At 48.6% G+C, this 115,343-nt stretch carries 56 protein-coding genes and 1 pseudogene (2 of these 57 running past the window's edge); 33 read left to right on the top strand and 24 right to left on the bottom strand.

Annotation, left to right across the window (positions count from 1 at the left end; translation table 11 throughout):
* Both ACO08K_RS07415 and ACO08K_RS07410 read left to right on the top strand, forming a co-directional pair.
* Positions 1-974, top strand: the final stretch of a protein-coding gene (locus ACO08K_RS07415; RefSeq protein WP_421795755.1) for a PAS domain S-box protein. 1,912 nt of this gene lie to the left of the window's left edge; the window shows 974 of its 2,886 coding nt (coding positions 1,913-2,886); its start codon lies off the left edge, out of view; its stop codon occupies positions 972-974.
* Positions 975-984: 10 nt separating this feature from the next.
* On the top strand, positions 985-1,680 hold the full coding sequence (locus tag ACO08K_RS07410) for a LytR/AlgR family response regulator transcription factor (protein ID WP_421795754.1): 696 nt from the start codon (positions 985-987) through the stop codon (positions 1,678-1,680).
* Positions 1,681-1,707: 27 nt separating this feature from the next.
* Here the strand turns inward: ACO08K_RS07410 and ACO08K_RS07405 are convergent, their stop codons facing one another.
* The 9 genes from ACO08K_RS07405 to ACO08K_RS07365 all read right to left on the bottom strand — a co-directional run bounded on the left by ACO08K_RS07405 (position 1,708) and on the right by ACO08K_RS07365 (position 13,978).
* On the bottom strand, positions 1,708-2,610 hold the full coding sequence (locus ACO08K_RS07405) for a glycosyltransferase family 2 protein (protein ID WP_421795753.1): 903 nt from the start codon (positions 2,608-2,610) through the stop codon (positions 1,708-1,710).
* A gap of 37 nt (positions 2,611-2,647) precedes the next feature.
* A complete protein-coding gene (locus ACO08K_RS07400; RefSeq protein ID WP_421795752.1) occupies positions 2,648-3,463 on the bottom strand; it encodes an SAM-dependent methyltransferase in 816 nt (271 codons plus the stop codon).
* Positions 3,444-4,739 (bottom strand): oligosaccharide flippase family protein, encoded by a 1,296-nt coding sequence (locus tag ACO08K_RS07395; RefSeq protein ID WP_421795751.1) that lies wholly within the window; start codon positions 4,737-4,739, stop codon positions 3,444-3,446. The genes ACO08K_RS07400 and ACO08K_RS07395 overlap by 20 nt, the downstream gene beginning before the upstream one ends.
* On the bottom strand, positions 4,736-5,854 hold the full coding sequence (locus ACO08K_RS07390; RefSeq protein WP_421795750.1) for a glycosyltransferase family 4 protein: 1,119 nt from the start codon (positions 5,852-5,854) through the stop codon (positions 4,736-4,738). The genes ACO08K_RS07395 and ACO08K_RS07390 overlap by 4 nt, the downstream gene beginning before the upstream one ends.
* Positions 5,855-5,976: 122 nt before the next feature.
* Positions 5,977-7,140, bottom strand: coding sequence for a glycosyltransferase (locus ACO08K_RS07385; RefSeq protein WP_421795749.1), 1,164 nt, complete (start codon positions 7,138-7,140; stop codon positions 5,977-5,979).
* Positions 7,137-8,591, bottom strand: coding sequence for an O-antigen ligase family protein (locus ACO08K_RS07380; protein WP_421795748.1), 1,455 nt, complete (start codon positions 8,589-8,591; stop codon positions 7,137-7,139). Before ACO08K_RS07380 ends, ACO08K_RS07385 begins: the two co-directional genes overlap by 4 nt.
* Positions 8,592-8,758: 167 nt before the next feature.
* The gene (locus ACO08K_RS07375; RefSeq protein ID WP_421795747.1) at positions 8,759-9,928 is read right to left on the bottom strand and encodes a glycosyltransferase; all 1,170 of its coding nucleotides are present in this window, start codon (positions 9,926-9,928) and stop codon (positions 8,759-8,761) included.
* Positions 9,929-9,968: 40 nt separating this feature from the next.
* Positions 9,969-12,083, bottom strand: a complete 2,115-nt coding sequence (locus ACO08K_RS07370) for a GumC family protein (RefSeq protein WP_421795746.1) — start codon at positions 12,081-12,083, stop codon at positions 9,969-9,971.
* Positions 12,080-13,978 carry an acyltransferase family protein gene (locus ACO08K_RS07365; protein WP_421795745.1) on the bottom strand — a complete coding sequence of 633 codons (1,899 nt, stop codon included), beginning with the start codon at positions 13,976-13,978 and terminating at the stop codon, positions 12,080-12,082. The genes ACO08K_RS07370 and ACO08K_RS07365 overlap by 4 nt, the downstream gene beginning before the upstream one ends.
* A gap of 257 nt (positions 13,979-14,235) precedes the next feature.
* On the opposite strand from ACO08K_RS07365, the gene ACO08K_RS07360 reads away from it, so the two are divergent.
* From ACO08K_RS07360 to fdhD, 7 genes are all read left to right on the top strand, one after another.
* Positions 14,236-14,610, top strand: coding sequence for a response regulator transcription factor (locus ACO08K_RS07360; RefSeq protein WP_421795744.1), 375 nt, complete (start codon positions 14,236-14,238; stop codon positions 14,608-14,610).
* A 21-nt stretch (positions 14,611-14,631) separates the two neighbouring features.
* Entirely contained in the window at positions 14,632-15,399 is a 768-nt protein-coding gene (locus ACO08K_RS07355; RefSeq protein ID WP_421795743.1) for a sugar transferase, read from the top strand.
* A gap of 72 nt (positions 15,400-15,471) precedes the next feature.
* Positions 15,472-17,151, top strand: a complete 1,680-nt coding sequence (locus ACO08K_RS07350; protein WP_421795742.1) for an RICIN domain-containing protein — start codon at positions 15,472-15,474, stop codon at positions 17,149-17,151.
* Between the two features lie 188 nt (positions 17,152-17,339).
* Positions 17,340-18,665 (top strand): carcinine hydrolase/isopenicillin-N N-acyltransferase family protein, encoded by a 1,326-nt coding sequence (locus ACO08K_RS07345; RefSeq protein ID WP_421795741.1) that lies wholly within the window; start codon positions 17,340-17,342, stop codon positions 18,663-18,665.
* Positions 18,666-18,937: 272 nt separating this feature from the next.
* Positions 18,938-19,666 carry a metallophosphoesterase gene (locus tag ACO08K_RS07340; RefSeq protein WP_421795740.1) on the top strand — a complete coding sequence of 243 codons (729 nt, stop codon included), beginning with the start codon at positions 18,938-18,940 and terminating at the stop codon, positions 19,664-19,666.
* 11 nt (positions 19,667-19,677) lie between these two features.
* Complete coding sequence (locus ACO08K_RS07335) at positions 19,678-20,118, top strand: DUF4112 domain-containing protein (protein ID WP_421795739.1); 441 nt, start codon at positions 19,678-19,680, stop codon at positions 20,116-20,118.
* A complete protein-coding gene (fdhD, locus tag ACO08K_RS07330; RefSeq protein WP_421795738.1) occupies positions 20,081-20,983 on the top strand; it encodes a formate dehydrogenase accessory sulfurtransferase FdhD in 903 nt (300 codons plus the stop codon). Before ACO08K_RS07335 ends, fdhD begins: the two co-directional genes overlap by 38 nt.
* Here fdhD and ACO08K_RS07325 read toward each other — a convergent pair.
* The 4 genes from ACO08K_RS07325 to ACO08K_RS07310 all read right to left on the bottom strand — a co-directional run bounded on the left by ACO08K_RS07325 (position 20,973) and on the right by ACO08K_RS07310 (position 33,943).
* A complete protein-coding gene (locus ACO08K_RS07325) occupies positions 20,973-21,998 on the bottom strand; it encodes a DUF2278 family protein (RefSeq protein ID WP_421795737.1) in 1,026 nt (341 codons plus the stop codon). The two genes, fdhD and ACO08K_RS07325, sit on opposite strands and share 11 nt — an antisense overlap.
* An 80-nt stretch (positions 21,999-22,078) precedes the next feature.
* The gene (locus tag ACO08K_RS07320; protein WP_421795736.1) at positions 22,079-23,491 is read right to left on the bottom strand and encodes a serine hydrolase domain-containing protein; all 1,413 of its coding nucleotides are present in this window, start codon (positions 23,489-23,491) and stop codon (positions 22,079-22,081) included.
* 67 nt (positions 23,492-23,558) lie between these two features.
* The gene (locus tag ACO08K_RS07315; protein WP_421795735.1) at positions 23,559-27,899 is read right to left on the bottom strand and encodes an alpha/beta fold hydrolase; all 4,341 of its coding nucleotides are present in this window, start codon (positions 27,897-27,899) and stop codon (positions 23,559-23,561) included.
* Between the two features lie 308 nt (positions 27,900-28,207).
* Positions 28,208-33,943, bottom strand: a complete 5,736-nt coding sequence (locus ACO08K_RS07310) for a T9SS type A sorting domain-containing protein (protein ID WP_421795733.1) — start codon at positions 33,941-33,943, stop codon at positions 28,208-28,210.
* A 429-nt stretch (positions 33,944-34,372) separates the two neighbouring features.
* Between ACO08K_RS07310 and ACO08K_RS07305 the strand changes: the two genes are divergently transcribed.
* The 8 genes from ACO08K_RS07305 to ACO08K_RS07270 all read left to right on the top strand — a co-directional run bounded on the left by ACO08K_RS07305 (position 34,373) and on the right by ACO08K_RS07270 (position 48,858).
* On the top strand, positions 34,373-37,027 hold the full coding sequence (locus ACO08K_RS07305) for a choice-of-anchor L domain-containing protein (RefSeq protein ID WP_421795732.1): 2,655 nt from the start codon (positions 34,373-34,375) through the stop codon (positions 37,025-37,027).
* A 160-nt stretch (positions 37,028-37,187) separates the two neighbouring features.
* Positions 37,188-37,859: an SGNH/GDSL hydrolase family protein gene (locus ACO08K_RS07300; protein WP_421795731.1), complete on the top strand. Its 672-nt coding sequence runs from the start codon at positions 37,188-37,190 to the stop codon at positions 37,857-37,859.
* Positions 37,860-37,961: 102 nt separating this feature from the next.
* Positions 37,962-39,056: a DUF4249 domain-containing protein gene (locus tag ACO08K_RS07295; protein ID WP_421795730.1), complete on the top strand. Its 1,095-nt coding sequence runs from the start codon at positions 37,962-37,964 to the stop codon at positions 39,054-39,056.
* Between the two features lie 79 nt (positions 39,057-39,135).
* Positions 39,136-39,741 carry a DUF416 family protein gene (locus ACO08K_RS07290; RefSeq protein WP_421795729.1) on the top strand — a complete coding sequence of 202 codons (606 nt, stop codon included), beginning with the start codon at positions 39,136-39,138 and terminating at the stop codon, positions 39,739-39,741.
* 478 nt (positions 39,742-40,219) lie between these two features.
* Positions 40,220-43,471 carry a SusC/RagA family TonB-linked outer membrane protein gene (locus ACO08K_RS07285; RefSeq protein ID WP_421795728.1) on the top strand — a complete coding sequence of 1,084 codons (3,252 nt, stop codon included), beginning with the start codon at positions 40,220-40,222 and terminating at the stop codon, positions 43,469-43,471.
* A gap of 21 nt (positions 43,472-43,492) precedes the next feature.
* Entirely contained in the window at positions 43,493-45,307 is a 1,815-nt protein-coding gene (locus ACO08K_RS07280; protein WP_421795727.1) for a RagB/SusD family nutrient uptake outer membrane protein, read from the top strand.
* Between the two features lie 70 nt (positions 45,308-45,377).
* Complete coding sequence (locus tag ACO08K_RS07275) at positions 45,378-47,045, top strand: DUF4957 domain-containing protein (protein ID WP_421795726.1); 1,668 nt, start codon at positions 45,378-45,380, stop codon at positions 47,043-47,045.
* Between the two features lie 82 nt (positions 47,046-47,127).
* Entirely contained in the window at positions 47,128-48,858 is a 1,731-nt protein-coding gene (locus ACO08K_RS07270) for a T9SS type A sorting domain-containing protein (RefSeq protein WP_421795725.1), read from the top strand.
* A gap of 37 nt (positions 48,859-48,895) precedes the next feature.
* On the opposite strand, the gene ACO08K_RS07265 is transcribed toward ACO08K_RS07270, so the two are convergent.
* Positions 48,896-49,912, bottom strand: coding sequence for a LacI family DNA-binding transcriptional regulator (locus ACO08K_RS07265; protein ID WP_421795724.1), 1,017 nt, complete (start codon positions 49,910-49,912; stop codon positions 48,896-48,898).
* A gap of 235 nt (positions 49,913-50,147) precedes the next feature.
* Between ACO08K_RS07265 and ACO08K_RS07260 the strand changes: the two genes are divergently transcribed.
* From ACO08K_RS07260 to ACO08K_RS07230, 7 genes are all read left to right on the top strand, one after another.
* Entirely contained in the window at positions 50,148-50,912 is a 765-nt protein-coding gene (locus ACO08K_RS07260) for an SDR family oxidoreductase (protein ID WP_421798298.1), read from the top strand.
* Positions 50,913-51,054: 142 nt separating this feature from the next.
* Positions 51,055-51,885, top strand: a complete 831-nt coding sequence (gene kduI, locus ACO08K_RS07255; RefSeq protein WP_421795723.1) for a 5-dehydro-4-deoxy-D-glucuronate isomerase — start codon at positions 51,055-51,057, stop codon at positions 51,883-51,885.
* 110 nt (positions 51,886-51,995) lie between these two features.
* Positions 51,996-53,075 (top strand): pectate lyase, encoded by a 1,080-nt coding sequence (gene pelA / locus ACO08K_RS07250; RefSeq protein ID WP_421795722.1) that lies wholly within the window; start codon positions 51,996-51,998, stop codon positions 53,073-53,075.
* A 343-nt stretch (positions 53,076-53,418) separates the two neighbouring features.
* On the top strand, positions 53,419-55,755 hold the full coding sequence (locus tag ACO08K_RS07245) for a glycosyl hydrolase family 28 protein (RefSeq protein ID WP_421795721.1): 2,337 nt from the start codon (positions 53,419-53,421) through the stop codon (positions 55,753-55,755).
* Positions 55,756-55,927: 172 nt separating this feature from the next.
* Entirely contained in the window at positions 55,928-57,007 is a 1,080-nt protein-coding gene (locus ACO08K_RS07240) for a dienelactone hydrolase family protein (RefSeq protein ID WP_421795720.1), read from the top strand.
* A 70-nt stretch (positions 57,008-57,077) separates the two neighbouring features.
* Positions 57,078-59,510, top strand: a complete 2,433-nt coding sequence (locus tag ACO08K_RS07235; RefSeq protein ID WP_421795719.1) for a cohesin domain-containing protein — start codon at positions 57,078-57,080, stop codon at positions 59,508-59,510.
* 10 nt (positions 59,511-59,520) lie between these two features.
* Complete coding sequence (locus tag ACO08K_RS07230; RefSeq protein ID WP_421795718.1) at positions 59,521-63,420, top strand: YCF48-related protein; 3,900 nt, start codon at positions 59,521-59,523, stop codon at positions 63,418-63,420.
* A 161-nt stretch (positions 63,421-63,581) separates the two neighbouring features.
* Here ACO08K_RS07230 and ACO08K_RS07225 read toward each other — a convergent pair whose 3' ends face one another.
* Positions 63,582-64,811 carry a THUMP domain-containing class I SAM-dependent RNA methyltransferase gene (locus tag ACO08K_RS07225; RefSeq protein ID WP_421795717.1) on the bottom strand — a complete coding sequence of 410 codons (1,230 nt, stop codon included), beginning with the start codon at positions 64,809-64,811 and terminating at the stop codon, positions 63,582-63,584.
* Between the two features lie 135 nt (positions 64,812-64,946).
* Positions 64,947-66,581: an acyl-CoA carboxylase subunit beta gene (locus tag ACO08K_RS07220; protein WP_421795716.1), complete on the bottom strand. Its 1,635-nt coding sequence runs from the start codon at positions 66,579-66,581 to the stop codon at positions 64,947-64,949.
* Positions 66,582-66,768: 187 nt separating this feature from the next.
* Here ACO08K_RS07220 and ACO08K_RS07215 point away from each other — a divergent pair, with 187 nt between their 5' ends.
* The 3 genes from ACO08K_RS07215 (at position 66,769) to ACO08K_RS07205 (ending at position 70,568) form a co-directional block, all read left to right on the top strand.
* Positions 66,769-68,748 carry a tetratricopeptide repeat-containing sensor histidine kinase gene (locus tag ACO08K_RS07215; RefSeq protein ID WP_421795715.1) on the top strand — a complete coding sequence of 660 codons (1,980 nt, stop codon included), beginning with the start codon at positions 66,769-66,771 and terminating at the stop codon, positions 68,746-68,748.
* Positions 68,732-69,370, top strand: a complete 639-nt coding sequence (locus ACO08K_RS07210) for a response regulator (RefSeq protein ID WP_421795714.1) — start codon at positions 68,732-68,734, stop codon at positions 69,368-69,370. Before ACO08K_RS07215 ends, ACO08K_RS07210 begins: the two co-directional genes overlap by 17 nt.
* Before the next feature lie 301 nt (positions 69,371-69,671).
* Entirely contained in the window at positions 69,672-70,568 is an 897-nt protein-coding gene (locus tag ACO08K_RS07205; protein ID WP_421795713.1) for a c-type cytochrome, read from the top strand.
* A 36-nt stretch (positions 70,569-70,604) separates the two neighbouring features.
* On the opposite strand, the gene ACO08K_RS07200 is transcribed toward ACO08K_RS07205, so the two are convergent.
* Entirely contained in the window at positions 70,605-71,732 is a 1,128-nt protein-coding gene (locus ACO08K_RS07200) for a glycerate kinase (protein WP_421795712.1), read from the bottom strand.
* 167 nt (positions 71,733-71,899) lie between these two features.
* Positions 71,900-72,538, bottom strand: coding sequence for a MarR family winged helix-turn-helix transcriptional regulator (locus ACO08K_RS07195; RefSeq protein WP_421795711.1), 639 nt, complete (start codon positions 72,536-72,538; stop codon positions 71,900-71,902).
* Positions 72,539-72,636: 98 nt separating this feature from the next.
* Between ACO08K_RS07195 and ACO08K_RS07190 the strand changes: the two genes are divergently transcribed.
* The 4 genes and pseudogenes from ACO08K_RS07190 (at position 72,637) to ACO08K_RS07175 (ending at position 81,267) form a co-directional block, all read left to right on the top strand.
* The gene (locus ACO08K_RS07190) at positions 72,637-75,063 is read left to right on the top strand and encodes a TonB-dependent receptor (RefSeq protein WP_421795710.1); all 2,427 of its coding nucleotides are present in this window, start codon (positions 72,637-72,639) and stop codon (positions 75,061-75,063) included.
* Between the two features lie 464 nt (positions 75,064-75,527).
* Complete coding sequence (locus ACO08K_RS07185; protein ID WP_421795709.1) at positions 75,528-78,512, top strand: SusC/RagA family TonB-linked outer membrane protein; 2,985 nt, start codon at positions 75,528-75,530, stop codon at positions 78,510-78,512.
* 31 nt (positions 78,513-78,543) lie between these two features.
* Positions 78,544-80,134: pseudogene (locus ACO08K_RS07180) on the top strand (RagB/SusD family nutrient uptake outer membrane protein).
* Between the two features lie 95 nt (positions 80,135-80,229).
* Entirely contained in the window at positions 80,230-81,267 is a 1,038-nt protein-coding gene (locus ACO08K_RS07175; protein WP_421795708.1) for a SusE domain-containing protein, read from the top strand.
* A gap of 133 nt (positions 81,268-81,400) precedes the next feature.
* Here ACO08K_RS07175 and ACO08K_RS07170 read toward each other — a convergent pair whose 3' ends face one another.
* Positions 81,401-82,093, bottom strand: coding sequence for an intradiol ring-cleavage dioxygenase (locus ACO08K_RS07170; RefSeq protein WP_421795707.1), 693 nt, complete (start codon positions 82,091-82,093; stop codon positions 81,401-81,403).
* Positions 82,094-83,146: 1,053 nt separating this feature from the next.
* Between ACO08K_RS07170 and ACO08K_RS07165 the strand changes: the two genes are divergently transcribed.
* Complete coding sequence (locus ACO08K_RS07165; RefSeq protein WP_421795706.1) at positions 83,147-84,259, top strand: acyltransferase family protein; 1,113 nt, start codon at positions 83,147-83,149, stop codon at positions 84,257-84,259.
* A 172-nt stretch (positions 84,260-84,431) separates the two neighbouring features.
* On the opposite strand, the gene metK is transcribed toward ACO08K_RS07165, so the two are convergent.
* Positions 84,432-85,688 carry a methionine adenosyltransferase gene (metK, locus tag ACO08K_RS07160; protein WP_421795705.1) on the bottom strand — a complete coding sequence of 419 codons (1,257 nt, stop codon included), beginning with the start codon at positions 85,686-85,688 and terminating at the stop codon, positions 84,432-84,434.
* A gap of 171 nt (positions 85,689-85,859) precedes the next feature.
* On the opposite strand from metK, the gene ACO08K_RS07155 reads away from it, so the two are divergent.
* Positions 85,860-86,303, top strand: a complete 444-nt coding sequence (locus ACO08K_RS07155; RefSeq protein ID WP_421795704.1) for a nucleoside deaminase — start codon at positions 85,860-85,862, stop codon at positions 86,301-86,303.
* A gap of 113 nt (positions 86,304-86,416) precedes the next feature.
* On the opposite strand, the gene ACO08K_RS07150 is transcribed toward ACO08K_RS07155, so the two are convergent.
* The 4 genes from ACO08K_RS07150 to ACO08K_RS07135 all read right to left on the bottom strand — a co-directional run.
* Complete coding sequence (locus tag ACO08K_RS07150; protein WP_421795703.1) at positions 86,417-112,804, bottom strand: GEVED domain-containing protein; 26,388 nt, start codon at positions 112,802-112,804, stop codon at positions 86,417-86,419.
* Positions 112,805-113,608: 804 nt separating this feature from the next.
* Positions 113,609-114,232 carry a fumarylacetoacetate hydrolase family protein gene (locus ACO08K_RS07145; RefSeq protein ID WP_421795702.1) on the bottom strand — a complete coding sequence of 208 codons (624 nt, stop codon included), beginning with the start codon at positions 114,230-114,232 and terminating at the stop codon, positions 113,609-113,611.
* A gap of 5 nt (positions 114,233-114,237) precedes the next feature.
* Positions 114,238-115,248 (bottom strand): tryptophan--tRNA ligase, encoded by a 1,011-nt coding sequence (trpS, locus tag ACO08K_RS07140; protein WP_421795701.1) that lies wholly within the window; start codon positions 115,246-115,248, stop codon positions 114,238-114,240.
* Positions 115,249-115,299: 51 nt separating this feature from the next.
* Positions 115,300-115,343: the final stretch of a Rid family detoxifying hydrolase gene (locus ACO08K_RS07135; protein WP_421798297.1), read on the bottom strand. 340 nt of this gene lie beyond the right edge of the window; 44 of the gene's 384 nt are visible here — the last part of the coding sequence; the start codon falls outside the window, past its right edge; it ends in the stop codon at positions 115,300-115,302.

The following is a 115,343-nucleotide window of genomic DNA, read 5'->3' as shown; positions in this document are numbered from 1 at the left end:
CCAAGTACAAGTATGGGGGGACCGGCCTGGGGTTGAGTATTGCCAAACAACTGGTTGAAATTCACGGAGGAAGCATAACGGTAGAATCAGAAGAGCATAAAGGCACCACTTTCTGGGTTGATATCACCTTCGAGAAAGTTGGGTTAAAGGCCAAAAATGACCAGCCTGAACCAAACATTGACTTTAATGCCAAAAGAGGGCAAATACAGCTATTGATTGTGGAAGACAACACTTTGAATCAGCAATACATCGCTGGGGTTTTGCAACGGAAAGGTTTTCGGTTTCAGATCGCCAATAATGGCCGAGAAGCGCTGGATATACTAGAAAAAGATTGCTTTGATCTCATCTTAATGGACATTCGAATGCCCGAGATGGACGGTTATGAAACCACGATTCGGTTGCGCAATATGCTGCATAACCCCAATCATAAGATCCCAATTGTAGCCCTAACCGCTTCGGCATTGCTGGATGAAAAAGAAAAAGCACTACAAACAGGAATGAATTATCACCTGACCAAACCTTTTACACCAGACCAGATTGAAGGGGTGATCATTCAAGCCATGCAAGATCGGACACCCAACAATAGCCAGCTTGCAGAAAAAACGGAATCTGGTATTCATCTCGGATTGAATCAGGATGAAATCAACGATTATTACCTGGGGGATTTGGAGCATTTTCAAATAATGATTGGAATTTTTAATCGCCAAACTCCTCCTCAGCTTGAAGAAATGAGAACTGCTCTCGCGCAACAGGACTGGAAGCAACTCAAGGCTCAGGCCCATAAGATCAAACCAAATTTTCAAATGGTAGGTTTAGGGCATATTTTTTCGATAATCGATGAATTTGAAAAAGCCCTCGAAACCCCTGAGCAACCATCTACTATTGAGCGACTGTTCGAATTACTAAGCAACCAAATTGAGAATGGTTTACAACTAACGATAGCCCAAGAGTCTATTTTGCGTCAAAACATTTAAATCTATTGTGATGGAATTACGCTGTATCATTGTGGACGATGATGAAATGTCAAGAGTAAGTCTGCAGAAATTTTGTGAAAAAATTGAAGAGCTCGAGGTAATTGCTGTTTGTAAAAGTGCCGCTCAGGTAATCGAGGTATTGGAGCAGGAATGGGCGGATTTTATCCTTTTGGATATTGAAATGCCAGGTTTGAGTGGCATGGACCTAGTCAAAACGGTCACTCATCTTCCTTACATCATTTTTACTACTTCACGTACCGAGTACGCCTCACAGGCATTTGAATTTCAAGAACGGATTGTTGACTTTTTAGGCAAACCAGTATCCTTTCCCCGCTTGATGAAAGCAATTGACCGAGTGAAAGAAAAGGTAGAGCAAAACCATCAGCAAAAAATCACCAATGACATCTTCATCAAAACCGATGGCAGAATTGTGCGCATTCCAGTTGATGACCTGTTGTATATTGAAACCGTGGGGGACTATGTCATGTTTTTTACCCATGATGCCAAACATATGGTTCATTCCACTTTGAAACGCATCGATGAAAAACTCAACCACCCACAATTGCTAAAAGTCCATCGTTCTTACATCATCAATTTGAGCAAAGTAGTCGACATAGAAGACAACACCATCGTGATCAACAAAAAGGTTATCCCGGTATCCAGGCAATACAAACCGCTGTTGCTGCGCAAGATCGATCCTTTATAATCCACTTAGGTGGGGCAAAATAATCACTTATTTTTTTGTCGCCCCTAAGGTTTGATACCCAAGATTGCCATGGAACCAGTCGAACAGGGCTTTTTGAAAAGCGCTGAGGTGATTGTTCTGCTTGGAGCGCCACAAGGTATAAACCCGCACAGGCACTACCAGCAAGAAGAAATAGCTGATGAATAACCATCGTTGTACCGCAGGTCTAAAGCGTTGCATGAACACCAAACGATTACGAGTCAAGTAGTACAGTTTGAGGGGGGAATCCTGACCTGTACTCAAGGAAGCTTTGTGGTAAATACGGGCTTGAGGAACCACCAGGATTTCATATCCCGCAGCTCTAATGGCTTCGGACCATGCTAGCTCCTCATAGTATAAAAAAAAATCTTCGGACATGCCCCCCACTTTTTCCCAGACCGATCTGCGGATGATCATTGCTGCTCCGTGAACATAAGGTGTGGAGGTCGTTTCCTGGAACTGTCCTGTTTCAATTTGATGCTGGCCAATCAATTCGTTGCGCCCTCTCCAATTTAGAGGAGTGAATCCCGCAAACTGAATGCGCTCTCCTGATTCATAATAACAAATCAGAGGGGATATAGCCCCGATTTTAGGGTTGTTGAAATTATCTAAACAAGTTTCAAAGAAGCCTTCCGTCACAATGGTATCGTTGTTCAGCAAAAAGAAAAAATCTCCTTCTGCGATACTCATCCCCTGGTTATTGGCGGCGGCAAAACCGATATTGTCAGGATTTATGATCAATTTTAAATTAGGGCATGCTGCTGAAAAATCGGCAGAATGATCAACCAGTGGAGCATTGTCAATTAAAACAACTTCGTAATTTTGGAATGACTGTTCCTGAAGCGATTCCAAAAATGCAATCGTAGCTTCTGGCTGACGGTAGTTTACAGTGATGATGCTGATGTGTTCCATTGTTATTCAATTGTTTGGGAGAACGTATCGTGATTCGTTAAAAGTCAATCGGCTTTCTGCCCAATACATGAATGGCATTTCCCTTCCCTTTGCGCTGAAAAAGAGGGTCAAGCGCAATCAACAGCTTTGCCAAGACCATCGTAGGCAATTGTAAAACAACGCCACCTTTTTTTCCCAACCAGGCCAACTCCCAGGCAAAACGGGAAAGGAGTCCATCGGTGTTTTCCGCTGCAACAACCTCAAAACCTTCTGTCTCAAAACGTTTTACCAAGCCCTGCAAATCGTAAACCTGCCCAACGTGCTCTTCTTCCAGCCAGTGGTGGTGTTCTTCGAACCAGGCTTCGGGCAGCAAAGTGCGTTGGTCGCGGTTGGGGATTTTTACCAGAAAATACCCGCCAGCTTTCAGCCGATCCAATACCGCCGCAAAAGGCATCTCTGCTTCTGGGATATGCTCAAAAACGTCTACGGAGAATACAAAATCGTATTGTGGCCAGGATACTGTCTCTTCGATTTTGCGGTTGACGACTTGAATCTGATTCGACAAATTCGCCTGATTCAGCACCTTTTCAAAAGTCTGGCAACGCTCCGGATCCACATCCAGGGCAGTAATATTTGCCTTTGGCAAAAGATCCGCCATCAGGACGCTGTATTCGCCATAGCCACAACCCAAATCCAGCACTTTTTGCCAGAACTCAAAGGGCAAATCTTTTAAAACCCGTTTGAAAACCTTTGAACGCGCATAATTGCCCACGTTGGTGTATCCAAGTACCCCTTGAAACAACTTGGCCAGGAAGGGCGAAGCTTGCATCCGGGTGCTGGTCAAGTATTGCAATCTACCGAAAACTAAAGACATTGTGAAAAGATTTTTGAAGGTTTTGAAACAACAATTGATAATAATGCCCGGCGCTTTTGATCGCTGGACCCAATAATGGCCCTCCGCTTTGCGCCAACATGCGTTTACTGAGGAAGATCGTAAGCCCAGTGGCCAATAAGGTGGCAAACGTAGCTCCGGCGATTCCCCAATAGGGTATGAATAGGAGGTTGAATACAAGATTGACTCCAACACTGATCCACATGATGCGGAAATTGAGCTGAGGTCGGCCACTGGCTTCCAATTGTAAGCCCATGATTCTGCCAAAGGGTTTGATGATCGCCATTAAGGCAAAAATCCGCAGGCAACTGCTTGCTGCCAGGTAATTGGATCCAGCTAGAATCCAGATCATCAAAGGTGCCGTAATCAGTACTCCAATGGCAAGTGGGAGTCCGCTCGCAACCATCAGCCCAAGGCTCTTGTTGAGGTTTTCCTGAGTGAAAGATTTATCACTCATCTCCGGGAAACTAGCCTGTGCAATGGCATTCAGCGGGATTTCAAGGTAATAGCTGATTCTTGAAGCAACACTGTACAAGCCTACCGCTGTAGGCCCCAACCAATACCCGATCAACAAGGCATCTGTCTTTTGGTACAACAATGAGCCCAAACTGGTTCCTGCTGAATATTTGCCAAAACGGTACAACGCGATGACTTGCTCCCAATGTGGCCGTGTTGCGGGCAAGCGCAGCCTAGCTGCCCAGGCTCCCAATAGGTAGCTTAAGGATTGAATCAGCAATAAAGTAATCAGGCCAAAGTCCATTTTTAAAGCATACAGTCCCACATACATCAGCAAGAGACTAAGGCTCATGGCTAAAGCCCCCTGACCTGCGCGCTTGAATCGAAGCTCATTGATTGCCTCACTTTGGGTCAGTTGGTACAAACCAGCAGTAATGGCCAATACCGGATACCAGGCACACAGGACACTCAACATTGGCATGTCCAAAAAATTCTGCACCTGCCAACCCAATACCCCGATCAGGGGGATCAGAACCAAGGTAATTCCTCCCAGGAGCGTCCAGGCGGCGGCCTTCCATTTTTCGGCTGGAACATCGGGGCTTTGCCGAGACAAATAAATCCAGGCATTGTGCACAAATGTGGCCCTCAATCCTTCTGCCAATGAAAAAAACAGGAGAAAATAAGACCAAGAACCCATGTCCTCTAAGCTCAATACCCGATTGAGCAGGATGAAAGCAAATACTTGTGCTGCCATGGGCAGTAGTTGGGTCAAAAAGGCAGCTTTTACGTTATTCAGGTTCATACCCCTAGGATTTGATGGTAAAACTGCTCAGTTTGTGCGACTACACTTGACCAGCTAAAGTGCTTTTGTACATATTCTCGGCCATTGCGCCCCATTTGGTCAGCCCAAGCTGGATCCGCATAGAGTTTATTGACTGCTTCGGCCAAGGCTTTTGAGTCTCCCATTGGAAAACGCAAACCATTGTAACCGTCTATAATTACCCCTTTTGTTCCGCTCAAATCACTGGTTATTGCGGGGCGACCATTGGCCGATGCCTCCAGCAGTACCAAGCCCTGTGCCTCCATGAAGGAAGGCAACACCAAGCCCAATGTCGTTTGCATGGCTTCCAATACGTACGCATTGTTTCTTTCCCCCAACAACTCAACTCGATTATCCAAGCCTCTGGCTTTAATCAGCGCTTCAATTTTGGGAAGCTCTGGGCCATCGCCGATTATTTTGAGCTTTATAGCGGGTGAAAAATGAGGGAAGGCGTCCATCAGTACTCCAATTCCTTTGACCGGGTCTAACCTTCCTACAAACAACAACTCGTCCCGATTCACCATCTTATTTCCCTCCAGGCCTTCGTTTACGCCATTGGGAATAATCTTTACGGGCGAAGAAACTTGCGGGAAAGCTATTTTTAGCTTGGTCAACAAGCCTTCACTAACTACAATCAGCCCGCGTGCAAACCTAGAGGGCCTTTTTTCCAGCAACTCGGCCAGTAAGCCATGCAACCATTGGTCCCAGGTACTTTTGCCCATATGCTCTGCTGCAGTGAGTCCGTGATAAGTCACTACACTGTTGTTGAGTACAGCTTTGGGCGACAGGCCACCGCTGCGCCCTTGCAAATGAATCAAATCGTAGTTGTGAGCATTGTTTTTTAACCAACGGCGTACAGCCAGGTTAAAAAACAATTCTTCTAAAGTCAATTTGAACACCGGCAACTTTCGCCCGGGTACAAATGGAAGTTTGATCAATTTCCGTCCTTCTACTGTTTCTCGCTGAAGTTTCTGCCGAAAAGACCCTGCAGTAAGGATGCTGACGGAGTGCCCTGCCTTAAGCAAGGCCCCACTGAGCAACCAGGTGTGGGTTTGAATCCCGCCCGAAAAGGTATCGGGCAGAGATTTACAAACCATTAAAATGTTTAGATTTCTCACTGCGCTTTGGCTCTTTGTCGTTAAAAACTCCCCAAATAAAACCAATCATTGCAATCAGCAATAAAAGGCTCCAAGGCATTCCTTCTCCTAGCATAGTATGTTTAATTATGATGTGTGGTATGGATAAACGTTCGATTGGCGTGCCGTATCCGCAGCGTTGCTTTTAGGGTTTGCCAAATGATGCTGGGCAGCTTGAGTAAGCTCAAGTATTGCTTACTCTTCCAAAATTTGGGTGGGATCGCCAGCAACATTCCACCTACATTGAGGCCAAATAAGGTCAGCCAAAATCCAGGATAAAAGCCCAAAGCCAGTGCAATGGCACTCATTGTGAATAAAAAGACCGGAAGCAAAAGCCGGGGTGGCAAGGCCAATTGGAGTACCCGGTGAAAACAATCCAGGTTGCCTAGGGTCAGCGCTTTTAATCCCGTGGGAAAAAAGCGCTGCAGATTGGCGTATTGTGCGGCAATCCAGCGCCGTCTTTGATTGTGGAAATTTTGTTGACCACGCACTTTTTCATCCCACACTACGGCTTCGGGGCAATAGTAGATGTACTCGCCATTAGCGGTGTATCTGATTTCGAGCTCCTTGTCAAATCCACCTACCGCTGTGTTTTGAGCCATTATTGTTTTAAATAGCGGATAGTCAAAAGCCATTCCAGAGCCGGACAAACGAGAGGACAAACCAAGCGCGTTGTGCCCCAAACAGTAAATATGGTTGTTCACGTCCTCACTTAATCCATCCAAAATGGCAGTGGGGGTGTCCGCATTTTTTCCAATGCGTTGCCCCTGCACTGCTTTCCAGCCTTGGGCCAGGCTGGCATTCATGAAGTTCAAAAAATCTGGAGCCATGATGTTGTCGGCATCCAGCACCACCACGGCATCGTAATTTGAGGGTAGCGTCACCAGAGCGACGTTGATGGCTTGCACTTTGGTGGATTTTTCAAAATAAACTGGCAACACACGAATCGCTAATTGATTCAGGCGCTCCAGAGTAGTCGTTTGTAGTTGGTCGGCGATCACACAGACTTCGTATTGCGCACTAGGGTAATTTTGCCGTAGTGCAGCCCGAGCGGTTTGTTCGATGACCAAATCTTCTTTGTAAGCTGGGATCAGCACCAAAAAACGACGCTTTATGTCCTGTTCATTCCAGGTAATTGTCTTGCGCTTCACCAAGCTGGCTGCTGCCGAAAACAAGGCCACAAATCCAGCACTATATGCAAAATAAAGCGCGACAACAAGGCCGATAAGGGTCAGTATAACATTCATAGTGAAATGGATTTATCAGTTTGTTCCAGCTCTTTTTCGTACAGAGGTGAAAGAAAAACAAATGGAATCAATACATTCATAATCATTCCAGTAGGCATTTGGCCAAAGACCTGATTGCCATAACTGGACAGCAATACACCGCCGATAGAGGCGTACATCGCCATCGCTTTGTAACGGATTAGTGGGTTTTTTAGCCGCCAGACTATACTGCCGCCTTTGCCCATAATAAACCCTAGTATGAACAAGTGTAGTGCAACACCCACTGTGCCAGTTTCTGCCCAGATTTTGACATACCAGCTATCGGTTGCTGTTTTTGCCAATAAAGTGTTTGGACTAAATCTTGCACCCCAAAAACCTGCGGTTCCAATCCCTCCACCCATCGGCCGGCTGCTCAAGTAGCGGCCAAAAGTCTTTTGGTTGTTCAAGCGTACCATCAGTGATGGATTGTTGGGGTCGAGTGCAGTTCGCATGCGTTGGATCTGTTCAACCCCTTGAAAAGCAAAGGTGAATTTGAGGATGTAAAAGGCGGTGCCCACCACAATCAGGCCAGCAGCCAGGATTTTAAAGTTTTTGGAGGCAATCAAAAAAATCAATATACCAGCTGCAGGAACGGCCAATGCACCTCTGGTACCCGAAATGGCGAAGCCTAAAAAGGTGATGAGTGCAGCTATGGCAAACCAAATCCGTTTGCGCAAAGGGAAGGGCCCTAGAGCCAAAATGCCACACATTAAAGCTACCATGGCCTGAGATGCACCAAACTGGCCAGCATCGCTGTAGTAAGAAAACACCCGCAGTTTGCCGTGCAAAATATGCTCCTCGTGGTGGTTTTCTGCGTACAACCAATGGTGCTCAGCGGCATCGACCCCCATCAACAATTGGCGAAAACCCCACGCTGTACCCAACAAAGAAAGCCAAATGATGAACCGAATGATCCGATCTTGATCGGCATTTTTGCGGAAATACGTAAACACCAGCACAAAGGACATCAACTGGTAAAAACCAATTCCGCGCATTGCGTAAAACCAGGCTACTGCACTATGTGCTTCAGGGTTAACCAGTTCCAAAACAATGTACAACATCCAGATCGATGCCAGCATCATAATGTCATTGCGTACTGCAGTCCAGTTTTTCAGCCGGTATTGTTTAAAAACCCAGCCCAGCGTACTCAAAAAAAGCAAAACATCCAGGGTCAATCCCCAGGGCGCATCCATGTACCGGGCCAAACCTGAGGATAAAAAACCCATGATCAGGGACCAGTATATTCCCTGCTGAGGGTCAATGATCAACCAAGCGGCAAAAAACAGGAGAAAAGGCAATAAGAGCATTACTGAACTCATCAATAAATCGCCGCTTCCAAAAAACAGACTCAAACCCACACAAAACACACTCACTCCAGCTCCGATCAGGAACTTTCTTTGTTGTAAGAGTGAAATGTGTTGAGCGATGGTCATTTTAAATTGCTTTTGCTTGATTTGATGAATCAAAATTAAGGCAGATCTGCCCTCTGATCAGAACTCTTAGGTTTTTGGAAAAAAAGGGGGGGATTGTTGCGAAATGAAGCGTTTTTTGGAAATCGCCCTATTTTAATCAGATTTGGGCCTCAATGGGGAGTAAAAATCTACAGCTTTTCAATCAGTTCATTGAGCTGCATGGCACGGGCTTGCCAGGTTTGTTGGGCAGCAAATGCGCGCCTTTGGCGCTGTTTATCTGGATGGTCATTGGATAGTTCTGTACGCAGGGCATGGACAAATGCATCGGCCTGATCGGCCACTATAGCCCAAGGCTGAAGTTGATGCATATCCCCAAAGCCGGTGCTGACCACGGGTAAGCCCAAGGCCAGGTATTCATTCACTTTCATGGGGTAAATCCCGGCAGTGAGGTTGTTGCGTAAAAAAGGAATAATACCCACTGAAAAATCCTTCATCCGCTCTGGCAATGCACGATAGGCTAGGGGAGGGTGGAATTGAACATTTGGATGTGCAGCAAGCCGCTGTTGGATGTGAGGCTGTTGGAGGCGGCCAGTAAATGAAAAATCGTACTCCGGCAAAGCCCGAATTACTGTTTCCAACAAATCCAGATCAATCCGTTCGTCGAGGCTACCCACGTAACCAACAATTGGCCTGGCTTGGGGCTGATCCGTTCTTTGGGTTTGCAAAAACAGAGGGTCAACCCCATTGGGAATTTGCAGGGCAGGCTGGCCATTTTGCCGTTTTTGCGCCAGCAATTGGCTGCCCGAACAAACCAGGGCATCAGCCCCTTGAATGGCTTCTTTTTCGTAGCGGGCAGCATGGCGATCCGTCCATTGGGCTGCGGCGATTTCATCGTAGCAGTAATAAATGTTTTTGTTGGCGGGTAAGTTTTGGAGTGCGCGGTTGTACAGCGCCTGGCAAGCATTGATGGCTACAAAATCGGCACCATTCCAGATTCGAATCGCCTTGGTAATACTGGACTGGACCAAAAAGCTATTGATGCGGTGAACTACCTGGAATGCAAGCCCTGGTGGCAGTCCGTTGATGGGCAACAAGGGCGGCAAACTCCAAACGTGCAGCTGGGCACTTACCTCACGGACCCGGGATTTTAACCCAAGTACCCGCCATAGGGGCAACCCTGGCTTTTTGCCCAGAAACCCCATCAGCACATCTTTCCAGGTGTACGTATAGTCGATGTACAATACCGACCGGTGTTCCGACATGGCTTTCATCAACTCTACGGTCGACTTGGTGTAGTTGCCAGCCCAAGCGGGCAGGGCCAAGCAGAGTAGCGGTTTTGAGCTTGTAGTTTCGTTCATGACTTGGCGTAGTGGTGGGGCAAAATGAGTACTTGTTTTTTTAGGAATATTGCAGGGTTACCATTCTTTTCAACCAACGGCGAGGCATGTTTCTGCGTTTGGGCACTTCACCAATGACGTCTTCCATGTGATCCAAATCCAGCGCATTCAAAAACAAATGTGCGGGCTTATCTGCACAATCCTTGATGCGATTCAAAGCGCGTTCATCTGCTTTTGACCAAACTTTGCGGGCATACGCGATGTACACTGAGCTGTGCATTTCATTCAAGTAAGGCAAGTGTTCCGATTGCTCCAGCAAGGCGGGGAATTCAACCAAAACCCAGGCGGGCTGTTCCTGCAGGCCTTGCTGAATTTGCTCTCTTTTAGTGACCCAATCACTAGCTTTGATCAGGTGTACTTTCTGCCCTTTCTGTTCCAGATAAGCAGCCAGGCGGGTGATGAGCCAACTCTTTCCTTCCCCGCTGCGATTGGATAAAAAGGCAACAATTGGGCTTTGTTGGCCTTGGTTGCTCATTTTTAGCGTGTGGATCAATTGTTGCATTGCCTTGTCGTTGATGGCCTGAAAGTCGACCCTTGCCTTAGGGCCAATTTTAAACTTGTCAACAAAAGGAAGCGCTGAGGCCAGTTGTAAGCCAGTTTTTTCTTCCGCCCTCACCACCGAGTTGAGGGATTGATCGAGCAGGAACATGGCAATAAATAGCCCCAATGGGATAAACAAACCGGCTAAAAAGGCCATGACCACAAACATCATTTTTTTGCTAGGTTCTGGTTTTTTGGGAAACACAGGTTCGTCGATCACCTTGAGGTTGGAGCTCATCATCATGTTGATCTGGTGCAAACGAGCTTGGTTGAAGCTATGTAAATTTTCGAGATAGGCGCGTTCATTGACATCAATTTGCCGTTCCATCCGGCGAATGGTAGACCCCCAGGGGGCGTATTGATCGTAAATGTGGACAAACTCGGCTTGACGCTGACGAATGACCTGCATCCGTGCCGTGGATTCTTCTTGCTTGAGTACACTGTTCAACCATTGATTCAACACGTCTCGGACGGGTAAACCCTCTGGCATATGGGTATTCATCCAGGTTTCATCTACGGTGTTGCGGATGTTTTCTCTTACTTTTTCAGCTTGCCGTTTGAGCTTGCGCAGGTCATTGGTTGAAAAATCTTCCAGGCTATCGGGCATGATCTCCATCGTACTGATCTTGGTGCTCAACTCGGTTAAAGTCTTGCGCTGATCCATAATGGTTTGGTTCAAGCGGGGCAGGTTCACCCTTTGCCGCAGCTGTCCTTCCAACTTTTGGATGGTCGAATCCGCTGAGGCTAGGTTCATCATTTCCTTGTAATACATCTCGTCAAAGTCTTCTTTTTTGCCAGAGATGAAGCGGGTTTGCTCGTAATAATTGATGACTTTATTGCGGACCTTGAACCCTAATAACTCATCTTCTGCTGCACGAAGTTCTGCTGCGGATTTTCGAGTAGCTTCGTCAAAAAAAGCCAGTACATCTCCAGACTGCCCTTTTTTCAGGGAGAGCTGTGTTTCCATGATGATTTCTGCCAGCAATTTTAGCGTGAGCTGACAAATCCCAGGGTCGGATGTTCGGTAGCTGATTTTCAACATGTCGCTATTGCCATACCGTTCCACCATGATGGTTTGAAGTTGCTCAATCCCAAACAAAGGATGGTCGGAGTAAAGCAATTGATATACGCGACCGTGGCGGCTGCGATCGCGGAGGTGTGTCAGGCTAAGTTGGAGCAGTTCGGGATCCTTGCTACGAAGTTTTGCCAACACTTTTGCTCCCAGCTTTTCCTCCAGGTCTTGGCGGTTTTCGGGCAACAACATCCCTTTTCCACTGCGCTTATCCAACACTTTGGCCAACAAACGCAGGCCTAATTCTTCCATCGTTTGATACGAAGTTGCGACGTTGATGATGTTTTGCAATTCGTTATTGGTAAATGCATAGTCGATGCTAGCTCCCTCATTGCTTTCGATGGTATAGTTGGACACCAAACCTGTATTGATGATGCTATGAGAGGAGTATTGAGGCGCTTGCTTTTTGAGGCTGCTCCAGGTCAAAACGGCCAGGGCCAGCGCTGAAAGCAACAACCAATACCAATTGCGCGAGACGATTCTTAAAAAATCTAGTAAGCTCATAGTAGGTCATATATTGAGGTTCCAACAATGTTTTCCAACAGCAGCAACGCATTTTCAACCGTTGACTTCTTTCTTTCCAGTTCCATTTTGTTTTGAAAATGCAGTTCCATCGCTTGGCTAAAATCCTCTACACTCAATTGAGCCTCTTTGAAGTATTTTTCAGCTGCGGTAAGTTTGATCGAGCTGGCTTCATTGACGCCTGCTTGCAAATCGAGCAATTGGACGGCTTCCTTGAACCGGGTATACCTGTTGATGACTTCCGCCCGAATCATTTGGCCTTGTTCCGCTTTTAACAGCAGTTCCTTCTCCATCATCAGGCTACGTTTTTGTATTTCTGCTTTTCGGTTGCTCACCGAACTCAACGGCAATTGAACATTTACCCCTACTGCAAACTGGACGGCCTTGCGGTTTAAAGAACTATTGATGGCGGTAAATGCTTCGGTATTCGTGCTAACGTAGTTGCCGTTGCCAGCGTCTACTCCTGCCACCACCGAAACATGTTGCATCCACTGGCGCTTGGTAATGTCACGATCTAAAGCCAGGATTTCGACCTCGCGATCATTGGCTTTTAAAGCATTGGAATTTTGTTGGGCCCTTTCGATCAAAACTGAAAGAGGAGCAAGCGCCTTCCCCTTCCACCGAATGGTGTCGGCTTGTGCGCTTGCTTGAATCCCCGAAAAAAAAGTTCCCCCTATAAACACTGTAATACTTGTCCTAATCATCAATTGCCGCGATTGCTGCAGCCAGTTCTTCAGCTGCGAAGGCCATTCGCGCCCCATAAAGGGCTTTTCAAGCAGCAAATAGGCCAACACGCTGAACAAAAAAATGGGTACCAACCACAACACTCCGTGCACTAGCATGGATACACCATAACTATGGATCGATAACCAACCTTTACTCCAATTGCTTAACCCTTCCAAGGCTGCCAAGTGGATCAGATAAATGCTGTAACACATGCCTCCAATGCCCGCTATCCAGGGGCGGCGCAATAGGCGCTGAAAGGATGAGGGCTGAAACGCCAAGGCAAAAAAGGCGCTTAAAGCCAATAAAAAAATCAAAGTGAGTCCCAGGTCTTCTGACCAACTGTACATCATGACCAACCAGCCTAAGGCCACCCAAAGGAGAGTCCTATCGCCAACTGAAAATTTGAGCTTCCCTTGTTGATAAAGGTCTGCCATCCAAATCCCTACCATAAAATAAGGCAATTGCCCGAGTAAGGTAAATTTCAGCAAGCCCTGCTGCCAACCCATCACCTGCATCAGCAAGGTGTACAACACAATGAGTAAAGGCAAGAGTAAGGAGCGGAACCTGGCGGGAAAGTATTTTTTCAACAACAAAACAATCCAGGGTGCCAGCAAGTAGAATTGGATTTCAATCTCCAAAGACCAGGCAACTGGATTGATGATGGAAAATTCGCTATAACTCAGCGTGTGGACATAAGCGATACTGGCCAGCCAATGTTGGCCCAGGCCATCCGTGATCCGGCCACTCAACCATAGTAACAACGCAAATAAGCTCATCCAGATCAAATAGGGTGGCTCGATGCGCAACAAGCGATTTTTGAGGTAAGTGGTATAACTGATTGATTTACCATTCCAAAAAGGTAGGCTTAAAATAAAACCACTGATCGCAAAAAACAACAGCACCCCGATGCTGCCCCGAGAGACTGCATAATGTAAGGTAGAATGCATCCACTCCGCTTGGACATCGCTGCTCTGGATACGGGTAAGCCTTTCGCTCAAATGCTGCACGACTACAGCGAGTATGGCGATGAATCTCAAACCGTCTAATTCCGCGATATAGGCCCCATTGCTTAGGGGGCGCCTAAGTAAAGGGAGTATATTTAGATTGAATGCGGTACTATAATTACCCTGAGGGCGGAGAAACAATTTCATAATGTACTGATTTACGCTGCAAATGTATAGGCAGTGTGCATTCCAACTCCTCGCTCTTCGGTTAAGCTATTTTTTTAGTCGGTCAATGGCTTTTTTTGGCGGTTTTTGGTAAAGCAGGCTGAGCTTAGTCTTTCCATTGGCTTAAATGCCATTCATCGAACAAATTCACCAAGAACCGTCGAAACCAGCCGCTTGCCCTATTTTAAATACCGTTTCCTGTCGGCTCACTCTACTTTTGCAGTCTCAAAACTTTATTTATGGAATCGAACATACTATTGGTAGAAGACAATGAAATGATGCGCACGTTCTTAGGCCGCATCTTGAGTGCAGAATTTAGGGTGTTTACAGCGGAAACTGCTGAGGAGGCCCAGATCCGTATGGAAGCAGGGCTCCAACCTGATGTGATTATCATGGACTTAAAACTTCCGGGCCTAAGCGGCTTAGAATGGTTGAGTCAACTGAAATCAACCCCGAATTTTGCGCACATCCCTTGTATTGTACTTTCCGCTTCTGAATCCGTAGAGGATCGCATCAAATGTCTGGAAGCAGGCGCTGCGGATTTTGTACTTAAACCTTTTCACCCAAGGGAATTAAGCCTGCGCATTGCGCGCCAAGTACCTATTCACGTTTAATAAATTTTCATTTATCCAGCCATGCAATTTTCACTCAATTACTTAATCGGCCACCCCAGCTATGCCATTCCTTTTTGGAAACGTTGCATAGATGTCCTGGCGGCCAGTATCCTGATCCTCCTCTTGTCGCCCTTGTTTTTGATCATTGCAATCTTGATCAAACTAGAATCGCCAGGCCCGATTATCTATCGCGCCAAAAGGGTTGGCCAAGGCTATCGCGCCTTTGATTTTTACAAATTTCGTTCCATGCGCCCTAATGCTGATCAATTGTTGAAAGGATTAAAACACTTGAATCAGTATGAGCAGCCACAACCAGCTAAAAAAACGGCTGAGGTGAACTACGAAGACCACATCCTGCTGCTTCAGGATGATGGCTTTATAGGCGAAGAGGCCTTTTTGCACCAAAAGGCACAGAAAGAAGGCAATACTTTTGTCAAAATAGAGAATGATCCGCGCATTACCCGCATTGGGCATTTCATCCGCAATACCAGCATTGACGAGCTGCCTCAATTGTTTAATGTTTTGCTTGGAGACATGTCTTTGGTTGGCAATCGCCCTTTACCCTTGTATGAAGCTGAGAAATTGACCCAGGATGATTGGGTAGCTCGTTTTGCTGCGCCTGCCGGAATCACTGGCCTGTGGCAGGTAACCGAACGTGGAAAAGCTGGGGTAAGCGAAGATGGGCGTAAAAAGCTGGATATCGAATACGCAAATCGCTATAGCCTTTGGATGGACTTGTGGATCCTTTGGCGCACTTTACCTGCCGCTATTCAAAAAGTACAGGTCTAAGTAGTGGTGAAACTTATGCGCACTAGCCCCTACTTAAACCATTCATCTCTTGAACAATAAATTTTCGACACAATGTCAACTCCATATACCCGTTTTTTGCGCCCAAGTTGGTGCCTTACCCTTTTTCTTCTTGCCCAATCGGCCTTTGCACAAGAATCGGTTGCATTCTACATCGTAGCACATCAGGATGATTGGCAGTTGTTTATGGTGAAAAACGCCTTTGCTGATGTCACGAATGCCAAGCAAAAAACGGTTTTTATTACCCTTACTGCAGGTGATGCGGGACTGGGTAAAGGAGGAACTGGGACTATTCCATATTATCAAGCCCGAGACAATGGCTCCCGGCTTTCGATAAAATTTCTGGCCGACATCGCCTCGGCACCAGATCGTAGTGAATCTGCCAAATATGTATACGCCAATGCGCACCAGATTTTTCAGGTGCAGTACAAGCATACCAAAAGTTATTACCTGCGTTTACCCGAAGGCAATGGCGATGGCAATGGGTATACAGGCACTGGGAATCAATCCCTCAAACGTTTGCGGGATGGGGATATTTCCAAAATTACTGCGGTGGACAGTTCTGCTACGTATCAAGGTTGGACTGATTTGGTAAAGACGATTCAACGCATCATAATTGCTGAAACATCGGGGTATAGCTACGCCACCCTGAATATTCCCGAAACCAATAGTGTGTACAATCCCGGGGACCACAATGATCACCTTTTGGTAGGTGATCTGGCCGAGCAGGCCAGTAAAGATTTGACCTGCTTGAAGCAATATTCCTGGTTGGGCTATTTCAGCGTTTCCAAGGCAATGAATTTGAGCAACGATGACTTATTCAATTACAGTTCGGTTTTTGCATGCAATGTAGCGGGCAATATTCAGGGTGGTTATAAAGGCAATTGGGACGCAGCACACAAACAATGGATTGGCAAAGGTGTAGCCAGGATGACTTCTATCCAGCTGAATGCCTGTGCCGGGGTAACTACCAACTTATTTCAAATTCCAGATAAGGCTAGTTACATCCGCAACAAAGCGACCGGGAGGGTTTTGGAGATCACTGGCGGAGCCTTGGGTGCTGGTGTTTTTTTGCAACAAAACGCCAATAAGGAAGCCCCCCACCAGACCTTTTATTTCAAAAAAACACCCGAAAATTTATGGAACATTCTGGCCAAACACAGCAATTTGGCCCTTGACGCCTTTGGTGGAGGAATCATTCCGGGTACAAAAATTTGGCAATTCAGGGTGAATGGTACCTCAGCTCAAAATTGGGTAATCGAACAAGCTGGAGACAGCACATTTTATTTCAAAAACCACAAAAGCAATTTATACCTGGAGGGTAACCTGAATGGAACGGATGTCAGTTTGCAGACCTATATCGGCAACGATGCACAACGCTGGTACATCATCCCCGGTAGCGATCCATTGGGCCCCCCTCAGGATACCAGTAGCACGCTGGTAGCGGTAAAGGAAATCGTGGAACAACCAAACATTTGGAAGGTGTTTCCCAACCCCTTACAGTACGCCAATAAAGTAAATTTCAGCTTGACCGAGGGGCATTCTGGCAGTGTAAATGTAAAACTGTACACCTTAGGTGGGCAATTGTTGAGTCAGGAAAAGTATCCTCAGGTAAAGGCCCAAAGTACCTTCCAATTTTCCTTTCCGCCGCTTACACATGGGGTTTATTTATTGGAACTTCAATGTTTTGATCAGGGGGAGATTTATCAAAAGGTCATGCGAATGGTTCGATAAGTATTCAGGTATTGATTCGGAATGAAAGGAGGTTCAGCAAACTCTTTTGAGCAAGGTGTGGTTAATTAAGAAAAGTGCCCGGCCATAATGACCGGGCACTTAGTATGGGTTGTATAGCAGTTTTGTCCATACAACCCATTTGCTGCATAATGTAGCGCTTATTTTCAACCAGCCATACAACCTATTCTATGTGTGATACCTTCGTCAAAATAACTTCCAACAAACTCATTTTTGGCAAAAACTCCGACCGTGAACCGAATGAAGCCCAAGCCATAGTTCGTTTTCCCCGCCGAGAACCTACCGAAAAAACACTCCAATGCACTTACATTGAAATCCCTCAGGCTGCCCTCACCCATGAGGTCATTTTGTCCAAACCTTTCCAGATGTGGGGTGCAGAAATGGGTGCCAACGAACACGGCCTGGTCATTGGCAATGAAGCCGTATTCACAAAGATCAGTTTCCAAAAGAAAAATCAGGGATTGACCGGAATGGACATGCTGCGACTAGCGCTCGAACGTTGTACTTCTGCCGATGCAGCCCTGGAATTGATGATTCAACTGCTGGCCGACTACGGCCAAGATGCCTGTGGGGGCTACCGCAATCGCCGGTTTTTTTACCACAATAGTTTTCTGATCGCCGATCGCCACACTGCCTGGGTATTTGAAACCGCTGGGTCCCATTGGGTAGCCAAAAAAATTCAAGGCCACTATGCCATTTCCAATGGGCTTACTCTGGATGGAGGCTATGACCGCATCAGCCCACAGGCGGAAGATTACGCGAAAGCACGGGGCTGGAGCAAAAAAGGAGCACCCTTTTCTTTTGCCAAGGCTTATTCCGATTGGTTTTATACCCGCATGAGCAAATGTAAGCTGCGGAGGAACTATTCCACCCAGGCCATCCAAAACAATCCAGGCCTGGACTCACTTAGCGCCATGCAAATCCTTCGTCAACACGGCGACGAGCCCGAAAACGAATACGACCCCTCCCACGGAGGTACCGGCAATGTCTGTATGCATTCCACCGGACCGACCAATCCCAGCCAAACCACCGGATCGATGGTTTTTGAATTGCCATTGGATGGTAGCACCCCAATTGTATGGCTAACTGGCACCTCGATGCCCTGCCTTTCGGTCTATCTGCCCTTCTTTTTTGGCGGGAAAACGCTGCTTGCACCCGATTGGCCCCAACCGGGTAGCAAACCCGATGAATCCCTATGGTGGCAAGCCGAACGTTTGCACCGAAAAATTGCCCTCAATTATGCTAGAGGCCGTCAATTGATCGTTACTGATTTACAAGGAATGCAAGCGGAATGGGTACAAAATGTGGCTGGCAAGTTAAGCCATCAAGCTACGCAAGATCTGGATGATTACTCAGCACAGGCCTTGCAGCAGTACCAGAATTGGCTGAATGACACTTGGCAGAAATCAGAACTACAACAGCTCCCAGTCCGTTCTCGAGCCTCCTTGTACGCCTTGTTTCAATACATCAATGATCGTAAGGTGGATTTACGGTAAAATTTTTATTTTGCGGAGTAGATCAGACTACTAGACATTTTGCTCGGAGGACATCAATGGCCACGTGCTTTAGCGCGTGGATTGGGTTCCCCGCTCTGATTGGGCTTTAGCCACGGCCTTAATTTTCAAGTGGGGCTAAAGCCCAAATCCAAGGAAGGTGCAAGGCCCCCAGGCTGAAGCCTGGGGCAATTGATGTCCTCCGAGCAAAATGTCCAGCAGTGTGGTAGTAGATACACCAAGTGCCTGACCAACTCAGGTGCACAACCCAGGCTATGAGAGTTATTCAAATTACCGATCTGCACATCGGACAGGAAGGAGAAGACACTTACTTTGTAGATGTAAGGGAAAATTTTCGACGCATCATTGCCGCCGTGCAAGAGCGCCGACCGGATTATCTGGTATTGTCAGGAGACCTGTGCTACGACCAGGGAGACCTGGCAATTTATACCTGGGTCAAAGAATGGGTGGATCAGCTGCACATCCCTTATGAAGTCATTGGGGGCAATCACGATGACGCTCAATTGTTAACCCAGGCTTTTCAGCGACAAGCAGATTACCACACAGATGGCTTGTACTTCAGTCGCAACTGGGGCGATCGACCAATCCTCTTTATGGATACCTCAACCTCTAAAGTGGAAACACCACAATTGGAGTGGTTGCAACAGCAACTTCAACAATTTCAAGGAGATATCATTTTGTTTATCCATCATCCACCTTTATTGGCGGGCACTCCTTTTATGGACAACAACCATCCTTTGGATGACCTAGAGCCGCTGCAAAATATCCTTTGTGCTTATCCGGGCAATATCGACATATTTTGTGGGCATTACCATGTGGAACGTACCGTGCGTTGGAAAAACCTCCTGGTGCACCTTACCCCCTCTTGTTTTTTTCAGATCGATTCCAATGCCGAAGATTTTAAAGTGGACCATTACCGCATTGCTTTTCGGGAGATCTCCATTCAGCCGGATTTAACCATCAGCTCGGTACATTACCTTTAGCCACAACAGTTATGGACGATTTACAATTTTTGGATAGGTTGGCCGATTTTTTGGACAACCGCTTTCGGATTCCTTTCACCCGCATTCGTTTTGGAATGGATGCTGTGATTGGCTTGGTTCCTTATGTTGGTGATTTGTTCACCTTTTTGGTTTCGGGCGTTCTGGTGGTCGTTTTGGTGCGCAAAGGGGCTAGCGGGATGCTGGGGGTAAAAATGGTGGGCAATATTCTGCTCGATGGGGTAGTAGGTTCAGTACCTTTGCTGGGTGACCTTTTTGACATTCGGTACAAAGCGAACTACCGCAATGTACAATTGATGAAAGAGCACTACGCACAAGGCAAACACGGTGGCAGCGCCTGGTGGGTCATCTTTTTGATCCTGGGAGCTTTGCTGTTGATGCTTTTTTTGTCCATTTATGTGGTTGGTAAGCTGCTGTGGTGGATTTTTTCATAAAAGGAAAAGAATGTACCAAACACCCACGCGAGAAAGGACAATCATTAAATATCGTCACAATTTTTTTGCCACCCAAAATGACCATTTGGCTAGCGAAGAACCCCTTGAAATCAAGCTGGCCTATGGCCCCCTTGGCCAACGCCAGCAAATGAGTTTAGCTGTAACGATGCGAACACCCGGGGCAGATTTCGATTTGGTGTACGGTTTTTTATTCACCGAAGGATTGATTCAAGGTAGGAAGGATGTCCTGCAAATGCGTTACCCAGGGGCACAACTCAGTCCTGAGGCACAAGAAAACAGCATTTTGGTAGAGCTCCACCCCGCAGCACAATTTGACGTAGCCCGATTGCAACGTCATTTTTACACCAGCTCCAGTTGTGGCATATGCGGCAAAGCCAGTTTGGAGATGGTCCAAAATCAGTCGGCTTTTTTACTACCCGCCCATCAACCCATCATATATCCGGAAACCTTGTTGCGTTTACCTGAAGCATTAATACCACAACAATCGCTATTCAATCAGACTGGAGGAATTCACGCTGCTGGATTGTTTTCCAGCAATGGTGATTTGTTGTACCTGCGTGAAGATGTGGGTCGACACAACGCGCTGGATAAGGTAATTGGAGCAGCGCTGCAAAAAAAAGAATTCCCGCTTAACGATAATGTATTGCTAGTCAGCGGTCGGGCTGGCTTTGAGCTGGTGCAAAAAGCCATCATGGCGGGCATCCCGATCATGGCGGGAGTAGGTGCCCCCTCCAGTTTAGCTGTCGAATTAGCCGAAGCGCACGACCTGACTTTAGTCGGCTTTTTGCGCGATGGCGGCTTCAACATATACACTGGAGGGGAGCGTATCCAACTTAAAAATTGAGTAAATAATTCTGCTGTTTGGCCTGTTCCTGAGTATAGGCCACCCCATCCATTTTTTGATTCAACTGGTCTTGCAGGGTAATCGTCCCACCACTGTTGCCCAATTGGGCACCTTTTCCAGACAAACGAATGGTCAGTACACTATGCGCAGCCAGCACCAAGCTGTCAGCCAGCACCTCTTTTTTTCCCAACTTGTCAATGATTGACCAGCCTTTTAAAGGAATGGCATTGGGCGAAAGATTGATGATGTACACGGCCTCTTTACCCGCATCATCCCCTGCTGGATTGACCATTGCGGCAACGATTCTTACAGCGGTAGTGCTGGGGGGAGGCGGAGTGCCCGTGCCAGGCCCAGTGCCACCAACGATGGCATAGCCATTGTCGTCGGTTTGGAAGGATTGAGATTGGAATGCAGTAAAAAAGGCCAACCACTTATCCGTCGCAGGGAAATAGATCAACATCCCACCGTCCTGCCAAATCCCGTTGGTGGGCGCAAAGTCACCTTCACTGCCCTGGTTCATGTGGATGTCGTGGATACCTCGGCCGGGGAGAAATCCAAATACCTTGTCCTTCGCTGTTTCAGGCCCCCAGGGCTCGCCAAATGCATAGATGATGGCTTGGTCATCCTCTTTGGCTTTGGTGACAAAAAAATCGAGGTGATCGTTTAGGTCATTGTTCGGTCCATCTACTTCAAAAGGTAGGGGCACCAAATCTTCCAGGCGGAAGAGGTTGTAACGGATGTAGTCCAGCGCTAAACCATTGGGCGCTTTGGTCAATTTATGAAAGCCTGGTTGTAGATTGGCTAATTTGATCTTCTGGACCAATTCGTGTTGGAAATTGTCCTGTAAAAAGTATTTCACTTCCGAAGGGGCTACTTTTGATTTGACATTTACGGCGATGCGGTAAAACACCCCGTTTTCCCCTTCTACTTTGATCTGGAAGTGTGGATTGCTGCTTACAGCTTTGCGTTTGCCGACAATTTTGCCAACCAATACGCCGTACGCTTTTAAAGGCATTTGTGTTGAGTTTAGTTTAAAAAATAACGTTTTTTATGGTAACGCTGAGTTGTCAGCATACCATATAAGCAAATCATTTTTTATTGTTTTTTCATCCACAAATTGAGTACCCGACCATTGGAAACCCGCAAACCCTGGATCGTCCCATTGGTATCCCGCTCAAAACGCAGGGTACTCATAAAAGACGGCCCACTAAAGCGATCCTCATCCACGTGTTGAATGGGAAATTTGCCATTGTAGCGATGCACTCCAACCAGGCTATCTCCTTCAATTTGAAAAGTATACGTAGTAGCTAGCTCCGGACAATAATACTGCCCGGCATAGTCCTGCAATGGGCCAGGAGGGCTAGGTAAACCTTTGGATGCCGAACGATTCAGCAGGGCCAAACTGGGTGCAGGCTCGGTAAAACTCTCGGCCAAAAGGATATCGGCGATGCGTTCACAGGTAAGCTGGCTATTGAAGTTGGCAAAGTTACTTTTGACAAAAATGGCTAAATCCTGTTGAGGAAAATACAACAAAGCGGCGCGGTAACCTGCACTCGCGCCGGTGTGTTGGATGCGGCGCAAGCCACGGTAGGGCAGGGTTTCCAGTCCAAAGGCATAGTTCAGGCTATCTCCATTGCTGAGTACCCCGCGTTGGAACATTTGTTGAATCGCTTGTCTGCCACCTACTTTGCCATCGCGGTAATTGTTGCACCAACGGGCCAGATCGGGTAGGGTAGTGTAGATACCTCCTGCTCCAACGACGGTACTGTTGTCGTACAGTTTGATCCATACATTTTGATCACTCATCATGTAAGAATCGGCGGTATGGGGAAACAACTCTCCCTGCACGTCCATGACGTAGGTATCGTTCATACCCAATGGGCGAAAAATTTCTTCCCGCATCCAGTCTTCAAATTTTTTTCCGCTGGCTTTTTGGATGATTTCCGCCAGTAACATATAGGCCGTATTGCAATAACTGTACCGACTGCCAGGTGGGAAATTGAGTTCCTGGCTGTGTTGCACCAAATTGAGCGCCTCTTCCTGGCGTACTGCATCGCCTTGTCTCCAGCCTACCAATTCCAGCATGCCATAAATTTCGCGCAGGCCGCTGGTATGGTGCACCAAGTGCCGAATGGTGATGGGCTGGCCAAAATCGGGCACTTCGGGTAGGTATTTCTGGATGTTGTCATCCAGGTTTAATTGTTGGCGTTGCGCCAAAAGTACGATCGCAAAACAGGTGATTTGTTTGGCCAGGGAGCCGATGTCGGATATGGTGTTGGGGGTAAAAGGTAGTCCGTGTTCCAAGTTGGCCAAGCCATAGCCTTTGGAAAACATCAACTGGCCTCCTTTTAACACGCCGACGGCCAGGCCAGGGTTGCTGCCTTGTTGGTAAGTGGTAAACAGGGAATCGATTTGAGGGACGTAGGGGGCGATCCAGCGGTGATGCTGGGCTGAGGCTGGGCTGCCCAAAAAAATCAGTACCGATAATAAACAGATGTAATGTTTCATGGTTACCTGGTTACATAGGACGAATCCTTAGTGCGCACTATGTAAAGGTAGTATTTTAAGTTTATTCTCAAATCGGCGCCCATAAATCAGCAATGGCTGGCTGCAATGCGTTATTGCAGCAGTAGTCAATGATTTCTACCGGGGGGTGATGCTTTTCATGCTTTGATACTTGAAGTTCTGCGCACAAAATTTCATTCAGGCGGGCCTCCAATACTTCAGCAAAGACCTGGTCGTTGGGCGACACAAAAATGTGATTGTGATCCCCGGGAACCACATGTGCATTTATTCCATTTTTAAGGTAGGGATCCCAACCGTAATGCTTCCGATCGCGGATGTAGAAACTTGCTTTTTGGGCTTTAAACAAGTCAATTCGGGTTTCAATGGGTTCAAGTTTGTATTGCTCGAGTGCTCTGGTCATCGCGATGGTGGATGCGCTCACGGTGTAAGATCCTCTTTCCTGATTGCTATTGGTCTCCTCGGAAGGAAGTTTTACCAATTTAAATTTTGACAAAGTTGAATAAAGGTTCACCAGTAGATTGTTTTTTTTCTGTATTAGGAACCGCTGGCGTTCAAGCCGTTCTTCCTTTAAAAAAGCTCTTACGGCAAAAGTCAACTTGGAAATAGGCGTAAGCACTGCTTCAACCATACGTTGAGACCATTTTTTTGATGCCTGGGCAAAAGCGGCTGCCGAGTCAACCAAACCTGCGAAAGCTACCTTCTCCTGATTGGCTTCCAGTTGCTTGGTCATTTCAAAAACAATAAAACCACCAATAGAATACCCCAACAAATGATAAGGCCCATTGGGTTGAATTTTTTTGATTTCCTGTAGGTAATCGGCAGCGATGTCGGGGATGGTACAATTGTAGCTCTGGTTCGTTCCAATTTTCCTGGCCTGTAAGGCATAAATAGGGCGATCAGGATTGAGGTAGCGCGCCAATGATTGAAACATCAATACATTCAAACCAGCCCCATGAATCAAAAAAATGGGGTCTAAACTGCCCTTCGTTCTAATTGGAACCATCACATTCCACAAGTGCTCTACTGTTCTGCTGTTCACCAATTCTGCTAATTTTCGGATGGTAGGGTGAGTGATCAGCGAAGCAAGGGGAAATTCAATGTTGAATTCTTTTTTGAGGTTGGCCACGAGTTGCACCGCCAATAGCGAATGCCCACCCAATTCAAAAAAATCATCTTCTACACTAATGTTGTCTATTTTGAACAATTTGCACCAAAGCTCATGCAAATAGCATTCAACCGGACCCTCTGGCAATTGAAGCACCTCCACCCGGTTTGTTCTGGTTTGCGCCAGTAAACTTTCCAATTTTCGGCCATCTACTTTACCATTTGAGGTCAGTGGAATTTCGGCGATCATCAGGATGGTTTCAGGCACCATATAGTCAGGTACTTGAGTACTCAGTTTTTCCCGAATTGTACTTGAATTGCATTCAGCGTCTTCAGCCAAAACGAAGGCAGCCAGGCTGGGCGTCCCGTTGGAAGCATGCACAACTTGTACTACTGCGTCGGATACGCCTTCAATACATTTGATCTGACTACTGATTTCATCCAGTCCAATCCGGAACCCACGAATTTTCACCTGGCGGTCAAAGCGACCGAGGTAATAGACTGTACCATCAGTTGCCGCTACTACAGTGTCACCTGTAGAATGGCTTCTAATGGTACGTCCTTGGTGATCAATGTGATTCATAAACGAGGCATGGGCTTTGTCGGTAGGGTCTGCCCCCACATATCCAAAAGACACCGCATCTCCCATAATGTGTAAAATTCCCGCCAATCCTTGCGGGAGAGTTGATCCCCACTGATCAACAATTCGAATCGAATATCCTGGCAATGGTTTTCCAATGGCAACTCGGTCGGCAGGTTTTTTTGAGGCTTTGATCTCCTCAGCCAAAGCAATTACGGTACATTCCGTTGGCCCGTAGCTGTTGATCAAGCGATGCCCCGGATTGGAGTGGCTCCAGGCAGCCCAATCTTCTTTGTACATGGCTTCTCCACCAATAATCGTCAGGCGCAATGATTGAGAAACATTGGCCAGAGGGTAGGCATCGCTCATGAGCCATTGCCGCCAATAAGCGGTTGGTAAGTCCAATACGGTGATGCCTTCCTCAACAATTACTTTCGCCAACTGATCCGGCAACAACCAGGACTCCTCACGCAGGTACAAAGCTGCACCAGAACACAAGGCCATAAATGTTTCCTCGATAGAGGCATCAAAAGCCAGATGAGCGAATTGAATGACCTTGTCCTGAGCGCTCATGTTGTATAGCCCCAGAGCGGCATCTACAAAAGTTGTCAGCGACTTGCGATTGATACCCACTCCTTTGGGTAAGCCGCTAGAACCACTGGTGAACAGAATATAAGCACCGGCATCAGGGTATGGTTTCAACGCTGGGGTCTGCTCAATATTTTTTATATTTTGAGTACGCAATACCTTCAAATCTTCAAACGGGAAGTCGCGCTCAGTAATGAAGACGATGGCATTGGGATTGGCTCTGCCACAGATCAGCTTGATCCGCTCTTCTGGCAATTTAAAATCCAGCGGCACAATGGTAGCACCGACAAAAAGGCCCGCCAAAAAAGTTTTGAAATAGTCATAAGTACGTGCTACTTCGACCATCAAAACATGGCCTTCACCAATGCCATTTGTATTCAACCAGGCTGCCGTAGTTTTTACATCCCGGCTCAGTTGTTGGTAAGAAATTTTTTGGCCTTGATCAACTATGGCCGTATGCTGCGGGTACATTTCAGCCACTTCAAAAATTCGGAAAAGTGGATCCAAAGAAGTTTGAGGCAGGGAATGAGTTGGCTGATTGAGTACTTCGAGCCAGGCTTGCTCGTTTTTAGCAGACATCAAAGGCAATGTTGTCCATATTTCACCCTTGTTTTTTGTTGCCGATTGGATGAAGTATTCCAAGGCGTGGAAGGCCCCCGCACTCAGCCCTGTTACAGAAACTCCAGTGGGAGCCAACTGTACAACTAGTGAAGAATCGGGTAAAAACGATACATCTGCACCCGCCTCCACAATGTATATCTGTGGTTGCTTTCCACACAAAATGGCCAAAGTTGGATACCGCAACATCAGATCTGAACGATAAGTAATTGCGTTTTGTACTCTTTTGATTTTTTGGGCAATGCCGCCAAGGGCATTTTCGATGCTGTCGTTGGCCTCCAACTCCGTGGTGAGCGGCACCCACTTTGAAAACAAATGTTGATCCGCAGGTATTCCTGCAGGAACGTAGGCGAAAGTCGTTTTTAATTTTCCAGTAATGCGCTGGAGGAAAGTAACAATATGGGGCAACAACTCAGCACCGCCCTCAATAAGCCCCGCATAGTCGGACAAGTTAGCGCCCAGTTGATGGTTGGTCCATTCCGCTAGCTCTGCATTTTGCAGTTCATTTTTCCAGAAATTCTCGTATTTGGCTGTTTTTTGAAAAATCCCATTGGCTGTCTCAAACCATGGTGTAGCGGGCAATACCAGTTGCTCGCCACGTTTCAGCACCTCTTGAACGGAAGGTTCGTGGCCGTCAGCAGCAATAATTTTTTCGATAACCAGAAATCCGCCATCAAGGTCAACAGTGGTATAGTTTCCCATTTGCCGGACCAAACCTGGCATTGTACTGGAAGTAGCTGGTGCGGTATAAGCTTCTTTGATGTAATAAACTTGTTCGTCTTTGACAAAAGAAGCCAGCAAAAAGGGGTTTTCCAAATGCGATTCCATCGCACAAGCGTGGATCAATTGCTGTGCAGTAGTTGGGGATTCAGCCCAATTAATCACGCCCAAATGAAAAGGGCGATCAGCTTGACCATAATAAGACCCTCCCTGATCAGCTTGGGGTAGCTTCTCAAACGTATTGCTCAACCACCCGGGCAGTGCCTCCCGGAATGCCTCCATGGCCGCTTCATAACATTTGATGTTGAGTGCATATGCGGTATCATTAGGTCCTACTTCTACAGTTTTTGAGGCCAAAATAGCTCCTCCATCAATGGTGGTAGTCAATTCGTGCCAACTGATGCCATGTGAGGTTTCTCCATGCAAAATCGCTTGATTGGTAGCGTACAATCCGGCATACTTTGGCAATGGAGAATCATGGTAATTGATGGCCATTCGCGTAGCCCTTTGGATGAATTCAGGCTTGAGAATATAGGGATTGTTGATGCTAAAGATAAATTCTACTTCAAGATTTGGAACCAAGCCTGGCGCAGCAAAACAAGGAATTTGGTGCTGAGCCGCAGCTTGTAATATTTGTTTTTCGGTTGAAACTATAGCCTTGATGACACAACCTCGTTCTTGGAGCAATTGCATGCAGTATACAGGCAAAGATCCTTCTCCCAGTAGGATACACGAATTGAGTTGTTGCTTGTTTTCGGGGGAGGTATTAGTAGCTTCCATACAGGTATTTATTCTGCTGCAAAGCTAAGCTGTAAAAAGAGGTCGCACGGCCCAGAATAGGTAAGTGGTAGAATCGGGTAGGTTTTTGGTTGAATTTGGCCGGAAAATGAATTTGATCAGATACACGTAGCTGAATCTCCCATTACTTAAAGGCTGTCTAGCTCCCCACCTTATCGAATTCCTTAAGGTTAAAAGTGAAGCCGGGACAAATCGCTTTATTTTATCGGGATACCCTGTTATAAGTACAAAAATAATTGCGTGCGGAATGTGGGTAAATACACATAGATTCCGCACGCAATAAATTAAATTTAATCAATCTTCGCCCACTTCACCAGTTTCCTTGCCCCATTCAACTCCACTTCCAACAAATACCATCCCACTGGCATTTCCTGCACATTCAATGAAGTTTGATTTTTGCCAGGAACGGCGTCCAAAGTCAGTTGGCGGATTACCGCGCCAGTTGGATGCAAAATCCGCACTGCCGCACGAGAAGCGCTTGTACTGCTGTTTTCAAACTGAATATTCAAGTCAAGCTGACTTGGGTTGGGGTAAAGGTATACCTGCAACTCAGGCTGAGCCACAGCCCGCTTCAAAGGCTCATTTGCCTGCAATTCAGGATCTGTCGGTGCACCCAATGCATTGCTGAGGGTAAGCCGAACAAAATTGTCAGACAAATCAAAGCAGTTGTCCGCCAGGGCTACTGAATCCAGGTTGTCACCAGCTTTGGCCAGTAAAAGACCACTGTGTGAAAGTCCCCATACCCGGAATGTACCCGCGGGTAAAGTGTCAAAGTTGAGGCTATCCGCTGGTAAAATACTGCGGATGATGTTTTGAGCATTCGTTACAATGAAGCGGTATGGTGGCAATGGAGCGGCGTCTTTGCGTACAAAACGAACCACATCAGCCTTGTTGTCGCCACGGGTAATGCTCAATTCGGTCGCCCCGTTCGAAGTGCTGATGGTTCCACCCTTAGGCACTTGAACCACAACGGTAATAAAGTTTTCCGACAAGTCGTAACAATCGGTACTGAGCGCAGAGTTGAGCAGATCTTGCCCAAACTGCACCCTGAAATCACCCGTATGTGCAACTCCCCAAACGCGATAAGTACCCGCTGGAGAACGTTCGAAATCAATCAGAATGGACTCAATATCCGGGAATAAAACCCGGTTGCGATCATCCGTAATGACAATCCGGTAATCATCACCCACCAGTACATCCGGTGGGAAAACTGGAATTGCATCTGGCAATCCATCCCCTGGGCATACGTAATAGGTGCTGGCGCCATCCAGTGTGCTGATCCTGCCCCCGTCTACTTCTCCGCCTCGGTAGACTCGGACGACATTGTCGGCCAAATCGTAACAGCTGGTGGAGAGAGAGTCTTTCAAATTCAGCTTTTGCCCCAACTTGAACTTGGTCTGGCCCGTGTAGGAAAGGCCAAAAACCAGGTAATTCCCAATGGGTTCACTGGTCAAGTCGATGCGGTCCGCACGAACAATCTGACGAATCAGGGTATCGGGACTGGTCAGGATGTAGACAAACCCAGCCCTGGAGCGACTGGTAGTTTTCATCCGCAGGGTCATCCCATCTTTACCCGGGCAGAAGCGCAGATTGGTGGAATCGTTGGTAGCGCTGATGCGGCCCCCATCGGGAGTATCCAAGAAAACAGAAAGGAAGTTGTCAGAAATATTGTAACAGCCGTCCGAAATAGGCGTGTTTTGTAAAACGCGGTTGGTTGTCAGAGTAAAGTTCCCCGAGAAAGAAACCCCGTAAACCCTGAAATCGCGCAATCCTCGAATGTCCAGATTAAGGCTATTTCCATTGATGATGCTCAGCACCAAATTGCTGGAGTTGGTGATGACGTAACGATAACCCACCTCCGTAGCGCTGGAATTGTTGCTAAAGGTATATGGGTCTGCTATCCCGTCATTTGAACAAATGTAAATGGAGTCTCCCTGGGCAGTAGTAGAAACCCGGGCACCATCCACAAAGGATTTTTGTACGGCCACAAAATTGTCACTCAAGTCATAACAATCGTCGGTGATGGCGGAATCGCGCACAGAAGAGCCCGTTTTAATGACAATATTACCAGTATAAGCCAGGCCATAAACCCGGATTTTAGAACCACTCAGTTTTTCAAAGTCAATTTTGTTGGTATCGGGCAAAATGGAGATGAGGCGATCCTGGTCGTCGGTTACCAAAAGCAGTTTTGGTGCATTGTTGGTGCCAATGCGGGTGATCGTAGCTACATCGGCAGTGCCGTCGCCAGAGCAGATGTTGGTCCCCACACCACTGGCTTCGATGCGACCTCCTTCGGGGGTGATTTTAGCAATTTCCAAATAGTTACTCGACATGGAAAAGCAGGAAGATGCCAGTTCTACCTGATCCGCTTTTTGACCAATCTCTGCCAACAAATTACCGTTGTATACCAAAGCCCAAATGCGGTAATTCCCAATGGGCAAGGAATCCAGGGCAGTGGCACTTTCTCTGGTAATGGCTCGAATGGTATTGGCGGTATCGGTAATCAAATAAGCGATGGCCCCTTCCTGGTTGCCCTGAAGGCGCCACTCGATGGTGTCTTTTTGGCGATTGCTCGAGCAAACGTAGGCTTTGCTTCCACCACTCAAGAGGCTGAGTTGCCCACCCAGGGGGATTTGGCGATTGACCGTGATGGAATTGAAGGACAGCCCCGAACAATCGTCAGCTAAAACGTCGTTAAAGATGTCCTGACCTGCTTTGGCCAACAATTGCCCGCCATAAGCCAAGCCCCAGACCCGGTAAGTGCCACCCGGAAGGTTGCCAAAATTGAAACTGTCCTGGGAAGTTGCTGCAATGATTTTATTGGCATCATTGGTGACGAGGTATACAAATTTGTCTCCCAAACTACCCACCCGCTGAAAGCGCAAGGTAGAGGTGGAGCCAGTTGAGGGGCATTGTAGGTTTTCGGTTCGCCCATTGCTCAGGCGTACCAAACCACCCTGTAGATTGGTTTTGATGGCTGTAATCGCATTGGACAAGTTGAAGCAGGCATCAGAAAGGGAGCTTCGGGTAATGTTTTGACCTATTGCCGCGGTCAGTGTACCCGTATAAGCCATGCTGTAAATGCGAGCAGTATCCCGGGGTATTTCGTCAAAAATCAAACTGGTTTGATTGGTAACGCGCAAGATGTTGCCCAAGGCGTCGGTGACCAGATACACCAGTTGACTGCCTAATGCATCCCTGCGCGTCCAGCGTAAGGTGTCGGGTTTGCCCGCCCGGCAAACAAACTTGGGTGAACTGCCTGAACTGAAGGCTACCACACCACCTTTGACTTGTTCTTTGGTGATGGAGATAAAATTGTCTGACAAATCAAAACAGGCGTCTGAAGCACTAAGCCCAGTGATGACATCACCTGCTTTGAGCAATAAACTACCGGAGTAAGAAAGGCCCCAGATGCGGCATTTACCCGGCTGACCCGCGTTGAGGTCGATGCTGTTGCCCAACAATACCAACAAAAGGCGATTTTGATCGTCGGTCAACAGATAGCGGTAGGTAGAAGAAGCGGCAGTACCAGTAGTGCGGAAGGACATCTGATCGGCTGTTGCATCGATACAAACCAGGCGGGAAGTTGCCCCTGTACTCAGGGAAACCTGCCCTCCATCGACCTCATTCCAGCGGAAACGTACGAAATTATCGCTGAGGTCAAAACACTCGTTACTGCTGATGCTGGCGATGTTGCTGCCAATCGTTGCGCTGAGTCGGCCAGTATATGCCACGCCGTACACCCGGAAATTCATCGGGAAACTCTTCGAAGGGCGGAAACTTTGCCCGTCACTAATGGCTACAATGCGCTGCAAAGTATCGGTAATTATCAGCGCAAAACGATCTCCTTTAAATGCAGGAGCGATTTGTAGGCCAATACTTTCGGGGGCGTTTTGACCAAAACAAATCAATGCGTTGCTTGGATTGTTGAGGCTTAAGGCACCAGCTGCTACCGTACGTTTGATCACTTGTACAAAAGTATCGGACAAATCCCAGCATTGACTGCTGAGTTCAGCTGAGGATAAACGATCGCCTTCCTTGGCCAACAGTTCACCAGAAAAACCAAGCCCCCAGATGCGGAAATACCCTTCAAGTTCACCCAACATACGCACCTGATTGCTGGTGGAAATGGAGATGATGCGATTGAGGGTATCGGTAAGCAAATAAACGTAGTTTTGAACCAGTAGGGTAGAGGTAGTGATCATCAAAGTGCTATCCTTGCTCACCCCACACAACACTTTACGCGTACCCCCATCAGCAAATTGAATCCGTCCACCATCGTTGATGAACTTGGTAAACGTGATGAAGTTTTGTGAAAAATCAAAACACTGGTCCGAAAACCGCCCTGTGCGAATATTGGCACCCGCCGAGAAAGAGATTTTACCGGTATAGGACAAACCATATACGCGGTACTCGCCCGCTGGCAGGTCAGCTAAATTGTATTGCCCATTGTTGGGAAAAAGGCTGATTACATTGTTTTGACGGTCAGTGATGAGGTAAACGTAGTTGTCACCGCCAGCACCGGTACTGGAGATGATTTTGGTTTGTGGTACACCCGAGGTGAAGCACAACAATTGAGCAGTACTGCCGTCACTAAACTGCAATAGGCCTCCGTCGGGATTGCGCTTGCGAATTTCAACGGGCTTTGTCGTGATGGAATAACAGCTATCCGCAAAGGGAACTGCAAAAAGGGCATCCCCAATTTTAGCTTGAATGGTACCAATGTAGGTAGCTCCCCAAACCCGATTGTACTCTCCACTGATGTTGCGGAAATTGATGCTTTGGTTAGCGGAAAGTGCTAGGATGCGGTTGTTCAGGTCTGTAACGATAAAATGTTGCTTTTCTGAACCATTGCTCGTCAAGCCAAAAGTGCGGAAAGTAGCGGCAGGATCGTTGATACAAATGGTACTGGTGGTATCATTGCCAATCAGGCTGATTTTCCCCGCGTCCAGGAGATAAACGGTTGCCCGGATAAAATTTTCAGACAAATCCGAACATGCCGTACTGAGTTTACCCGTAGCGGGTTTGCCAACTTCTGCAGTCAATTTGCCAATATAGCTCAAACCCCAGATGCGGTACTCCCCAGTGGGCAGTCCTTTAAAGTCCACCTTGGGGTTGGGCAATACCTGTAAGATGATATTTTGAGCGTCGGTCAGCAGATAGGCATACAAGGCTGGCGATTCCGTGGTCGTTTTTAGGTCTCGGCTGGATACATCGGGTAAATTGCCACACACAAAGGTACGGGTTGCACCATCAGACAGGGTTACCCGGGCACCATCAGGGTTGGTTTTGATTACGGATAAATAATTGTCAGACAAATCAAAACAACTATTGGAAAATACAAAACTGAGCACATCTTCGCCAACGGAAGGATTTAAACTGCCACCATAAGACAAACCAAAAACACGGAAAACACCCAGCGGCAAACTTTTGAGGGAAATGCTGGGCTCTTTAAATACCTCGATGACCTTGTTCTTGGCATCGGCAAGAATATAACGGTACACCGGGCTATCGCTGCCTGGTTTCAAGCGCAATACCTCATCGGTGTTTTCATTGGCACAAATGTAATGGGGTGATTCGCTGTTGCTGAAAGAGAGCACTCCTCCATCCGGAATAAAATGCACTACTCGCACAAAATCATCAGTGAGGCCAAAACAGTAATTGGCCAAACTATCGGTTTTTGCATTCATACCTGGACGAGCCAGGAGTTGCCCCTTGTAGTACAGCGCCCAAACCCGGTAATTGCCGGGGCCATATTTTTCAAAGTCGATGTTGGGCACCGGGGAAATGTCGATAATCTTGTCCTGCTCATCGGTTACCAACAGGACATAGGGCAAATAAAAAGTGCCCGTTTTAAAAACAAGCCGGTCAGGCTTGCCGTCACTAGCGCAAGTAAAGGCTTCAGTACCACCACCAGCCAAAGCGATTTTGGTACCATCACCACAGTTTTCGGGAGATTGTGCTGCCAGCCTGCTGGAAATGAAAGAAAGGCAAAACAGCACCCATAAGTAAAAATAATGCTTCATTGGATAGCAATTGTGTATTTTCCTTAGTGTAAATCAATGATAGTCAGAGCACTACGCGGAGTATTCTGTTAGCAATAGCCGAAGGGGGCATAGATGGGTGTAGATAGCCTCTTAAAGATAGTAAAAAAACATATAAGCGTTGGAGAAACGCAGCGTAAATATAGTCTTTTTGTCATAGATGTGTAAGTGAATCAGGGTAAAGTTCAAAAGATACCTTGTAAAGGTTAGTATGGGAATAAAAAGCGGTGAGGGACAAAAAGCTTTTATGTTAACACTGCAATTTTAATAACGGTAAAAACGTACCTTTATTGGGGACTAAGAGCATGTCTAAATATTTTTATTTTCAGCCCAAATTGGGTCATTTGTAGCAAAACAAAAAACATTTAGACATGCTCTAAATCATAATTCCAAAGACCGATTCACAGCATTATGTGGAACATTGCCTCTGTTGCCTTTGTATTGATCGAAATGTTCGGACAAAATCCTGGGCCAAAGCACCCTCCAACTTTGGCCGGTATCGACGCCAGTCACCGTTACACGGTAGAACGACTGGTTCAGGATGTATTTGTAGGGGGCGCATGTCGCAACACCTTCAACATCAAAGGTATTGGCAACAGTGGAGGCGTTGGTTATTTTGAAAATGGCCAATCCATTATCGGCATCAACCGGGGTGTGCTTTTGTCGACTGGCCCGATTGAAAACAGTGAAGGCCCCAACGATTCCCGGCGGGTCAGTGGAGATTTTAAAGACCTTACTGGCGATCCCGACCTGAAACAATTGTCTCAGCTAAACATTCAGGATGCGGTGGGTATTGAATTTGATTTTGTGCCACTCGATTCGGTTGTCACTTTCCGCTACGTTTTTGCATCTGAAGAATACTGCGAGTTTGTTGGTTCCAACTTCAACGATGTTTTTGGTTTTTTTGTAAGTGGCCCAGGGATCAATGGCCCTTTTAGCAATCAGGCCATCAATGTAGCCCTGGTGCCAGGAAGCAAGGACTATGTTTCGATCAACACCATCAACCACAATACCAATCAAAATTACTTCGTCCACAACGAACTCAAGGATGATGCCGACCGCTGCGGCATTCCCTGGACGAATTCCCCCAACCTGGGCAACATCCAGTATGATGGTTACACCCAAGTGATGACTGCTACCCTCAAACTCAAACCCTGCGAGACCTACCACCTGCGCCTGGTCATTTCTGATGTCAACGATGGCCAATTTGACTCTGCTGTTTTTTTGGAAGCGGAAAGTTTCAACATTGGCGGAAGCATCAATCTGGCAGTAGGAGATGGGGTACAACAGGATACCATTGTTGAGGGCTGTGGAGAAGGGCAATTTATGGTTAGCCGCAAGGACCCTACTCAAACTACTTTACCACTGACCATTGGGATTCGGGTAGCCAATGCCAGTCAGGCCAAATCCGGTGCCGATTTTAAACCCTTACCTTCTTCAGTCACCATCCCGAGCGGAAAAGTTTTTACCACCATTAAAATTGAATCCATTCTGGATCAGGCCAATGAAGGACTGGAAGACATCATCCTCGAACTGGATTTTCCCTGTTCTTGTATTAGTGACACCGCTCGATTGTACATTGAAGATCCACCTCCTTTGAATACTGGCTTAAAAACGGTGGAATCTTGCATCGGCGACACCGTATTGTTGCAGATGAAGCCAAGTGGCGGGGTAGGCCCCTACCGTATTCGTTGGAGCAATGGAGATACTTTGACCCAATTCAAGGCTATTGCCAAAATAGACACTACTTACAGGGTCAATATGAAAGATGCCTGTGGCCGCGTCATTGATGATCAGGTGATCGTGCGCCGCCGCAAACCGCCCGAGGCTCGCCTCAACAGCTTGCGCGAAGTTTGTTCCAATGATACCGTTTCAATCCCCATTTATTTCTCGGGTTTTCCGCCCTATACCTTTACTTACGCGATAAATGGGGTAGCTCAGCAAAAAATAGAAACCTTCGACAATCCTTACACCATCAATACCAACCTCGAAGGGCGGATTGAGTTACTGAATTTTCAGGATGCCCTTTGTGAAGGCAAAGTGAGTGGCAGGGCCGAAATCCGCAACTATCAAATCAAAACCCTTGCTACCTCTCGTCAGGTAAGTTGTTACCAGGCCAATGACGGCTCCATCCGCGTCGAAGTGGCGGGGGGAACCGCACCCTATCAGTTCAAATGGAACGCCAGTGCTGACAATAGCCCAACGATCCAAAACCTTGCTGCGGGTAAATACGCAGCAACCATCACCGATGCCAAAAACTGCTTTACCAATGTAGAGGTAGAGGTTCGTCAACCTCCAGCTCTGGATTCCATCACCTTTGATTGTCAGGAATTCAGTGGCCCCTTTATTTCTTTTGCCGCTTCTGGAGGTACTCCACCTTATTTGTACAGCATCAACGGTGATCCTTTTCAAAACGAACAGGTTTTTAGTCAGCTCAATTCTGGTGATCGTTACGACTTGCGCATCCAGGATGCGGCAGGGTGTATCGTGAACCAAAATTTCATCATGCCCTCTCGGTTTGACAAAATGGTGGAACTGGATCCTACGGTGTTGTTGGAGTTGGGGCAAGATTACACCTTCAGTCCCAATTTGAATATTCCCGAGAGTTTGATCAAAAGCATCAAATGGCAGCCCGCCCGAGGCCTGAGTTGTACCGATTGCCTCAAACCTCAGTTGCAGGCGCTCAAAAACGATACCTACACCATAATAATGGAAGATATTTTTGGTTGCCTGGGCTCAGCGTTTATCAATGTTAAACTGAATCAACAAATTGACCTATACGTCCCGAATGCTTTTTCCCCGAATGGAGATGGTCTCAATGACTTACTGGTGGTTCACGCCAATCGGGACCAAATCCATAGGGTGGTGCGCATCCAGATTTTCAACCGCTGGGGATTGCTTATCCATCAAGACCAGGACTTCTTGCCCAACGAAGGCCGCCGCGGCTGGGACGGGCGTTACAAAGGTGTGGACTTGCTCCCCGGTGTGTATACCTACGTGGTGAGTGTGGAACTGGCTGATGGGCAATTGCAAATGCGCAAGGGCGAAGTGACGCTGATGCGCTGATCTAAGGTGCTTCTAAGGTGTCTGTGGTTTCTTAGGTGGTTCAAATAAAACCTCTTGCGCGCAAGCGCGAAGAGCATATTTTTTCACCACCTAAGAAACCACAGACACCTTAGAGGCACCTTAGAAGAGTTATGTTGATGCTTAAAAAATAAGAGAATCCATGTTGAAGACTTTCTTTGTTGCCACTACATTGTGCTTATTATCTTGGGCTTGCCAGTCCCAAACGCCTGCCAGTGATTCCCTGCGCTACCTCGCCCTCGGCGATTCCTATACCATTGGCACCAGTGTCGAGGTTGCCGAACGTTTTCCCATGCAGCTGGTCAAAGCCCTTCAGCAAAAGGGTATCAAAGTTCAAAAGCCCAAAATCATCGCCCGCGTCGGTTGGTCCACCGATCAGCTCAGCCTGGCTATGGATCGGGAAAACCTGAGCGGGACCACCTGGGACCTGGTAACGCTGTTGATTGGGGTCAACAACCAGTACCGGGGCGGATCTTTGGAACAGTACAAACTTGAATTTGAAAACCTGCTAAAACGGGCGATCGATTTAGCCGGAAAAGATAAAAAGAAAGTGATTGTCCTTTCTATCCCCGACTATGGGGTTACGCCCTTTGGGCAACGCATTCAGGCTGGGCGCATCAGCCGGGAAATTGATGAATTTAATGCGGCTAATAAAGAGATTAGCGAAAGTTATGGAGTAGCCTATTGTGACATTACGCCGATATCGAAGGAGGCCTTAAAAGATAAAGATTTGATCGCAAAAGATTTATTGCATCCATCTGGTAAAATGTACGGACGGTGGGTGGAGTCGTTGGTAGGGATGGTGAGTCGCTAATCTACTGTATTTTTTGCCCAATAACCGACCCAAATGCGTATTCATTTGGCTATTAAAAGTATAGCAACTATTTTACAAGCTGCATTGATCACAACAAGCTACATGAATCGCAAAATATTTCCCTCCCTTTGGCCGGGTTTGAGTGTACTGGTATTCGGGTTGTTTGCCTGTACCAAACCGGTGGATATAGAACTACCTACGCTGGATGAAGGGATCACTATTTCCGCCTACCTGAATACAACTAAGGGCAAGCAGGAGGTAAGGATACAACGCCTGGCACCCTATACAACCCGGGGGCTCAATTATCCTATCCTGGACGCTCAGGTATGGATCGTCGATAATCTGGGACTTAGGCAAAATTTCAAACCCGACCCCACTCGGATAGGTTACTATATTCCTTTGGATAAAGATTTTGTTGGAGAACTAGGAAAAACCTATGTGCTCCACGTTTTGACTCCCGATCAACGCAAGATAGAATCCCTACCCCAAACCCTGAGGGAAGCCCCCCCCATCAAAAAAGTGTACAGGGAAGAAATCATTGTGAATGATTCACGCCTTGGAGCGGTGGTGAATGGATTTAAAGTGCTGCTAGATGTGGATGACCCGGATACAAAGGGCGATTTTTACCGTTGGGATTGGGTGCATTTTGAGCAAATTTCGTATTGTGCTCAATTTGATGGAATCCCGTTGGGAGGTTTACCTTATGCTACTTTGGTTGGCTTACCTTGTTGTGAAACCTGCTGGGATATTGTGCGCTGCTATGTTAATTGCACAAATGTTTATTCCGATGTACTGAGCAATGGTAAGACGATCACCCGTCATCCTATCACCAGAATTCCCTATTGTCCAAGAGATTATTACATCGAAATCCAACAACGCTCTATTTCCAAAGAAGCCTACAATTATTGGCGAACTGTAGATCAATTGACCAGCAACAATGGGAGTCTTTTTGATACGGCTCCAGCGGCGGTACGAGGCAATTTGACCTGTGTGAGTGATTCAAGTCAGGCGGTATATGGATTATTTGAAGTATCAGATCTGGAAGAAGGGGGCTATTTTATTTCCCGCATCAATACGTCTAAACCTGGCTATTTTACTTGCGATCCAATTCCTCTTCCCACTGCCTCAACACTTTGTGTGCCTTGTGTGGAAAGTGTTTATCGGACGAAGGTGAAGCCGAGGTTTTGGGATAGGTGAAGGACTTGATGCAAAGTGTGGGCTTGCATTTCCCGGAGAAATAGCCTTAAGTTATATTTCGATTTATCCCGAACTAAAAATGAAAATAGCAAAGCAAATATTCAACACGGCATTACATCTTACCTTTCCTCAACAAGGCTTATTCGCTTGCTTGATTGTTGACAAAATGAAGGCAAATTTTGATTATTTTTTTTCACAAGACAAAGAAAAGATCAAAGCTGCCACTGCAATTTTAAATGCTTGTTTCGATTATATCACAGCCTTTCCGGATACCAAAAAATTTTCATTGAGCAGTTTTTCAGAACAAATCGAAGCGCTCACTCCGGACCTGGATGAAGAAGAAGGAGTAGCAGCTTATGCTTTTGATTTTTGTATCGCTTGTCATTCACTTCTCCGCTTGTTACATGATTTCGACTTGCAAGAACTGGAAACAGTGATAGAACAAGCGATTGCAACTGTGGATATGTTTATTCAAGAGTATTTGGACCTCGATCCTTCCGATGCAGATTTGGAATATAAAATTGCGGATAGCCCTTTTATGCTGAATGAGCTGGAAAGACAACAAGCGCTATTAAGCTCAGTTCAAACCGTGAAAATTATCAATGAAGAGCAAGTGTTTAAATTGAGGGATATGAATCGTCGGTTTCCGGAAATGGTCAATTTAAGGGCTATTTACCCTGGGTGAAACCTCAACACTTACCTGCTGCTTTTCTCCTCAACCAAATCGCCGACCACCACCGCTCTTCAACCAATTCCAAAAACAAATCACTCACCCCCAAATTCCCCCCACCAACCTCAATCCCTTGATTTCCCTCCCCCCACTTTTAAAAACAATGCTGGGAACGTTCCCGATAACGTTTGCGTAAAAAAAAAATCTACTCTTGAGACACAAAGAAGGATAAAAACCTAATATCGTACTGAAAAACTGCCTACCACTACTCTTTTTTTTTGTCAAGGCCCATTTGACAGTTTATTTATTTCAAAACCGGATCAATTTTTTTGATCAGGCATTCTATGTTTTTGATGTGGAAAAAAGCTATTGCTGTGCCTGGCTTCTGTGGAAGCCCAGCCAGAGGTATGCTGTATTCAGCATGCACCTTAGCTTAATTTTTGCGCTCGAAATTTCACAAATTTTCATTGGTATAGATTTAAATTCTACAAAAATGCCTACAAAGCAAGGACTATTATTGCTTTCTCTCCTGCTATTTTGCGGCTTCCTCAATGCGCAAATAGTAGTAAAAGGAAAAGTAACAGATGCTTCAGGTGCAGGGTTACCGGGTACCAGCGTCATCCAACAAGGAACATCCAATGGTACCGCCACAAATGTTGACGGCACCTATTCCCTTACCGTTCCGAACAATGCCATTCTGGAATTCTCTTTTACGGGTTTTAAAACCCAGCAAGTTTCCGTGGAAGGGAAAACGACCGTCGATGTAGTCATGCTGGAAGACGCTTCCGTTTTGGATGAAGTGGTCATAGTGAACTATGGTTATGGAGCGATTAAAAAAAGCGACATGACCGGCTCGGTAGCTTCATTAGGGGCTAAAGAGCTCTCCAAAATTCCCGTTGCTGACGTAGCCCAAGCCATGGCGGGCCGCCTCCCCGGGGTGAACGTCACCTCCACCGATGGTTCGCCCGATGCCGATGTGGTGATTCGGGTGCGCGGCGGGGGCTCCATTACGCAAGACAACTCACCATTATATGTGGTAGATGGGTTCATTGTAAGCTCAATCCGGGGTATTGCACCCTCCGATATTGAAAGCATCAACGTATTGAAGGATGCTGCTGCTACGGCCATTTATGGCGCACAAGCTGCTAACGGGGTTGTAGTCATCACGACCAAAACGCCTAAAGCAGGTAAAGTATCGATAAGTTACAACGCTTTTTATCAGGCTAAAACACTGCCTTACGACCGCAAATACGAGGTGCTCGACCCCTACGAATTTGTATTGGCCAACTACGAGTACGCCAAACTTTCCTCCACCGCAGCCCTAAACTCCTTTGAACGCTTTTTTGGGGTTTACGACGATTTGGAATTGTACAAACAAAAGAAACCTACCGATTGGCAGCAAGAGCTTTTTGGTGCGCCGCGGCCTTCCCAATCGCACAACCTCAGCATCAGTGGGGGCACCAAAACCACCAAAATGGCATTGAGTTTTACGAACAACCAGGATGAAGGTTTGTTGCTCAACAACAATTACCGCCGCAATGTGATCAACTTTAAAATTGATCAAGAGCTGGGCAAAAAGTTAACATTCACCGGTACTGCGCGCCTCACCAATACGGTAACGAATGGTGCAGGTACTTCTGGTAACGCCCAGTTAAACGTCAAGGACGCTGTGCAAACCCGCCCCGTCAATGGTTTGGCTGATGAACTGGAATTGAACCTGAACGAACTCGATCCCAACGACGATTTTGCCACCTTCATCTCCAGTCTGGTTAGCCCGGTAAAACTGGCCGAACAAGACTGGCGCAGAAGAACCAACAACGAGTACATCCTCAACGGGGCGCTCAAATACGACATTACGCCTAATTTGAACATCAAATCGACCATCACTACCTCCAAAGGATTCAATGAAAATCTGCGCTTCTACGGGCCACTCACCGGGGAATCCTTCAACAACGGGGGCAACCTGCCTCTGGGTGAAAAAGGGACTTCCATTGTTGACTCTTACCGCTGGCTGAATACGCTCAACTACAAATTCAACCTGGCCTCCAAACACAATTTCGACATTTTGCTCGGTCACGAGGTGTATTCCAATGGCGGCAAATCCGACTTTATCCGCTCTGAAGACTTCCGCTTGTCGATTACGCCTGAAGAATTGTTTGCCAACATGACCTTTGGTCGTACCGACCGCTTGGAGACCCAAATTTTCACCGATGAAAACCGGGTGTCTGGGTTTGGTCGCCTCGATTACAGCTTCAACAACAAGTACCTGGCCACGATTACGGTGAGAGCTGATGCTTCCAGCAAATTTGCTGCCGAAAACCGCCTGGGGATTTTCCCCGCTTTTGCCTTGGGTTGGAAGATTTCAGAGGAGGATTTTCTCAAAAACTCTGACGCTGTCTCTGAATTGAAACTGCGGCTCAGCTACGGCGAAACGGGTAACGACCGCATCAACTCTACCGCTACCCAGCTTTTGTTCGTAGGTTCTACCCTGCGCGGACCTGGCTTTGGCAATTTTGACAATCCGTACTACACGCCTTCCGGCTCCACTTTGTACAACCCCAATCTGGTTTGGGAAACGACCATCAACCGCAACGCTGGTCTTGATTTCAGCTTTTACAAATCAAGAATCACCGGTAGCCTCGACTTCTATTACAATACCACCAAAGACTTGTTGTTGCAATCTGCCATTCCATCCAATACCGGGTTCACCACCCAATGGAACAACATCGGTAGCACTTCCAACAAAGGGGTGGAACTGGGACTCAATGTCAATGTTCTGGAACACCGCGATTATGTGCTGACTGCCAACTTCACCGTAGGCCACAACGTAGCCAAAATTGATGCACTTGACGGAACGAACTCTCGTTTCTTCCAATCCAACTGGGCGAGTACCGACTTGAAAGACCGCGACGATTACTACATCGTAGTGGGCGGCAAAGTGGGTGACATTTATGGTTATGTAACCGACGGCTTTTACCAGACCTCCGATTTTGCAGGGTATAATGCAACTACAGGTACCTACACCTTGAAAGAAGGGATTCCAAACGCTGGTGGAACGGTGGGCAACACCCGCCTCAGACCTGGCTTTTTGAAATTGAAAGACCTGGATGGCGACGGACAAATCACCAGCAAAGACCGTAAAGTGATTGGCAATGCACTGCCCGTAGCACAAGGCGGATTTGGCCTGAGTGGTGTGTTTAAAGGGTTTGATGCAGCCATTTTCTTCAACTGGTCGCTGGGCAACGACGTGTACAACACCGGAAAAATCCAGTACAACCAATTCAGACGGGTTACTTATGGCAACCTCCTGAGCACCATGAGTTCCGACAAACGTTTTACCTACATTGACTTTGATGGGGCGGTAACGGGAACGCCAGGCCAGGTAGTCACCGACCTGAACCAGCTGGCTCAAATGAATGCCGGCAAGGAAATCTGGTCACACGCCAGCTACGGTGTAGCACAAGCCGTGATTCACTCCTGGGCAGTAGAAGACGGTTCTTTTATTCGTTTGAACAACCTGAATATTGGTTACACCCTTCCCAAGGCTTTGACTTCAAAACTGAAGATCGGTCAAGTTCGCGTGTACCTCGCCGGCAGCAACCTGAAGCTCTGGACCAAGTACAGTGGCTATGACCCCGAGGTGAGCACAGGCCGCAGTGGCTACAACCAACTTACTCCTGGTGTCGATTATTCTTCCTTCCCAAGAAGCAGAGCTTATACTGCCGGGGTTAACGTCAACTTTTAATCACCTGTAAAGTAGAAAACGATGAAAAGGAATATATTCATTTTTGCCTTGCTTCTTTCTCTGGCTTCCTGTGCTGATTTTCTGGAGCCAGATTCACTGTCGACCTTTGACAGTAACTATGTATTTTCAAATGTGGACGATGCCCGCAAAGGGGTAAACGCCGCCTATGTACAGTTTGGAACCGATGGCTTCAGGTCTCGCTTGTCCAACAACATGACGGGCAATACCGACATCGAGCGCCAAAGTGGTTGGTCCAGCTCCAGCGACCGTTACCAAATCTGGAATTTGGACGCATTGTCCACCAATGGTGACCTCCGCCAATTCTGGAATTCGGCCTATACTTCCATCCGCGATGCAAACATTGCCATTGAAGGAATCGAAAGCAGCGGCGCTCTAGAGTCGCCAGACGCACAAACCAAGCGTCTGATGTACAACATGTTGGGCGAGGTGTATACCATACGTGCCTACTGGTACAGCATGTTGATTTACTATTTTGGCGATGTGCCGAACGTTCGTCAAGCCCCCAAAGCTGGGGTTGATTTTTACCTGCCTCGCGAAAATCGCAACGTCATTTTGACCCAGTTGATCGATGACCTCAAAGCCATCGAAGATAAAATGCTCTGGGCGGATCAGTGCCAGTATGGTACAGAACAGGTCAATCGGGAGTTTACCCTGGGCATGATTGCCCGTTTGGCTCTGCAAAGAGGTGGCTACTACCTCAAGCCCGATATGACCATGACTAGAGATGGGGATTACAAAACCTATTATCAAATCGCCAAGGATTACACAGCCAAGTTGATTTCGCTTAAAGATCGCCCACTGCCTAAGGATTATCGTCAGGTTTTCCTGAACCAAAGCAAGTTCATTACCACCGTAAATTCGGATGTTCTTTTTGAAGTACCTTTTGCACTAGGCAATGGTGACGTGGGTTGGAATATCGGGATTACGGTTCAGGGTGGGGCCACTGCTTCTCATGCTTTGGGTTCTGGTAACAATTACATGGCCGTTCCGATCAGTTACTATTGTTCTTTTGATACAACGGATATTCGGAGAGATGTAACCTGCGGATTGTATCAGGTAAATACCAAGTTTCAAGAGGAGTTTGCTGGTGCAACCAACATCGCACAGGGCAAATGGAGTCGTTATTTCCTGACTACACCACAAGGGCAAAACTCTGCCAAAGGAACCGGGATCAACTGGCCGATGATGCGTTATGCCGACATCCTGTTGATGTACGCTGAAGCCGAAAACGAACTGAACGGGCCAACTGCTGCTGCAAAAGATGCCTTCAAGAGGGTTCGTCAAAGAGCTTTCCCTTCCAACCTTTGGGCAGAAAAAGTTGATGCTTACACTGATTCCAGATCGGCCAACAAAACCGACTTTTTCAACGCCATCGTAGATGAAAGAGGCTGGGAATTTGGCGGCGAAATGATCAGAAAATACGAGTTGATCCGCTGGGGGATTTATTCCCAAAAAATGAAAGAAATTGTCAATATTCAAAAGCAGATGGTTGATGATGCGCTGGCGGGTACGGGTAAATACGCCAACTTGCCTGATTACATGTACTGGAAGCGCAATGATGCCGGGAAGTTTATCGTCCTGAATCCAAATTCCAAGATAAACACCACCCCCGACGCTTCCTGGACCAGGGTTCCTTTTACCAGAGCCATGTATGACGCGACCAAGGCCACCTATTCCGATTTTGTCCTCAAAGATTGGGAGCCTTACTACAACGGACCTGTTCCGGGAGTAGCGCGCTACATTTTCCCGATTCCGGAAGAAGCGGTTGCCGCCAGCCAGGGCAAGATCAACAACAGCGGCTATCAATTTAAATAACCTTGAGAGCTTATTTAAGTTTGTAGCCCGAACAAAAAACTTAAACAAGCTCTGATGTCAAAATTCAACCATGAAAAATATTGCTAAGTATACGGTCTTCCCCATCGCTTTTTGTACTGCGCTGATCTTTTTGTTGGGCAGTTGCAAAAAAGAGGAACAGGTATACGAAGAAACCAGATTGTTCAGGCCAGCCTTGAACAGCGCACTGTCGGCCAAACTCAATACCATCATTATTGAATTGGCTAAAATGAAGGAGGCGGTTTCCTACAAATTCGAAATCAGCCAGGATTCATTCAAAACCACTCCACTGTATACTTTTACAACGGATACCACCTACCTGGTTGTAAACAAAAGCCTGGTTGGAGAGGATCTGGATTACAATTCCCTGTATCAAGTGAGGGTGACGGCTATTGCTGCTGATCCGCAGTTTAATAGTAGGCCAGCTCTATTGGGGTCTATTCGTACGGAACCGCTGCCTTCCATCCAGTTGGCAGCCAGAGCATTTGACGTAACCGATGTACTGGCAAGGGTGCGTTGGACCCCCTCTGGTCTTCCCATCGATCAGGTGAAGGTATTCAATGCTACGGATAAGAAGCTGAAAAACGCTTTGGGTACCTATGCGGTAAGTTCTGGTCAGAACACTGCGGGTGAAGTGATCATCGACAAATTGACGCCAGCTACGAGTTATTTGGTAGCCATTTACAGCACGGGCAGCTTGCGGGGTTTTGTAGATTATAAGACTTTGGAAAAAGGCGTTTATCCCGGCGATCCCAATGTAATTGACCTTACTACCAACGAAGCGCCCAATGCACTTGATGCAGCATTGACTACAGCTGCGGAAGGAAGCATTATCTTGTTGAAGAAAGGAGTACGTTATAATTTTCCGGCTGCAACTAACCTGTTGAGCCAATCCGTAACCATCAAAGGTGCGTATGAGCTCACGGAAGCAAAAGCACAACTCTATACTACTGGAGATTGGCGGGTAAAAGCAGGTGTAACCATTGAAAACGTCATTTTTGAGGACCTCGATATCATTGGATCCGACCCTGGTGCAGTTTACGTTTTTAACATCAACAACTCCGGCGCTCCTACTATTATTACTAATCTACTCTTTAAAAACTGTACCCTGACCAGTATGCGGGGGATTGCCCGTTTGCGCAGTGATTCGTTCATTAAAAATTACACCATCAGCAATAGTGTCGTTTACAACATCGGCAGCTACGGGATTTTTACAACGGATACTGACGGTGCGGACAAAGCTGCAGTTGACCACATCAAGCTGCTCAATTCCACTTTTTACCAGATCTCATTCATCGCTACTTCTCGCACCAACTCACAAAGCTTCTTGATTGATGCATGTACATTTAATGAATTCACCGAAGCAGGGCAAAAAACCATCAGATACAGAGGTGGTGCTGGTCGGAGCGATATTTTAAAAGGCTTGACCATTTCAAACTCCGTGTGGGGAACTGGCTGGGACAAAGCAGCTAGTGGCAGCAAAACCGTAACCTTTAAGGAAGGCCTTGCGGGTACAACTGTATCCGTTTTGAACACCTGGGCAACTTCCGATTTTGCGGCTGTAGCAGGATCTGAATTACCAGGATTCCCTGCCTTGAACTACTCAGGTACAGCTACTAAGCTGTGGAGAGACCCAAGTAAAGGGAACTTCGCAATTGCTGACGCAGGTTTTGCGGGGAAAACCTCTAGTGGGGATCCACGTTGGCGGGTGAAGTTGTAACCTTATTTTTAATCATTAGTCATCCCGAATTTTCGAATTCGGGATGATTAATGCCTCTCAGTTTTCATTCAATTCAAATGTAATGGCCTCTAAAATAACAGGTATCGCAGTGATGCTTTGCCTAGTTCAGGGAATCGTTTTTTCGCAAGCAACTATCGCCCAACCCCTAGCTTTTCCCGGCGCAATGGGCGGTGGCAAATACACCACTGGCGGTCGCGGCGGCGAAGTGTACGAAGTGACCAACCTGAACGATTCAGGAGCAGGCAGCTTACGCGATGCAGTCAGCAAACCCAACCGCACCATTGTGTTCCGGGTTTCAGGAATCATTGAGTTGAAATCGCGGCTGGTGTTAAGACAGCCCAATATCACCATTGCCGGGCAAACCGCCCCCGGGCAAGGCGTCTGCCTCGCCAACTATGCCACAAACATCTCGGCCAATAACATCATCATCCGCTACCTCCGCTTCCGGCACGGCGATGCTCAAGCCTCTGAAGACGACGCCCTGAATTGTTTTTCAGGAGCCTACCGCAACATCATCATCGACCACTGCTCTATGAGTTGGTCGGTGGATGAGACCACCAGTTTTTACGATGTAAAAAACGTGACCTTACAGTGGAACATCATCAGCGAAAGTCTGTACAAGTCTATTCACGCCAAGGGCAATCACGGCTATGCCGGTATTTTTGGTGGTGCAAATTCCTCCTATCTATTCAACCTCATTGCGCACCACACCAGCCGCACCCCCCGCTTCAATGGTACCCGTTACGATAGTCAGACCTTTGGCGATAGCCTGGAATTCTGCAACAACGTGATTTACAACTGGGGTAGTACCAATAGCGCGTATGGTGGTGAGGGAGGCAAATACAACATGATCAACAATTACTACAAAGCAGGTCCCGCCACCCCCGGTAATTTGACCACCAGCAGTGCCTCCAACAAGCGCAACCGCATCCTGAACTATTCCAACTTCTACCTGGAAGGCACCGATACCATCTGGGGTGGCGATTTTTACATTCACGGCAATTACGTGCACGGCTACCCCGATGTGACCGCCGACAACTGGACCAAAGGGGTACAAAAAAGCAGCAACCACCCTGATGCCGACCGTTTGATCCGGGAAGCCAAACAACTTATCCCTTATAATATTTCTGATTTTGTGCCCATTGCGGCCACCAGTGCCTACGATTCTGTAGCCCGTTACGCTGGTGCCATTTTACCCGAAAGAGACCCCATCGATGCCCGCATCATCCGGGAAATGCTGGAAGGAAAAGCGACTTACGAAGGTGCAACCTACAAAACGATTACATCTACAGGGGTTACCCATCCATCTGGTATCATCGATAAACCCAGTGATGTTGGTGGTTTTCCAAGTTACAAGTCCGCAACTGCACCCCTCGATAGTGATAAAGACGGCATGCCCGACGCCTGGGAGTTATCCCTCGGCTTGAATCCCGAAAACGCCAACGATCGCAACACGACCAATGCCGAGGGGTATACCATGCTGGAAGTTTACCTGAATAGCCTCCAGACCAATGTTGTAAGCAGCATTCCGGTGATCAATGCCGATGCTGCCAGGATCAATATTTATCCAAATCCAACCAAGGGGCTACTCAACATCCAGAATTTATCGGATACCGAAATTGAACAGATATTTCTGTATGATTTTAGTGGTCGGCAGGTAGATAGTACGGCACGAGGGATTGCAAAAGAGCAGTTACTGGAAATGAACTTATCTCGGTACCCCAAGGGAAACTACTTGCTGAAACTCATCAGCAAGGGGGCGATTTATACACAAAACATCATTAAGCAATAGAATCGTTTTAATACTTCCGAGATGGTTAGAAGATTATTTACACAGACGAGGCCCTCACCACCAATTCCGTTGGCAACTTAATCAAATACGAGCCGCCCATGTGTCGCTTCTTTTTTTCAATCAAATCAATCAACAACTCCACCGCAGCTTGGCCAATTTCAAAGGCGGGCTGTGTGACCGTGGTCAGGGCAGGAGACAGGAGATGTGCCACTTTGAGGTTGGTGAAACCGATCAATGCCAGATCTTCGGGGCAGCGAATACCCCGCCGCGATAAAACTTCAAAACAAGCCAATGCCAAACGGTCGCTGGCGGTAAAAATGGCATCAGGCCGGGGATGTTTTGACAACATGTTTTCGATGATGCCATCCATTTCTTGGGAGTCAAAATTGCGGCAATAGTGTACTAAGTCAGGGTCATAAGGGATGCCATGTTTTTCCAACGCTGACTTGTAACCCGATAATCGCTCCTTGGTAATGTACAAACCCGCTGCACTGGTGATGTGTGCAATGTATCTTTTGCCGGTGCTCAGCAAGTGATCGGTGGCCATAAAGGCCCCCGAAAAATTGTCTGCTACGACTTTGTAGGTATCGATCTCGTCCGAAACCCGATCAAAAAAAACCAGGGGAAAGCCTCTCTCGTGCAAGTCACTCAGGTGGGACACATCCTTGGTTTGGTTGGAAATGGAAATCAGCAAGCCATCTACCCGCCTGGCTACTACGTTACGCACATTCGCGACTTCTTTTTCGTAAGACTCGTGGCTTTGAAAAATCACTACATCATAGCCAAGGTTATTGGCAACATCTTCAATCCCGGTGATGGCTTCTGAAAAAAAATTGTTGGCAATTTCGGGTACAATTACGGCAATTGCACGACTGCGGTTTTCCTTCAACCCTTGTGCGATGGGATTGGGGCGGTAGTTCATTTTGGTGGCGTACTCCTGCACGATACGTTTGGTCTCAGCATTGATCTCATAACTATCCCGCAGGGCTCGGGAGACCGTCGAGGTAGACAACTTGAGTGCCTTGGCAATGTCTTTAATCGTTACTGGTTCCAAAGAGTTTTTTTTAGTCGACTAAGTAATAGACAATATAAGCCATAAAGACGCAAGGACTCAAGATTTACCCTAAACTATTTTAAAAAAAGTTGCCCATGCAAACGTTCCCGATAACGTTTGCGTAGAAAATTAGCCAAATGAACTAAAACATAGCCAATATTCGGCCTAGCTTCGTATGGTTATCCTTAGTTTTGTCAAAATAAAATTTCAATTTTTAATTTATTGTATGATGAACATGGAGCATGGATTCAGGCTGGATAATCAGGTTGCCTTAGTTACCGGGTGCAACCGAGGCATTGGCCGGGGCATGGCCGAAGGGCTTGCCGAAGCCGGAGCAGACATCATTGGGGTATCCTCCAGCCTGGAATTGAATGGCAGCGAAATTGGCGATTATGTGCAATCTCTAGGGCGTAAGTTTTACCCTTACCAGGCCGATTTTAGCCAAAGAGACAAACTGTATGCCTTCATCAACAAAGTAAAGCAGGATTTTCCAGTCATCGACATCCTGATCAACAACGCGGGTACCATCTTGCGCAAACCCGCCGCCGAACACCCGGATGAATATTGGGACCGCGTCATCGAAATCAACCTCAATTCCCAATTTGTACTTGCCCGCGAAATTGGAAAAGAAATGGTAGCCCGGGGCAGTGGGAAAATTATCTTCACGGCCTCACTGTTGTCCTTTCAAGGGGGAATTACCGTACCCGGTTATGCAGCTAGCAAAGGTGCCATTGCCAGTTTGATCAAAGCCCTTGCCAATGAATGGGCAGGCAAAGGGGTCAACGTCAACGGCATCGCCCCTGGCTACATTGCTACTGACAACACCGAAGCCCTACGCAACGACCCTGTACGCAGCAAAACCATCCTGGACCGCATCCCGGCTGGCCGTTGGGGTGAACCCGCAGACTTCAAAGGCCCCGTCGTCTTTTTGGCTTCCGAGGCTTCCAGTTATGTAAATGGCACCATTTTAACCGTCGATGGCGGTTGGATGGGGAGATAATAGGTGTGGGTGTGGGTGTGATAGTGTGGGTGTGGCTACCGCAGCGACTTAGACAAGATCGCATCCAAGTAGCTCGCGGCAGCCTCAACTTCTCAACCCCTCAACCTTCCTCAACTTTCCTCAACTTCTCAACTTAAAAAATATGCAAATCCGTAACGCAATCGGCCCCAAAGAAACTGCAAACCTGAACAGTCAGGCTTTGCGCGAGCATTTTTTGATTGAAAAAGTCTGCGTACCTGGCGAAATCAATTTGGTGTATTCGCATTACGATCGGGTCATCATCGGCGGTGCCACACCTACGACTAGCGGTTTGGCACTCCCCACTTATCCCATTTTGCGCAGCAATTATTTTTTGGAGAGAAGAGAATTGGGCATCATCAACGTAGGTGGAGATGGCCGGGTCAAAGTGGGCGCCGAGGTATACGATTTGCCATTCATGGCCTGCCTCTATGTGGGAAAAGGCAATGAACAAGTTGTATTGGAAAGTGTAGACGCCAACTCTCCTGCCCATTATTACCTCTTGTCTTCGCCAGCCCACCAAAATTATCCCACCCGGCGTTTGCTTAAGGAAGAAGCTTCTCCGGTGGAGATGGGAGCAATGGAAACGGCCAACAAACGCACCATTTACAAGTACATATACCTGGAAGGCATCCGCAGTTGCCAATTGGTGATGGGCCTGACGGTATTGGCTCCTGGTAGTGTTTGGAATACCATGCCTCCGCATGTACACGATCGCCGCATGGAGGCTTATTTCTATTTCAATGTCCCCGACAACCAAAGGGTTCTGCACCTGATGGGTAAGCCGCAAGAAACCCGGCACATGTGGGTAGCCAATCACCAGGCCATCATTTCACCGCCCTGGTCTATCCACGCGGGTTCGGGCACCAGCAGCTATTCCTTCATTTGGGGAATGGCTGGCGAAAATCAGGAATACACGGATATGGATCCACAACCCGTTGACGTATTGCGTTGATTTATTTGAGTGCACAGTACAACCGGGGTAGCGCACCGTAGAGACGCACGGCCGTGCGTCTCCTCATCCGATCTTACCCACTCAATTCATTTTTCCACTACCACACAATTATGGGCATAAAAAAAATAAGCTTCCTGATTGCCTTGCTGGGGTCGCCATTCGTTGTGTTGACGAGTGGCTGCCACGTGCAGCAGCAAGTCCCTTCTGCGCCCAATCCGGTAGCCGTAGTCCAGGATTCCATTGCCGAAAAAATGTTGCTCATTCAGCGTAGCAATGGTGGCTGGCCCCAACCCGGCGGCAATGCCATTAACTACAACAAAGCCCTCAGCGAAAGCGAAAAAAACAAGTACCTCAGCGAAAAGAACAAACTCGATGCAACCATCGATGATCAAGCTACAACGCGTGAGATCAAATACCTGATGGGAATGCACGATAAAACGAAAAACCCGGCTTACCTGAAAGCCGCCGAAAATGGGGTGCGCTACCTGCTCCAGGCGCAAAATAAGGCCGGTGGCTGGCCGCAATTTTACCCCGATTCCAGTGGCTACCACAAACACATCACCTACAACGATCAAGCCATGATCGATGTGCTTTGGGTGATGAAATACACGGCTACGGGTCAGCAACACTTTGAACCTTTGCAAAAAACATTGGGCACCGAGGCACAAAAAGCGGTGGAAAAAGGCATTGAGTGTATCCTGAAAACTCAATTTTATCAGGGAACTACCTTGACGGTTTGGTGTGCCCAGCACGACAGCAAAACCCTGCAACCTGCCAAAGCTCGTGCGTTTGAATTGCCCTCCCTCAGTGGAAATGAAAGTGTCGGCATCCTGCGCTTTTTGATGACCATTGAACAACCTTCGGATGCGGTAAAAAAAGCCATTCACGCTGGAGTGGCTTGGCTGGATGCAGTCAGAATCAAAGGCATTAAGTTACAAGATATCGCCGATCCCAATCAGCCAAAAGGCAAAGACCGGGTGGTGGTTGCCGATCCCAATTCGGTGCTCTGGGCGCGTTTTTATGACCTGAATACCAATCAGCCCTTCTTCGTAGGCCGCGATAGCCAAGCCAAGGCCACTTTGGCGGAGATTGAAAATGAGCGCCGTACGGGTTATGCATACTATGGCAGCTGGCCTGCGAAGTTGATTGAAGTGGACTACCCGAAGTGGAAAATGAAACATGAACGATAACCTGAATCATCACGAATTTTCAAAATAATTCCAAAGCGACACAATTTTCACAAAGAAAGCACCAAGAAACACAGAGGACACAAAGTTAGACGTAGACGACGCTTTGCTTTGTGCCGTTAGGCAGGGTCGATTGGTTCTAATGTTAGGCGCTGGCGCTGGTACAAGTCTCCAGACTTGTACCAATATTGATACGTCTCTGACGTGTGTTTATTCAATGTTTTCGCGTTGCTCATGCGTCAGAGACGCGAAAATGTTGGTACAAGTCTGGAGACTTGTACCAGCTAAAACAAAACCTAAGCCATAAAACCAGGAATGCTTCAATTCACACTCAAAATACCGCACTATGAAAAATATCTTCCTCCTCTGCCTCTGCCTCTCCTTCCTCGCCTTCCATTCCGGCGAAGACAAAATCCGCATCTTCCTCATCGGCGACTCCACCATGGCGAATAAACTCCCCGCTGATGCACCCGAAACGGGCTGGGGCATGGTGCTGCCCCAATATTTTTCGGCAGCCGTAGAAGTACAAAACCACGCCGTAAACGGCCGCAGCACCAAAAGCTTCCGCAGCGAGGGGCGTTGGGGAAAAGTGCTGGAGCAAATGCGCCCTGGCGACTGGGTGTTGATTCAATTTGGACACAACGACCAAAAAAATACCGATACCACCCGTTATGCTGCGCCCCAAACCGATTACCGGAAAAACCTGACTCGCTACATAGAAGAAGCCAGGGCCAAAGGAGGCAAACCCATTTTGCTAACCCCGGTCATGCGCCGCAAATTTGACGAAAAAGGCCAATTCGTGGACACCCATGGTGAATACCCCCAAGTGGTACGAGAAGTAGCTAAAGCCTTAGGGGTTCCACTGATTGACATGCATGCGCAAAGCCGCGTGGTGATTGAAAAAATGGGGGTCGAAGGGTCCAAAAGTTTGTTTATGCACCTGCCCGGGAAGATGTATTCCAAGTTCCCGGAGGGTAAAATTGACGATACCCATTTTTCCCAATATGGCGCCAGTGTAATGGCCAGCCTGGCCGCTGGGGGCATCAAGGAGATTGGCAATCCACTATTAGGTTTGCTCAAAACCACCCGTTTTGCCGACAAATTTGAATATGAACTGCCCAAAATAGCTCCAGCCGTTTTCCGCAAGGACACTTTCAATATCCTGCGCTATGGCGCAAAATCTGATGGCATCACCCTGAATACGACCGCCATCAATCAGGCGATTACTAAGGCCAATGAAGCCGGGGGTGGGGTAGTGCTGATCCCTAACGGATTTTGGCTCACTGGCCCCATTGTGCTCAAAAGCAATGTGAACCTGCACATCGCCAAGGGGGCTTTATTACAATTCAGCAACAAAAGAGAAGATTATCCCTTGGTAAAAACCACCTGGGAAGGCCAGGACGCCATTCGTTGCCAGGCGCCGATTTCGGCGGTGGATGCCCAAAATATAGCCATTACTGGCCAGGGCATGGTGGACGGCGCTGGACAAGTATGGCGCCAAGTCAAAAAAGAAAAACTTACCGAAGCTCAATGGAAAAAACTCGTGGCTTCCGGCGGGGTCTTGGATGAAGAAAAACGTACCTGGTACCCATCGCAGAATTCCCTCAATGGGGTGAAAATCCAAAAGCCGGGTATCCTTTCCGCCGGATTCAACCTGAACAATTGCAATGAGTTCAAGGATTTCCTGCGCCCCAACATGGTTTCCCTTTCCCGTTGTACGCAAGTATTGCTGGAAGGCATCACTTTCCAAAACTCACCTGCCTGGACGATTCACCCCTTGCTTTGTGAGCACATCACTTTGCGCAACGTGACCGTACGCAACCCCTGGTACGGCCAAAACAACGACGCACTCGACCTGGAATCTTGCCGCAATGGCCTGGTGGAAGGCTGCTCTTTTGACACTGGTGACGATGGCATCTGTATCAAATCGGGTCGCGATGCCGAAGGCCGCAAACGTGGTGTTCCCACCGAAAACATCATCGTACGCAACTGTACCGTTTTTCACGGACATGGCGGATTTGTCATCGGCTCCGAAATGTCGGGTGGGGTGCGCAATCTTTTTGTGTCGGATTGTAATTTCCTCGGCACGGATGTAGGGCTACGTTTCAAAACTGCTCGGGGTCGGGGTGGTATCGTGGAAAACATCTACGTGAGCGACATCAACATGACCAATATCCCTGGCGAAGCCATCTTGTTTGATATGTACTACATGGCCAAAGATCCGGTAGCACTAAACGGCGAAAAAAATGTGCTGCCCGAAATGAAGGCAGAACCACTGGGTGAAGGCACCCCTCAATTCCGCAATTTTTACATCAAAAACATTGTTTGCCAAGGCGCTGCAACGGGTATCCTCATCCGCGGCCTGCCCGAAATGCCCATCCGCAACATCAGCATTGAAAATGCCAACCTGAGCTGCACCGAGGGTCTGGTCTGTGTAGAAGCGGAAAACATTCAGCTCAAAAACATTGGTCTGTTCACCGAGGAAAAACGCCTGATGCAGGTGCAAAACAGCAAACAGGTAACCTTGGATGGCATCCGTTACCAAGGGCCGATGGATTTGTTGCTGCACATCAGTGGGCAGCGCTCGGCGGATGTGCGTTTGTTGAATACGGATGTGAAGCAGGCGAAGAAAGAGGTGGAATTGGCTACGGAGGTATCAGCCAAAGTGTACAACCGCAAGTAAAACTATTGCTAAGGTGATTTCTAAGGTGTCTTTGGTTTCTAAGGTGGTGAAGAAAAAATGTGCTCTTCGCGCTTGCGCGCAAGAGTTTTATTTGAACCACCTTAGAAACCAAAGACACCTTAGAAATCACCTTAGGGATCATGTTGACAAGTCTAATGATTAACTTAGTTATATGCAAAAAATAGCCTACACCTTATTTATCGCCTTCAGTTTTCTGTTCATTCTTGAAGGTTTGGCGCAAAGTGGCACCCAATATCAAGATGTCTCCTTTGAGTATCCCCAATTTCCCTTGCCCAGTTCCGCCAAAGCCTGGGAAAAAGGCCGCAAAGCCGTGCGCCAAACCATCCAATCCTGTTTCGGCCCCTTACCCGCACGCCCGAGCATTCAGGCCAAAACCTTGCGCACTGAAAAACGCGCAGGCTACACCATCGAATACTTCGAATTTTTCAATGGCATTGACGCTACTGTACCGGGCATCCTGCTGATCCCCGATCAACGTGCGCCCAAAGCCCCCGGCATCCTTTACCACCACTACCACGGCGGCGATTACGCTCACGGCAAAGACGAACTTTTCAAGCTAAATTGGGTCAACGACAGCGGACCTGGTGAAGACTTGGTGAAACAGGGCTATGTCGTACTGGCGATCGACTCCTATGCATTCGGCGAACGCTCGGGCAAAGGCCCCAATGGCCCCGATGAAAAAGGCAAAAATGAAGAACTCACCTGGGCCCGGATAAACCTGCTCAAAGGTCGTAGCTTTTGGGGCAGTATGGTGCGCGACGACCAGATGGCGCTGGACTACCTCTGTGCTCGTCCCGAAGTAGACCCAGCCCGGATTGGCGCAGTGGGCATGAGTATGGGTTGCCTGCGTTCCTACTGGTTGGCTGCAGTGGATGACCGGGTGAAGGCAACCGTAGCCGTAGCTTGTATTGTGCGCAATCAGGAGCTGATCAAGTTGGGGCGGATGGGCTCTCACGGCATTTATTATTATGTCCAGGATTTGCTGCGGCACTTCGACAACGAGGCAGTTTTGGCTTGTATTGCGCCACGTGCCTTGCTCACCATGTCGGGCAAAGCTGACCGCATGGCACCACTGGAAGGAGTCAATTACATCAATGGTTTTTTGGAAAAGGTGTATGGCTTGTACGATAAAGCTGGTCAGTTCAAACACCAGGAATACGAAGGGGTAGGGCATGAGTATACGCGGGAGATGTGGAAGGAGACGCTGGCGTTTTTTTCGACAAAATTATGATGTCTGATTAAATTTTAACACTTTCTATACGTAAGAACAATTAACTTTAGGGAAAATCAAACCTTTCCCCATGAAATACCTATTCCTTTGGTCAATACTGTGCTGTTGTATTTTCCTTAAAGCTCAGCCACAGCACTGCCTGAGTATTATTTTTTCCCAAAAAGGCCCTGTCAGAGGAGACACGGTGGATGTTCAAGTAAGTGTAAAAGGCTTTGTTAAAATTTATGCCCTCGACTATGTAGCAGAATGGGATCCTAAAGTGTTGCAATTAATCAATGTTTTGGAATTGGACCCACTGCTTCGCGTCTATAATATTGAATCTCCAAACAGTGGGGTTCCAACAGAAGGTAGTTCGCGTTTTGCCTGGAATGACGAACTTGGCTTTAATCTTGGCGAAACCTTACTAGACAACAGCTCTTTTTATACCCTCCGATTTTTGATCAAGGATAAAAATAAAAGTCGCACCAAAATCGGGCTTAGCTCAAATAGGTCTGCCGAGTATGTTTACAGTTTGGACGGCAGTTCTGAAGCCCTTACTGCAAATTTTCTTTCTGCTGGGATTGGAGCCAATTTAGTACTCAAATCCAATGTACTTGTCTCTTCTTTGAAGTTTCAAGATATCTGTACCAGCAAAGAAAACTGTAAACTTGGTAATATCTTGCTTCAGGTAACTGGAGGAACAGCTCCATATCAATACTTCAGCCGTGCCAGCAATGGCACCCTGTACCGCTTAAGGTTGACTAATCTTGCTCCTGGAAAGTATCCTTTGTTGGTGATTGATGCCAAAAATGACACCATTGAGGCACAGGTGAACATTACTGAACCACCAAGTGGCACTGGCCCGGTTTTACAAGCTTCAGTAAATTGCTTTCCCACCAAACCTGATTCAGCTACCATTCGATTAGAAGCTTCGGGTGGTAAACCCCAATACGTATTCGAGTGGAGTGAAGGTAGTTATGCCATTGATCGGAGCAGAAGCCAGATTAAGGTTGCTAGCAATTTTGTTTATTCGGTGACTGTAAGCGATGCCAATGGTTGTGAAACCAGGTTAGAAAATTTAAGTGGAAGTGAATGTATCGCCTCAGATACGCTCCCTGCCTTGCGGGCAAGCAGTTCAACAGTGATATCTGGTGGTATTTTTTGCTCTGAAGTAGCCATTACAAACACCAAATCATTGCTCGGTTTACAGTTCGCCTTACGCTGGAACCCTGAACAATTAAAATTTTTGACATTAAAGCTGGTCGATTCCGAGCTAGCAATTAATAATTTCAACCTGACCGATACCAAACTGGGTTCTATACGGTTTTCAAAAAATTATAATTCAGCCATACCTTTGGTTACTGAAAAAACTTTATTTGAACTTTGTTTTCAGGCTCAACTTTTTGAAGATACCAGTTATATTACTTTTGATAATCCTACTTTTCCTATTGAGATCATCAGTGGAGATGACATTTTGGGGGCAAAAATCTATCCTGCTGAAATTAGCATTAAACCAGCTTTGTGGCCAGGAGACGGTGACCGAAGTGGTAGGGTAAATCATTTTGACCTCTTGCCGATAGGCTTGGCTTTTGGTAACCGTGGACCTGCTCGGCAATCAGCATCCTTGAATTGGGAAGCCCAAGCCTTAGATCCTTGGGGCAAAAAATTGCCCGGCGGAAATACTGACCTGGCTTTTATCGACGCCAATGGAGATGGGTATATTGAGTATCTGGACACGTTGGCTATTCAGCAAAACTGGCAGCGTTTTTACCAGGATTACAAACCACCATTGGTTCCTGTCGAAATCAGAGCTGCTGGAATCCCCTTGTTCGTGCGTGCTGATACGCTCAAAAAGAGCGCTGGACAATTGCTATCCATTGAATTAGGTAGTGCCGATATAGCGGCTACTCAGGTATACGGCGTCGCCTTCAGTATTGTCTATAACCCCAAAGAAGTAGCTGAGCAAAGGATACGATTCTATCCTCGGTCATCTTGGCTAGGCACTTTAGGCATCGATTTAATGGCTATGCAGCGCAACGATGCCAGTATTGGGCGAATAGATGTTGCAATGGTGCGAACCAATCAGCAGACCAGTAGTGGCCGTGGAAAAATCGGTGAACTTTATTTAGCCCTTGAACCTACTGAAATCCAACGTTTGGGTAAAACTTTAAATTTGGAAATCCAAAACGTGCGTCTGATCAACCAGTTGAATCAAACCATTCCTCATGATGCACGAAATGCCGTTTTGCCACTTGGGAGAATCGTAAATACCCTTGAAACCGCTGCAATCCTAAATCAATTTATCCAGGTTTATCCACAACCAGTAGATCAAAATTTATGGGTCAACACTGGGGGGTTACACCTCAAGTATTGGCAACTATTGGGAGCGAATGGCCAACAAGTAGCCGCTGGGCTCAAACTGGATCAAGCCATTGCGGTAAATCATTTGCCAGGTGGCATGTACACCCTACGAGTTGTGTGTACAGAAGGAGTTGCCCTAAAAAAATGCCTCGTCACACCTTAAAATTTGAACCATGAAAAAAACTACCCTCCTGTTTTTCCTGAGTTTTTATTGCATTGTTCAAGTTGGCGCACAATGGCGTAGCATTCACCGAGGTGATGATAAGGTAAATACTTTTCTGAATGCTTCCTTTTTCTCCCGATCCGAAGGTTTTGTATTGAGCACTAATTGGGTCGGTTTTACAGTTGACTCAGGCCGCACTTTTCAAAAAAAATTCATCACAGACAATAATGTAGACTACGGATCGAATCCGGTCAATCTGACTTTTGGGTTTTACCACTCCGACATTAAAGCATTTGGCAACAACCGCTTATTGGTTGCTGGTGAATATGGCGATGAGCCGTCCATATTGTTGAGTACCAATAATGGAAACAGTTGGAAAGTTGTCTTTCATAAGCCATTTTCTTTTGACGGGAGCCTTGAAAATTATTTCTCTCGCATGGAGTTTCCTTCAAATAATGAAATAGGTTTTGCCGTGTTTAGCGACGGGATAGTGCGTACGACCAATGGGGGCAACACTTGGACGGAGGTTTTTAGCACCCGAGGAAATGAACTGAGTCACCTGGATTTCGTAAACAATCAGGTGGGATATGTAGCGGGCCCGGATATTTTATTAAAAACTGTAGACGGTGGTGTTAGTTGGACCTTTCAACGCTACTTCCCTTTTTCAATTAAGGCTATTTCTGCCGTTTCGTTAAACCTGATTTATGCTCTAAGCACAAACGAAGACATTTATTATTCTACCAATGCTGGAGTAAGTTGGACCCGTGTCAATGCTCCCATTGCTCGACTTTCAACAGATAACATCTATTTTGTTAATGACAGTGTAGGATATAGCGCAGCTGGGTACGTGTATCAAACCCGGAATCGAGGGAAAAGTTGGGAACGTTTACCCTCCGACCAAGACCCCGAAGTAGGTCAACTAGTGCCCTTCAACTCAGATGTCATGTGGGCTTGTGGAGAAGGTGAGCGCCTTGCACTGACTAGCAACCGCGGTGGAGTAGCGCATCCATTGGCCTACTTCGAATTTGATATCAGCACAATCTGTACTTCAGCTGGAGTACTCCAACTTCAAAACGAAAGTAATCGCAACTATAAGTTTCAATGGTACCGTAACAATCGCCCTTTAGCCAATACTTACCAAGCCTCATTTAATGTCGGTACCAACATCTCTGACACCATCAAATTGGTTATCAGTGATGGCTTCCAACTCGATTCTATGGTAAGAGTGCTGGATTATACTGGTTATTCATTGATTAAATTGCAGAGCGTTTCTTTACAGGATACACTTTGTGGAAGAAACTACGCTCAATTCTTGATTCTAAATAGCCAACCTGGAGTTACCTATTCGGTCGGTCGGCTTTGTTGTGGGTATTCTGCCGGTGACGCTGGTACTGGTAAAGATTTGATTATTAAAGGCTATCCGGGAGGGAATGAAGATTCGACCAGCACTTTTTTCGTTTTTGCTACCATTCAAAATAATTGCGGGAACCAATTAGTCAGCCAAGCTCATAAAATTCATCTGTTCAACTCGACGCCCGGAATTGAAGTTGTAGATCAGGATACAGTTTGTTTACAAAAGCTTTTTTATATCCGTATTCGCAATACTCAAAAACGTTATGAATATTGGGCCGACTCAGGTCTACCCAAAGTGAAAGGAAATGGGGGAACAGTTCTGGTTCCAGCTCGGCTTACCCATTTGACACAATTGCGAAGGGCTTTTGTTGGATCTCTATTTGAAGAGTTAAGTTTCCAGGTATTCGTTCAGCATGAGCGATTTAGTTGTGGAGCGGCCGAATCGCATGTGATTCATCTTTATGCTCGTCGACCAGATGCTCAGTTCGAACCATTAGGAGCAGAAACTTTTACTGGTGATACCCTCCGTTTTTTGAATCTTAGCGAAAAAGCCAGCAGTTATTATTGGCGTTTTGGTCGAGGTGCTGTTTATACGCGCAATGACACCAGGGAACCTCAGGGTTTACGCTTTACCCGACCTGGTATCCGACAAGTTACCCTGTACGCCTATTCCAAAGAGGGCTGTGTAGATAGCCTTTCGCGTAGCATTGAAGTGTTTAATAAGTTGGGAGAAGTGGGTACTGGTGGAATCTGTCCAACCCCAAAAAGCCAAAACCATGTAGATAGTATTTATAACATATTTCATTATGATAGCCATGCCATTGCCGAAGACAGACAAGGGAGCAGGGTTATTGCGGGTTCGGTTCGGTTGCCAGGGCGTTTGTTTCGATATTTGAGTGAGCCTTCTGGTTGGTTTGCCAAAAAATATGCTAAAGATGGTCGCTTATTGTGGCAACTGGAAAATGGGCCTTATGATGCTAGCGAACAATACGCCATTGAACAAGTGCAATGTGATCAAGATGAAAATACTTACCTCTTGGGATATGGATATAGCGGCTTTGGCTTTAATAGTCCATTTTATCCTCGTTTGGATTACATTCGTCCAGGACAAGGTGCATTTATCATCAAGGTTTCACCAAAGGGTGAAATTTTGTGGATTCGCTTTTTTTACAACCAAAATGGCAACAATTTTAAATCTCCCAATTGGTGTAGGGGAACTTTGTTGGTGGGGCAAAACAATGAACTTTACTACGTTACTCAAAGGCGAGCTGGGGAGGCATTTATGATGGATCAAACCATGTTGGTTGACGACCAAAACCCCGCTGAGGGCCTTGTTTTACGCTTAAATGGAGCAGGACAGGTGATGCAACAACGTAGTTTTCCTAGTTTGTACAAGAGTTTTGAACTATACGCTATTTACCTTCCGGGGCAACCCGACTATAAATTTAACTTAACAGCACAATGGGCACCAGATGGGCAAATGGTGCTTTACAACGAAATGCCACCTCAAACCCGCTCAGCTGAATTGGATGGAATTACGCTTCCTGCTAACCTTAGTCAAATCAATCAAGGTCTTTTGTATTTGGATACAAGCGCTTTAAAATTCACTAAAATCAGGCCTGTTTACAAATGGATAGGGCAAACCCAAACCAAGGTCTATCCCGATGCTTACACAATAGACGAGGTAGGCAATTATTATCTCACTTATACTCAACTAAATTATTACCACAACATTAAACCTATTTATAATGGAGACACCCTTAAGCCCAAAACCTATCTCATTGCCTTTACCCCAGAAGGAAACACCAGATGGATCAAGAAAATTGAAGGTTTGCAAGCACAGACCATCATTGCAACAAAAGATCAGTTGAAGTTGGGTGGCTTGAATTATTACTTGTACAATGGTGCATTTTTTATCAATCACACTGGTCACAGCCCCGCACGTGAGGGTAGCCCTAAAATGACGATTGTGGGAGATACGTCATCAAACTTTGCGGGCAAAGGTAGACAAGGTTTAGGATCCATGGACGTAGTTGTAGCAAGTTTTAATGCCCATAATGGGGCCTTATTAGACTTGACTCAACTCGGTAGCCCTTTAATGGATGCTTCCATGACCATGTCCAAAGGTCAAGGTCCCCATCTTTGGGTAGCCAGCACGGTTGGGGCTCATTACACAAATAGCTTATTAAATACCTTCTCAGTGATGAAAACTTTTAAACTGCCGCTAAATGATGAAGGGTGTAATTTAATCTATCCAACCCCAGGTTTTTATTTGTCAAAAATAGCTACAGGTCAAGAGCTTAACTATACAAAGGGGCGATTGAACGTTTTCCCGAATCCGTTTTTTCATGAATTTTCTATACATAGCGACAACCCTGGGAACAACATCCAATCTGTTCTGATTCGAGATGGCATAGGCCGGGTATTATGGCAAAATTCAAACATTAATATGCCTTACCTTCAGGTCAATGGCTCAAACCTGAGCAAAGGCCAATGGTATTTTATAACTGTTCAAACCCGTTCGGGCCTGTTTAACACCAAAATCATCAAACACTAAAACGAGGATCGTGGGTGATCTAAGCAAAACACATGTTTAAGGGAGAAGCTTGGTTTGGTAAGTCTTACACCCTCCAAAATAGCTTCACGAAGTCCCATTGGAATAATTGAATTGGTGATGATCATTAAATCTTGTTATTGGTACAAGTGAAATTTTCCACTCTACCAATCATCATCCCCCCCCACTTTTTCATTTTTCACCTCCGTCTGATCCGCTTTGATCGGCGCACTTTCCTCTTTCACCTCTACTCTTTCCTCCCTCACCTTCTTGCTCCCTGCATATAACTCATACTTCAAAAACTTGCACTCCAACTTCCCATTAAATAGCGGAATCCGCCGGGAAGGCCGTAAGCCTACCGTTTTTACCGCGTCCATATTGGAGGTGATGATCCAGGCGGAGTGGCCGGCCCAGTTTTTTTTGAGGGTATCGCCGATGCCTTTGTAAAAGTCTTGTACACTATCCAGTTCCATCCGCTCGTCGTAGGGTGGGTTCATCATCAGGATGCCACTTTCGGAGCGAGGTAGTACATTTTCAAAACGTTCACGAATGACCTCGACTTTGCCTTCCATGCCCGCTTTTTCGAGGTTGTAACCCACGCTGTTGACTGCTTTAAAATCGACATCGGAGGCGTAGATCTTGTGCTGGAAAACGACCTGGCTGAGGATGGCTTCCTCGCGCACTTTATCCCACAATTTTTTATCAAAATTCTCCCAACGCATGAAGCCAAAATTCTGGCGATTGATCTGGGGCGCAATGTTGTAAGCCAGCATCGCCGCCTCGATGGGCAAGGTGCCCGAGCCACACATCGGGTCGGTAAAATCACTGTCGCACTGCCAACCGCTGAGTAGGATCATTCCGGCGGCCAGTACCTCGTTGATGGGCGCTTCTACGCTGTCGACCCGGTAGCCGCGTTTGTGCAAGGATTCGCCACTGCTGTCCAGGGCGAGGGTTACATCCTGGTCTCCAACGTGGAGGTTGAGGCGCAAAGTGGGGAATTCGGTGTTGACGTCAGGTCGTTTGCCGAATTTTTTGCGAAACTGATCTACGATCGCATCCTTTACCCGCAGCGCTGCAAACTTGGAGTGCCGGATCACCTCTGAAGTAGTCACTGCATCCACGGCCAAGGTATCGTCCACGCTCATGTATTCCGACCAGTCGATCTTCCCGATTTTATGGTAAAGGTCATCCTCATTGCGCACCTTGAACTCACTGATGGGCACCAAAATGCGCAGGGCCGTGCGCAACTCCAGGTTGGCGCGGTACAGGATTTCCATATCTCCTTCAAAAAAAACGGCACGTTTGCCCGGGTGAGCGTTTTCAGCCCCCAGGCTTTTGAGTTCTTCTACCAGCACGGGTTCGAGACCGGCGAGTGTTTTGGCGATGAATTTCATTGGTATATGTTGAGAAGTTGAGGAAGGTTGAGGGAGGTTGAGAAGGTTGAGGCTGCCGCAGCGACTTGGACAAGAACATTGTCAAAATTACTGCGGTAGCCTCAACCTCCCTAAATCTTCTCAACCTCCCTAAACCTAACTTTGTATCACGCCCACATTAAATTTCTCCACTTGCGCATTGTTCGCCGCCTCAATGCCCATTGAAATGACCTTACGGGTTTCGAGCGGGTTGATGATGGCGTCCACCCACAGGCGGGCGGCAGCGTAGTAGGGTGAAGTTTGTTGGTCGTATTTGTCTTTGATCTCGTTGAACAATTTTTCTTCCGTTTCTGCGTCCAGTTCTTCCCCTTTTGATTTCATGGAAGCGACCTGGATTTGCATCAAGGTTTTTGCTGCCTGCGAACCACCCATCACCGCAATTTTGGCCGTAGGCCAGGCCACAATGATGCGGGGGTCGTAAGCTTTGCCACACATGGCGTAGTTGCCTGCTCCGTAGGAGTTGCCCATCACCACACTGAACTTGGGCACGGTGGAATTGGCCACTGCATTCACCATTTTAGCCCCATCCTTGATGATGCCGCCATGCTCGGAGCGCGAACCTACCATGAAGCCCGTCACGTCGTGCAGGAAGACCAAAGGTATCTTTTTCTGGTTGCAATTGAGGATAAAGCGGGTGGCTTTGTCGGCAGAGTCAGAGTAAATCACCCCGCCAAATTGCATTTCCCCCTTGGCATTGCGCACCACCTCGCGGTGATTCGCCACTATGCCCACCGCCCAGCCATCGATGCGCGCATAAGCACAGATGATGGTTTTGCCGTAGTGCTCCTTGTATTGGGTGAGTTTTGAATCGTCGACCAGGCATTTGAGCAGGTCCACCGTAGAGTAAGGTTTGGAAGAATCGTTGGGCATAATGCGCAACAATTCCGACTCCTCAACTGCGGGTGGGGCGGATTCTATCCGATCAAAACCGGCCTTGGGGAAATGCCCTAATTTATCCACCAAATCCTTGATCGTATCCAGACAAACCTGATCGTTGGGCACTTTGTAATCGGTCACCCCTGAAATTTCACTGTGCGTACTTGCCCCACCGAGGGTTTCTTTGTCCACATCTTCTCCAATGGCGGCTTTGACTAGATAAGGCCCCGCCAAAAAGATGGACCCGGTGCCTTCCACAATCAGCGCCTCGTCCGACATGATGGGCAAATACGCACCACCAGCTACACAACTGCCCATGATGGCCGCGATTTGGGGAATGCCCATGCTTGACATCTTGGCGTTGTTGCGGAAGATGCGGCCAAAATGTTCTTTATCGGGAAAAATCTCATCTTGCATGGGCAGAAAAACCCCGGCACTATCCACCAAATAAATGATCGGCAAACGGTTTTCCATGGCGATTTCCTGGGCACGCAGGTTCTTTTTGCCCGTGATCGGGAACCAGGCACCCGCTTTCACCGTGGCATCGTTGGCCACAATCATACACTGGCGGCCGCGTACATAACCTATACCGACTACCACGCCACCCGCTGGGCAGCCACCTTCGTCGGGGTACATCTCATAACCCGCAAAAGCGCCAATTTCCAGAAAAGGGGAACCTTCGTCGATGAGGTAGTTGACCCGTTCACGTACGCTCATTTTGCCCTGGGCATGCTGCTGGGCGATGCGTTTTTCTCCTCCTCCAAGTTTGATTTTCTCCAAGCGATGCTGCAAACGGGCAATTTGCAGCTTCATGTTATCCTCGTTCAGGTTTTGGTCGATCTCTTTTTTGGTCATACCTAGTAGGTTGTGGCGCAAAGGTAATTTTTATTCCTTAAATCCTGGAATGAGCAGATTGTTCACAATAGTTAGGATGTTCATGGATAATTGGGTTAAAAGTTCAATATTGTGTATATTAGTGGCAATAAGAAAACACCCAAAACTGCACTAATTCCATCTTCCCTCACCCTAAAAACGGGATAGGATGAATAAAATACCGTTGACCCTATTATTGGCTCTTTCCTGGATGATTGGAATTGCTCAAAGCCCTTTAGCGGATAGCCTGCGTCGAGAATACCAGAAATCCAAAGCCTCCCTTCAACAAATTGAATTGTATTATGCTTTGGCGCGAGAAGTGCAAATGCAAGACCTGGATCTTTCTTTTGCATACGCCGATACCTTGGAAAAAATGGCCAAAGCGGCAAAATCCCTATTGGGGGAAGCCTATGCCTTGCACATTCGGGGCAATACTTATCAGGATAAAAAAGAGGAGGCTGCGGCCATCCGCACGTTTAAAAAACAGCTTGAAATTGGTAAAAAAATAAAAGACCAAAAGGTTCAGGCGGATGCTTACAACGGGCTGGGGGGAACTTACCAGGATTTTACTCAAAATGATTCCGCCCAATACTACTTGCTACTAGGTGCCAAATTGCGGGAAAAAATGGGCGATTTGGAAAACGCAGCTTCGGCGTACAGCAACCTGGGTAACGTGTATTCAGATGCTGAATTACACGATAAAGCCATTGAATACCTGGAAAAAGCATTGGAAATCCGCCTCAAAACCGGTGACGAACGCCGTACCATTTTTACCTACAATAACCTGGCCGCTGCTTATGGAGGCAAAGGGGATTATGAAAAATCGCTTGATTATTCCCATAAAGGCATAGCCATGGCGCTTAAAAACGACAACAAGTTTGTAGCGGGAGTTATGCTGGGCGGAGTTTGCCATTTGCTCCATGAAACCGGTAAAGATCTGGATGCCATTCCCAAGTGTGAACAATCTATTCAGTATTTAACGGAAACCAAACGGGAGGCGAACCTGGTATTTCCCTATGTCAACCTCGCTGCCGTGTACAACGCTCTTGGGCAAGCTTCAAAAGGGCTGGAAAATGCACTCAAAGGTTATGCCATTATGCAGCAACACCAACTGATGGATCCGCTCACTATTTATTACCAGGAAATCGCCCATTCTTATGAATTATTAGGCCAACCACAAAAGGCGCTTTTTTGGTACAAAAAATTCCAGGCCCTGGATGATTCTTTATTTACGGTTGAAAACACCAAAGTACTTGCCGACATGGAAACCAAGTACCAAACCCAAAAAAAGGAGACTGAAATAGCCCAACAACAACTGAAATTGGAAAAACAGGAAGGTCAATTGTTCCAGCAACAAACCTGGATTTGGGGACTGGGTTTTGGTTTTTTGGCCTTTGTTTTATTGGGTTGGTTGTTTTGGAACCGCTTCCGCTTGCGCAAAAAGGCGGAACTGGATGCAGCCATCATTCAGGAGCAAAAATTGGGCCTCAATGCCGTGATCGAAGCCCAGGAATCCGAACGCAAACGCATCGCCAAAGATTTGCACGATGGCATTGCCCAGGAAATGGTAGCCCTAAAGCTGGGCTTTTCAGCCCTGCAACATAAAATTGCCAACGTTGCTCCTTTGGAGGCCCAACAAGTTGGTCATTTGGCTGAGCAATTGGATCAATCTTGTACGGAAGTGCGCAATATTTCCCATACCATGTTGCCTCCTATGCTGGAGCGACACGGCCTGGCACCCAGCTTGGAAATGTTGTTGCGCAATACGTTGCAAGGTACTGCCCTGCAATACGAGTTTGAAAGCAGCCTGGTGCCGGACCATTTGGATGAAAAAGTTGAAATCGGGGTTTATCGGGTTGCTCAGGAGTTACTGAACAATGTGATCAAACACGCCAAAGCAGGCAAAATTATGGTCATCCTGTATGTGGCCGGTGGTAGTTTGATTTTGAGGATGGAAGATGATGGCCGTGGCTTTGATTTTGAACAGGCCAGATCTAAGGGTAGTATGGGAATTCTCAACATCCTGAGCCGCGTAAATACCCTGGGAGGTGTTTTTCAAACGGAATCAGCCCACCCAAACGGCACCATTTCGGTGATTCGTATCCCACTTAATGATCCAGAAACCAACAAACATGGAGCCGAAAATTAAAGTAGTTATTGCCGATGACCATCAATTGGTGCGCAAGGGTTTTGTCGCCATATTGGAACAAATTCCAGAAATTCAGATCATGGCGGAAGCGGGAAATGGCCGGGAAGTGTTGGATGCACTACGCCGTCTTGGTCGCGCTGATGTGGCTTTACTGGACTACGAAATGCCCTTGATGAATGGCCTGGAAACCCTGATCCAACTCAAGCAGGAGTACTTTGGCATTAAAGTCATTGTACTCACCATGCTCAACGAACGCAGCATCATTCAGGGGGCACTTGAGCAAGGTGCGGATGGTTTTTTGTTCAAAAACACCTCGGTTGAAGAGCTCTCTTCGGCAATATCCAAGGTTTATAGAGGCGAAAAATATTACGCCGGAGAAGTGGCACTAAGCCTGGCAAAGGCGCCCACTGCGGGCAATGACGCTGGGCTAGCCAGCCTGAGCGAACGAGAATTGGATGTATTGAAGTTGGTCGCCCAGGGTTTTTCCAGTACTGAAATTGGAGCCCAACTCTTCATCAGTCCTCGCACCGTGGATACCCACCGGAATAACCTGATTCAAAAACTGGAAGTTAAAGGGATCGCTGGATTGGTGCAGTTTGCCATTCGGCATAAACTCCTCTAAGCATGAAAATACGGTAACTATTTAGCACCCATCCACCTGCGGTGGATTTTATATTCAATTTTTTTTACCACAAAGGCATAAAGGCACAAAGACACAACATTTTAGAGCTTAATGTCTTTGTGTCTTTGTGTCTTTGTGGTAAAAAAGTCCGCCGCAGGCGGCTGCTAAATAGTTACAAAATACGTAGATTCGCGTAGCAGGTTTACACAAATCTACGCTGTATTTATGGCCAGATTCATAGGCATTTTTGTACTGTTCTTCGGAACAAAACATGGATTGTTAACGCCTAGAATCTTTCGCCATGAAAAAAATATTTAAATGGATCGGCATCGTCCTGGGAGGACTTATTTTGGTATTGACCTGTACAGTTTTCCTCATGAATGCCACCTACAACCAGCGCCTCAATAGAACCTACAACATTCAACCTGCCAGCCTCAAAATCCCCAATGACTCAGCAAATGTTGCCGAGGGCAAAAAATGGGTCAGCAACCTTTGCACCCATTGCCACGGTGAACAACTGGAGGGTACCAAATTCTTCAATGACCCTGCTTTAGGCATTTTGATCGCGCCAAATTTGACTCCGGCCGGGGTGACCAGCAATTATGTTGATGCCGATTGGATTCGAGCCATCCGGCATGGGGCTGGTAAAAATGGACGCCCCCTGATGATCATGCCATCAAACGAATTTCACGCTTTGAGTGAAGAACACCTTGGTCAAATTATTGCTTACTTGAAAACGATTCCAGTGGTGGAAAAAGAGTGGGAGCCATCCCGTTTTACCACTTTCGCCAAAGTGTTGATACAGTTGGGCGCTTTGGGTAAAGCTTTTCCAGTGGAATACCTGGATCACACCGCCAAATTCAAAAGCACCCCTCAAAGAAAGGACTCCCGGGTATATGGTGCCTACCTGGTGCAGGTCAGTGGGTGTAGGGCTTGTCATGGCGAGCAACTGAATGGAGCACCCAATCACGACCCCAATGGCCCAATGGCCCCGAATTTGACCCAGGTCGGGAATTTACCCAAATGGGGCGAGGCTGGGTTTATCAAGACAATTCGCACGGGCACTCGGCCCGATGGCACTGTGATGGATCAAAAATTTATGCCCTGGAAAAATATCGCCGTCCAGGATGACGAGGCACTCAAAGCGATTTATGCTTATTTGATGGCACAGCCAAAAGTAGAAACGCCGAAAAAATAGCAACTAAACCCTGAATGGTTGATAGGGTAGTGGAGTTTATAACCCTGCTACCCGCATCACCTGTTCCGCCACAAACTCCAAATTCTCCGCCGTACTTGCCAGCGCATCGTCAAAAATTTGCACTTTCCGCCCAATCGCAAAGGCCGCTTTTAAACCAATCAAGTCCAGAAAAGCCTGATCCGCATCGATGGCACCACAAAGCGCGATGGTGGGTATTCCAAACTGTGTTGCACGGCCACAAATCCCCCGTACCAGTTTTCCACTCAAGGTTTGACTATCCAGACGGCCTTCACCTGTGAATACCAGATTGGCACCTTTTAAAGCGGCATCAAAATTGGTCATATTCATCACAGCATCAATCCCTGGCTGCAACTCACCTTTAAGGAAGGCCAAACAGGCTGCGCCCATTCCGCCAGCTGCTCCAGAACCAGGAGTTGTGGAATAATCCTGCCCAAAAGTTTTTTCCAATAATGCACCAAACTGTTGTAACCCCAAATCCAATCGCTCCACCATGGCCGCATTGGCCCCTTTTTGAGGCCCGAACACATAAGCCGCACCCATGGGACCATGCAGTGGATTTTTGACGTCGCACAAAACCTCAAAACGGGTTTCGGCGAGCGCAGGATGTACTTTATTCACCTCAATCCGTTCGATGGCCGCCAACGATTCACCTCTTGGTAGCAATTCCTTCCCTTGAGCGGTATGAAATTCGTAGCCCAAGGCAGCAGCCATGCCCATTCCGGCATCATTGGTCGCACTGCCGCCAAGACCTAGCAGGATATGACGCACCCCACTATTCAGCGCGTGGGCGATCATTTGCCCGGTACCATATGTGCTTGTGAGCATTGGGTTGCGCTCTTCCTCACTCAGGCGTTGCAAGCCCGAGGCCTGGGCCATTTCAATGAAGGCTTTTTCACCATTGGCCGAAAGGATGTATTGGCAGGCCACGTCTCGCCCCAGAGGGTCATAAGCGGTCATTTGTACAACACTCCCGCCCAGGTGATGGGCAAATACATCCGCCAGCCCTTCTCCACCATCGGTGAGCGGAAAAATGACCAGTTCGGCATTGGGTTGTACTTTTCTGATCCCGTCGGCAATGGCGTTGCAGACTTGTTGGGCGGGCAGGGCGTCTTTAAAGGAATCGGCAGCGATGACTATCTTCATAAAAGTTGAAATGTTGAAATGTTGAAGGGTTGAAAAGAAATGGGCAGTACAAAATTGTACGTTTTTATTCACAATTCGTAAAGCGCAAAAGGCGAAATGCAGAAATGTAAGTGCGCAATTGGGTTACCTAACTTCTCAACTTCTCAACCCTAAACTTTTCAACTTTTTCACAAGATATGCCGCTCCACAATCTTCTCCAAATCTTCCCCGTATTCATTGTCCCAGATGGGCTGGTGGAAGGCGATGAGTTTGCGCAATTTATGGAGTACCATTTCTTTTTCTTTTACCGTCAGGTTTCCGGCTACCACCCGATGCACGTTTTGCATGTTTTGCAAGGCTTGTTCAAACACGGCCATACCCGCCGGGGTGATGGACACCCGGCGTGAACGCCCATCTTCGGGGTTGTCGTAGTCCTGGATAAAACCATTGCGCAACAAACGCCGAATCACTTCCATCCCCGGAGAAAACTCCATCATGTTTTTGGCAATGATGTCCGTTTTGCGCAAATCGCCGTGGCTGACCAGGGCCGCCAGGAAAGTAAAATCCTGGATTCCTTTCAACTCAGTATCCTTTAGAGCAGTTTTGATGTAGTGTTTGGCATGAGAGTTCAGCACCCCGATGTTCATGGCAATGTGGGCATCTACGTCGGAGGCATAATCGTCCCAACGGGTATGGGGCAGTTCATCCTCTGCTTCGCCAACCCGGCTTTGCAGCCATTCAGCGAAGGCTGGCAAATCACTTTTCCCCCTTTCCTGCTCGAATTCCTCCAGCAGTCCAATCACTTGTTTAAGCAGCTCGTACGACATGGTGACAAAAATCTTGACTAAAACTAGAACAATTTTTCGAGTTGCTAGTTTAGTGTTTGTTTTGAAAACATAGCAAAAAACTGTGAAAAAATCATAAAATGAAGATTTTACCCGCAACGCGACTGCTTAACAACTGGTTAGTACTGCTTTTGTTGACACCTTTTGGTCTTTTTGCCCAAAATGGCATCATCAAAGGTAAAATCAGCGACAAAATCAGCAACGAAGCCATCCCTTTTGCCAACGTTTTGGTAATAGGTACCGACTTTGGGGCCACTACGGATGAAAATGGATTGTATGAAATCACTGGACTTACTCCAGGCTTGTACAACATTCGGGCTTCTTTTGTAGGCTATGAGGATGCCACTGCTTTTGAAATCCAGGTCACCAACAACAAACCTGCCGTTGCTGATTTCGAGCTGTCCAGCAGCTCCCAAAAACTGGACGAAGTAGTGATCAAAGCGCCTCCTTTCAAAAAAACCGAAGAAAGCCCGGTATCCCTGCGCACCATTGGGGTAGCGGAAATCCAGCGCAACCCGGGGGGCAATCGCGATATTTCCAAAGTGGTACAAACCCTGCCAGGGGTCACCATTACCCCAGCTTTCCGCAATGACCTGATCATTCGTGGCGGTGCACCCAACGAAAACCGCTTTTTTCTGGATGATGTGGAAGTGCCGAACATCAACCACTTTGCGACTCAGGGTGCTTCGGGTGGCCCGGTGGGTTTGATCAATGTCAACTTCATCAATGAGGTAGACTTTTTCAGTGGGGCTTTTCCAGCCAATCGGGGCAACGCGGTTAGTTCAGTATTCAACTTTCGGCAGCGCGATGGCCGCGACGATCGCATCGGAGGTACTTTTATGGTGAGTGCCAGCGACATTGGTTTGACCTTAGAAGGGCCCATTGGCGACAAAACGACCTTCCTGCTTTCGGCTCGCCGCTCTTATTTGCAGTTTTTGTTCAAAATTTTTGAACTGCCCTTTCTGCCCATTTACAACGACTTTCAAGCCAAAGTCAAAGTTAAACTGGATAAAAAGAACGAATTGACTTTCATCGGTTTGGGGGCTTACGACCAGTTTGAGCTCAACCTGGAGGCAAACGATACCGAAGAACAACAATCCATCCTGGATCGCTTGCCCGAAAACCCCCAGTGGAGCTACACCAATGGCCTGGTGTACAAACACTACCGTACAAATGGTTATTATACGGTGGTGCTCAGCCGCAGCATGTTGGACAACAAGGCCATCAAGTATTACCAAAACGATAAAAGCAATCCAAATAACCTGATTTTGAACTATCAATCTCAGGAAATCGAAAACAAGTTGCGCCTGGAAAACACCGTACGTGCCGGGGATTTTCGCCTGAATTACGGTGTAGGGTATGAATTCGCCCGCTACAACAACAGCACCTTCAACCGGATTTTCACCTCCGCAGGCGCCCAAACCATCGATTACAGTAGCGCTTTCAACTTCAGCAAATACAACGTGTTTGGCCAAATCAGCCGCAAGTTTGTGGACAATCGCCTGAGCCTGTCCGCAGGGATTCGTGCCGATGCCAATACCTATTCGGAGGAAATGTCGAATTTGTTGGAGCAGTTGTCGCCAAGGTTTTCGGCATCCTACAGTTTGAGCAAGAACCTCGCCCTCAATTTCAACGCGGGTATTTTTTACCAACTCCCCCCTTACACTATTCTGGGTTACCAGCAAGGGGGCGAGTTCATCAACAAAAACAACGGCATCAAATACATCCGCAACAATCAATTGGTGGCCGGCTTGGAATTCAACACCAACAACAATGCCCGGATCACCGTGGAAGGCTTTTACAAAGGCTACGCGAATTATCCTTTTTTGCTGCGGGATAGTTTGACCCTGGCCAACCTGGGTGGCGACTTTGGGGTGGTGGGTAATGAACCGGCAATTCCCCGCTCCAAAGGGCGGAGTTACGGTATGGAGTTTTTGTTCCAGCAACGCTTGTTCAAAGGGTTTTATGGCATTGCGGCTTATACCTTGGGCTGGAGTGAATTTGAGGATAAAAATGGCGAGTTATTGCCTTCCTCCTGGGATGCCCGCCACATCGTTAACCTGACTTTGGGTAAAAAACTGAAGAAAAACTGGGAAATCGGCCTCAATTGGCGCTTCCAAACGGGGTTGCCACGCACGCCATTTTCCAATAATTCATCCCTGGTTGCCAACTGGGACGTCAATGGTCGAGGCATTCCTGACTACAACCAGTTGAATACGGAGCGGAGTGAAGCCATCAATTTCCTGGATTTCCGGGTAGATAAAAAGTGGTTCTTCCCCAAATGGAGCCTCAACCTGTATTTCGACATCGAAAACATGTTCAGCGCATCGGTATCCAGTCCTGAGCTTTTTCTGGATCGCCCCTTGGATGCAGATGGTCGGCCTATTGGCTCGGGAGTCATCTTGAATCCTGATGCTTCAGTAGGAGAGCAACGCTACAAAACCAAAGTTTTGGACAATGGAACCGGCCAGGCATTGCCGAGTATTGGGCTGATGATTGAATGGTGAGAAAGTTGAGGAAGGTTGAGGGAGGTTGAGAAGGTTTAGGCTACCGCAGCGACTTAGACGGGACATGCACTCTTAGGCTCTGGCGCTTGTTTGGCGCTGGTACAAGTCTGGAGACTTGTACCAGCGCCAGACTTGTACCAGCTAAGCTACCGCAGTGACTTTAACGAGGACTTTTTCTAAGTCGCTGCGGCAGCCTAAACCTTCCTCAACCATCTCAACCTCCCTCAACCATTTTGGTTCTCTTGGCCCAATTCAAGAAAGTGGCACCCCAAACCCAATTTTGCAAAACCCTGACATTCAAGTAGAAGAGAAGTTAAATTTTAAGAATTCAAAGTAGAGGTTCCCATCCCATAAAGTGGAACGCTTTTCAAACTTTCCTTCGGTACTTTCGCCACCAAGTCTATAAAAATTTTACAGACCCTTCTTTTTGTTTACAAAACTTCTATTTGATAAACCTATGTCTTATGACCAACTTAGACACACACTCCACTAGTCGGGTCGCAAGCAATGAACGATTTTATTTCATGCTTCGCCCCATGCTGTTTGTGGCCGCGTTTGTGCTGATGCTGAGTTCAGCTTTTGCCCAAATCACCGTAAATGGCACCATTACTTCCGAAGACCAACAGCCGCTCATCGGTGCAACCGTACTCGTAAAAGGCACCACCACCGGGGCTGTGACTGATCTCGATGGCAAATTTACACTGCAAGTACCTGATCAGAATGCTGTTCTGGTGATTGGTTACACTGGATTTGCGGAACAACAAATTACCGTAGGTACGCAAACCCAACTCAACATTGTACTCAAGGTTGACATTCAACGTTTGAACGAATTGGTGGTCGTAGGTTACGGTTCGCAGAAAAAACGCGACGTAACAGGATCGGTGACCAATATTTCCGAAAAAGACTTCATCAAAGGCAACATTGCCACTCCCGAACAATTGGTCAACGGCAAAATCGCCGGGGTACAAATCACCTCCAATGGTGGTGCTCCGGGTGCAGGTAGCCGGATCCGCATTCGTGGGGGTTCTTCCTTGAACGCCAACAACGATCCGCTGATCGTGATCGACGGGGTGCCACTCGACAACACCGGGGTATCTGGCGCTGCCAACCCCCTGAGCTTCATCAACCCCAACGACATTGAAAATTTTACCATTCTGAAAGACGCCTCTGCGGCTGCCATTTATGGCTCCAGAGCTTCCAATGGGGTTATCCTGATTACCACCAAAAAAGGTAAGGCGGGCGATAAAATGCGCATCAACTTCAGCTCAGTATTGTCTTCTTCCGCCAAATCCGGGGTAATTGACGTATTGAGCGCCGATGAATTCCGCGCCATTGTGAATGAAAGAGGTACTGCTGCGCAAAAAGCCTTATTGGGCGAATCCAGCACCAACTGGCAGGATCAGATATACCAAACTGCATTCAGCCACGACAACAACCTGAGTTTGACCGGCTCACTGAAGGATTTGCCTTATCGCGCCTCCGTAGGTTTTATGGACCAAAATGGTATCCTCAAAACCAGCAACATGAACCGTTTGTCGGGATCGATTGGCATTAACCCTTCTTTTTTTGACAAGCACCTCAAAGTAGATGTGAACCTGAAAGGGACTTCCATCAACAACCGTTTTGCCAACCAGGGCGCAATTGGCTCTGCGGTAGTTTTTGATCCTACTCAACCCATCCAAAGTGGCAGCAATACCCTGGGAGGTTATTTTGAATTTTTGGACCCAGCTACCAAAAATCCAAACACCCTTGCTCCACGCAACCCCTTGGCATTGCTCAACCAACGCAGCGACGAGAGCACCGTGGGTCGGATCATTGGCAACGTGGTATTGGATTACAAATTCCACTTCCTGCCTGAATTGCGCGCCAACCTGAACGTGGGTCTCGACCGCTCCAACAGCGAAGGCAACATCAACGTACCCGCAGGTGTGGGACAGTTCTTTTCCCGTGGCGGTCAGGTGGCCAATTACACCCAGAACAAGAACAACAAAACGTTCGAGTTTTACCTGAACTACGTGCGTGAATTTGGTGCCAACCGCGTCGACCTGATGGGTGGGTACTCTTACCAGGACTTTATCCGGGAAAGTACTGATTTGGATAAAAACCAGCAAGGGGAAGTATTCAACGACGTGTTTTTCAAAACCCAAAACACGTTGGTGTCCTTTTACACTCGTTTGAATTATGCCTTGAAAGAACGTTATTTGTTGACCTTCACTTTGCGTCGTGACGGTTCCAGCCGCTTCAGCCCGGACACCCGCTGGGGTACTTTCCCATCGGCTGCCTTTGCCTGGAAAATCAACGAAGAAGGATTTATGAAAGGCAACGAGTGGTTCTCCAACCTGAAATTGCGCCTGGGTTACGGGGTTACTGGTCAGCAGGACGTGGGTAGTGATTACCCTTACCTCTCTCGTTATACGCCTAGTGAGCCTACCGCACAGTACCAGTTTGGCAACGACTTCTACGCAACGCTACGCCCCGAAGGTTATGACGCCAACATCAAATGGGAACAAACCGAAACCTTGAACGCCGGGATCGATTGGGCCATCCGCAATGGCCGGGTATCTGGTGCGATTGATGTGTATTCCCGCAAAACCAAGGACTTGTTGAGTGTGATCCCCGTACCTGCGGGCTCCAACCTCACCAACCAAATCCTGACCAACGTCGGTAACATCGAAAACAGCGGGGTGGAATTCACTTTGAATACCCGTTTGATTGAAAAAGAAAACCTGAGCTGGGATTTTGGTTTTAACCTGACCTTCAACCAAAACGAAGTAACCAACCTGACCAAAGTGCCTAATCCGAACTACCAAGGGGTACAAGTCGGTGGTATTTCCGGTGGGGTAGGGAACACTGTTCAGATTCACACGGTTGGCTATCCAACTTTCTCTTACTTCCTGAACCAACAGGTGTACAATGAAGAAGGCAAACCAGTTGAAGGGCTTTACGCAGACCTGAACGGCGATGGCCTGGTCAACCTTGACGACCGCTACCGCTTCAAACAAGCCGATCCACGTTTGTTCCTGGGGATCAACTCTCAAGTGAACTACAAGGATTTCAGCCTGAGCTTTGTCCTGCGCGGTAACTTTGACAACTACGTCTACAACAACGTTTTGTCAAATAACGCGACCTTCCGTGGCTTGACGGGCACCAACAACTTCCTGTTGAACCTGTCACCCAACGTATTGCAAACGGGTTTTGCGAACAACCAGTACTTCTCCGATTATTACGTAGAAAATGGTTCTTTCCTGCGCCTGGACAACCTGACTTTGGGCTACAACCTGAAAGGCTTGCTCGGTGGCACCAGCAACACCCAGATTTCCTTGATTGGGCAAAACCTGTTTACAATCACCAAGTATTCTGGTCTTGATCCTGAAGTTGCGGGCGGTATCGACAACAACATCTATCCTCGCCCACGCATTTTGTCCTTCGGATTGAATGTCAGCTTCTAAACGGTTTTTGACCAAAACAAAAATGAATCCAATGAAAAAGCAATTTTTCAAAAACAGCATAAAATTGGGAATCCTGGCGTTTTTTGTGGCCTTGAGTTCCTGCACCAAAGACCTGGATCGCACCCCCTTCGTGGAGGTGACTTCGGCTACGGTCTACAAAGATTTTAGCAATTACAAACAAATCCTCGCCAAGGTGTACGCGGGTTTGGCGGTGAGTGGCCAACAAGGCCCGGCCGGACGCCCCGACATCAGTGGCATCGACGAGGGTTTCAGTACCTACCTGCGCCAGTACTGGAAAGCGCAGCAACTGCCAACCGATGAAGCCGTGATTGGCTGGAACGACGGTAGTTTGCCCGATTACCACGACATGGATTGGACTTCCGGCAACGAGTTCATCACCGCGATGTACAACCGGATTTTTTACCAAATCACCTTGTGCAACGAGTTCATCCGCGAAACCACCGATGCTAAACTCAGCGAACGTGGCATCAGCGGCGAAAACCTGAACCAGGCCAAAATTTTCCGTGCCGAAGCACGTTTCCTGCGGGCTTTGAGCTACTACCATGCTCTGGATATGTACGGGAGTGTTCCTTTTGTGACTGAGGCGGATGCAGTAGGTTCTTTCCTGCCCCGTCAGGCGAGCCGCACCGAGTTATTCAGCTACGTGGAGTCGGAATTGAAAGCGATTGAAAATGAATTGCTGGATGCCCGCAAAAACGAATATGGTCGTGCCGATAAGGGTGCTGCCTGGGCGTTGCTGGCCAAATTGTACCTGAACGCTGAAACTTACATTGGTGCAGCCAAATACACCGAATGTATCACTTATTGCAACAAGGTAACGGCTGCCAGCTACGCTTTGGAAAGTGATTACAATAAGTTGTTCCTGACCGACAACAACAAGTCGGCCGAAATCATTTTCCCGATCACTTTTGATGGTACCCGCACCAAAACCTGGGGCGGTATGACCTTCCTGGTACACGCTGGGGTAGGGGGCAACATGAACCCTGCCGACTTTGGCATCAATGGCGGCTGGAGTGGTTTGCGTACCACCAAAGCATTGGTAGAAAAATTCAGCGACATCAGTGGTACCACCGATCGCCGGGCCATGTTCCACACCAATGGCCAAAAACTGGACATCAGCGACATCTTTACCTTCAATGATGGTTATGCCATCACCAAATACCGCAACGTCAGCTCAACGGGGGCAAAAGGTACCGATACCGAAGGCAACTTCCCGGATACTGACTTCCCACTTTTCCGCCTCGCCGATGTGTACCTGATGTACGCAGAAGCAACGCTGCGTGGGGGCCAGGGTGGCAGTCAGGCTACGGCGCTAATACATCAATGCATTGCGCCAACGCGCCTACAAAGGCACTACGGGCAACGTAACTTCCATCAATCTGGACTTCATCCTCGACGAACGCGCCCGGGAATTGTACTGGGAGGCTCACCGCCGGACGGATTTGATCCGCTTCAAAAAATTCACGGGCAGTGCTTATCTCTGGCCCTGGAAAGGTGGAGTGAAGGATGGACGTTCGGTACCAGATCACCTGGTCTTGTTTCCCATTCCGGCTTCCGATTTGGTGGCCAATCCGAATTTGGATCAAAACGCGGGTTACTAAATCAGTTGAGAAGTTGAGAAGTTTGGCTACCGCCAGCGACACTCTCCCCTCAACTTCTCAACCCCTCAACTTCTCAACTAAAAAAACAAACGACCATGAAAAACTGGTTTTCAAAAATATTTCCCATCATACTCATCATGGCCATTGTGGGCTGTGAAAAAGATGAGCAACGTTTGGTGGTTATTCCGGGAGCTGCGCCAGTATTGAGCGCTTCCACGGCTACTCCTGCACTGAAGCTGGAAGACGCCAGCAAAGAGGCTGTTAAATTCACCTGGACTGCGGCAGATTTCAACTACCCAGCTGGAGTGACTTACACTTTGCAGTTGGCTAAAAAAGGCACCGACTTCAAAGAAACCGTAGACTTCAACGCCGGTCCATCGCTCAGCAAAACCTACACCGTAGCCGACCTCAACACCGCCTTGTTGCGCCTGGGGATCGGTGCAGGTAGCCTGGGGCAATTGGATGTGCGGGTAAAAGCAGCGGTAAGTGCCAATGTTGCGACCTTGGTTTCCGGAGCTACTTCCGTTTCGGCAACGCCCTATTTGGTGATCATTCAATATCCTTCCTTGTATGTACCCGGCGGGTACCAAGGCTGGGCACCCGACAAAGCGCCCAAACTCGCTTCGGTGAAAGACAACAAGATATATGAGGGTTACGTGAACTTTGGGGATGCTTCTGAGTTTAAGTTTACGGACGCGCCAAACTGGAACAACGGCATCTTTGGTGACCAGGGCGATGGCACGACCAAAAAGATCGCGTCTCCTGGCAACAACTTCAAAGTGCCTAGCGGCGGTTATTACCTGGTCAAGGCTGACCTGAATGACAAAAGCTGGGATGCGGTCAAAACTTCCTGGGGCTTGATTGGCTCGGGTACTCCTGGCGGCTGGGGCGCAGATACTGATATGGTGTATGACGCGGCCACCGGAACCTGGTCATTGACCGTGAACCTCACTGCCGACGAGATCAAATTCCGCGCCAACGACGACTGGGCCATCAACTTCGGCGATACCAAAGCGGATGGACTCCTGGACTACGGAGGCGACAACATCAAAGTGCCTGCTGCTGGTAATTACACGGTTACACTTAACCTGAGTATCGGCGGGAACTATAGCTATACGCTGAAGAAGAATTAATTGTTTATTGTTTAAGATTGGTAAGTAAGAATGCGGGGTTCTCGAACAGTGTTCGGGAACCCTTTTTTGATTGAAAATTATTCAACAATCTTCAATCTAAAAAGGAAGGCAATTGTCCTTGGCCCTTGATGCTTCAAACAGTCAATGTCTTTAACAACAAATAGCCTTTTTGGACATCACCGCTGATGCCGTCGGCCATGTTTTGCGCGAGACTATCGCGGAAGATATTGTCCCGGTCGTTGCTGGTATCTGCTTTGCCCAGGTACTTCGGCGTGGCATACACCGTCGAGTTCACGTCCTCCGGGAAGGCGATTTGGCTCACCACCAGAGCGTTTTCATTTTTGTCCAATACCTCCACATGGATGTGCGGCGCACGGCCGCGGTACCAACCAGGGTAGATGCTTTCGAAGCTTACTTTGCCGTCTTTGTCGGTGATCTGACGGCCCCGGCAAAAGTGCTCGTGGCGGTGGTCCTCCGCCTGCATCCTCATGCCACCGTACTCGGAGTAGGCACCGTGGGCATCGCAATGCCACACGTCCACAAAAACACCGGGCAGTGGTTTGCAGCCATTTTTTTGAGAAAGGACGGTGAGGGTCATGGTCATGGCCACGCCCTGCCTGTCCACTGCAATGTTGCGTTTAAGCAAAGAGTTTGAGTCATGGTTGGGAAAAGGGCCAACCGTTTCTTTTGGAGAAGGTTCGCAATCCGCACCAATGGTCAACTGCTTGGGCTCGTTTACACTTTCTGAAATGCTCAGGATAGCTGGCAGCCCGGCGGCAGTACCAAGTCCAAGGGCTGCTTTTTTTAGGAATTGCTTGCGATTCATGGTGATGAGGGTTTTTGACTGGTGATGAGAAATATTGATGAATCAGGATGACGATGACTTTGGGAACAACAGAACCAACATAATGGTCTGCTTACAAGTTATTGAACGACATATATTTCTTCAAATATCGGCTTTTATTTTTGAAGGAGTGAGGGTGGAAAAGGGCGAACGCGTGAAGCCACCCCGATTCAGGAGCTAAACGAACGTGGTTTGGGAACCTCTTTTTTGTTGAGCGTGTTTTGTCAATTGAATTTTACGAGGATGGCATTGAATGCACTAAAACAATGAAATTAAATGGGACTTGACTTATTTTTGGTTAAAATTGAAGACAAGTAAATAAAGGAAAATGACTGGCTTATTGCAAGTGAGAACCCCGAAGTTGAAGGCAAATTTTCGGCTTTTAATATAAAAAGGCACTCTCAACATAGCGATCATGAGTACTATGAGGAGGTTTATTTCTATAGTGAGATATCCTATCAACGAAAGGGAGTGACCAAGGAATTCTTCGAAAAAATTCAAAATGATAAATGTCTTGTAAACAAGAAGGATGTTGAAAACCTTATTGGCCTAATTGACAAAAATTTGAGAGATGGCTTTAAACAAGACTTCTTAGATAAATTTGTTGATGGACAAACAGTTTTAATAGTAAGTTGGTGAAGGCATGGCTCACTATGTTCTCAGCCTTTACAGACTTCGGGTAAATTAGATTTGTGCTGGCACAGATTTTATTTGAGTAGATCCCCTAAAAAGCAAACAACCTCTCCATTGGAATCTCATTATCCACATCCTCCAAATAATACTTGTTTTTAATCGCAGGATAAGTCGTCAAAAGGGTAGTAGTAAAGCTCCAAAATCTGCTTAATTTGAAGAAATCGTCCTTTTTTGAGCACATTTCTTCAATTATCCCTCTCTATTTTTGAAGAAATGTGCCCAAAAAAGATCGATTTCTTCAAAAAAGAGCCCCGCCAAATTCTTCCTTTATTTTGAGCCCCTTCTTTATCACCACTCAAATATTCCGTTTAACTTCACCCTACCAAAAAAACGCACTGGTTTATGACGACGACAACACCTACCACCCAGCGGCTCTACTCGCTGGACGCCCTACGCGGCTTTGACATGTTCTGGATCATGGGGGCTGAAGCCATTTTTCACAGCATGGCCGAGGCTAGTCCCACACCCTTTTGGCAGGCCATTGCCGGGCAATTGACTCACCCAGACTGGCATGGATACACCCTTTATGATAACATTTTCCCCCTCTTTTTATTCCTGGCTGGAGTAGCGACCCCTTATTCGGTGGGGCGGGATCTGGAAAAGGGGACCCCTCGACAGCAGTTGTTGCTGCGCGTGATTCGGCGGGGGCTGCTGCTGGTGTTGCTGGGCGTGATTTACAACAATGGGTTGGTGTTGAAGCCCCTGGCAGAAATTCGTTTCCCCAGTGTATTGGGGCGGATCGGTTTGGCTTACATGTTTGCCAACATCATTTACCTATATACCAAACAAATGGGGCAAATCATCTGGTTTGTGGCTTTGCTGATCGGGTATTGGCTGCTCTTGGCGCTGAATGCGGCGCCTGGCTTCCCGATGGGGGATATGACCATGGAAGGCAATTTTGCCTCGTACCTCGATCGCCTGATCGTGCCCGGGCATTTGTACAAAGACATTCACGACCCAGAAGGATTGGTAAGTTGTATTCCGGCCATTGGTACGGCCCTATTGGGCATTTATTGCGGTAACCTGTTGAAGCATGGTACCATGAGTGGTTCGCGCAAGGCCTTGCAAATGCTGATCATGGGGGTGGTGTCCTTGATTTTGGCACAGGCTTGGAATCTGGTCTTTCCTATCAATAAAAACCTCTGGACGAGCTCCTTTGTGCTGCAAGCGGGAGGGGTGAGCTTATTGCTTTTGTCCTTGTTTTATTACGTGATCGATGTGCTGGGTTATCGGCGCTGGGCTTTCTTTTTTGTAATCATTGGGATGAACTCCATTTTGATTTACATGTCGGATGGCTTTATCGACTGGACTTTTACAGCGCAGGCTTTGTTTACGTGGTTGTTGCAGTTGTTTAGTGAGCCTTATGCCGCGGTCGTATTGGCAACGATGGTCTTGCTGGTGAAGTGGGGCTTTTTGTACTTTATGTATTTGAAGAAGGTGTTTTTGCGGGTTTGATAAAAAGAAAAAGGGTGCATGACAAAATTAGGGCAATGCAAAAATGCCGAATTGTAGAGACGCACGGCCGTGCGTCTCTACGGCGCGTTGCCCCAATTTTGCCATGTACTCAAATGAAAAAGGGTTGACGAAAATACATCGCCAACCCTTTTTACTGTAGTTCTGAGTTTATTTACAGCCCAAAAGCCGCTTTCACTTTATCTACGTGATCCAGTTTCTCCCAGGTGAAGGTTTCCACTTCGTGCTCTACGAATTGGCCCGCACCATCGCGCAACTGGATTTTTTTGATTTCAGGCGTACGACCCATGTGGCCATAAGCTGCTGTTTCGGAGTAAATTGGCGTGCGCAGTTTCAACCGCTTTTCAATGGCGTAAGGACGCATGTCAAAAATATCCGCCACTTTTGCCGCAATCGCGCCATCGCTCAATTGTACTTTGGCAGTACCGTTGGTGTTGACGTAGATGTTGGTTGGTTTGGCTACACCGATGGCGTAAGAAACCTGTACCAATACTTCGTCACAAACCCCAGCAGCAACCAGGTTTTTGGCGATGTGGCGGGTAGCGTAAGCCGCAGAACGGTCTACTTTTGAGGGGTCTTTGCCAGAGAAGGCACCACCACCGTGTGCTCCACGACCACCGTACGTATCTACGATGATTTTGCGGCCAGTCAAGCCAGTATCCCCGTGAGGACCACCAATTACAAACTTACCGGTTGGGTTGATGTGGTAGGTGATTTGGTCGTTGAACAAGCCATGCAGACGCTCTGGCAATTGAGCTTTCACCCGAGGAATCAAGATGTGAATGATGTCCTGGCGGATGCGGTTGAGCATGGTTGCGTCGTCCGCAAAATCATCGTGCTGCGTTGAAACAACGATAGAGTCGATGCGGATTGGCTGATGATCGTCAGAGTATTCAATGGTTACCTGGCTTTTGGCATCTGGGCGCAGGTAAGGCATCAGGTCAGCATGCGTTTTGCGGATAGCGGACAACTCCAACAGAATGCGGTGGGAGAGGTCCAAAGGCAAAGGCATGTAATTGTCGGTTTCGTTGGTCGCATAACCGAACATCATACCCTGGTCGCCAGCACCCTGATCTTCAGGATTTTCGCGTTCTACCCCTTGGTTGATGTCGGGTGATTGTTCGTGGATGGCCGAAAGAATTCCACAGGAATTGGCCTCAAACATGTATTCCGACTTGGTATAACCAATGCGACGGATTACATCTCGAGCGATCTGCTGTACATCGAGGTATACTTTGGATTTGACTTCACCTGCAAGTACGACCTGCCCCGTGGTTACCAGCGTTTCGCAAGCAACTTTGGAACTGGAGTCAAACGCCAGGAAATGATCAATCAATGCATCGGAAATTTGATCGGCGATCTTGTCCGGATGCCCTTCAGATACAGATTCAGATGTGAATAAATAAGGCATGGTCTGAATGATTATAGTAGATAATGCTGGCGGAAAAATCCCTCACTTGAACAAGCTCATAGGCCCCTTTCCACTAAAACGGTGCAAAAATAGGAATTGTCTGGATAAAAAGAAAATAAGTACATTCGTCATGGCAAATCAAAGATAAGATTCTGATAAAAGACCTTGACTATGCTACATTTTCGCGGAGATGAATACTTTATGCGTGAAGCGCTCAGAGAAGCCCAACTGGCTTTTGATGAAGGCGAAATCCCGGTTGGCGCAGTAATCGCCTGTGAAAACCGCATCATCGCCCGCGGACACAATACCACCGAAAAATTATTGGATGTAACGGCACACGCCGAAATTTTGTCTATCACTGCCGCTTCGAATTACCTCAACAGCAAGTATCTGCCAGATTGTACGCTGTACGTTACGCTGGAGCCTTGTAACATGTGCGCTGGGGCGATTTTTTGGGCTCAAATGGGGCGTCTGGTGTATGGCGCTGGTGACGACAAACGGGGATTTATGCGGATTGGGAAAGAATTGCTGCACCCCAAAACCACGCTGGAATATGGGGTCTTACACGAGGAATGCAGTGCGTTGCTGAAGACATTTTTTCAGAAAATAAGGTAAGGTTACGTTATTTTGAATTGTGTTGTAAAAAGATGTTGCTGGTCATTCGACAAAAAAACAGGCGCTCCAAATGAATGCAGCGCCTGTTAAATCAGTTGTTGATTGCTTGTGAACTATCGATTCAAAAGCACCATTTTTTTGGTATCGACGAAGTCACTTGTTTCCAGAGTATAGTACAAAACCCCGCTAGCCCGCAATTGCTCCTGTTTGAGGATCAATTGGTTGTTGCCCTTGGCGTAGTTTCCTTCTACCCTATAGATCAAAGCTCCTTTCACATCACGAATGCTCAATACTGCCTTGCATGCCTTTGGCAAATAGAACCCTACCACAGTTTCCTCCGAGAATGGGTTGGGGACGTTTTGGCGCAGCGCAGCACGCTCGGCGACTGCTTCAGCTCCAAAGGCCAGTTGGACACCCATTACTTCTTCGGATTGGTTGTAAGCCTCCACCGATGTTAGTCGATTGCTCAGTGCCAAAACCTCGCTGAGGGCGGTATTGGATTCGGCTTTCAGTTTCAAAGTAAAAATGATGGTCTCGCCTTCGGCGCTCCCCGCTGGGGCACCCGCGAGGGGTGCCCGTACGAAGGAGGTAGTAATCATCCCGTTTTTGGCGAATATTCCAAAATTCTCGGCTTTCATTACGCCAGTGTAATCAATGCCTTCGATGGTGGCCAGGCTAGGGTCAACGCTCAGCGTGAACTGATACCCCTGGATTTTGGCCAGGTCTTTGGCTTTGAATACCACCGTGTAGCTTTGTCCATTTTGCAGTTGTTGCTCCTCCGTGGTGATGATCATGGCCTTGTCACTGCGGGTTTCTGTTGCAACAGCTCCGCTGGCACTGGCATTGCCATTCACATCCCCCATTTTGATGGCGATGAAGTCGGCCTTCACCTTACCTTCCAGGTCGTTCACATTCACCACTTCGGGGAACTGCGCTGACCATGGGTTGGAAGGATCCGGGAACTTGTACGTTGCATCGATAAACTTCCAGCTTGGCACATTCGTGAACTTCGTGTCGATGCTCAGGATCAACTTCCGGATTTGGATCATGTCCAAGGTAGAGATCGACTTGGAGTTGTTCACGTCGGCTGCAATCAAGCGGTAAGGATTGTCGATCGCCTTGACGCCCAGGATGTGTTTCTGGATGTGTACAAGGTCTAGCGTCGATACCCCATTGATGTGGTCTTTGTCCAGTTGTGGGCTCACCGTGTAGTCACTGCCCTTAGTCAGGTTGCCGAAGAGGTAGACCCCGTTTGAACCTGTATTCTGGTTCATTTGAGCACCACCACTCAGGTCGACGTTCACTCCCAGGACAGGTTCCAGATCATCGGTAGTAATCAAACCGCTGACTTCTCCCAGGGTAGCGCTGCCTGCGCAGACTTTGCGGTTGTCCTGCACTTCGACGTAGGTCACGCAGAAGTCGTGATTGCCTGCTTCGTCCCAGGCATGCAGCTCAATCAGGATGTTTTTGCCTGCATCCGCACAGCTCAACAAGAGGCTGGTTTGGTTTGGATTTGGGCGCTCACCGACCCGGTTGATCGAGTATTTGGTGATCACCTTGAGGCCATCCACAGTTTCAGGACCCTGACCATTGCAATCATAGATTGGAGAGGCCACAAAATCCTTGGCCCATACGGTCATCATGCCGCTTCCACGTCCGTCGGGCATCAGTTCGGTACTCAAACCATTGATACAGATCGGTGCTGGTGCCTTGCAATCTTTGACCAGGAATGGAATCCGGGTAGCTACACTCAAGTTGCCACATTCGTCGCGGCCTACCACAATCAGGTCGTGAAGTCCTTCCGGTAAGTTGGCCACCTTGATTTCAAACTGGCCATTGCCCAAGTCTTTCACACTCCAGCGTGGGGTACTGTAGGTGATCATCAGTCCTGCATCCAGGGTTTGTAGCGGTGCAATCATCAACATGCCACGTTCCAACTCTACGTTATCCGTACAGTTGTCTTTGATCGTTACCACTTTGGTGATGCTCGCTGCACAAGCTGCCGGATCCGTACAGAAGGTATCGCGAATGCCCGTTACCACTGGCCGCTCCGAGTCGTATACCTTGATGATTTGGGTGTACATGAAGGAGTGGTAGTACTCACCCACTGGCAAGCCATAAGGATTACCACTGAAGGCATCTGGGCAGTAAGATGGTGTAAATTGGATGTCACCAGTATTGTTTGGAATCAGGTCTTTGGACAAATAGAATTCCTCATCCCCATTCCGATCCTTATCCCGTACCAGTACGTAGATCGGAGCTTTGCCGTAGTTTCCAAAGTTAGCCCGATCCACCACATACACCTGACCTTCCGCCATAGGGTCGCCACACTCATCCGAGTACGCACACCAGTTGATCACGGTGTAGGTACGGAAGATTTTGTAGCACTCATCGTCAGAGGCGTCGTAACGTTTGTCGGTGACATTCACCGCCAGGATATCACAGCCCAATTCATCTGTCAGAACCGTATCGATGATTGGTGTTTTGCAATCAGAGCTGGCATCTTTAGGGAAACAAATGTTGTACTCCCGCAGTGGCAATACCTTGATCACTTGCTTACAAGTGGTGACTACATCACCTTTGTCGCTGTGTTTGGTCAAGGTCCAGATGCGCTCAATTGTTCCGGCACCACACTTCAGGCGTTTGATCACCGTGTAGTTGGTATCCAGTTTGCTGCAATTGCCGCCACTGTTGATGATCAGGTCGCCGAAGGCTTTCGCCGAGGCCACTTTGTCGTCAATTTGCGCCAGGCGTTTGTCGTCGCAGTGGATGGTGATGTCCCATGGTGCACTACAAGTAGCGGCCACTTTGTCTTCGATGCTGATCGTTTTCCAGCAGTAGTTGCGGTTGCCAGCTTTGTCGGCACCCCAGAGTTCAACCATCACCGAACCCCGATCACAGCAGAAGAATGGAATGGAATCCATCAGCGGCGTCATCAAGAGTTTCGATTTAGGATCGATCACAAAGTATTCTTCAGGATCGGCCTTGCGGTTGCGGTTCACGTCCACGTAATCCTGTGGTGTGGTAGCAGTTGGATCGTAAGGATCAATTTTGCCGTTGTTGTTGGCGTCCACCACTCCTTTGACCCCAATAAAGTTGGCGTTGCACTCTTCCGCAATCGGACGGCGTACCCGCATCCATTCTACTTTGCCACAGTTGTCGTTGGAGCCTTCGTCAACCTGGGCGGCACTCACGTGTCCAAAGCCCGTGTTATCGAGGGTCAGCACCAATTTGTCGTCGCATACCATCGTTGGAGCAATCTTGTCTACCGCCCGGATGGGGTAGTAGATCACAGTATCGCCGTAACAAACGTCGTACACCCGCAGGCGCAAGAACCAATTGCCAACCATTGGTACACCAGTGATTTGGTAGCCCTTGTCACAATCGCCTTTTACGATCACCTGTGGATCTTTCTTCCATTCGTAGCGTCCGGTGGGGCGCTCAAACAGGTCTAGGATGGCTTTGCGTTCAACCACTTCCAGGTCGAAGCACCACTTGCTTTGTTCGATTACTTCCAGGTTGGCCCGAGTGAACAAGTAGCTGCCGCGGCAGTCCATTGGACTAGTAGAAAACTCGAGTACGTCACCCGCGTCGTAAGCAGGCAGTTTGTCAACTGCAGGGTTATCACGCTCTCCACCGGTGTAGCCGCTGCCTTGCACACCATCACGGTCAAAGTCAGGTACTTTCACAATTGGATCGCCGTTGTCACCCACAATGATCACCTGTTCCCAAGTCAACATGTTTGCGCCTTCGTTCCAGGTCAGATCTGCGTAGCAATCGGCGTCAGCACCCGGAATGATGTGGTACACAGGGTAAGCCGTTTGATTGCCTTTTTGGCCATAACACCAGTCGAGCAAAGTCCAGCGGCGTACAATCTTGCGACCACACTGACCGATGGTGAAGACCGTTTCATCGGTGTAGTTTACGGCCAGGTTGCAATAGTCACGGCCCGTTAGGTAAATCCGCTTGCCTGCTCCATTGATGAAGTAAGGTACAGATTCAGCCAGGTTAAATGGTGCCTTGATCAAATCAGCGGGCAACAGATTGGCCGAAGCATTGGCCAGGTTGTTTGGTACTTCTACCTTACATTCGGGCAGTACAATGCGGGGGCGACGGAAGTTGATGATCTGCACACAAGTCGTCTGGTTGCCTTTTTCATCCGTGAAGATGAAGCTGCGTTTGATGCGGGCGTAGACGAAGCCTGCATTGGCAGATTGGTCACAATCAGCCAGCACTTCCAGTACGTCACTCACATTGTCCAACCAGGTATTGCCACAAGAGTCATTGGCTACTGCCACTCCGGTGTAGTAAGCATAATTCGTATTCGTCCAAGACTTCTTCACATTCAGGATGCTGTCGATGTCCGTACATACGAAGGTATAAGTGCCACTTGGCGTACTGCCCACCACTTTGCGGTCCGTTTCAGGAGCACATTTCACCACTGGAGCAATCTTGTCTTCCAGAATGAATTCACCCCAGATTGGGTAACAATGATTGGCTACACTCTTCACCTTGTAGATGAGGTTGCGGCCCCAGTAATTGCGGGCATCAAATGGACGAGGATCGTCGGAAGTCCATACGGTTTCCAAAGTCCACTTGTCCTGAATGATCACTGCGTAGTAGCTGCCTTCGGTGTACTTGTCAAAACCACAAGCTGGATCGAAGTTCGGTACAAAAATCTCGGCATTGATGATGGCTTCACACTTGCTGTTGAGGGCCACCTTCACATCGTGCTGACCAGATACCCACTGGGTTTTGATCCAGCACTCGTCGTTTTGTACCGTTTTGTTGTTTTCGTCCAGGTACTTGTCGGTATCAGTCGAGCTGTAATCACGGTCAGCTACCGTACCTTCAAAGGCGATCCTATCTCCTTCAAGTGTTGGGTCGTCGATTTCATCCGTCAGATCGCTCACTACAATGTGCTTGCCAAAACGAGGGCTCTTCACAAAGTAGTCGGTCAGTGGCCGTTTGGTTCCAGTAGGAGTGAGTCCTACTGCACGAGTCGTCACGCTGCCCTGCGACATCCAAGGGTATTTGGTCGTTTTGTTTGGATCAATCTCAAACTCAACGCGGATACAAACTACTGAGTCACCCTTGAGTACGAAGTTCGCGTCCTCGCTAGTTGGAACCAGCAATCGGGTATCGGTCACCCCATCGTAGTTCGGGTTGGGCACCAGTTGTGCTTTGGCTCCCACTTGCGACTTGCGGAATTTGCCATAAGCCGGACCTTTGACATAGGCACTATCGGCAATGCTCACCACTGGCTTGGTAGCCGTGTACAAGGCATCTCCGTAGGCATCCTTCAGGTTCAGGAAGGCTTGTAAGCTATCGAGTGGTACTTCTTGTGGGTTTTTCACACACATGTGCAAGATCACATTGAAGTTGCCACAAATCTGGCTGGTTGGGAAATAAACCCCTACGATGTCCAGGTTGGCTTCGATGTTCGGTTCATCCACCCAGCCGAAGTCGATGGTCTGGTTGTACAAACTATCGGGGAATGGGCGACCCGACATCAACTTCATGTTCTCGGCATCCAGTGAATCCAGTTTGCCACGCTCACCCTTAGGTTGGGGGCTCACACAAACTTCTGGTTCACGGCCATTGCCGTCATTGATGCGGATCAGTGCTCCTGGCATGCCGTCGCTGTCGTTTTGATCATCCGATCCCAGGTTGTCCTTCAGGGTCAAGACCCGGTGCTTGGGATAAGCATTCACAAAGCTGGCTGAATCAGGCTGCAAGTATTTCAAAGGCACCAGGTAGTAGTTTCCAGGAATCAAACCCTGGAAGGAGTACAAGCCCTGAGCGTTGGTTTTTACAACCTGACCGGGTGTGTCGTTGCTGGCTGGGGGCATGGTGGCTGTACCGTTTGGAACGATCGACAAGTTGTATAGTACATCTGTCACGCTACCGGCTGAGCCCATAGTGCTTTGGTAACCCACTGTATCGAATTGACCAGAAGTTTCATCGATACCGCCCCAAACTAACACCAGTTGCAGATCTTTCACAAAGTCATTTTCGTTCTGATCACCTTTCGCATCGTGGTCGAACCAGGAGAGGTTACCCACTTTGGCTACCGGTACTGCGTAGTCTTCCACTTCACCCCGTGGGTAGGCCAAAGCCGTATTCACAAATGGGGAAGTTGCGGTGTGGAAGGCATTGTTGTCTGGTCCCAGATTCGCTTCCCAGCTCAGGCGGTGGCGGATAAAGGCCGTGCCGTCGCGGTAAGTAGCGGTAAGTGGTACCCGGAAGGCCAGTACCCGCATTTGGTTTACTCCACCGGGCAGGATTGGGTTATCCGTTGCGGTGATGTTGGCCAAAGTACTCATATTGGTACCCATGGCAGTAAAGCTCAGCACATCCTCAGCGTCATTGAGGTCGCCATCACCATTGAAGTCGATGAAGGAGCGCAAGTACGGATCTTTGTTGGCATAGCCTCCTGCAATAACCGTATCCTGTGAGGTGTAGGTCACTTTGAGGTAAGCCAGTTCACCGGGGATCATTGGGCTGAGCAGGCGTACACCGGTTTCATCATCCGCAAATGATCCTTTGCCAAATAAGCCCTGGCCATCGTCGTCACCTCCGTTTTTGCTGCCCGCATCGGCATCGGGCTGGCCATTCAGTTCACCATCGACACCTTCACCCAGGTAGAGTTTGGGTTGGATGGCGTGGCGTGGGCCAAATTTGCCACTAAAGGCCACCGAGAGGGAGTCGCGCAGGGTCAGGTAGTTGGTGCCTGCAACGGGTAAGTCACCATAGTCGAAGCCCACATAAGCAAAGTCATGCGTTTCGTCTACCTGCATATCCGGGAAGGTACCCACGGTGCCCTGGTCGTTGATGCCCACGGGGTGCAGTTCATTTTTGCACAAGCCCATTGGGTTGTCAATGGCGAACACCTCGCTGGTCACTTTATCATCAATGTTTGTATCGTTGCCATTGGCATCGGTCTTCTCACAAGCAGCTGCACTGTTCAGGTCCATGGTGGGGGTCATTCCCGCAGGGTCTTGTGCCGTCAGTTTGTACACTGCCGTGTCAACCCCGGATGGATCGTAGTCATTGTCCCCAATCAAGCCACAGAAGTAGTAGCGGCCACTGGCATCGGTGGTATCCAGGTAGGTGTATTCCAGGTCAGTGGCTTTGTTGGCAGAGCCAAACACGCCATCCAGACCCGCGTATTCCAATTTCATCGGTACACCTTTGATCGGTGGCTCACCAGCATCCTGAAGGCCATTGTAGTTGCGGTCTTCCCATACCAGGTTGCCCACTTTGGAGAGCTTCATGAAGTAGTCTTCCACTTCACCACAAGGGATCTTCCCGTTGGGGTAACCCGATTCTGCGGGCAGGATGCCATCAGGGCTCAGGCGTGGGTTTTCGCTCAAACGGAAGCGGCTGAAGATGTTGCCATCAAAGTAGGCTGCATCGGCAGGTACTTTGAAGCAAACGATCACTTTACCTCCACCGTTGATCATGTAGATTTTATCCAACTCCAGCGCTCCGGTGGTCGGTTCAATCGGCGCGATAGCTCCATTGATTTTCGTCCAGGCCAGTTTTTCACCAGCGTCCAGAGTACCGTTGCCGTTGTAGTCAATCCAGGCATTCAAGTAGCCGTCAGGGCCATTGAAGTTGTCGGGAAGGACGTATTTCAACTCAATACAAGCCTCGTAGCCAGGGATCAGCGGGGTCAGGAATTTGATGCCGTCTTCGTCATCGTTGCCTACTCCGTATTTCCAGGCGTTTGGATCAGTATTCGCTGCATCATCCCCTTCACTTGGGCCGTAAGCACCTGATCCAGCTTGATCATCCGGTTGGCCATCGGTTTCTGCATCGATGGATGCACCCAGATAGAAGTCTGGTTTCACCAAGTGACGAGGGCCGTTTTCGGCATTCGTGGTATTGTAGTGCGCAGTAGCCAGTTCAGTCTCCTGTGGTAAATCTCCATAATCCAGGAAGATGTAACCCTGATCGTAGCGCTGATCTACCCGATTGTCGGGATAACCCAGTACATCGTTGGTATTTGGAGCTTTGGACAAGTCTTGGTCCCCAATGCCTGCTTCTGTTTTTACCAGGTCGCCACTCAGCATAAACAAGCCTGTGTGGCTGCGTTTTGGTGTATTGGCGGGAACGGTAATACCTAAGCCATCACTGTCCTTGTCTTCATCCACCGATTGGGAGATGTTGTTGGGCAGGGTAGCCGTACCTGATTTTGGATCGAAGAAGACAATGTCGTATTTGCCTTCAATCAAGCCACAGAAGTAGTAGATGCCTTTGGTCACTACACCGTCGCCGAAGGTCACACTCGCCGTGGTGGTGTACAAGACATAGTCATCGCCTGCACCTATTCCGCCGGAAGAAGGTAGTGTACTCAAGTCCGTTTCAATGGTACCATTTGCTCCAGCATACACCAGGGCTACGGGCACTCCATTGATACCCAGGTCTTTTTCAGCATTGTCCTGAAGGCCGTTGTTGTTGCGGTCTTCCCATACCAGGTTACCTACTTTGTACAAACTAACTTTATAATCTTCCACTTCACCATTCATTGCAAGTCCCGTCGGAACGTTGACTTCATTGGCATTCGTGCCCAAACGGAAGCGGAAGAAGGCCATAGCCCCACTCGTTGAATTATCGCTGGGTACTGTGAAGCAATAACGGAAGTTGTTTAAGCCGCCCGCAGGTACAGGAATGTTGAACAGTGGTGCCAAAACGCAGTCACCATCGTAATCCATGTACGCATACAGGTAGGTAGTTTGGCCAGTGTTGTTAACCGCATCGATCTCGATACAAGCCTGTTGGCCGGGGAGCAGCGGAGTCAGGAAGGTAATGCCATCCTCATCATCTGATCCATCGGCTTTGTCATCACCATCGGCAAAAGTCGATGGGGTGCCATCAAGATCAGCATCCAGGTTGCTGCCCAGTGTCAGCGCAGGGGCAGTTGGGTCAAATACATGGTGCGGACCATTGTCGGCCAAGGTGGTTGGGAACAGGGCAGTACCAGGCTTGGTCGGCAAGTCGCCGAAGTCAAGGCCTTTGAGCACTTCTACGTAATCTTCTACTTCCCCGTCCATGGCAAAGCCAGTGTAGCTCAATCCTGGAGTTGTACTCAAGCGGAAACGCAAGAAGGTACGAGGCGTCACTTTGGCATCACAAGGCACCTTGAACGTCAAATAGTAGGTGCCATTCGCGCTAGTCAAGGCGATATCCTTGGCTACCTGCTCACCCGCATCCGCCCAATCGCCATCGTCATTGAAGTCGATCCAGCCTTGCAGGTAGGCAGTTTGCCCGACCGGAATTACAGTATTGATGCGCATGGTCGTTTCCAAACAGGTGATCAGCATGCTTGGGTTGCCGTTGGCATCCAGCATACTTACGCCATCTTCATCATCTCCGTTGCCATCGTCACCACCACCAGTTTCACCAGCGTCGTCGTCGGGCTGGCCGTCCAGTTCTACATCCACCGTAGTCCCAAAGTACAAGCTTGCAGGATCGGTAACGCCATGACGAGCGCCATCCTGCGCATCGGTGGTCGGGAAGGTCTCACCAGCGTCACCGAAGTCGAGTCCTTTCACCTGGATCAGGTAGTCTTCTACTTCCCCGTCCATCGCAAAACCAGTGGCTTGATCCACTTGATCCTGCACGGTACCAATCCGGAATCTGACACCCAGGTCGGTATTGATCACGGCATTTTGAGGAACCTGGTAAACCAGTTCAATCATGCCCGATCCAGCCAGTGTAGCACTGGCTACTTCAGCAGGACCATCAAATTTATCATCGTTATTCCAGTCAATGTAGCCATAAATAAAGGCTGTTTGACCACTCGTATTCCTTACATTTATTTTGAAACGAGCCTCTTCGCCACGGAAGAGCATCGCTGGCTCTACAATGCCATCTTCATCCACACCGTCACCGTTTCCAGTTTCGCCAGCATTTGGATCGGGCTGTCCATCGAGTTCCACATCTGGCTTACCGCCAAAATAGAGTTGTGGGTTCTCGGATTGGGCATGCCGTGGGCCGTCGTTGTTATCGGTTGTTGCGTAACTAGGAGGTAAATCCCCAAAATCCAGGCCTTTGACCCGTACCAGGTAGTCTTCCACTTCCCCGTTCATGGCAAAGCCGGTGGCTTGATCCACTTCATCCTGGACGGTACCTACCCGGAAACGAGCACCCAAATCTCTGTTGATTACTGCGTTCAGAGGCACATTGAAAGTCAGGTTGACGCTTGTGTTGCTGTTGGCAGCAACGGTCGCAAATTGTACTTCATCGGCATCCGCAAAGTCACCATCCTTGTTCCAGTCGATGTAGCCGTATACATAAGCTGTGTTTGCGCTATTGTTCACCGCTGCTACCCGGAAGGTGGCGGTCTCTCCGCGGAACAACATTGCGGGTTCAATCACTCCATCTTCATCATCACCGCCCGTTGCGTCGCCATCATCACCACCGTCGAGTTCGCCAGCGTCTGCATCGGGTTGGCCGTCATCGTCGATGTCGACGGTGCTACCCAGGTAAACTTGAGGGGTTTCGCTGACTGCATGGCGTGGGCCATCTTGGCTGTCAAGTGTGGCGTAAGGCAGTGGCAAGTCACCAAAGTCCAGGCCTTTGACTCGTACCAGGTAGTCTTCCACTTCACCGTCCATCGCAAAGCCGTTGGGTACATTTACCTGACTTTCTACACTACCTACCCGGAAGCGGGCACCCAGATTGCTGTTGGCTACTGCGCCCAGCGGTACATCGAAGATCAGGGTAATCGGGCCGCTTGCGGCACTAGAGCCACTTGCTATTTCCGCAGGAGTATCACCCAAAATACCGTTGCCATTCCAGTCGATGTAGCCATAAACATAGCCGGTAGTGCCCGTCAGGTTCGTCAGGTTCAAGGTAACTGCAAAGCTGGCTTCTTCTCCACGGAAAATCATCGGTGGGCCAACTACGCCATCTTCATCATCACTTGCATCACCATCATTGTCGTCACCGCCTGTACCATCTTCACCAGCCCCGAGGTCGGGTTGACCATCGGCATCGACGTCAACCACTGTACCTAAGAACAGTTTTGGGGTGGCGGGCACAGCGTGGCGGGGGCCGTTATTTGCATAATTTGTTTGATAGTCTCCGGTGCTTACGTTGGCAAAGAAGTCAGGTAAGTCGCCGTAATCCAGGCCTTTCACCTGTACGAGGTAGTCTTCCACTTCGCCGTCCATCGCAAAGCCAGTGGCTTGATCCACCTGATCCTGGACGGTACCTACGCGGAAGCGAGCACCCAGATCGGTATTGATCACTGCGTTCAGCGGCACATTGAAAGTCAATGTTACTGGACCCGTGCTGGTAGCTGTAGTCCACTGGGCTTCGTTTGCGTCGTTGAAATCTTTATCGCCATTCCAGTCGATGTAGCCGTACACATAAGCGGTGGTGTTGGTGGTTACGTTCACTGTGAAGCTAGCCTTCTCGCCCTGGAAGATCATCGCAGGTTCGATAACGCCGTTTTCATCGGCACCATCGCCGCCATTGATTTCACCTGCATCTGCATCTGGTTGTCCATTTGCTTCCACATCTACTCCAGCGCCCAGGTAGGTCGTTGGTGTTTCGGCGATGCCGTGACGTGGGCCATCGTTGGCTTCAAGCGTCGCATATGGATTCGGCAAGTCACCATAATCAAGGCCTTTCACCCGCACCAGGTAATCTTCTACTTCTCCATCCATCGCAAAACCTGTCGCCTGATCCACCTGATCCTGTACCGTTCCCAAGCGGAAACGTGCACCCAGGTCGCTGTTGATCACTGCACCAAGTGGTACATTGAACGTCAAGGTGACTGGCCCAGTGGCTGCTACTGTTGCAAACTGAACTTCGTCTGCATCCCCAAAGTCTCCATCTTTATTCCAGTCGATGTACCCATACAGGTACGCGGTTGTATTTGTCGTTACGTTAACCGTGAAGCTCGCAGTCTCACCTTGGAACAACATCGCTGGGGGCGTTACCCCATCTTCGTCTGCTCCATCACCTGTTGCTGTACCATTCGGTTGGCCGTCTGGTTCAACATCAGGCTTGGTGCCAATGTATACCTTCGGATCTTCACTCACCCCGTGGCGTGGACCGTCGTTGGTTTCCGTCGTTGCGTACAATGGGCTAGGTAAGTCACCATAGTCCAGGCCTTTCACCCGCACCAGGTAGTCTTCCACCTCGCCGTTCATGGCAAATCCGGTGGCTTGATCCACTTCATCCTGGACGGTACCGACGCGGAAGCGGGCACCCAGGTCAGTGTTGATGGTGGCGTTGAGTGGTACGTTGAAGGTCAAAGTCACTGTCGCGCTGGTGTTGGCAGCTACCGTCGTGGTTTGCACCTCTTCGGCATCGGCAAAATCACCATCCTTGTTCCAGTCGATGTAGCCGTAAACATAGGCCAGGCTCGCTGTTTTGTTCACCACTGCAACCTGGAAGGCCGCAGTTTCCCCCTGGAAGAGCATCGCAGGTTCAATCACCCCGTCTTCGTCGTCGCCGCCCGTGGAGTCACCGTCGTCACCGCCGTCGGTCTCGCCAGCGTCAGCGTCGGGTTGGCCGTCGGGATCGATGTCCACTACGGTACCCAGGTAGAGTTCAGGAGTTGGAGCTACCGCGTGGCGAGGGCCATTGGCAGCTTCCAAAGTCAGGTATGGGCTTGGTAAGTCGCCATAATCCAGGGCTTTTACGGTCACGAGGTAGTCTTCGACTTCCCCGTCCATGGCAAAACCAAGGGGAGTGTTTACCTGAGCCTCGATGCTACCTACGCGGAAGCGGGCGCCGAGTGGGGTTCCAGCTACAGCGTTAATCGGTACTGCAAAGGTCAATGTTACCGGACCAGTTGCTGCGGTGCTTGTTGATTGTACTTCGCCTGGGCCATCAAACTTGCCGTCGTTGTTCCAGTCGATGTAGCCGTAGACGAACACATTGGTGTTTGTGGTCACGTTCACCGTGAAGGCAGCGTTTTCGCCCTGGAAGATCATCACTGGTTTGGTCACGCCGTTTTCATCGTTACCATCAGTGTCGTTGTCATCACCATTGGTGCCGTCTTCGCCAGCACCGAGATCGGGTTGACCATCGCTGTCTACATCTACGCTGGCACCCAGGTAGATTGCAGGGGTTTCTGCTACTGCATGGCGTGGGCCGTTGTTGGCCTCAAGGGTCTGGTAGTCACCGGTGCTTACACCTGGTTGGGTGTCTGCCAAGTCACCATAATCCAAACCTTTGACCCGAACGAGGTAGTCTTCCACTTCCCCGTCCATCGCAAAGCCAGTCGCCTGATCCACTTGATCCTGGACGGTACCAACGCGGAAACGGGCACCCAGGTCGGTGTTGATTACGGCGTTCAAAGGTACATCAAAGGTCAAAGTTACTGGACCCGTGCTGGTAGCTGTAGTCCACTGTACTTCGCCAGCGTCGTTGAAGTCATCGTCGTTGTTCCAGTCGATGTAACCGTACACATATGCGGTGGTGTTGGTGGTCACGTTCACGGTGAAACTGGCCTGTTCGCCCTGGAAGATCATCGCAGGTTCAACTACGCCATTTTCATCGCCACTGTCGCCACCGTTGATTTCACCGGCATCTGCATCCGGTTGGCCATCGGCTTCCACATCCACACCAGCGCCCAGGTAGGTCGTTGGTGTTTCGGCAATGCCGTGGCGAGGGCCGTCGTTGGCTTCAAGTGTCGCATAGCTCGCGGGCAAGTCGCCGTAATCCAGGCTTTTCACCCGTACTTCATAGTCTTCCACCTCTCCGTCCATCGCAAAGCCGATCGGACTATCCACCTGATCTTGAACGGTACCGATGCGGAAGCGGGCACCCAGGTCGCTGTTGATTACCGCGTTCAGAGGTACATTGAAGGTCAGCACTACTGCGCCACTCGCCGTTACACTGTTCCACTGAATTTCTTCAGCGTCATTAAAGTCTTTATCGTTGTTCCAGTCAATGTAGCCGTACACATACGCGGTGGTATTGGTCACTACATTTACCGTGAATTTTGCTTCTTCACCCTGGAAGATCATTGCGGGTTCTACAACTCCGTTTTCATCTGCACCATCGCCATTACCAGTCTCACCAGCGTCAGCATCTGGCTGGCCGTCTGCTTCTACATCGGGAGCTGTACCCAGGTAAACGCTTGGGTTTTCACTCACCCCATGGCGAGGACCGTCATTGGTTTCTAGTGTCACATAGGTTGGAGGTAAGTCGCCGTAGTCCAGGCCTTTGACCCGAACGAGGTAATCTTCCACTTCCCCATTCATGGCAAATCCAGTGGCTTGATCCACTTCGTCCTGGACGGTACCTACCCGGAAGCGGGCACCTAGGTCAGTGTTGATGGTCGCGTTGAGTGGTACGTTGAAAGTCAAAGTCACCGTCGCGCTGGTGTTGGCAGCTACCGTCGTGGTTTGCACCTCTTCGGCATCGGCAAAATCACCGTCCTTGTTCCAGTCGATGTAGCCGTAAACATAAGCCAGGCTCGCTGTTTTGTTCACCACTGCAACCTGGAAGGCCGCAGTTTCACCCTGGAAGAGCATCGCGGGTTCAATTACCCCGTCTTCGTCGTCGCCACCGGTGGAGTCACCGTCATCACCACCGTCGGTTTCGCCAGCGTCTGCATCAGGTTGGCCGTCGGGATCGATGTCCACTACGGTACCCAGGTAGAGTTCAGGAGTTGGAGCTACCGCATGGCGAGGGCCATCAGCGGCTTCCAAAGTCAAATATGGAGCAGGTAAGTCGCCATAATCCAGGGCTTTTACCGTCACGAGGTAGTCCTCCACTTCCCCGTCCATGGCAAAACCAAGGGGTGTGTTTACCTGAGCCTCGATGCTACCTACGCGGAAGCGGGCACCCAAGTTCACTCCGGCCACAGCATTAATCGGTACTGCAAAGGTCAATGTTACCGGACCAGTTGCTGCGGTGCTTGTTGATTGTACTTCGCCTGGGCCATCAAACTTGCCGTCGTTGTTCCAGTCGATGTAGCCGTAGACGAACACATTGGTGTTTGTGGTCACGTTCACCGTGAAGGCAGCGTTTTCGCCCTGGAAGATCATCACTGGTTTGGTCACGCCGTTTTCATCGTTACCATCAGTGTCGTTGTCATCACCATTGGTGCCGTCTTCGCCAGCACCGAGATCGGGTTGACCATCGCTGTCTACATCTACGCTGGCACCCAGGTAGATTGCAGGGGTTTCTGCTACTGCATGGCGTGGGCCGTTGTTGGCCTCAAGGGTCTGGTAGTCACCGGTGCTTACACCTGGTTGGGTGTCTGCCAAGTCACCATAATCCAAACCTTTGACCCTAACGAGGTAGTCTTCCACTTCCCCGTCCATCGCAAAGCCAGTCGCCTGATCCACTTGATCCTGTACCGTACCTACGCGGAAACGGGCACCCAGGTCGCTGTTGATTACGGCGTTCAGTGGTACATCAAAGGTCAAAGTTACTGGGCCCGTTGCCGCAGCAGTTGTCCACTGTACTTCGCCAGCGTCATTGAAGTCATCGTCGTTGTTCCAGTCGATGTAGCCGTACACATATGCGGTGGTGTTAGTGGTCACATTCACGGTGAAACTGGCCTGTTCGCCTTGGAAGATCATGGCAGGTTCGATTACGCCATTTTCATCGGCACCATCGCCACCGTTGATTTCACCTGCGTCTGCATCCGGTTGTCCGTCTGCTTCCACATCTACTCCGGCGCCCAGGTAGGTCGTTGGTGTTTCGGCGATGCCGTGACGTGGGCCGTCGTTGGCTTCAAGTGTCGCATAGCTCGCGGGCAAGTCGCCGTAATCCAGGCCTTTGACCCGTACTTCGTAGTCTTCCACTTCACCGTCCATGGCAAAACCAATCGGGCTATCCACTTGATCTTGTACGGTACCGATGCGGAAGCGGGCACCCAGGTCGCTGTTGATTACCGCGTTGAGGGGTACATTGAAGGTCAGTACTACTGGACCAGTCGCAGCAACAGTCGCGAATTGCACTTCGTCTGCATCGCTAAAGTCGCCATCTTTGTTCCAGTCAATGTAACCATATACATAAGCCGTAGTATTGGTCACTACGTTTACTATGAATTTTGCTTCTTCACCCTGGAAGATCATCGCAGGTTCTACAATTCCGTTTTCATCAGCACCATCACCATTGCCGGTCTCACCAGCGTCAGCATCGGGCTGGCCGTCAGCTTCTACGTCTGGTTGAGTGCCCAGGTAAACGCCTGGGTTTTCACTCACACCGTGGCGAGGGCCATCGTTGGTTTCTAGTGTTACATAGGTTGGAGGTAAGTCGCCATAATCCAGGCCTTTGACCCGCACCAGGTAGTCTTCCACTTCGCCGTTCATGGCAAAACCAGTGGCTTGATCTACTTCGTCCTGGATGGTACCTACGCGGAAGCGAGCACCTAAGTCAGTGTTGATGGTGGCGTTCAAAGGCACATTGAAGGTAAGGGTCACCGTCGCGCTGGTGTTCGCAGCCACCGAGGTGCTTTGCACCTCATCGGCATCGGCAAAATCACCATCCTTGTTCCAGTCGATGTAGCCGTAAACATAGGCCAGGCTCGCTGTCTTGTTCACTACTGCAACCTGGAAGGCCGCAGTTTCACCCTGGAAGAGCATCGCAGGTTCAATCACCCCGTCTTCGTCGTCGCCGCCCGTGGAGTCACCGTCGTCACCGCCGTCACCGCCGTCTACTTCCCCTGCATCTGCATCGGGTTGACCGTCGGGATCGATGTCCACTACGGTACCCAGGTAGAGTTCAGGAGTTGGAGCTACTGCGTGGCGGGGGCCATCAGCGGCTTCCAAAGTCAGGTATGGGCTTGGTAAATCGCCATAATCCAGTGCTTTTACCGTCACCAGGTAGTCTTCGACTTCCCCGTCCATGGCAAAACCAAGAGGGGTGTTTACCTGAGCTTCAACGCTACCTACGCGGAAGCGGGCGCCGAGGTTTACTCCGGCCACTGCGTTGAGCGGTACGTTGAAGGTCAGGGTTACTGGGCCGGTTGTTGCAGTGCTTGTTGATTGTACTTCGCCAGCGTCGTTGAAGTCGCCGTCGTTGTTCCAGTCGATGTAGCCGTAGACGAACACATTGGTGTTGGTGGTCACGTTCACCGTGAAGGCGGCGTTCTCACCCTGGAAGATCATGACTGGTTTGGCCACGCCGTTTTCATCGTCACCGTCAGTGTCGTTGTCGTCACCATTGGTGCCGTCTTCGCCAGCACCCAAGTCGGGTTGACCATCGGTGTCTACATCTACACTGGCACCCAGGTAGATCGTTGGGGTTTCAGCTACTGCGTGGCGAGGGCCATTGTTGGCCTCAATGGTCTGGTAGTCACCCGTGCTCACACCCGGTTGAGTGTCTGCCAAGTCACCATAATCCAAACCTTTGACCCGAACGAGGTAGTCTTCTACTTCCCCGTCCATTGCAAAGCCAGTCGCCTGATCCACCTGATCCTGGACGGTACCTACGCGGAAGCGGGCTCCCAGGTCGCTGTTGATTACGGCGTTCAGGGGTACATCAAAGGTCAAAGTTACTGGGCCAGTTGCCGCAGCAGTTGTCCACTGTACTTCACCTGCATCATTGAAGTCATCGTCGTTGTTCCAGTCGATGTAACCGTAGACATATGCAGTAGTGTTGGTGGTCACGTTTACGGTGAAGCTGGCCTGTTCGCCCTGGAAGATCATGGCAGGTTCGATAACGCCATTTTCATCGGCACCATCGCCGCCGTTGATTTCACCAGCATCTGCATCCGGTTGTCCGTCTGCTTCGACATCAACACCAGCGCCCAAATAGGTCGTTGGCGTTTCAGCAATGCCGTGGCGTGGGCCGTCATTGGCTTCAAGTGTCGCATAGCTCGCGGGCAAGTCGCCGTAATCCAGGCCTTTGACCCGTACTTCGTAGTCTTCCACTTCACCGTCCATGGCGAAGCCAATTGGGCTATCCACTTGATCTTGAACAGTACCGATGCGGAAGCGGGCACCCAGGTCGCTGTTGATTACCGCGTTCAGAGGTACATTGAAGGTCAGCACTACTGCGCCACTCGCCGTTACACTGGTCCACTGAATTTCTTCAGCGTCATTAAAGTCTTTATCGTTGTTCCAGTCGATGTAGCCGTAAACATACGCAGTGGTATTGGTGACTACATTTACCGTGAATTTTGCTTCTTCACCTTGGAAGATCATTGCGGGTTCTACAACTCCGTTTTCATCTGCTCCGTCGCCATTGCCGGTCTCGCCAGCGTCAGCATCGGGCTGGCCGTCAGCTTCTACGTCTGGTTGAGTGCCCAGGTAAACGCTTGGGTTTTCACTCACACCGTGACGAGGGCCATCATTGGTCTCTAGTGTTACATAGGTTGGAGGTAAGTCGCCGTAGTCCAGGCCTTTGACCCGAACCAGGTAGTCTTCCACTTCGCCGTTCATGGCAAAACCTGTGGCTTGATCTACTTCGTCCTGGATGGTACCTACGCGGAAGCGGGCACCGAGGTCAGTGTTGATGGTCGCGTTGAGTGGTACGTTGAAAGTCAAGGTTACTGTCGTGCTGGTGTTGGCAGCCACCGTGGTGCTTTGCACCTCATCGGCATCCACAAAGTCACCGTCCTTGTTCCAGTCGATGTAGCCGTAAACATAAGCCAGGCTCGCTGTCTTGTTCACCACTGCAACCTGGAAGGCGGCAGTTTCACCCTGGAAGAGCATTGCGGGTTCAATCACTCCGTCTTCGTCGTCGCCACCGGTAGAGTCGCCGTCGTCACCGCCGTCTACTTCCCCAGCATCTGCATCGGGTTGGCCGTCGGGATCGATGTCCACTACGGTACCTAGGTAGAGTTCAGGTGTTGGAGCTATTGCGTGGCGGGGGCCATCAGCGGCTTCCAAAGTCAAATATGGAGCAGGTAAATCGCCATAATCCAGTGCTTTTACCGTCACCAGGTAGTCTTCGACTTCCCCGTCCATGGCAAAACCAAGAGGGGTGTTTACCTGAGCCTCGACGCTACCTACGCGGAAGCGGGCGCCGAGGTTTACTCCGGCTACTGCATTGAGTGGTACGGCAAAGGTCAGGGTTACTGGACCCGTTGTTGCGGTGCTCGTCGACTGTACTTCGCCAGCGTCGTTGAAGTCGCCGTCGTTGTTCCAGTCGATGTAGCCGTAGACGAACACATTGGTGTTGGTTGTCACGTTCACCGTGAAGGCGGCGTTTTCGCCCTGGAAAATCATGATTGGTTTGGTCACGCCGTTTTCGTCGTCACCATCAGTGTCGTTGTCATCACCGTTGGTGCCGTCTTCGCCAGCACCCAAGTCGGGTTGACCATCGGTGTCTACATCTACACTCGCACCCAGGTAGATGGCAGGTGTTTCTGCGATTGCGTGGCGAGGGCCGTTGTTGGCCTCAATGGTCTGGTAGTCACCCGTGCTCACACCCGGTTGAGTGTCTGCCAAGTCACCATAATCCAAACCTTTGACCCGAACGAGGTAGTCTTCCACTTCCCCGTCCATGGCAAAGCCGGTGGCCTGATCCACCTGATCCTGGACGGTACCTACGCGGAAACGGGCACCCAGGTCGCTGTTGATTACGGCGTTCAAAGGTACATCAAAGGTCAAAGTTACTGGGCCAGTTGCCGCAGCAGTTGTCCACTGTACTTCACCTGCGTCGTTGAAGTCATCGTCATTGTTCCAGTCGATGTAACCGTACACATATGCGGTGGTGTTGGTGGTTACGTTCACGGTGAAGCTGGCCTGTTCGCCTTGGAAGATCATCGTAGGTTCGATTACGCCGTTTTCATCGGCACCGTCGCCGCCGTCTACTTCGCCAGCATCACTGTCGGGTTGGCCATTGGGTTCTACATCCACACCAGCGCCCAGGTAGGTTGTTGGTGTTTCGGCGATGCCGTGGCGAGGGCCGTCGTTGGCTTCAAGTGTCGCATAGCTCGCAGGCAAGTCGCCGTAATCCAGGCCTTTCACCCGTACTTCATAGTCTTCCACCTCCCCGTCCATGGCAAAGCCGATCGGGCTATCCACCTGATCTTGAACGGTACCGATGCGGAAGCGGGCACCCAGGTCGCTATTGATTACAGCGTTCAGGGGTACATTGAAGGTCAGTACTACTGGTCCAGAAGCCGTTACACTGGTCCACTGAACTTCTTCAGCGTCATTAAAGTCTTTATCATTGTTCCAGTCGATGTAGCCGTAGACATACGCGGTGGTATTGGTCACTACATTGACGGTGAATTTTGCTTCTTCACCCTGGAAGATCATTGCAGGTTCTACAATTCCGTTTTCATCAGCACCATCGCCATTGCCAGTCTCACCAGCGTCGGCATCGGGCTGGCCGTCAGCTTCTACATCGGGAGCAGTGCCCAGGTAAACGCTTGGGTTTTCACTCACACCGTGACGAGGGCCATCATTGGTCTCTAGTGTTACATAGGTTGGAGGTAAGTCGCCGTAGTCCAGGCCTTTGACCCGAACCAGGTAGTCTTCCACTTCGCCGTTCATGGCAAAACCTGTGGCTTGATCTACTTCGTCCTGGATGGTACCTACGCGGAAGCGGGCACCGAGGTCAGTGTTGATGGTCGCGTTGAGTGGTACGTTGAAAGTCAAGGTTACTGTCGTGCTGGTGTTGGCAGCCACCGTGGTGCTTTGCACCTCATCGGCATCCACAAAGTCACCGTCCTTGTTCCAGTCGATGTAGCCGTAAACATAAGCCAGGCTCGCTGTCTTGTTCACCACTGCAACCTGGAAGGCGGCAGTTTCACCCTGGAAGAGCATTGCGGGTTCAATCACTCCGTCTTCGTCGTCGCCACCGGTAGAGTCGCCGTCGTCACCGCCGTCTACTTCCCCAGCATCTGCATCGGGTTGGCCGTCGGGATCGATGTCCACTACGGTACCTAGGTAGAGTTCAGGTGTTGGAGCTATTGCGTGGCGGGGGCCATCAGCGGCTTCCAAAGTCAAATATGGAGCAGGTAAATCGCCATAATCCAGTGCTTTTACCGTCACCAGGTAGTCTTCGACTTCCCCGTCCATGGCAAAACCAAGAGGGGTGTTTACCTGAGCCTCGATGCTACCTACGCGGAAGCGGGCACCCAAGTTCACTCCGGCCACAGCATTAATCGGTACTGCAAAGGTCAATGTTACCGGACCAGTTGCTGCAGTGCTTGTTGATTGCACTTCGCCAGCGTCATTGAAGTCGCCGTCGTTGTTCCAGTCGATGTAGCCGTAGACGAACACATTGGTGTTGGTTGTCACATTCACCGTAAATGCGGCGTTTTCGCCCTGGAAGATCATGACTGGTTTGGTCACGCCGTTTTCGTCGTCACCATCAGTGTCATTGTCGTCACCATTGGTGCCGTCTTCGCCAGCACCCAGGTCGGGTTGGCCATCGGTGTCTACATCTACGCTGGCACCCAGGTAGATGACAGGGGTTTCGGCTACTGCGTGGCGTGGGCCATTGTTAGTATAGAGTGTTTGATAATCGCCAGTGCTGACTCCCGGTTGGGTGTCTGCCAAGTCACCATAATCCAAACCTTTCACCCGAATCAGGTAGTCTTCCACTTCCCCGTCCATCGCAAAGCCAGTCGCCTGATCCACTTGATCCTGGACGGTACCTACCCGGAAACGGGCTCCCAGATCGGTGTTGATTACAGCGTTCAGTGGCACATTAAAGGTCAAAGCCACTGGACCCGTGCTGGTAGCTGTGGTCCACTGTACTTCACCTGCATCATTGAAGTCATCGTCGTTGTTCCAGTCGATGTAACCATAGACATAGGCAGTAGTGTTGGTCGTCACATTCACGGTGAAGCTGGCTTGTTCGCCCTGGAAGATCATCGCAGGTTTAATCACCCCATTTTCATCGTCGCTTTCATCACCATCGTCACCACCGTTGACTTCCCCGGCATCACTGTCGGGTTGGCCATCGGCATCTGTATCCACACTAGCTCCAAGATAAACGGTTGGTGTTTCACTCACCCCATGGCGAGGACCATCCTGAGTGTCGATCGTCGCATAAGATGGAGGTAGATCCCCCCAGTCAAGGCCTTTCACTTTTACAAGATAGTCTTCAACCTCGCCGTCCATGGCAAAACCAGTCGCTTGATCTACTTGATCCTGTACCGTGCCGATGCGGAAACGAGCACCCAAGTCAGTATTGATCACGGCGTTCAGCGGTACATTAAAATTCAAGGTTACTACTCCCGAAGAGCCAGTACTAGCCCACTGAATCTCTTCCGCATCATTAAAGTCTTTATCGTTGTTCCAGTCGATGTAGCCATAGACATACGCCGTCGTATTGGTCGTTACATTCACCGAGAAACGGGCAGTTTCGCCCTGGAAGATCATGGCAGGTTCGGTGATGCCATCTTCATCAGCACCGTCACCACCGTTTATTTCGCCGGCATCGGCGTCGGGCTGGCCATTGGCCTCAACATCGGGTTGAGTACCCAGGTATACGGTAGGGGTTTCACTCACGCCATGGCGAGGGCCATCGTTGGTTTCTAGCGTCACGTAGGTTGGAGGTAAGTCGCCATAGTCCAGGCCTTTGACCCGCACGAGGTAGTCTTCCACTTCACCATCAGTGGCCAGGCCCGTGGCTTGATCAATTTGATCCTGGACGGTGCCAATCCGGAAACGAGCACCAAGGTCTGTATTGATGGTGGCATTAATTGGAACATTAAAAGTCAGGTTCAGCAGCGTGTTGGTATTTGCTGCTACTGTGCCAAACTGGACTTCTTCTGCATCATTAAAATCATCATCATTGTTCCAATCGATGTAGCCGTATACGTAAGCAATACTTGCACTTTTGTTCACGACACTAAGTTGGAATACAGCAGTTTCGCCCTGAAAAATCATTGCAGGTTCGATGACCCCATCTTCGTCATCGTCTTCACTGGAATCGTCTCCACCGTCTAGTTCTCCGGCATCCGCATCCGGTTGCCCGTCTGATTCAAGGTCTACAGTTGCACCTAAATAAACCGGTGGATTGGGCACAACCACATGACGTGGGCCATTGTCGGCAAGCAGGGTAGGATAATTTGGGGGCAAGTCGCCGTAATCCAGTCCACTGATTCTAACCATATAATCTTCGACCTCACCAGATTGTGCCTGACCATAGGGTGACATTGGTTCATCCGCATCGGCGAGGCGCATTCTCAAACCCAAATCCTGACCCAATACTGCACTTAGCGGTACAACGATAGCGACCGTTGCAGTAGTGGAACCATTAGGAACTAGGGTAGAGAACATTTCTCCAGCATCAAAATCGCCATTTTTATCAAAATCAAGGTATACGCTGAGTTTGGCATCCTCCCCAGTTAGGTTCATCACTGGAACGACCAGATTGGTTGTTTGGGAAATGATCAAGGAAGGAGCGTTGCCAGCGGTAATGCCGTCTTCATCATCAGCGCCGCCAGGAGCGGGGGCACTGTTGTCGTCACCACCGGTAAGCCCGGCGGTCAAAGAAGGCTGCCCGTCCAATTCATCGTCTGCCAAAGCCCCGATTTTCAATATCACCTGATCTCCGGTGGCATTGGTACGCAATTTATGGCTAGGACCATTGTCATTGCTCAGGGTACGGTGATCGGCAGGAACGGCAACGTTGGGGTCGCCAGCAGTGCTGCTAAGGGCATCGTTGAGGTCGCCAAAATCAAAAGCCATGACGCTGGCTACATAATCTTCTACTTCACCGTCGGGAAGTGGGCCATCGGGGGACATGTTGATGGCAAATGTGGCGTCGGTACTGATGCGGAAACGGATGCCAATTGGGCGGTTCAACACTGCTGTTGCTGGAGGCGTGACGTCATCAAGGGTGGCACTAACCGCTCCGGTAGCCACTGCTACTGCATACATTTCATTGGTGTCATTAAAATCGCCGTCGCCATTCCAATCAAAATAGCCCACTAATTTTGCCGGGCTTCCGGTTTCGTTCATGACTGCGATAACCAGGTCTGCGGCTTTATTGCGAATAAACATGGGTAAGTTTACACCATTTTCGTCATCACCATTGTCATCATCGCTTACTTCTGTATCATCGCCCGTTGCATTGGCGCTGGGGACTCCATTGTTGTCATAGTCTACCGTTGCACCCAATTTTAACACAGACCCCAATAAGTGAGATGGGCCATTGTCTGCAATGGCAGTGTGGTATGGAGCGGGCAAATCACCATAATCAACGGGGACAAACCCAAAGTCAAAAGAATGGTCATTTTCACCATAATCAGCAGTGGTGGCCGTGATTTGGGCCAGGCCTGCATTCAAGGCAGCGTCATTGTCGCTCAAATTGACCAGACCAGCACCACTGGCTTTAAAATCGGTCAACAACATTCTTTGCAATGGAGAACCTGTCACGCCACCGTTATTGTACTGCGTTGCTGGAATTCGGATGGCATAAGTCGTGTTAGGCCTTAACCCGCTTTCACCAGCAAGTGTGACATTGCTGTCGTTGAAATAAAAATTCCCACTGGCATTTGTGGTGGTTTGGGCTACCAGGGTATTGCCGAGGTACAACTCGATCATGACCCCGGCAATTCCTTTTTCCTCTCCATCCTGGATGCCGTCCCCATCTTTGTCCGCCCAGACCCGGTTCCCGATTTCCAGAGGAGCAACTTCGCCACTCAACTCCACGTCGCCCAAACCATTGGCTTTACTTGGGGTGGCATCAAGATCGATACCCGCATCCGTAGTGAAGCGATCGTCGGTGACTTCGTAGGCGGAATTGGGAACACGCTGGCCGGTAGTGTTGTCGAGCCTGATGGTACCACCCGAACGAATCCGGATGGGGTCCAACCACACTGCGATTGCATCGCCACCACCGGGCAATACGGCTAGTGGGCCTTGAACCGATTCGTCGTGAACCAGGTTGTCGTTGTAATAATCAGCAGTGCCGAAGCGGGTCACGATGGAGTAGGTACAGCCCTGTGGCGTTTCGCTTACCTGAGCACGCAGCAATTCCCCAGCGGTAGCGTACTCATAGTCAATTAAATTTCCGTTGTAGTCATTGTTGTTGATGGCGTATTGGTGGCCTTTGCGGTCCAAAACCCCAATCAACATACTGCCTTGATCATCAAATTCGATGTCGGCAATGATGGGTTCAGCTATTTCACGTTGGTTACCGGTGAAATAGCGAGAGGGGTGTGCCGGGTTGGTACTATAACCCCAGGGAATCCAGGGGCGTTCCCGTCCGTAATCGAAGCTAAAATCGAGGAGTGGCGTTGTATTAAATGTACCAGCACCAGCGGGGCTAAACTCGTACACATAACCACGCACTTGAGCTCCGTCTCCGTCGGAAGTGATTTCACTGACCACATTCCCGTTGATATCCTGCCCACTCAAAACCAAACCTACATACAACTTGCCACGGTAAAATTTCAAGCCCCAGGGACGTTGTTCGCCGCTCCTGGGGTCGGTGCCGGGGTCAGGAATGGACCAGCTTCTGACGCGGGTGGCCACGTTGGCCAAAGTAGGCGCAGTGGGATTTAACGCGTCGCCCAGATCAATTTCATAAAGTTTCCGATCCAACAAATTGACGACATACAAGTAGCGACCGTCATCAGAAATATCAATGTCGCCAATTGAAACTTTGCCGACCTGATCACCAGCCGCGTAATCGGTGCTGGGTGTGAAGGGGGTGAGGTTTAAACCACGTTCAACATTGGTGCCGATGACCGTGCTGACCGGGCTGGTGTTGTTCCCTGGATTGGGAGGATATGCACCAGTACCACGGGTAGCGATTCCGATGGCATCCAGATCCAAAAAATTATAAGTTGGAGAGCCTGCGGCGTAGGGATCGACCATGTAAATCCCTCCTGATCCCAGTGGACCAAAAGCAGTATGGCGCCGCATCACTGCCGAGCTGAAGATTTTTTTTGCTTGACGAGAAAAAGCCACCCCATACAACGCCCCTACTTCAGCATAGGTAGACAGCATGGTAGGGTTGGGGGCTCCGGTGCTGTTGCTATGTGAGATGGGAATACCATTGTCGAGAAATTTGTAGGTCACCAGGCCCGCAGCATTTTTTACATCGTTGTCTCCGTTCACGTTGTCCCCAAAAAAATAGCAAGGTAGAAAAACATCAGGGTTGTTGCTTTCGACCCATTGGCCAGGGTAGTTTAGGGCCAGGTTGACGTTGCTCTGTTGCCCGGTGATGAACTGAACACTGGTGCCATAAATTTCCCCTGCAACACTGGCGAAATCTACCTGATTGGCCAATCCGCACTTGAAAGAGGGGGGAATTTCAAACTCTATACGCAGACGTTCGCCAGGGTTGGCGGCACGGCCTGATGCAAGCGAAGTCGCAAAATTATAGGAACCATCGGCTGTTGTTGTGGTTGAACCGATCAGCTGATCAGTCAAAGGAGGGGTCGCGTTGCCATATAGCTTGACGATGATACCTTCTACTCCGGGTTCTGCTCCGGTTTGCAGGCCATCGCCGTTAAAGTCCCGGAAGGCCTTACCCGACTGGGCTTGGAGCTGGTGGCTTAGGCCCGATAGCGCAAAAACAAATAATGCACAAGTGATGTGGTTCATCCATTTGTTGAGTGCAGGATTAAAAACCTTAGTAGAATTTTTCATGGATTATTCTTTGTGCCCAAGTGTAACATCAGTGTTTTTACACGATTGGGTGTTGCAAAAAAAAATGAGCTATGGCAGCGTATGTTTTTAGAAGGGAGGGAGTTACAAGACGAGTGGGAAGGAAGCTTGATAATCGGTACAAACCTAAACTCGACTGTGGTAAGCGATAAATTGCTTATTTGAAAAAATGCTGAAAGGGTACAAACCGATCATATTCATTTGGATTTTGGATTAAGTAGTATTAGCACAGCACAAAAATGGTGGATCAAAATGGGAAGCTGGTTAAGCGGAATGTCGCTTTTATTACCTAAGGAAAGTGACCGGAAATCCAGATTTATATGTACAAGTAATTGATAATTAATATTTTGATTGATGGTTTTTCTTTGACTTTGTTACTTTGTACTTTTTCGGCGCAGGGTTTTTTATGGTGAGGGGACGAGTAAAAAAATTGTTTTTTGAATGCAAAAAAGTCGATTTATTGGCACACAATGGATTAATGGCCAGGTGGCTTTCTTTTTTTAATATTTAACAATTGTATTACAGGAGGCATCTACAATGAATACCTTCCTGGCAAAATGTCTCCTAATACAGCTTTAAACCTGATGCATCAAACAGCACACCATCGCCGCAACCGGGCATTTTATCCGCTCAAAACCTAGTTGAAAAACTGGAATTAATAACCATAAATGCTGTTTGGATCCTGCAAGTAGGATCGTTTTGTTTCTCCTGAGTTACCTAGATATGGCAATGGCAGATACATTGATTTGTACCTGCCATTTTTTATAACCACAAAGTATTATTCCTCTACTTTATCTCACAAGTCAAAAACTGCTTATCCCCAGTTTTTAACTCAATAAACCCTTCCAAAGTATCCCCAACTTTCACTGGCCCAACGCCGGCAGGAGTACCCGTATAAATGATGTCTCCCATTTGCAGTTTGAAGAATTTGGACACATAAACAATGATGTCTTCAAAGGAAAAAATCACATCGGCGGTGTCGCCTTTTTGAACGGTTTCCCCATTTTTCTTCAATTCAAAATGGATGGATTTAGGGTCTGCAATTTGATCCATTGGTACAAAGTCGCTCAACACTGCGGAGCCATCAAAACCCTTGGCAATCTCCCAGGGCAGTCCTTTGGCTTTACATTTGGCCTGGATGTCCCGGGCGGTGAAGTCGATGCCGAAGGCAATTTCATTGTAGTACTCGTGGGCAAATTCCGGCTGTACATGGCGGCCATTTTTGCACACTTTCAGTACAATTTCCCCTTCGTAATGCAAATCCTGGGTGAACTCGGGATAATAAAAAGGTTTGTCTCCTACCAACAGTGCTGAAGGAGGTTTCATGAAGACCACTGGATCTTCAGGTACCGCGTTGTTGAGCTCTTTGGCGTGTTCGGCGTAGTTGCGTCCGATGCAGATGATTTTCATATACCTTAATATTTGACGTTCATCAAACCTGATAGTTCCTTTACTTCCCGCAGGGTTTGTTGAGCCCGGCGACGGATTTGCTCTGAAGAAGACTTGATTTCTTCTTTCACTTCCTTTTTGCGGGTATTGAGTTCGGCGCGTTTGTTGCGTGCGGCTTCAGATACTTCTACCAATGCTTCAGCAACGGCTTCTTTGAGTGGAGCGTACTTCAAAACTCCCGCATCGTAGTCCGCTTTGAGGGTCTGGAAGGTTTCCATTTTGCCACAGGCTTTGAGCAACTCAAAGAGGTTTTTCACGCCAGGGCTCATTTCACCCCCGGTGTTTTCACCCGTATCGGTTACTGCCGAGCGCACCTGTTTGCGGATTTTGTCACTGTCGGCAAACAAACTGATGTAGTGCTTTTCACCGGCACTTTTGCTCATTTTGCGGCTAGGGTCAGCAGTCGAAGTGATTTTGGTAAACTCGGTGTACAAGGGCTCCGGCATGATCAGGTACTCTTTACCCACCTGGTTGTTGAAACGTTGGACGATGTTGCGGGCCAATTCCAGGTGTTGTTCCTGGTCTTTGCCAACCGGGACATAATCCGCACGGTAAATGCAAATGTCCGCAGCTTGAAGCACCGGATAATCCAACAAACCAGCAGAGATAAAACCGTCTTCACCCTCTGAAGATGTTGCACTTTTGTCCTTGAACTGGGTCATGCGCGACAATTGACCGTAAGAGGCAAAGCAGTTGAAAATCCAGCACAACTCGGTATGTTCAGGAACCAGCGACTGAATGAACAGATTATTGGGTGCAATGCCTACTGCCATGAGGTTGAAGATCAGCTCCCAGGTGTTTTCCCGCAATTTGATCGGATTGTAGGGCATGGTCATGGCGTGGTAATCCACTACGCCGTACACACATTCGTAGGTTTCCTGGAGATCGACCCAGTTTTTTACGGCCCCAAAATAGTTGCCAAAATGCATGTCACCCGTAGGCTGGATGCAGGAGAGTACACGTTTTTTATCACTCATGATGCAGAAGTATAAAGCTTAGGAAACGAAATAAAGGTGCATTTCAGTTCCCTAATCGAATGCAGCAATAACGGAAATTTCTACATTGCCCCCTC

This window comes from Haliscomenobacter sp. (assembly GCF_965225875.1).
Classification (GTDB): Bacteria; Bacteroidota; Bacteroidia; order Chitinophagales; family Saprospiraceae; genus Haliscomenobacter.
Note: the sequence above shows the minus strand (reverse complement) of the source record. Positions and strands in the feature narration are given on the sequence as shown.

Coding starts and splice junctions, on each gene's coding strand:
- ACO08K_RS07410 (WP_421795754.1), top strand. CDS start 985: ATGGAATTACGCTGTATCATTGTGGACGATGATGAAATGTCAAGAGTA.
- ACO08K_RS07405 (WP_421795753.1), bottom strand. CDS start 2,610: ATGGAACACATCAGCATCATCACTGTAAACTACCGTCAGCCAGAAGCT.
- ACO08K_RS07400 (WP_421795752.1), bottom strand. CDS start 3,463: ATGTCTTTAGTTTTCGGTAGATTGCAATACTTGACCAGCACCCGGATG.
- ACO08K_RS07395 (WP_421795751.1), bottom strand. CDS start 4,739: ATGAACCTGAATAACGTAAAAGCTGCCTTTTTGACCCAACTACTGCCC.
- ACO08K_RS07390 (WP_421795750.1), bottom strand. CDS start 5,854: ATGGTTTGTAAATCTCTGCCCGATACCTTTTCGGGCGGGATTCAAACC.
- ACO08K_RS07385 (WP_421795749.1), bottom strand. CDS start 7,140: ATGAATGTTATACTGACCCTTATCGGCCTTGTTGTCGCGCTTTATTTT.
- ACO08K_RS07380 (WP_421795748.1), bottom strand. CDS start 8,591: ATGACCATCGCTCAACACATTTCACTCTTACAACAAAGAAAGTTCCTG.
- ACO08K_RS07375 (WP_421795747.1), bottom strand. CDS start 9,928: ATGAACGAAACTACAAGCTCAAAACCGCTACTCTGCTTGGCCCTGCCC.
- ACO08K_RS07370 (WP_421795746.1), bottom strand. CDS start 12,083: ATGAGCTTACTAGATTTTTTAAGAATCGTCTCGCGCAATTGGTATTGG.
- ACO08K_RS07365 (WP_421795745.1), bottom strand. CDS start 13,978: ATGAAATTGTTTCTCCGCCCTCAGGGTAATTATAGTACCGCATTCAAT.
- ACO08K_RS07360 (WP_421795744.1), top strand. CDS start 14,236: ATGGAATCGAACATACTATTGGTAGAAGACAATGAAATGATGCGCACG.
- ACO08K_RS07355 (WP_421795743.1), top strand. CDS start 14,632: ATGCAATTTTCACTCAATTACTTAATCGGCCACCCCAGCTATGCCATT.
- ACO08K_RS07350 (WP_421795742.1), top strand. CDS start 15,472: ATGTCAACTCCATATACCCGTTTTTTGCGCCCAAGTTGGTGCCTTACC.
- ACO08K_RS07345 (WP_421795741.1), top strand. CDS start 17,340: ATGTGTGATACCTTCGTCAAAATAACTTCCAACAAACTCATTTTTGGC.
- ACO08K_RS07340 (WP_421795740.1), top strand. CDS start 18,938: ATGAGAGTTATTCAAATTACCGATCTGCACATCGGACAGGAAGGAGAA.
- ACO08K_RS07335 (WP_421795739.1), top strand. CDS start 19,678: ATGGACGATTTACAATTTTTGGATAGGTTGGCCGATTTTTTGGACAAC.
- fdhD (WP_421795738.1), top strand. CDS start 20,081: ATGTGGTTGGTAAGCTGCTGTGGTGGATTTTTTCATAAAAGGAAAAGA.
- ACO08K_RS07325 (WP_421795737.1), bottom strand. CDS start 21,998: ATGCCTTTAAAAGCGTACGGCGTATTGGTTGGCAAAATTGTCGGCAAA.
- ACO08K_RS07320 (WP_421795736.1), bottom strand. CDS start 23,491: ATGAAACATTACATCTGTTTATTATCGGTACTGATTTTTTTGGGCAGC.
- ACO08K_RS07315 (WP_421795735.1), bottom strand. CDS start 27,899: ATGGAAGCTACTAATACCTCCCCCGAAAACAAGCAACAACTCAATTCG.
- ACO08K_RS07310 (WP_421795733.1), bottom strand. CDS start 33,943: ATGAAGCATTATTTTTACTTATGGGTGCTGTTTTGCCTTTCTTTCATT.
- ACO08K_RS07305 (WP_421795732.1), top strand. CDS start 34,373: ATGTGGAACATTGCCTCTGTTGCCTTTGTATTGATCGAAATGTTCGGA.
- ACO08K_RS07300 (WP_421795731.1), top strand. CDS start 37,188: ATGTTGAAGACTTTCTTTGTTGCCACTACATTGTGCTTATTATCTTGG.
- ACO08K_RS07295 (WP_421795730.1), top strand. CDS start 37,962: ATGAATCGCAAAATATTTCCCTCCCTTTGGCCGGGTTTGAGTGTACTG.
- ACO08K_RS07290 (WP_421795729.1), top strand. CDS start 39,136: ATGAAAATAGCAAAGCAAATATTCAACACGGCATTACATCTTACCTTT.
- ACO08K_RS07285 (WP_421795728.1), top strand. CDS start 40,220: ATGCCTACAAAGCAAGGACTATTATTGCTTTCTCTCCTGCTATTTTGC.
- ACO08K_RS07280 (WP_421795727.1), top strand. CDS start 43,493: ATGAAAAGGAATATATTCATTTTTGCCTTGCTTCTTTCTCTGGCTTCC.
- ACO08K_RS07275 (WP_421795726.1), top strand. CDS start 45,378: ATGAAAAATATTGCTAAGTATACGGTCTTCCCCATCGCTTTTTGTACT.
- ACO08K_RS07270 (WP_421795725.1), top strand. CDS start 47,128: ATGGCCTCTAAAATAACAGGTATCGCAGTGATGCTTTGCCTAGTTCAG.
- ACO08K_RS07260 (WP_421798298.1), top strand. CDS start 50,148: ATGGAGCATGGATTCAGGCTGGATAATCAGGTTGCCTTAGTTACCGGG.
- kduI (WP_421795723.1), top strand. CDS start 51,055: ATGCAAATCCGTAACGCAATCGGCCCCAAAGAAACTGCAAACCTGAAC.
- pelA (WP_421795722.1), top strand. CDS start 51,996: ATGGGCATAAAAAAAATAAGCTTCCTGATTGCCTTGCTGGGGTCGCCA.
- ACO08K_RS07245 (WP_421795721.1), top strand. CDS start 53,419: ATGAAAAATATCTTCCTCCTCTGCCTCTGCCTCTCCTTCCTCGCCTTC.
- ACO08K_RS07240 (WP_421795720.1), top strand. CDS start 55,928: ATGCAAAAAATAGCCTACACCTTATTTATCGCCTTCAGTTTTCTGTTC.
- ACO08K_RS07235 (WP_421795719.1), top strand. CDS start 57,078: ATGAAATACCTATTCCTTTGGTCAATACTGTGCTGTTGTATTTTCCTT.
- ACO08K_RS07230 (WP_421795718.1), top strand. CDS start 59,521: ATGAAAAAAACTACCCTCCTGTTTTTCCTGAGTTTTTATTGCATTGTT.
- ACO08K_RS07225 (WP_421795717.1), bottom strand. CDS start 64,811: ATGAAATTCATCGCCAAAACACTCGCCGGTCTCGAACCCGTGCTGGTA.
- ACO08K_RS07220 (WP_421795716.1), bottom strand. CDS start 66,581: ATGACCAAAAAAGAGATCGACCAAAACCTGAACGAGGATAACATGAAG.
- ACO08K_RS07215 (WP_421795715.1), top strand. CDS start 66,769: ATGAATAAAATACCGTTGACCCTATTATTGGCTCTTTCCTGGATGATT.
- ACO08K_RS07210 (WP_421795714.1), top strand. CDS start 68,732: ATGGAGCCGAAAATTAAAGTAGTTATTGCCGATGACCATCAATTGGTG.
- ACO08K_RS07205 (WP_421795713.1), top strand. CDS start 69,672: ATGAAAAAAATATTTAAATGGATCGGCATCGTCCTGGGAGGACTTATT.
- ACO08K_RS07200 (WP_421795712.1), bottom strand. CDS start 71,732: ATGAAGATAGTCATCGCTGCCGATTCCTTTAAAGACGCCCTGCCCGCC.
- ACO08K_RS07195 (WP_421795711.1), bottom strand. CDS start 72,538: ATGTCGTACGAGCTGCTTAAACAAGTGATTGGACTGCTGGAGGAATTC.
- ACO08K_RS07190 (WP_421795710.1), top strand. CDS start 72,637: ATGAAGATTTTACCCGCAACGCGACTGCTTAACAACTGGTTAGTACTG.
- ACO08K_RS07185 (WP_421795709.1), top strand. CDS start 75,528: ATGACCAACTTAGACACACACTCCACTAGTCGGGTCGCAAGCAATGAA.
- ACO08K_RS07175 (WP_421795708.1), top strand. CDS start 80,230: ATGAAAAACTGGTTTTCAAAAATATTTCCCATCATACTCATCATGGCC.
- ACO08K_RS07170 (WP_421795707.1), bottom strand. CDS start 82,093: ATGAATCGCAAGCAATTCCTAAAAAAAGCAGCCCTTGGACTTGGTACT.
- ACO08K_RS07165 (WP_421795706.1), top strand. CDS start 83,147: ATGACGACGACAACACCTACCACCCAGCGGCTCTACTCGCTGGACGCC.
- metK (WP_421795705.1), bottom strand. CDS start 85,688: ATGCCTTATTTATTCACATCTGAATCTGTATCTGAAGGGCATCCGGAC.
- ACO08K_RS07155 (WP_421795704.1), top strand. CDS start 85,860: ATGCTACATTTTCGCGGAGATGAATACTTTATGCGTGAAGCGCTCAGA.
- ACO08K_RS07150 (WP_421795703.1), bottom strand. CDS start 112,804: ATGAAAAATTCTACTAAGGTTTTTAATCCTGCACTCAACAAATGGATG.
- ACO08K_RS07145 (WP_421795702.1), bottom strand. CDS start 114,232: ATGAAAATCATCTGCATCGGACGCAACTACGCCGAACACGCCAAAGAG.
- trpS (WP_421795701.1), bottom strand. CDS start 115,248: ATGAGTGATAAAAAACGTGTACTCTCCTGCATCCAGCCTACGGGTGAC.